This is a genomic window from Streptococcus sp. oral taxon 061 (assembly GCF_964211575.1).
Lineage (GTDB): Bacteria > Bacillota > Bacilli > Lactobacillales > Streptococcaceae > Streptococcus.
The window spans coordinates 1-115343 of sequence record NZ_CAXOQQ010000002.1 but is presented as its reverse complement, the minus strand read 5'-3'; the positions used below and the strand labels follow the sequence as shown (position 1 = coordinate 115343).

The 115343-nt window shown below is 38.5% G+C and carries 115 protein-coding genes and 1 other annotated feature (1 of these 116 running past the window's edge); of the genes, 15 read left to right on the top strand and 100 right to left on the bottom strand.

The window, feature by feature from the left end:
* The 3 genes from vicK to mutY all read right to left on the bottom strand — a co-directional run.
* Positions 1-1324, bottom strand: partial view of a cell wall metabolism sensor histidine kinase VicK gene (vicK, locus tag AB8E63_RS02170; RefSeq protein ID WP_368909728.1) — the 5' portion only. The gene continues 26 nt to the left of window position 1, outside the view; 1324 of the gene's 1350 nt are visible here — the first part of the coding sequence; the start codon lies at positions 1322-1324; its stop codon lies off the left edge, out of view.
* Positions 1317-2021 carry a response regulator YycF gene (gene yycF / locus AB8E63_RS02165; RefSeq protein ID WP_006151970.1) on the bottom strand — a complete coding sequence of 235 codons (705 nt, stop codon included), beginning with the start codon at positions 2019-2021 and terminating at the stop codon, positions 1317-1319. Before yycF ends, vicK begins: the two co-directional genes overlap by 8 nt.
* A gap of 70 nt (positions 2022-2091) precedes the next feature.
* Positions 2092-3246, bottom strand: a complete 1155-nt coding sequence (mutY, locus tag AB8E63_RS02160) for an A/G-specific adenine glycosylase (RefSeq protein WP_368909727.1) — start codon at positions 3244-3246, stop codon at positions 2092-2094.
* A gap of 171 nt (positions 3247-3417) precedes the next feature.
* Here mutY and AB8E63_RS02155 point away from each other — a divergent pair, with 171 nt between their 5' ends.
* The gene (locus AB8E63_RS02155) at positions 3418-5697 is read left to right on the top strand and encodes a Xaa-Pro dipeptidyl-peptidase (RefSeq protein WP_368909726.1); all 2280 of its coding nucleotides are present in this window, start codon (positions 3418-3420) and stop codon (positions 5695-5697) included.
* Positions 5698-5745: 48 nt separating this feature from the next.
* Here AB8E63_RS02155 and AB8E63_RS02150 read toward each other — a convergent pair whose 3' ends face one another.
* The 33 genes from AB8E63_RS02150 to ybeY form a co-directional block, all read right to left on the bottom strand.
* Positions 5746-5907, bottom strand: a complete 162-nt coding sequence (locus AB8E63_RS02150; RefSeq protein ID WP_006148428.1) for a hypothetical protein — start codon at positions 5905-5907, stop codon at positions 5746-5748.
* A gap of 9 nt (positions 5908-5916) precedes the next feature.
* Positions 5917-7227, bottom strand: coding sequence for a GTPase ObgE (gene obgE / locus AB8E63_RS02145; RefSeq protein ID WP_368909725.1), 1311 nt, complete (start codon positions 7225-7227; stop codon positions 5917-5919).
* 76 nt (positions 7228-7303) lie between these two features.
* Complete coding sequence (locus tag AB8E63_RS02140; RefSeq protein WP_000863850.1) at positions 7304-7438, bottom strand: DUF4044 domain-containing protein; 135 nt, start codon at positions 7436-7438, stop codon at positions 7304-7306.
* A 29-nt stretch (positions 7439-7467) separates the two neighbouring features.
* Positions 7468-7659, bottom strand: a complete 192-nt coding sequence (locus AB8E63_RS02135) for a PspC domain-containing protein (protein WP_000726417.1) — start codon at positions 7657-7659, stop codon at positions 7468-7470.
* A gap of 26 nt (positions 7660-7685) precedes the next feature.
* Complete coding sequence (locus AB8E63_RS02130) at positions 7686-9002, bottom strand: glycosyltransferase family 4 protein (protein ID WP_368909724.1); 1317 nt, start codon at positions 9000-9002, stop codon at positions 7686-7688.
* 8 nt (positions 9003-9010) lie between these two features.
* On the bottom strand, positions 9011-10063 hold the full coding sequence (locus tag AB8E63_RS02125) for a glycosyltransferase family 4 protein (protein WP_368909723.1): 1053 nt from the start codon (positions 10061-10063) through the stop codon (positions 9011-9013).
* 100 nt (positions 10064-10163) lie between these two features.
* Positions 10164-10493: a metal-sulfur cluster assembly factor gene (locus AB8E63_RS02120; RefSeq protein ID WP_000331926.1), complete on the bottom strand. Its 330-nt coding sequence runs from the start codon at positions 10491-10493 to the stop codon at positions 10164-10166.
* Between the two features lie 17 nt (positions 10494-10510).
* The gene (gene rpoD / locus AB8E63_RS02115) at positions 10511-11620 is read right to left on the bottom strand and encodes an RNA polymerase sigma factor RpoD (RefSeq protein WP_004252673.1); all 1110 of its coding nucleotides are present in this window, start codon (positions 11618-11620) and stop codon (positions 10511-10513) included.
* A 2-nt stretch (positions 11621-11622) separates the two neighbouring features.
* Entirely contained in the window at positions 11623-13383 is a 1761-nt protein-coding gene (gene dnaG, locus AB8E63_RS02110; protein ID WP_368909722.1) for a DNA primase, read from the bottom strand.
* 387 nt (positions 13384-13770) lie between these two features.
* Positions 13771-14088 (bottom strand): Imm40 family immunity protein, encoded by a 318-nt coding sequence (gene imm40 / locus AB8E63_RS02105; RefSeq protein ID WP_368909721.1) that lies wholly within the window; start codon positions 14086-14088, stop codon positions 13771-13773.
* A 27-nt stretch (positions 14089-14115) separates the two neighbouring features.
* Positions 14116-14373 (bottom strand): hypothetical protein, encoded by a 258-nt coding sequence (locus AB8E63_RS02100; RefSeq protein WP_368909720.1) that lies wholly within the window; start codon positions 14371-14373, stop codon positions 14116-14118.
* A gap of 100 nt (positions 14374-14473) precedes the next feature.
* Positions 14474-15184, bottom strand: a complete 711-nt coding sequence (locus AB8E63_RS02095; protein ID WP_368909719.1) for a TipC family immunity protein — start codon at positions 15182-15184, stop codon at positions 14474-14476.
* Positions 15185-15270: 86 nt separating this feature from the next.
* Complete coding sequence (locus tag AB8E63_RS02090; protein WP_368909717.1) at positions 15271-15993, bottom strand: TipC family immunity protein; 723 nt, start codon at positions 15991-15993, stop codon at positions 15271-15273.
* Between the two features lie 267 nt (positions 15994-16260).
* Positions 16261-17019, bottom strand: coding sequence for an ABC transporter ATP-binding protein (locus AB8E63_RS02085; protein ID WP_368909716.1), 759 nt, complete (start codon positions 17017-17019; stop codon positions 16261-16263).
* Positions 17016-17882, bottom strand: coding sequence for an ABC transporter permease (locus tag AB8E63_RS02080; RefSeq protein ID WP_036752806.1), 867 nt, complete (start codon positions 17880-17882; stop codon positions 17016-17018). The genes AB8E63_RS02085 and AB8E63_RS02080 overlap by 4 nt, the downstream gene beginning before the upstream one ends.
* 60 nt (positions 17883-17942) lie before the next feature.
* Positions 17943-18941 (bottom strand): tryptophan ABC transporter substrate-binding protein, encoded by a 999-nt coding sequence (gene trpX, locus AB8E63_RS02075; RefSeq protein ID WP_368909715.1) that lies wholly within the window; start codon positions 18939-18941, stop codon positions 17943-17945.
* A 443-nt stretch (positions 18942-19384) separates the two neighbouring features.
* Complete coding sequence (gene ppc / locus AB8E63_RS02070) at positions 19385-22210, bottom strand: phosphoenolpyruvate carboxylase (protein ID WP_368909714.1); 2826 nt, start codon at positions 22208-22210, stop codon at positions 19385-19387.
* A gap of 23 nt (positions 22211-22233) precedes the next feature.
* Positions 22234-23445: an FtsW/RodA/SpoVE family cell cycle protein gene (locus AB8E63_RS02065; protein WP_016465935.1), complete on the bottom strand. Its 1212-nt coding sequence runs from the start codon at positions 23443-23445 to the stop codon at positions 22234-22236.
* Positions 23446-23657: 212 nt separating this feature from the next.
* On the bottom strand, positions 23658-24647 hold the full coding sequence (gene prsA / locus AB8E63_RS02060; RefSeq protein WP_368909713.1) for a peptidylprolyl isomerase PrsA: 990 nt from the start codon (positions 24645-24647) through the stop codon (positions 23658-23660).
* A 78-nt stretch (positions 24648-24725) separates the two neighbouring features.
* Complete coding sequence (locus tag AB8E63_RS02055) at positions 24726-25439, bottom strand: O-methyltransferase (RefSeq protein WP_004252662.1); 714 nt, start codon at positions 25437-25439, stop codon at positions 24726-24728.
* 1 nt (position 25440) lies between these two features.
* A complete protein-coding gene (pepF, locus tag AB8E63_RS02050) occupies positions 25441-27243 on the bottom strand; it encodes an oligoendopeptidase F (protein ID WP_368909712.1) in 1803 nt (600 codons plus the stop codon).
* A gap of 18 nt (positions 27244-27261) precedes the next feature.
* Positions 27262-28218: a competence protein CoiA gene (locus AB8E63_RS02045; RefSeq protein ID WP_368909711.1), complete on the bottom strand. Its 957-nt coding sequence runs from the start codon at positions 28216-28218 to the stop codon at positions 27262-27264.
* A gap of 82 nt (positions 28219-28300) precedes the next feature.
* Positions 28301-29449, bottom strand: coding sequence for a hypothetical protein (locus tag AB8E63_RS02040; protein ID WP_368909710.1), 1149 nt, complete (start codon positions 29447-29449; stop codon positions 28301-28303).
* Between the two features lie 189 nt (positions 29450-29638).
* A complete protein-coding gene (gene tehB / locus AB8E63_RS02035) occupies positions 29639-30499 on the bottom strand; it encodes an SAM-dependent methyltransferase TehB (RefSeq protein WP_368909709.1) in 861 nt (286 codons plus the stop codon).
* Positions 30500-30513: 14 nt separating this feature from the next.
* The gene (gene smpB / locus AB8E63_RS02030) at positions 30514-30981 is read right to left on the bottom strand and encodes an SsrA-binding protein SmpB (RefSeq protein ID WP_368909708.1); all 468 of its coding nucleotides are present in this window, start codon (positions 30979-30981) and stop codon (positions 30514-30516) included.
* Positions 30944-33286, bottom strand: a complete 2343-nt coding sequence (gene rnr, locus AB8E63_RS02025) for a ribonuclease R (RefSeq protein WP_368909707.1) — start codon at positions 33284-33286, stop codon at positions 30944-30946. Before rnr ends, smpB begins: the two co-directional genes overlap by 38 nt.
* Positions 33287-33385: 99 nt before the next feature.
* Positions 33386-33619, bottom strand: coding sequence for a preprotein translocase subunit SecG (gene secG, locus AB8E63_RS02020; protein WP_000282517.1), 234 nt, complete (start codon positions 33617-33619; stop codon positions 33386-33388).
* A 39-nt stretch (positions 33620-33658) separates the two neighbouring features.
* Positions 33659-33808, bottom strand: a complete 150-nt coding sequence (gene rpmG, locus AB8E63_RS02015; RefSeq protein WP_007519517.1) for a 50S ribosomal protein L33 — start codon at positions 33806-33808, stop codon at positions 33659-33661.
* An 83-nt stretch (positions 33809-33891) separates the two neighbouring features.
* On the bottom strand, positions 33892-34485 hold the full coding sequence (gene coaE, locus AB8E63_RS02010) for a dephospho-CoA kinase (RefSeq protein ID WP_368909705.1): 594 nt from the start codon (positions 34483-34485) through the stop codon (positions 33892-33894).
* Positions 34485-35309: a DNA-formamidopyrimidine glycosylase gene (gene mutM, locus AB8E63_RS02005; protein WP_368909704.1), complete on the bottom strand. Its 825-nt coding sequence runs from the start codon at positions 35307-35309 to the stop codon at positions 34485-34487. The genes coaE and mutM overlap by 1 nt, the downstream gene beginning before the upstream one ends.
* Before the next feature lie 48 nt (positions 35310-35357).
* Positions 35358-36257: a GTPase Era gene (gene era / locus AB8E63_RS02000; RefSeq protein WP_368909703.1), complete on the bottom strand. Its 900-nt coding sequence runs from the start codon at positions 36255-36257 to the stop codon at positions 35358-35360.
* Between the two features lie 17 nt (positions 36258-36274).
* On the bottom strand, positions 36275-36670 hold the full coding sequence (locus AB8E63_RS01995) for a diacylglycerol kinase family protein (RefSeq protein WP_195184177.1): 396 nt from the start codon (positions 36668-36670) through the stop codon (positions 36275-36277).
* Positions 36651-37148, bottom strand: coding sequence for an rRNA maturation RNase YbeY (ybeY, locus tag AB8E63_RS01990; protein WP_368909702.1), 498 nt, complete (start codon positions 37146-37148; stop codon positions 36651-36653). Before ybeY ends, AB8E63_RS01995 begins: the two co-directional genes overlap by 20 nt.
* 104 nt (positions 37149-37252) lie before the next feature.
* On the opposite strand from ybeY, the gene AB8E63_RS01985 reads away from it, so the two are divergent.
* Both AB8E63_RS01985 and AB8E63_RS01980 read left to right on the top strand, forming a co-directional pair.
* Positions 37253-38905, top strand: coding sequence for an NFACT family protein (locus AB8E63_RS01985; RefSeq protein WP_368909701.1), 1653 nt, complete (start codon positions 37253-37255; stop codon positions 38903-38905).
* Between the two features lie 62 nt (positions 38906-38967).
* Entirely contained in the window at positions 38968-39828 is an 861-nt protein-coding gene (locus AB8E63_RS01980; protein WP_074324730.1) for a YitT family protein, read from the top strand.
* 58 nt (positions 39829-39886) lie between these two features.
* Here AB8E63_RS01980 and nox read toward each other — a convergent pair whose 3' ends face one another.
* Complete coding sequence (gene nox, locus AB8E63_RS01975; protein WP_368909700.1) at positions 39887-41266, bottom strand: H2O-forming NADH oxidase; 1380 nt, start codon at positions 41264-41266, stop codon at positions 39887-39889.
* 318 nt (positions 41267-41584) lie between these two features.
* Between nox and AB8E63_RS01970 the strand changes: the two genes are divergently transcribed.
* The 3 genes from AB8E63_RS01970 to AB8E63_RS01960 are packed head-to-tail and all read left to right on the top strand — an operon-like array spanning position 41585 to position 44410.
* Positions 41585-42505: an FAD:protein FMN transferase gene (locus AB8E63_RS01970; RefSeq protein WP_368909698.1), complete on the top strand. Its 921-nt coding sequence runs from the start codon at positions 41585-41587 to the stop codon at positions 42503-42505.
* A gap of 34 nt (positions 42506-42539) precedes the next feature.
* Positions 42540-43145: an NADPH-dependent FMN reductase gene (locus tag AB8E63_RS01965; RefSeq protein ID WP_004252640.1), complete on the top strand. Its 606-nt coding sequence runs from the start codon at positions 42540-42542 to the stop codon at positions 43143-43145.
* A 17-nt stretch (positions 43146-43162) separates the two neighbouring features.
* On the top strand, positions 43163-44410 hold the full coding sequence (locus AB8E63_RS01960; RefSeq protein WP_004252639.1) for an NAD(P)H-dependent oxidoreductase: 1248 nt from the start codon (positions 43163-43165) through the stop codon (positions 44408-44410).
* A gap of 83 nt (positions 44411-44493) precedes the next feature.
* Here AB8E63_RS01960 and AB8E63_RS01955 read toward each other — a convergent pair whose 3' ends face one another.
* The 13 genes from AB8E63_RS01955 to rplJ all read right to left on the bottom strand — a co-directional run bounded on the left by AB8E63_RS01955 (position 44494) and on the right by rplJ (position 59494).
* Positions 44494-44751: a DUF896 family protein gene (locus tag AB8E63_RS01955; protein ID WP_070678121.1), complete on the bottom strand. Its 258-nt coding sequence runs from the start codon at positions 44749-44751 to the stop codon at positions 44494-44496.
* A 29-nt stretch (positions 44752-44780) separates the two neighbouring features.
* Positions 44781-46817: a glycine--tRNA ligase subunit beta gene (glyS, locus tag AB8E63_RS01950; protein WP_368909697.1), complete on the bottom strand. Its 2037-nt coding sequence runs from the start codon at positions 46815-46817 to the stop codon at positions 44781-44783.
* A gap of 212 nt (positions 46818-47029) precedes the next feature.
* The gene (gene glyQ / locus AB8E63_RS01945) at positions 47030-47947 is read right to left on the bottom strand and encodes a glycine--tRNA ligase subunit alpha (RefSeq protein WP_368909696.1); all 918 of its coding nucleotides are present in this window, start codon (positions 47945-47947) and stop codon (positions 47030-47032) included.
* Between the two features lie 33 nt (positions 47948-47980).
* Complete coding sequence (locus AB8E63_RS01940) at positions 47981-48352, bottom strand: GFA family protein (protein ID WP_000912014.1); 372 nt, start codon at positions 48350-48352, stop codon at positions 47981-47983.
* Positions 48353-48829: 477 nt separating this feature from the next.
* The gene (locus tag AB8E63_RS01935) at positions 48830-51871 is read right to left on the bottom strand and encodes a type I restriction endonuclease subunit R (RefSeq protein WP_368909695.1); all 3042 of its coding nucleotides are present in this window, start codon (positions 51869-51871) and stop codon (positions 48830-48832) included.
* 1 nt (position 51872) lies between these two features.
* Positions 51873-53015, bottom strand: a complete 1143-nt coding sequence (locus AB8E63_RS01930; protein WP_368909694.1) for a hypothetical protein — start codon at positions 53013-53015, stop codon at positions 51873-51875.
* Positions 53005-54282 carry a restriction endonuclease subunit S gene (locus tag AB8E63_RS01925; protein WP_368909693.1) on the bottom strand — a complete coding sequence of 426 codons (1278 nt, stop codon included), beginning with the start codon at positions 54280-54282 and terminating at the stop codon, positions 53005-53007. Before AB8E63_RS01925 ends, AB8E63_RS01930 begins: the two co-directional genes overlap by 11 nt.
* Positions 54275-54964, bottom strand: coding sequence for a hypothetical protein (locus tag AB8E63_RS01920; protein ID WP_368909692.1), 690 nt, complete (start codon positions 54962-54964; stop codon positions 54275-54277). The genes AB8E63_RS01925 and AB8E63_RS01920 overlap by 8 nt, the downstream gene beginning before the upstream one ends.
* Positions 54957-56756 carry an N-6 DNA methylase gene (locus AB8E63_RS01915; RefSeq protein WP_368909691.1) on the bottom strand — a complete coding sequence of 600 codons (1800 nt, stop codon included), beginning with the start codon at positions 56754-56756 and terminating at the stop codon, positions 54957-54959. Before AB8E63_RS01915 ends, AB8E63_RS01920 begins: the two co-directional genes overlap by 8 nt.
* A 139-nt stretch (positions 56757-56895) precedes the next feature.
* A complete protein-coding gene (locus AB8E63_RS01910) occupies positions 56896-57297 on the bottom strand; it encodes a hypothetical protein (protein ID WP_368909690.1) in 402 nt (133 codons plus the stop codon).
* Positions 57298-57369: 72 nt separating this feature from the next.
* Complete coding sequence (locus AB8E63_RS01905; RefSeq protein ID WP_368909689.1) at positions 57370-58368, bottom strand: hypothetical protein; 999 nt, start codon at positions 58366-58368, stop codon at positions 57370-57372.
* A gap of 181 nt (positions 58369-58549) precedes the next feature.
* Positions 58550-58918: a 50S ribosomal protein L7/L12 gene (gene rplL, locus AB8E63_RS01900; RefSeq protein ID WP_001196963.1), complete on the bottom strand. Its 369-nt coding sequence runs from the start codon at positions 58916-58918 to the stop codon at positions 58550-58552.
* A gap of 75 nt (positions 58919-58993) precedes the next feature.
* Positions 58994-59494, bottom strand: a complete 501-nt coding sequence (gene rplJ / locus AB8E63_RS01895; RefSeq protein WP_006152070.1) for a 50S ribosomal protein L10 — start codon at positions 59492-59494, stop codon at positions 58994-58996.
* 38 nt (positions 59495-59532) lie between these two features.
* Positions 59533-59668: a sequence feature (ribosomal protein L10 leader region), on the bottom strand.
* A 170-nt stretch (positions 59669-59838) separates the two neighbouring features.
* Here rplJ and AB8E63_RS01890 point away from each other — a divergent pair.
* Together AB8E63_RS01890 and AB8E63_RS01885 are read left to right on the top strand one after the other, a co-directional pair.
* On the top strand, positions 59839-60366 hold the full coding sequence (locus AB8E63_RS01890) for a hypothetical protein (RefSeq protein WP_368909687.1): 528 nt from the start codon (positions 59839-59841) through the stop codon (positions 60364-60366).
* An 18-nt stretch (positions 60367-60384) separates the two neighbouring features.
* Complete coding sequence (locus AB8E63_RS01885) at positions 60385-60900, top strand: transcription repressor NadR (protein ID WP_368909685.1); 516 nt, start codon at positions 60385-60387, stop codon at positions 60898-60900.
* Here AB8E63_RS01885 and AB8E63_RS01880 read toward each other — a convergent pair.
* Genes AB8E63_RS01880 through uvrB form a run of 6 tightly spaced genes read right to left on the bottom strand, consistent with a single transcriptional unit; the run spans position 60897 to position 65494 of the window.
* Positions 60897-61364 carry an 8-oxo-dGTP diphosphatase gene (locus AB8E63_RS01880; RefSeq protein WP_368909684.1) on the bottom strand — a complete coding sequence of 156 codons (468 nt, stop codon included), beginning with the start codon at positions 61362-61364 and terminating at the stop codon, positions 60897-60899. The two genes, AB8E63_RS01885 and AB8E63_RS01880, sit on opposite strands and share 4 nt — an antisense overlap.
* Positions 61365-61383: 19 nt before the next feature.
* The gene (locus AB8E63_RS01875; protein ID WP_368909683.1) at positions 61384-61818 is read right to left on the bottom strand and encodes a hypothetical protein; all 435 of its coding nucleotides are present in this window, start codon (positions 61816-61818) and stop codon (positions 61384-61386) included.
* 2 nt (positions 61819-61820) lie between these two features.
* Positions 61821-62321, bottom strand: a complete 501-nt coding sequence (locus AB8E63_RS01870; protein WP_223334250.1) for a hypothetical protein — start codon at positions 62319-62321, stop codon at positions 61821-61823.
* Positions 62308-62868, bottom strand: a complete 561-nt coding sequence (locus AB8E63_RS01865) for a hypothetical protein (protein WP_368909682.1) — start codon at positions 62866-62868, stop codon at positions 62308-62310. The genes AB8E63_RS01870 and AB8E63_RS01865 overlap by 14 nt, the downstream gene beginning before the upstream one ends.
* Complete coding sequence (locus tag AB8E63_RS01860) at positions 62865-63491, bottom strand: NAD(P)H-dependent oxidoreductase (RefSeq protein ID WP_368909681.1); 627 nt, start codon at positions 63489-63491, stop codon at positions 62865-62867. Before AB8E63_RS01860 ends, AB8E63_RS01865 begins: the two co-directional genes overlap by 4 nt.
* Before the next feature lie 14 nt (positions 63492-63505).
* A complete protein-coding gene (uvrB, locus tag AB8E63_RS01855; RefSeq protein ID WP_368909679.1) occupies positions 63506-65494 on the bottom strand; it encodes an excinuclease ABC subunit UvrB in 1989 nt (662 codons plus the stop codon).
* Positions 65495-65673: 179 nt separating this feature from the next.
* On the opposite strand from uvrB, the gene AB8E63_RS01850 reads away from it, so the two are divergent.
* The 3 genes from AB8E63_RS01850 to zwf all read left to right on the top strand — a co-directional run bounded on the left by AB8E63_RS01850 (position 65674) and on the right by zwf (position 69495).
* Positions 65674-67119 carry an amino acid ABC transporter substrate-binding protein/permease gene (locus tag AB8E63_RS01850; RefSeq protein WP_368909678.1) on the top strand — a complete coding sequence of 482 codons (1446 nt, stop codon included), beginning with the start codon at positions 65674-65676 and terminating at the stop codon, positions 67117-67119.
* The gene (locus tag AB8E63_RS01845; protein WP_049494477.1) at positions 67119-67859 is read left to right on the top strand and encodes an amino acid ABC transporter ATP-binding protein; all 741 of its coding nucleotides are present in this window, start codon (positions 67119-67121) and stop codon (positions 67857-67859) included. Before AB8E63_RS01850 ends, AB8E63_RS01845 begins: the two co-directional genes overlap by 1 nt.
* Before the next feature lie 148 nt (positions 67860-68007).
* Positions 68008-69495, top strand: a complete 1488-nt coding sequence (gene zwf / locus AB8E63_RS01840; protein WP_368909676.1) for a glucose-6-phosphate dehydrogenase — start codon at positions 68008-68010, stop codon at positions 69493-69495.
* Positions 69496-69535: 40 nt separating this feature from the next.
* Here the strand turns inward: zwf and ftsY are convergent, their stop codons facing one another.
* The 6 genes from ftsY to rnc form a co-directional block, all read right to left on the bottom strand.
* Positions 69536-70894, bottom strand: coding sequence for a signal recognition particle-docking protein FtsY (gene ftsY / locus AB8E63_RS01835; RefSeq protein WP_368909675.1), 1359 nt, complete (start codon positions 70892-70894; stop codon positions 69536-69538).
* Positions 70895-70897: 3 nt separating this feature from the next.
* Positions 70898-71716, bottom strand: coding sequence for a Cof-type HAD-IIB family hydrolase (locus AB8E63_RS01830; protein ID WP_368909674.1), 819 nt, complete (start codon positions 71714-71716; stop codon positions 70898-70900).
* On the bottom strand, positions 71716-72507 hold the full coding sequence (locus AB8E63_RS01825; RefSeq protein WP_368909673.1) for a Cof-type HAD-IIB family hydrolase: 792 nt from the start codon (positions 72505-72507) through the stop codon (positions 71716-71718). Before AB8E63_RS01825 ends, AB8E63_RS01830 begins: the two co-directional genes overlap by 1 nt.
* Before the next feature lie 150 nt (positions 72508-72657).
* A complete protein-coding gene (locus AB8E63_RS01820; RefSeq protein ID WP_368909672.1) occupies positions 72658-73317 on the bottom strand; it encodes a trimeric intracellular cation channel family protein in 660 nt (219 codons plus the stop codon).
* Between the two features lie 89 nt (positions 73318-73406).
* Positions 73407-76946, bottom strand: a complete 3540-nt coding sequence (gene smc, locus AB8E63_RS01815) for a chromosome segregation protein SMC (RefSeq protein ID WP_368909670.1) — start codon at positions 76944-76946, stop codon at positions 73407-73409.
* Positions 76937-77635: a ribonuclease III gene (rnc, locus tag AB8E63_RS01810; protein ID WP_368909669.1), complete on the bottom strand. Its 699-nt coding sequence runs from the start codon at positions 77633-77635 to the stop codon at positions 76937-76939. The genes smc and rnc overlap by 10 nt, the downstream gene beginning before the upstream one ends.
* A gap of 153 nt (positions 77636-77788) precedes the next feature.
* On the opposite strand from rnc, the gene AB8E63_RS01805 reads away from it, so the two are divergent.
* Together AB8E63_RS01805 and ffh are read left to right on the top strand one after the other, a co-directional pair.
* The gene (locus AB8E63_RS01805; protein WP_070678085.1) at positions 77789-78121 is read left to right on the top strand and encodes a putative DNA-binding protein; all 333 of its coding nucleotides are present in this window, start codon (positions 77789-77791) and stop codon (positions 78119-78121) included.
* 11 nt (positions 78122-78132) lie between these two features.
* Positions 78133-79698, top strand: coding sequence for a signal recognition particle protein (gene ffh / locus AB8E63_RS01800; protein WP_075231685.1), 1566 nt, complete (start codon positions 78133-78135; stop codon positions 79696-79698).
* A 22-nt stretch (positions 79699-79720) separates the two neighbouring features.
* On the opposite strand, the gene AB8E63_RS01795 is transcribed toward ffh, so the two are convergent.
* The 6 genes from AB8E63_RS01795 to AB8E63_RS01770 form a co-directional block, all read right to left on the bottom strand.
* Positions 79721-80614, bottom strand: coding sequence for an RluA family pseudouridine synthase (locus AB8E63_RS01795; protein WP_368909668.1), 894 nt, complete (start codon positions 80612-80614; stop codon positions 79721-79723).
* Positions 80604-81065, bottom strand: coding sequence for a signal peptidase II (gene lspA / locus AB8E63_RS01790; protein ID WP_368909667.1), 462 nt, complete (start codon positions 81063-81065; stop codon positions 80604-80606). The genes AB8E63_RS01795 and lspA overlap by 11 nt, the downstream gene beginning before the upstream one ends.
* Positions 81062-81970, bottom strand: coding sequence for a LysR family transcriptional regulator (locus AB8E63_RS01785; protein WP_368909666.1), 909 nt, complete (start codon positions 81968-81970; stop codon positions 81062-81064). Before AB8E63_RS01785 ends, lspA begins: the two co-directional genes overlap by 4 nt.
* A gap of 156 nt (positions 81971-82126) precedes the next feature.
* Positions 82127-82732: a superoxide dismutase SodA gene (gene sodA, locus AB8E63_RS01780; RefSeq protein ID WP_000974725.1), complete on the bottom strand. Its 606-nt coding sequence runs from the start codon at positions 82730-82732 to the stop codon at positions 82127-82129.
* Between the two features lie 69 nt (positions 82733-82801).
* On the bottom strand, positions 82802-83839 hold the full coding sequence (gene holA / locus AB8E63_RS01775; protein WP_368909665.1) for a DNA polymerase III subunit delta: 1038 nt from the start codon (positions 83837-83839) through the stop codon (positions 82802-82804).
* 32 nt (positions 83840-83871) lie between these two features.
* Complete coding sequence (locus AB8E63_RS01770) at positions 83872-84807, bottom strand: dihydroorotate oxidase (RefSeq protein WP_368909664.1); 936 nt, start codon at positions 84805-84807, stop codon at positions 83872-83874.
* Positions 84808-85036: 229 nt separating this feature from the next.
* On the opposite strand from AB8E63_RS01770, the gene gdhA reads away from it, so the two are divergent.
* On the top strand, positions 85037-86383 hold the full coding sequence (gene gdhA / locus AB8E63_RS01765) for an NADP-specific glutamate dehydrogenase (protein WP_368909662.1): 1347 nt from the start codon (positions 85037-85039) through the stop codon (positions 86381-86383).
* 83 nt (positions 86384-86466) lie between these two features.
* On the opposite strand, the gene alaS is transcribed toward gdhA, so the two are convergent.
* The 10 genes from alaS to budA all read right to left on the bottom strand — a co-directional run bounded on the left by alaS (position 86467) and on the right by budA (position 96692).
* Complete coding sequence (alaS, locus tag AB8E63_RS01760; RefSeq protein WP_368909661.1) at positions 86467-89085, bottom strand: alanine--tRNA ligase; 2619 nt, start codon at positions 89083-89085, stop codon at positions 86467-86469.
* Between the two features lie 16 nt (positions 89086-89101).
* Complete coding sequence (locus AB8E63_RS01755) at positions 89102-89587, bottom strand: LURP-one-related/scramblase family protein (RefSeq protein ID WP_045763344.1); 486 nt, start codon at positions 89585-89587, stop codon at positions 89102-89104.
* 272 nt (positions 89588-89859) lie between these two features.
* Complete coding sequence (locus tag AB8E63_RS01750; protein WP_368909660.1) at positions 89860-90111, bottom strand: hypothetical protein; 252 nt, start codon at positions 90109-90111, stop codon at positions 89860-89862.
* Between the two features lie 150 nt (positions 90112-90261).
* Positions 90262-91332 carry an ABC transporter substrate-binding protein gene (locus AB8E63_RS01745; protein ID WP_368909659.1) on the bottom strand — a complete coding sequence of 357 codons (1071 nt, stop codon included), beginning with the start codon at positions 91330-91332 and terminating at the stop codon, positions 90262-90264.
* Positions 91329-92102, bottom strand: a complete 774-nt coding sequence (locus AB8E63_RS01740) for an ABC transporter permease (protein WP_368909658.1) — start codon at positions 92100-92102, stop codon at positions 91329-91331. Before AB8E63_RS01740 ends, AB8E63_RS01745 begins: the two co-directional genes overlap by 4 nt.
* Positions 92099-92905: an ABC transporter permease gene (locus tag AB8E63_RS01735; RefSeq protein ID WP_368909657.1), complete on the bottom strand. Its 807-nt coding sequence runs from the start codon at positions 92903-92905 to the stop codon at positions 92099-92101. The genes AB8E63_RS01740 and AB8E63_RS01735 overlap by 4 nt, the downstream gene beginning before the upstream one ends.
* Positions 92886-94043 carry an ABC transporter ATP-binding protein gene (locus AB8E63_RS01730; protein WP_368909656.1) on the bottom strand — a complete coding sequence of 386 codons (1158 nt, stop codon included), beginning with the start codon at positions 94041-94043 and terminating at the stop codon, positions 92886-92888. Before AB8E63_RS01730 ends, AB8E63_RS01735 begins: the two co-directional genes overlap by 20 nt.
* Positions 94044-94177: 134 nt before the next feature.
* A complete protein-coding gene (gene murB / locus AB8E63_RS01725) occupies positions 94178-95083 on the bottom strand; it encodes a UDP-N-acetylmuramate dehydrogenase (RefSeq protein ID WP_320693557.1) in 906 nt (301 codons plus the stop codon).
* Between the two features lie 118 nt (positions 95084-95201).
* On the bottom strand, positions 95202-95951 hold the full coding sequence (locus AB8E63_RS01720) for a YhfC family intramembrane metalloprotease (protein ID WP_368909654.1): 750 nt from the start codon (positions 95949-95951) through the stop codon (positions 95202-95204).
* 12 nt (positions 95952-95963) lie between these two features.
* Positions 95964-96692 (bottom strand): acetolactate decarboxylase, encoded by a 729-nt coding sequence (budA, locus tag AB8E63_RS01715; protein WP_006155660.1) that lies wholly within the window; start codon positions 96690-96692, stop codon positions 95964-95966.
* 328 nt (positions 96693-97020) lie between these two features.
* Between budA and AB8E63_RS01710 the strand changes: the two genes are divergently transcribed.
* Positions 97021-98349 (top strand): PLP-dependent aminotransferase family protein, encoded by a 1329-nt coding sequence (locus AB8E63_RS01710; RefSeq protein WP_368909652.1) that lies wholly within the window; start codon positions 97021-97023, stop codon positions 98347-98349.
* A gap of 118 nt (positions 98350-98467) precedes the next feature.
* Here AB8E63_RS01710 and AB8E63_RS01705 read toward each other — a convergent pair whose 3' ends face one another.
* The 22 genes from AB8E63_RS01705 to rpsU form a co-directional block, all read right to left on the bottom strand.
* The gene (locus AB8E63_RS01705; RefSeq protein ID WP_368909651.1) at positions 98468-99283 is read right to left on the bottom strand and encodes an ABC transporter substrate-binding protein; all 816 of its coding nucleotides are present in this window, start codon (positions 99281-99283) and stop codon (positions 98468-98470) included.
* 118 nt (positions 99284-99401) lie between these two features.
* A complete protein-coding gene (locus AB8E63_RS01700; protein WP_368909650.1) occupies positions 99402-99869 on the bottom strand; it encodes an NUDIX hydrolase in 468 nt (155 codons plus the stop codon).
* Between the two features lie 92 nt (positions 99870-99961).
* Complete coding sequence (gene phoU / locus AB8E63_RS01695; RefSeq protein ID WP_178895157.1) at positions 99962-100615, bottom strand: phosphate signaling complex protein PhoU; 654 nt, start codon at positions 100613-100615, stop codon at positions 99962-99964.
* A gap of 10 nt (positions 100616-100625) precedes the next feature.
* Positions 100626-101384, bottom strand: a complete 759-nt coding sequence (gene pstB, locus AB8E63_RS01690; RefSeq protein WP_016466007.1) for a phosphate ABC transporter ATP-binding protein PstB — start codon at positions 101382-101384, stop codon at positions 100626-100628.
* A gap of 12 nt (positions 101385-101396) precedes the next feature.
* Complete coding sequence (gene pstB, locus AB8E63_RS01685; RefSeq protein ID WP_075228284.1) at positions 101397-102200, bottom strand: phosphate ABC transporter ATP-binding protein PstB; 804 nt, start codon at positions 102198-102200, stop codon at positions 101397-101399.
* A 10-nt stretch (positions 102201-102210) separates the two neighbouring features.
* A complete protein-coding gene (gene pstA, locus AB8E63_RS01680; protein WP_006150807.1) occupies positions 102211-103095 on the bottom strand; it encodes a phosphate ABC transporter permease PstA in 885 nt (294 codons plus the stop codon).
* The gene (gene pstC, locus AB8E63_RS01675; RefSeq protein ID WP_006148223.1) at positions 103085-104002 is read right to left on the bottom strand and encodes a phosphate ABC transporter permease subunit PstC; all 918 of its coding nucleotides are present in this window, start codon (positions 104000-104002) and stop codon (positions 103085-103087) included. The genes pstA and pstC overlap by 11 nt, the downstream gene beginning before the upstream one ends.
* Positions 104002-104880 carry a phosphate ABC transporter substrate-binding protein PstS gene (locus AB8E63_RS01670; protein WP_368909649.1) on the bottom strand — a complete coding sequence of 293 codons (879 nt, stop codon included), beginning with the start codon at positions 104878-104880 and terminating at the stop codon, positions 104002-104004. Before AB8E63_RS01670 ends, pstC begins: the two co-directional genes overlap by 1 nt.
* Before the next feature lie 110 nt (positions 104881-104990).
* Positions 104991-106304: an RsmF rRNA methyltransferase first C-terminal domain-containing protein gene (locus AB8E63_RS01665; RefSeq protein WP_368909648.1), complete on the bottom strand. Its 1314-nt coding sequence runs from the start codon at positions 106302-106304 to the stop codon at positions 104991-104993.
* Positions 106305-106310: 6 nt separating this feature from the next.
* Positions 106311-107078 carry an inositol monophosphatase family protein gene (locus AB8E63_RS01660; protein WP_368909647.1) on the bottom strand — a complete coding sequence of 256 codons (768 nt, stop codon included), beginning with the start codon at positions 107076-107078 and terminating at the stop codon, positions 106311-106313.
* A complete protein-coding gene (locus AB8E63_RS01655) occupies positions 107068-107346 on the bottom strand; it encodes a UPF0223 family protein (RefSeq protein WP_368909646.1) in 279 nt (92 codons plus the stop codon). The genes AB8E63_RS01660 and AB8E63_RS01655 overlap by 11 nt, the downstream gene beginning before the upstream one ends.
* Complete coding sequence (locus tag AB8E63_RS01650) at positions 107347-107748, bottom strand: Spx/MgsR family RNA polymerase-binding regulatory protein (protein WP_006148218.1); 402 nt, start codon at positions 107746-107748, stop codon at positions 107347-107349.
* 138 nt (positions 107749-107886) lie between these two features.
* A complete protein-coding gene (locus AB8E63_RS01645) occupies positions 107887-108519 on the bottom strand; it encodes a TIGR01906 family membrane protein (RefSeq protein WP_368909645.1) in 633 nt (210 codons plus the stop codon).
* Complete coding sequence (locus AB8E63_RS01640; protein WP_368909644.1) at positions 108509-109282, bottom strand: TIGR01457 family HAD-type hydrolase; 774 nt, start codon at positions 109280-109282, stop codon at positions 108509-108511. The genes AB8E63_RS01645 and AB8E63_RS01640 overlap by 11 nt, the downstream gene beginning before the upstream one ends.
* Positions 109283-109292: 10 nt before the next feature.
* Positions 109293-110030 (bottom strand): acyl-ACP thioesterase domain-containing protein, encoded by a 738-nt coding sequence (locus AB8E63_RS01635; RefSeq protein ID WP_368909643.1) that lies wholly within the window; start codon positions 110028-110030, stop codon positions 109293-109295.
* Between the two features lie 4 nt (positions 110031-110034).
* Positions 110035-111165 (bottom strand): radical SAM family heme chaperone HemW, encoded by a 1131-nt coding sequence (gene hemW / locus AB8E63_RS01630; protein ID WP_368909642.1) that lies wholly within the window; start codon positions 111163-111165, stop codon positions 110035-110037.
* An 85-nt stretch (positions 111166-111250) separates the two neighbouring features.
* On the bottom strand, positions 111251-111646 hold the full coding sequence (locus tag AB8E63_RS01625) for a YtxH domain-containing protein (RefSeq protein WP_368909641.1): 396 nt from the start codon (positions 111644-111646) through the stop codon (positions 111251-111253).
* Positions 111647-111660: 14 nt separating this feature from the next.
* Entirely contained in the window at positions 111661-112044 is a 384-nt protein-coding gene (locus AB8E63_RS01620; RefSeq protein WP_024053556.1) for a DUF948 domain-containing protein, read from the bottom strand.
* Between the two features lies 1 nt (position 112045).
* Positions 112046-112834 (bottom strand): prolipoprotein diacylglyceryl transferase, encoded by a 789-nt coding sequence (gene lgt, locus AB8E63_RS01615; RefSeq protein WP_368909640.1) that lies wholly within the window; start codon positions 112832-112834, stop codon positions 112046-112048.
* Positions 112827-113762 carry an HPr(Ser) kinase/phosphatase gene (gene hprK, locus AB8E63_RS01610; RefSeq protein ID WP_368909638.1) on the bottom strand — a complete coding sequence of 312 codons (936 nt, stop codon included), beginning with the start codon at positions 113760-113762 and terminating at the stop codon, positions 112827-112829. The genes lgt and hprK overlap by 8 nt, the downstream gene beginning before the upstream one ends.
* Positions 113763-113931: 169 nt before the next feature.
* Complete coding sequence (locus AB8E63_RS01605; protein WP_368909637.1) at positions 113932-114861, bottom strand: hypothetical protein; 930 nt, start codon at positions 114859-114861, stop codon at positions 113932-113934.
* Positions 114862-114925: 64 nt separating this feature from the next.
* Positions 114926-115102: a 30S ribosomal protein S21 gene (rpsU, locus tag AB8E63_RS01600; RefSeq protein ID WP_000048054.1), complete on the bottom strand. Its 177-nt coding sequence runs from the start codon at positions 115100-115102 to the stop codon at positions 114926-114928.
* Positions 115103-115343 lie beyond the last annotated feature (241 nt).

The window sequence follows — 115343 nt, the reverse complement described above, 5'->3', positions numbered from 1 at the left end:
CTTCTTCTTTTACAGCATCCTTATCATAAGGAAGAACAATGGTAAAGGTAGAACCCTTGCCGTATTCACTCTTAGCCCAGATAAATCCATTGTGTTGTTTGATGATTTCTTTTGCTATCGCAAGACCCAAACCAGTACCACCTTGGGCACGACTTCTAGCCTTATCAACCCTGTAAAAACGGTCAAAAATCTTCGGTAAATCTTCTTTAGGAATCCCAAGTCCTTGATCCGAAATAGATAAAATCATCTGATCATCAGTTGTCTTCATGCTAACCGTAATTTTCCCACCATCAGGAGAATACTTGATAGCATTGTTAAGAATATTATCGATTACCTGAGTCATCTTGTCTGTATCAATTTCAATCCAGACCGATGTAATCGGATAATCTCGAACTAACTCGTATTTCTTTTCCTCATCCTGGGCTCGAATCTTGTCAAAACGATTTAGGATAAAAGTAATGAAAGCTGTAAAGTTAATCAATTCAACATCTAAATGGCTAGTTGCATTATCAATACGCGAAAGATGCAAGAGGTCCGTCACCATTCGCATCATACGGTTGGTCTCAACTAAAGATACTTTGATAAAATCAGGAGCAACAGGTTCATATAATGCACCCTCATCCAAGGCCTCTAGGTAAGATTTTACACTGGTCAATGGAGTTCGCAATTCATGACTAACGTTGGAAACGAAAAGCCTTCTCTCACGTTCTTCCTTCTCTTGTTCAGTCGTATCATGTAGAACTGCTACCAAACCAGAGATAAAGCCGGATTCTCTACGAATCAAGGCAAAACGCACACGCAAACTAATATACTCCCCATTTACATTTTGGGAATAAATCATCATTTCAGGACTTTGCGTAATTAAATCTCTAAGCTCGTACTCATCTTCAATCTTGAGCAACTCTAAAATGTTTTGATTGAGCGCGTCATCACTTTCAACTCCAAGTTGTCTTTTAGCCATATCGTTAATCATAGTGATTTGACCGCGACGATTTGTTGCAAGAACCCCATCAGTCATGTATGATAGGATACTATGCAATCTTTTACTTTCCTGCTCTAAGTTTTCCTGCGTCAGACGAATAACTTCTGACAAATCATTTAAGTTATTCGTGATATTAGTAATTTCACTATTCCCCTGCATATCCAGTACTTGAGAATAATCACCAGCAATTAAATCTTTAATCTTTTGATTTAACTGTTTGAGTCGAATATTATCTCTACGGCCTTCGAGCAAGAGAAAGCTAACAAGCATGATAAAACCAAGTAATATGAGTACAAAGACGAAATCTCTGGTTAAAATTGTTTGTTTAATTATATCAATCATTATTTCTCATATAATAACCCACACCACGACGAGTTAAGATATATTCAGGTCTACTTGGTGTGTCTTCAATCTTCTCACGTAGACGTCTAATGGTAACATCGACAGTACGAACATCACCAAAATAATCATAGCCCCAAACCGTCTCAAGGAGATGTTCGCGGGTAATAACTTGACCAAGATGAGAAGCTAAGTGATGCAACAACTCAAACTCTCTGTGAGTTAAGTCCAATTCTTCCCCATATTTTTTGGCTACATAAGCATCTGGAAGAATCTCTAAATCCCCAATTTGAAGACTTTGCAATTTAGTATCTTCCTCTTGGTTATCCACTGCTACTAACTCCGTACGACGAAGAAGAGCCTTAACACGCGCTTGAAGCTCACGGTTTGAAAATGGCTTGGTCACATAATCATCCGCACCAAGTTCAAGACCAATAACCTTGTCAAACTCACTATCTTTTGCTGAAAGCATGATAATTGGAACACTACTTGTCTTGCGAATTGTTTTAGCCACTTCTAGACCATCAATTTCTGGAAGCATCAAATCCAAAATAATAATATCTGGTTTCTCAGCTTCAAACAATTCGATGGCTTCGCGTCCATTAAAGGCTGTAACAACCTCATAACCTTCCTTGGTCATATTAAACTTAATAATATCTGAGATTGGTTTTTCATCATCTACAATCAATATTTTTTTCATATAGTCACCTTTTTCCTTATATCAATTATACCAAAAAAATGCAAAGAAGACACGAAAGACTGGTATTATCCTATCTTTTTAAATATGCTTGCCAAATTTTTTGTTGAGGTTTTGCTAGTGGATATAGTTCAAACTCTTCAGGAGTTAACCAAACTACCTCTTTATCACAATATTCTTTGCTATCAACTACTTGCCCGGATAGGATTCGTACATGCCACTTTCGATGGCTAAAGATATGTTTCACTTCTTCGAAATGACTATCCTGCCACTCAACTTCTAAATCATAATCCTGCTCAAAACTTTCTTGCGGTGATGGCCCAAGTTGCATGAAAGGTTCAGCAACCTGATTAAAGAGATTTAGTTCTCCGTCGTTTGAAAATTCATCTACCTCAATCAAGGGGAAATGCCAAAATCCAGCAAGTAACTTTTCACTTTCATTCTTTTCTAGCAAAAACTGGCCTCGGTCATTTTGCACAACTAAAGCATTAAGATAGACGGGAACTGGCTTTTTCTTTGGCGCTTTAATTGGATAGCGATCCATTGTTCCGTTTTGATAAGCTGCACTAAAATCTTTAACTGGACTATCTTCTGGCCTCGGATTAACGGGTGCCTCAATATCTGAACCCAAATCCATCAAAGCTTGGTTAAAATCACCTGGACGTTCTGGATCAATCAAAATTTCCATCATAGCTTGAAATATCTTGCGGTTGCTTGAATTTCCAATGTCATGATTGACTTCAAATAGACGAGCCAAAACACGCATGACATTCCCATCAACTGCTGGTTGTGGTAGATTAAAGGCAATACTTGAAATAGCCCCTGCTGTATAGGGACCAATCCCCTTCAGACTTGAAATACCTTCGTAAGTTGAAGGAAATTCTCCATTAAACTCATTCATAATCTGCTGGGCTGCAGTTTGCATATTGCGAACACGAGAATAATAACCAAGACCTTCCCAAGCTTTTAATAAACGTTCTTCAGGTGCATTTGCTAAACTCTCTACAGTCGGAAACCATTCTAAAAAACGTTCATAATAAGGAATGACTGTATCAACTCTGGTCTGCTGCAACATAATTTCAGATACCCAGATATGATAAGGATTCTTGCTTCGCCTCCAGGGTAAATCCCGCTTGTTTTCGTCATACCAGGCTAAAAGTTTTTGACGGAAAGAGAGAATTTTCTCCTCTTCCCACATGGTCACGCCGTATTTCTCCAAATCTAACATATATCTAGTATAGCATATCCTTATAGGATACTCAAAAAATGAAAATTGTCCTTGTTTTGGTATCGGCTCTCTTATCATACCTGACTATAAGTCATATCTCTACTCTTTCTGTTATTTTCTATGATTTTTTGATATAATGACTCTTGAATGATTCTTTAAAAGGAGATGTCCATGCGTTTTAATCAATTTAGTTATTATCCCGTTACAAACCAACAAGCTTTACAGGAATTATCTGAGCTTGGATTCAAGCTTGATCTTTCAGCTTCACATAAAGAACAGTTTGAAGCTTTTGTTAGAACTTGTTTTTTCAATTTTAAAAATACGGATTATCCCCTCACTACTTTAGCAGTTGATAAAGAAACAGATTTACTCACTTTCTTCAATTTAGACCGTGAATTGACAGCAGAAATTTTCTACACTGTTGCCTTTCAATTGCTTGGATTCAGTTACTTAGTAGACTTTGAAGATGCTCTTGCTTTTCACAAAGAAACAGCGTTTCCGATCGTTTACGGAGATCTAATCGACAATCTCTACCAGCTTTTAAACACACGCACTAAAAAAGGGAACACCCTTATCGATCAGTTAGTTAGTGATGGTCTTATTCCTGAGGACAATAACTATCACTACTTCAATGGCAAGAGTTTGGCAACCTTCAATACTAACAATGTCATTCGTGAAGTAGTCTATGTAGAGACTTGTGTTGATTCTGATAGAGATGGACTGCCTGATCTCATTAAGGTGAGCATAATCCGACCAACATACAATGGGAAGATTCCAGCTGTTATGACTGCAAGTCCATACCATCAAGGAACCAATGATAAGGCAAGCGATAAAGCTCTTTACAAAATGGAAGCCAAACTAGAAGTCAAGGAACCAAATGAAATTACGATAGATAAGCCAATCCTAGACTTGGTTGAACCAATTGGTGATGCAGCACTCGTTTCTGATACTGAAGAAAAACTCACTCATATCAATAGCAGCTACACACTTAACGACTACTTCCTCCCAAGAGGATTTGCTAATATTTATGTGTCTGGTCTTGGAACCAAGGATTCTCAAGGTCAAATGACCAACGGAGATTACCGACAAGTTGAAGCCTATAAAAATGTCATTGATTGGCTCAATGGTCGTTGTCGTGCCTTCACAGACCACAGTCGTAAACGTCAGGTCAAGGCTGACTGGTCAAATGGCAAAGTAGCAACTACTGGTCTATCCTACCTAGGAACAATGTCTAACGGCCTTGCCACTACAGGAGTTGATGGCTTAGAAGTCATTATTGCCGAAGCAGGTATCTCATCATGGTACAACTATTACCGTGAAAATGGTCTTGTGACAAGCCCAGGCGGCTATCCTGGAGAGGACTTCGATTCATTAGATGAATTAACTTATTCTCGTAATCTCTTAGCTGGTGACTTTATTCGTGGAAACGAGGCTCATAAAACTTCCATTGAAAAACTCAAGAAAAATCTTGACCGTAAAACTGGAGATTATAACCAATTTTGGCATGACAGAAATTACCTACTCAATGCCCAAAAGGTTAAGGCTGAAGTTGTCTTTACCCACGGTTCACAAGACTGGAATGTAAAACCACTTCACGTCTATCAAATGTTCAATGCTCTTCCAGGTCATATTAATAAACACCTCTTTTATCATAACGGAGCCCATGTTTATATGAACAACTGGCAGTCAATTGATTTTCGTGAATCTATGAATGCCCTTTTGACGCAGAAATTATTGGGTCAAAACACTGACTTCCAACTTCCAAGAGTCGTTTGGCAAGACAACACCAGTCCACAAACCTGGTTGTCACTTGAAGATTTTGGAAATCAAACTGACCATAAAACTTTCTCTTTAGGTACTGAAGAAGCTGTCATTCAAAATCACTACCAAAGTTCTGACTTCGAACGTTTTGGAAAAACCTACCAAACCTTTAATAATGAACTCTATCAAGGTAAGGTCAATCAGGTTACCATAGACCTGCCAGTGACAGAAGACCTTCATCTTAATGGGCGTGTTAAACTGAACCTTCGTCTCAAGTCAAGTACAAACAAAGGCTTACTTTCTGCTCAACTTCTCGAACTTGGTCAAAAGAAATACTTACAACCATATCCAGGTGTTTTGGCTGCTCGTACAATCGATAACGGTCGTTACCACATGCTGGAAAACCTTTGCGAACTACCATTTAGCCCAACTGCACAGCGAGTTATTACCAAAGGCTACCTCAATCTCCAAAACCGTCATGATTTATTGAAAATTGAAGTAGTTAAGCCAGATGAATGGATGGAATTCCAATTTGAACTCCAACCAACAATTTACAAACTAAAAAAAGACGATACAATCCGACTCGTTCTTTATACTACTGACTTTGAGATTACTATCCGTGACAATACAGACTATCAATTAACTGTGGACCTTTCGCAATCAAGTCTAGAAATTCCTTATCAAAAGTAGTAAGTTAATCAGAAAACCCGTGATATTATTATCACGGGTTTTTTATTCTTATTTTTTTTCTTCGGCTTGTTTTTTCATTCTCGCAAGTCTCAATGAACGATTGGGATTGAGGCGATTAAAAAGTTCTTCTAATTTCTTTTCATTCCAGACATCTGCTGCAGAAACAAAATTTCCGTCAGCATCTCGGAAAGATATTGGTTTATCACCCATAGCTATCTCCTAGTCTACAAATTCAAACTCAAATTTACCAATACGAACAAGGTCGCCGTCCTTAGCACCACGAGCACGAAGAGCTTCATCAACTCCCATACCACGCAACTGACGCGCAAACTTCATGACAGACTCATCACGGTCAAAATTCGTCATATTAAAGAGTTTCATGAGTTTTTCACCTGACAGTACCCAAGTTGCATCGTCGTCACGACCAATCTCAAATGGTTTTTCTTCTTCATCAAAGCCATAATATGCTTCTTCTTCCATTTCTGATTCGTCATAAAGAAGGAATTCTGGCGTTTTATCAAGTAGCTCAGCCGTTGCGTCTAATAGAGGTGCAAGACCTTGCTTAGTCAAACCTGAAATCGGGAAGATTGGCGGTAATTCTTCAAATTCATCATAATTAGCAGCCAATTTTTTCTTGAACTCTTCAAGATTTTCTTGACTTTCAGGCATATCCATCTTATTGGCAACAATAATCTGTGGACGCTCCATCAGACGAAGATTGTAAGATTCAAGTTCCTTGTTGATTGCTAGATAGTCCTCGTAAGGATCACGTCCTTCACTAGCTGACATGTCAATAATATGTAGGATAACACGAGTACGCTCGATATGGCGCAAGAACTGAGTCCCTAGTCCAACACCTTGGCTAGCACCTTCAATCAATCCAGGAAGGTCTGCTACTGCAAATGAATCCCCTGACTGGGTACGAACCATCCCAAGATTAGGAACAATTGTTGTAAAATGGTAAGCTCCAATTTTTGGTTTCGCAGAAGTGATGACACTAAGTAGAGTTGATTTACCAACAGACGGGAAGCCAACTAAGCCAACATCCGCAAGGATTTTAAGTTCTAACTGTAATTCACGTTCTTGACCAGGTTCTCCGTTTTCTGAGATTTCTGGCGCAGGATTTTTAGGTGTTGCAAAACGGATATTTCCGCGACCACCACGACCACCGTGGGCTACGATGAACTCTTGTCCGTTCTCTATCAAATCAGTGAGAACTTTTCCAGTCTCCGCATCACGCACGGTTGTCCCTTGAGGTACACGGACAATCAAGTCTTCTGCCCCTCGGCCATGCATTCCTTTTGTCATCCCTTTTTCACCTGATTGGGCCTTGAAATGACGATTGTAACGGAAGTCCATAAGGGTACGTAAACCTTCGTCTACAACGAAAACAACGTTACCACCACGTCCTCCATCACCGCCCCATGGTCCACCATTAGGAACGTATTTTTCACGACGAAAGGCAACCATGCCATCGCCACCATTACCAGCCTTTACTTTAATCTTGGCTGTGTCTAAAAACATACTCATATTCTCTTCTCACTTTAAAAAGGGCTGGGAAAATCCCAGTCACCAACTATTACAATTTGTACCTACAACAAGTATTTTAAAATCTGCTGAATACACCAATTGCAGTCGCAAAAATACCTGCTAAAGTAACAAACAACATGATTAATACGACAAACATTGTAAGTTTTTCAAAGAATGTTTTTTTACGTTTACCATTATCACCGAATGCCATGTTTTCTCCTTTACTCTAATACTCTATTTTTAAAATTCATCTGATACAGGAGCAATTGCCCACAAGATCAAGTAAGCAATAAGTCCTGCACCATAACAGAAAGCCAAAACTCCCCAAATAACACGAACAATTGTAGGGTCAATATCAAAATAATTAGCTAAACCAGCACATACACCACCGATTTTTTGATCTCTACCACTTCTCATAAATTTCTTTTTCATATTTTTATTTCCTTTCTTTGATTTGATTAATCATTTAAATATTTTCTTAAATTTCTTAATTGTTTTCTAGATGCCTTAAGAATACGCTTCGAACTTTTAACTGGCATCGTAACAGCCTGTTGCGGAATATAGAAGACTGTCTTTAAAATACGTTTTGTAACAGGTTCGTCAGCCCCTGTTTCCTTGGCAAAATTATTTGAAATAATGACGTCTAGATAAAATTCATGGACTCTTCTACCAAAATTCTCAGCAGAAATTTCATATAATTTTTCAGCCAAGTGTTTTTCATCCATTGACGGTGTTACAAGTAAGGCTTCAAGAATCGCTCCTGCCAAGTCCCTTTCCTCATAATAAAGGGTTCCAAACATTTTATCATTGATGAGATTATCCAGATAAGGATTCCCATGGGCAATAACAGGAGTCTTACTTGCCAAACTTTCAAGATAAGTCAATCCTTGAGTCTCACTTGTTGAAGCTGATATGAAGAAATCAGCTGCCTTATAATAAAGTGCCGTTTCATTTGGCGGTATCATCCCTGTAAAAATAACAGAATCTTGAATCTGCAAGTCTTCTGCCTGCTCCTTAAGATTTTTCAAATAAGGTCCATCTCCAGCTACAACCAGTTTAACATTTGGTTCTTCTTTTAGGACATCTGGTAAAGCCCTAAGAACTGCTTGAATATTCTTCTCGTAAGAAACTCGAGAAAGACTTAGAAGCATCTTTTCGTCTTGTTGGATCCCTAGTTTATCCCGTAAGTCACTAATGTGTTCAGGACCAATCTCAGGGCGTTCAAATTTTGCAAGTTCAATTCCAGTAGGAATGACACGCTTTTCAACTTTTACCTTATAGTCAGATAAAAGGTCGCGCACAATTTCACTCGGGCAAATAACCCCATCAACGTCATGAAGAAATCCTCTCACAAGATACTTGACCATACCTGGACGAATCAACATCCCCTTAGCAATATAGTGGACATAATCCTCATACTGGGTATGATAGGTATGAATGACTGGGATTTTCAGTTCACGAGCAATCCATATTCCCAATAAACCAAGAGAAAACTCTGTCTGGGTATGAATAATGTCTAACTGATATTGTTTCGCAATCTCAAGAGCTTTTGTAAATCCACGGTAAGCAAAACGACGATCTTTAAAGGCAAAGAAAGGAACACTAGGAATACGAATAATCTGCCAGTCTTCATAACGATTGACATCCTTATCGGTTGTCGTGAAGATAAAGACTGCATGCCCTTGCTTTTCAAGCTCTGTTTTTAAGGTTCGAATACTGGTTGCAACACCCGAAACCTGTGGGAAATAAGTATCTGTAAATAATCCAATTCGCATATACTACCTCATTTTTTTCCTAAAGCCGCTTGCTCCCGATAGAATTTTAGCCAGATTTCTAAGAGATGCTCTTCTGAATATTCTCTTGAAATAGCCTTGGCCTTTTCTTTTAACTCTTTCAAAGCTTCTGGATGCTCTCGATATTCCAAAATGGCTTCTTTCATTTCTTCTACATCGGTGGTTGGTCTGTAATTTCCTTCTAGAATCACCTTATAAAGATCTAAGTCCCGAAGCATAATGGGAGCTTCACAACTCGCAGCTTCTAAAATAGTCATCGGAAAGAGCTCGTTATAGCTAGGAAGTAAGAACAAATCTGCCAAAGCATACAGTTCTCTCATCCGTTCTGGCTCAACAATTCCAGGGAAAATCAGATTCTCTGGAGGATTATCCATGATTTTTTTATAGCGTTCATAACCATCTGTAATCCCACCAAATGAGAAGCCTCCAGCCCAAATAAAGGTGATATCCGGTAGTTCCTCAGCAAGTGTAATGAAATCATCAATCCCTTTACGCTTTTGAACCTGCCCAGCCCCTACTACTACAAATTGATTTTCGTTCAATCCCATGTCACTTCGAAGTTTGCTTACTTCTTCTTCAGGAAGTGAATGCCATTTTTCTTTGTTAACAAAGTTAGGGATGTAGGTCACCTTTTCACGAGGAATACCAGCTGCAACCAAATCTTCGATAAAAGTAGGATTAACCACAACTAAATGTTCCATACGGTCATAAAAAGAAAACACATAGCGTTTAACAATTCCTTTTAAGAAGAACGGAATTTTCAAACTGCCCTCTAAGGTATCAGGTAAGAAGTGGACATAACCAATTCTACGACCTGAACGCTTCTTTTGAAAAGTTGACAGATAATAAGGAAGGTCGATTGTATGAAAATGAGTAACATCAGCTTCTACAGGAAGATTCTCCGTTACAATTAGTTGGTCTTTCGCATCACGTTTCAAAAGTTGCACAAGTTCACGGTAAGCTCCGGAAACACCTTGGCCTGCTACCTTTTCACTCGAACTTAGCATGTTGATGCGTAATTTCTCTTTTTCCATACTATCCATTATATCATTTTATTGAAAGAAAATCAGCAAATTAAAAAAGAGATAGCATAAAAGCTAGGGAATTTCCTAACACTTATACTATTTCTTTTTTTATATCATTCTATTTAATACCTAATGCGATACGAGCATAGCGACTCATTTTTTCAACAGTCCAAGCTGGATACCAAACTAATTTCACTTCAACGTTAGTAACCTCTGGTACGTCTGTCATAGCATCATAAATCTGATCAGTTAAAAGATCTGCCAAAGGACAACCCATTGTAGTCAAGGTCATATCGATTTCAGTTTCACCGGTATCACCATCAAATCGAATCTCATAAATTAGACCTAGGTTAACGATATCAATTCCTAATTCTGGGTCGATAACTTCTTCTAAAGCCGTCAAAATCCGTGTTTTGATGTTTTCAATTTGCTCTTCTGTGTAAGCCATATTCAGTCTCCTATAACCTAATCTTCGATAAAGTCACGAAGAGGTTTGCTTCTACTTGGTTGGCGAAGTTTTCTCAACGCTTTTGCCTCAATCTGACGGATACGCTCACGAGTGACGTTAAAGACTTTACCCACATCTTCTAACGTACGCATTTTACCATCATCGAGTCCAAAACGAAGACGAAGAACATTTTCTTCTCTATCAGTCAAGGTATCTAGAACTTCATCCAACTGCTCACGCAAAACGATGCGAGTTGTGTAGTCAACTGGATTTTCAATCACTTCATCTTCGATAAAGTCTCCAAGGTGGCTATCATCTTCTTCACCAATAGGCGTTTCTAGAGAAACTGGTTCTTGCGCAATCTTAAGGATTTCACGAACTTTATCAGGTGTCATATCCATACGTTCAGCGATTTGCTCAGGAGTAGGATCTTGTCCCAACTCTTGAAGAAGATTACGTTGTTCACGAACAAGCTTATTGATAGTTTCCACCATGTGAACTGGAATACGGATGGTACGAGCTTGGTCAGCAATGGCACGGGTAATAGCCTGACGGATCCACCAAGTTGCATAAGTTGAGAATTTGAACCCTTTAGAGTAGTCAAATTTATCAACGGCTTTCATAAGCCCCATGTTACCTTCTTGGATTAAGTCAAGGAATTGCATTCCACGTCCAACATAGCGTTTCGCGATAGACACTACCAAACGAAGGTTAGCTTCTGCTAGACGTTGCTTAGCTTCAACATCGCCAGCCTCAACAGCAAGGGCCAACTCTTTTTCTTCTTCGTTTGTAAGAAGAGGTACAACCCCAATTTCTTTCAAATACATGCGAACAGGATCGTTAACCTTTGCAGATGTAGAACCAATTAAATCCTCATCACTAAGTTCTGGTTCTTCTTCTGTACTTAGAACACGCTCACTTGGATTTCCTTCGTTATCAGTGATTGCAATCCCAGCATCTTGAATACGTTGCAACAGATTTTCAATCCCTTCAACATCAAGAGCAAAAGGAATTACAAGGACATTGTTGATTTCGTCATCTGTCGCAGTACCAGTTTTCTTATGGTTACGAATAAACTCAGCGACTTGGACATCAAAAGTTGTTACTTCTTTTTGTTTTTTTGCCATTCTTACTCCATTCTTCTTTTTTGGGCAATTAAGCGTTCAAGCTCTTCTAAAGCAGCATCTGTGTCGCCTACATGACTAGCTTCCTGAACTTTCTTTTTAATTTGCAAGTTTTGTTGATTCAAAAGAGCACGATTACGAGACTCTTCCACTTCCTTTAGTTCTTCTGGAGACATTTCAGAAGGTAGATCCAAGGCTAACACTTGGTACCAAGCATTTTCCACCTCTCTAGTCTGATTTGCCAAGTCTTCAGAAGAAATCGAACCATTATCAATCAAGAGTCCATACAAGGTCTGAAACTCTGGAGTTTCAAATACAAAATCATCTCTCAAACGATAATCATTCAACACAAGGGGGTGCTCCATCATACGATAAAGAATATGTGCTTCAGCTCTCATGACTGCCGTCAATTGTTTAGTAACCGACATAGTAATTGGTGTCGGATTAACAACCTGCTTCACTTTTTCTTGTCTTTGTCTGACACGACTTTCGTTGATGATGTGCTCAACTTGTTGATAATCAAAAGATGGTAAATGATCCGTCAACAAATGAATATAGGTGTTCTGGGCTGTGATAGAAGGTTCTTTGACGATAAGAGGTGCAATTTTCTCAATGAACTCAATCTGTGCTTGGAGATTTTCACTATTACTAGGTTTGTAATGATGGATATAAAACTCAATTGGACTGATTCGAGTATTGGATAAAAGATAAGCCAAATCCTCTGGAGAATTCTTTTGTAAATACTCATCAGGATCCATTGCATCAGGAATCTGGACTACTTGTACAGGTAGATCTTTAAGCTCGTCCAAAGCTTTAGCAGTTGCAGCTTTTCCTGCCTTATCACCGTCATAAGTGATAATCACTTTTTTTGTAAAGCGTTTGAGATGTTCGACATGTTCAGCAGTCAAGGCCGTTCCCATTGAAGCTACTGCATTTTCAATACCAGCACGGTAGGCTGCAATAACATCCATAAAGCCTTCCATCAGATACATTTCAGGAGCCTTACCAGACCCTTTTTTTACCCTATCCAAATGATATAATTCGTAACTCTTGTTAAAAATCGCCGTCGCTCGACTATTTTTATACTTGGCAGTTTGAGAATCCGTCTCTTGCCAAATCCGTCCAGAGAAAGCAATTACCTTTCCTTGGTCGTTTGAGAGTGGAAATATAATCCGGTTATGAAAAGTATCAAAAAATTGGTTACTTTCAGATAGATAAAATAGACCTGAATCCAGCAAGTCCTTCTCACTATAATCGTCTGCTAAACGCTGATAAAGATAAGAGCGTTCTGCTGGAGCTAGACCAATCATAAAGTGTTTAATGACATCATCAGTCAAGCCACGTTTATAGAGATAGTTTCTCGCCTCCTCACCCATTTTAGTCGTCATGAGGATAGCATGATAAAAGCGTGCAGCCTTGTCATGCATATCGTAGAGATTTTGATGGGGTGACGTGTGTGGGACAGGGTTATGTGCAGGAGCTTCAAGGTGCATTCCGAGACGTTCGCCCAACATCCTTACTGCATCCACAAAGGTTACTTGTTGATACTCCTCTATAAACTTAAAGACGTCTCCAGAACGACCACAACCAAAACAGTGGTAAAATTGCTTATCTTCGACCACGTTAAAGGAAGGGGTCTTTTCACCATGAAAAGGACAGAGCCCCAAAAAGTTCCGTCCAGATTTTTGTAAAGAAATCACTTCTCCTATGATTTCGACAATATTGGTATTGTTTTTGATTTCTTCGATGACTCTCTTGTCAACCATAGACAATACCTCCATTTTATCACAGTTTACTCTAACTAGTATAGCTTATTTCTGAAAAAAAGTAAACCATTTCATACCTTTTACATGCTTCTATTTCATAAAACTAGCTAGTGACTTTCTCAACTTTTACATCGTTTTCGGATACAAGGTCCACTAAAAAATGCGTTGACATTAATTTGTAGTGATGGAGTTTTTATTAACTATATTTGCAGAAGCGACCAAGTCCCCAAATTCTGCATTCTCGACTTCATAGATATAGTTGGTCAGATAAAGTGGTCTGTTCTTTTCTAATCCTTGCTCCCAGTAACTATCTTTTAATTCTAAACTTTCGTAGACTGAACGGAAAGCCCAAATTTTTGTAAAGGTAACACATTGGTTACTACCTTATTATTCTGAAACGACTATTGCAAAATAAAAATTTTCTCCATTACTATTTGTATACTGTTTGATATAATTTTTGGCCACAGAAATCGACTCCTGTGAATCATTATCTTTATTTTTAGGAGTATAGTACCAGCTATCATAAGTTATATCAAACATATCGCCTTGTCTTGAATACACATCTCCACCAAGAATAACAAACTTTTTTGATTTTATCCAGTCTATATATGCCAACATATCTTGATATGTATATGCATAACTTGCGACACCCAATTCTGCTAAAGAGTTACCTTTATTTTCGAAATTAAATTTACCTAGTTTCATATGATTGGACTCCTACTTTTTTCGTTTTTAATACGTTAGTTTTTCGAGCTGGTTATTGACATTATAGGTATAGATCTCCTTATCTCCGAGACTGGTCATGCGCTCCATTAGATTGAAAAGCTGGTCATAGCTATAGCTTGTGACCTTGCCATTTACATTCGTGACCAAAGTGACATTGCCCACACTGTCGTAGGTATAGCTAGAGGTGGAAGCCTTCTCTCCACTTCCTTGTGTCGCTGTAAGCAACTGTTCCTTTAGGTCATAGGTGTGACATAAAACTCTCAAAGAAATCCTTCCTAAAGAGTTTTTGCATGTTTCTATCACAACAGAAGATAGCTGTTCAATATAGAGCAACTAAATCCTAAAAGCCTAAAATTTGATTAGTCTATTTAGAAAAACTTAGTGGCACAATCTCTACATCCCCAAGATTGTCAACTGAGTAACGTTGACTACCATTTTTAAACCAGCGTTCTAGAACGACATCATAGAGCATGAAGTGGGATTTTTCTTTAATCCAAGCTTCATCAATCCCATGAGGTTTTAAATACTCTAGTACTTCGTTTGGATTAGTTAAGTAAAAATTTGGTTTTTCCACAGTGCCCGCTCTCTTAAAATACGACTCCAAATTTATCTCTCCGCTATCCTTATTTCTTATATTATACCCAGCTAAGTAGTATGCCAGTGAACTTTTAGAATCTGAAATTTCGATAGTTTGATTAAGATTTTTATTCTTATAATTGTATCTAATAAATAGATATCTCCCATCAGATAATAGTTGCTGGTATTCAATAATAAAAGTTTCTTCAAAACCTACAATCACTTCTAACCTTTCATTTTCAGACAAGCCTGCATCAAGTCCTATGGGAATTATCCAGTCTGGATCTCTAAACGACTGACTTCCATCAACGGCTTTGCTAAAATCAGCGAGACAAGGCAAAATACCACTATGGGTTTCTGCATAGTTCATTTCTAAAAAGACATTGCTTAAAGACTCATATACTCCCTTATAATAATTCTTTTGATAGGCACGATACAGACCGAACAAAGTTAGAAAAACTAATATCGTTATGACTAGAATTTTTAAAATTTTTTTCATTGACATTTTTCCTTACTTAAATCTTGGATAAACTGATAAGCAACATTGTTCTTCTCTTTTAACAGCTCCATTGCTTGGGCATCATCCTATTCAGAAAAACTTAGTGTCACAATCTCTACATCCCCAAGATTGTCAACTGAGTAACGTTGACTACCATTTTTAAACCAGCGTTCTAGAACGACATCATAAAGCATGAAGTGGGATTTTTCTTTAATCCAAGCTTCATCAATCCCATAAGGCTTTAAATACTCTAGTACTTCGTTTGGATTTGTTATCTGAAAATTTGGTAAGCCTTTAGTCGAACTAAAACTATAGGAACTTTTTAAATGTAGCTCTAAATCAGATTCTTTTCCACTCTTCACTTCTATATTATAACCAATTAACCCGTAAGCTAATGATTGATCAGATTCTGAAACCTCAATAGTTTGTTTGAGTATTTTATCGCTATAATCATAGTCAATAAAAAGATATCTACCGTCAGGTAACGTCCGCCTATACTCAATTAGAAATGTTTCTTCAATACCTACATACACTAATATAATTTCACTTTCAGATAAGCCTGATTCAAGCCTCATACCAACTGTAATATCCTTATCGCGATATGATTGGCCTCCGTCAACGGCTTTACTAAAATCAGCAAGTCCAGGTAAAACACCACTATGGGTTTCTGCATAATTCATTTCTAAAAAGACATTGCTTAAAGACTCATATACTCCCTTATAATAATTCTTTTGATAGGCACGATACAGACCGAACAAAGTTAGAAAAACTAATACAGTTATGACTAGAATTTTTAAAATTTTTTTCATTGACATTTTTCCTTACCTAGAACTTATATGCTCTTTGCTGTCAAAATATATTTTTAACGTCTTATTTTAAAGACGAGATAACATTCAGACGATACAATCTTTTTAGAAATTTTATTTCTCTAGGTACCATTTCCTTAGAATCATTATACTATAAAATGTTAGATGGTGACAATAAGACTAGTTTTTGACAAACTCCCTTTAACACAAAAAAACTAGAAGTAGAAATCCTACTTCTAAGTTTTTAATGATATATGTTTTAAAAATTATCTATTCAAATAACTGATAGTAATCTGAAATCTTCATCTTGGCTTTTTCATCCTTATTCAAATCTTGGATGATTCGGCCTTCTTTCATAACAATCAAACGATTTCCGTACTTGAGAGCATCTTCCATATGGTGGGTAATCATCAGAGCAGTAAGATGGTCCTTACTGACAAAGTCATCTGTCAATTCCATCAAGGCCACACTTGTTTTAGGGTCAAGAGCAGCTGTATGTTCATCCAACAAAAGGAGTTCTGGACGCTTCAAGGTTGCCATCAAGAGGCTCAAGGCTTGCCTTTGTCCACCTGATAAGAATTCAATCGGGGTGTCCAAGTGTTTCTCTAGTCCATTTCCGACTTTCTCAATGGTTCCTTGAAATTCTTCCTTATAAGCTGATAGTCTTCTTGGAAATAGACCACGTTTTTCTCCACGAAACTTAGCAATCAAGAGATTTTCTGCAACCGTCATACGAGGGGCAGTTCCCATCTTAGGATCCTGAAAGACACGAGAAAGGTACTTGGCACGTTTTTCAGGGCTAAAATGAGTCACATCCTCACCCATGATGCGGATACTACCACTAGTCAATGGTAGCGTTCCAGCTATACTATTAAAGAGAGTCGACTTTCCTGCTCCATTTCCACCTAAGATTGTGATGAAGTCGTGTTCATAAATATCAATAGAAACATCGTTTAGGATAATTTTTTCCTCGTCAAATCCATTTTTCACAATTTTTGTGGCATTTTTTAATTCTACAATCGCTGTCATTTGCTTAACTTGACTCCTTTCAAATATTTATCCTTAAGGGTTGGAATGACTAGACAAGTTGCTAGGATAAGAGCACTGTATAGTCGGAGGTAGCTAGTATTAAAGCCAAGAGCAATGACTCCCCATACCAAGAATTGGTAGCTAATAGAACCAACAACAATAGTAACCAGACGTTCTGCTAATGTAAGACTCTTAAAGAGTACTTCTCCGATAATTAAGCTTGCAAGACCAACTACGATAACCCCGATACCACGAGAAACATCTGCATATCCTTCTTGTTGAGCGATAAGAGCACCAGCAAGTGCGATCACACCATTTGACAAGACCAAGCCCATCAACTCCATACGTCCAGTATTGATACCAAAACTACGAGCCATATCTGGATTATCTCCTGTTGCGATATAAGCTTGTCCCAATTTAGTATCTAGGAAGAAAAGCATAAGAAGGATAACCAAAGTCACAAAAATCAAACCTGTAAATAATTGATTAACCTCAGATGAGAAAGGAAGAACGTCCTGGATTTGTTTGGTTCCTAAGAGCCCAAGGTTTGCCCGTCCCATAATCATGAGCATGATAGAATGGCAAGAAGTCATCACTAAAATACCAGACAAGAGTGTTGGAATCTTACCTTTCGTGTAAAGAAGACCAGTCGCTAAACCTGCAAGACAGCCTGCTCCAACAGCTACTAAGGTAGCAAGAAAAGGATTGACACCTTGTGTAATTAGAGTTACTGCTACCGCTCCTCCAAGCGGGAAGGAACCCTCGGTTGTCATATCTGGAAAGTTGAGGATTCGAAAGGTCATAAAGATTCCCAAACCTAGAATAGCCCAGACAAATCCTTGTGAAATAATCGATACTATCATGTTACATTCATTTCCTTCTTTTAAAAATTGGAGGAGATGTCTCCAACTCCTCCTTCATTCTTATTCGATTACTTGACCAGCTTCTTTAAGAACTGATTCAGGTATAGTGATTCCAAATTCTTGAGCCACTTTTTTATTGATAACTGATTTACCAGTTGAGAAGACATTAACTGGAGTATCAGCTGGTTTTTCACCCTTCAAGACTTTGGCAATCATCTTACCGGTAGCAACACCAAGATCGTGTTGGTCCACAACGACTGATGCCAAACCACCTGCTTCTACCATGGCAGTCGCACTTGGGTAGATTGGTTTTTTAGCTGTTTGGTTGCTTGATACTACAGTTGAGAACGCAGATGCGATTGTGTTGTCAATTGGAACCCAGATTGCATCTACTTTACCAGTCATAACGTTTACTGTAGAAGCAATTTCGTTAGTTGAAGGAACTGCAAAAGTCTCTACTTTCAAACCAGCTTTTTCAGCGTAAGCTTTGAATTCTTCGACTTGTGATTTTGAGTTATCTTCGCTACTTGAGTAAAGAGCTCCAACTGTCTTGACATCAGGAGTCAATGTTTTAATCAATTCAACCTGTTGTTCAGCAGGGTTATGGTCAGATACCCCTGTGATGTTTCCACCTGGTTTTTCCAAGTTTTGTACCAGGTTAGCTCCAACTGGGTCTGTAATAGCTGCCATGATAACAGGAAGGTCTTTTGTTGCACTTGCTAGACCCTGAGCTGCAGGTGTCGCAATTCCGACAACAACATCATTTCCATTTGACACCAATTGTTTACTCATTGTGGCAACCTTACTTTGGTCACCTTCTGAATTCATAAAGTCGATTTTAACTTGGTCGCCTTTATAGCCTTCTTCAGCAAGTCCATCTTGGATACCTTGGTAAATCAAGTCGAGTGATGGGTGACTGACGAACTGTAGAACACCAACCTTAGCTGTTTTGTTAGTTGTCTCGGTTTTAGTATCTTGTTTCATTAAGTTAGAGTAGACCAAGCTTCCTCCAACTACAAGTGCTAGTACTGCAATAATACCAATTAAACGTTTATTCATATCTATTTCTCCTTATTTCACTTAAACTTAGTAATGTTCATGTCACTTTCAATATAACTTTACCAAGCGTCGCCATCGTTTGATTTCCATCATTTTTTCCTCCCCATAGAAAAAGTCCTCACACAAAAAACTTGTGTGAGGACGTCGATGCGCGGTGCCACCTCAATTATAGGAATTATTCCTATCGCTCTTACTCGCTTCACGAGTTGCACTATAAGGTGTGCTCACCGAATTCTTATGATTTCAAATTCTTAATAACATCCAGCCCAATTTCTTCATCTTCATCTATCTGTTTCCACCAACCACAGACTCGCTAAAAAAATTCAATGATTACTTTCTGAATGCTTAAATTATATCATTTTACTAAAACTTGTCAAGGATTTTCATGAATTATTTTAAAAAATTATGAAAATTCCTACGGTTTTTGGAAAATATTTCTAGTATTAACCTGAATTACGTAATCCTGTAGCAATTCCGTTAATAGTTGTATGAATCAATCTTTCTTCATCTGAAGAAAGCTCGCCACGACGTTGACGCTTAATCAATTCCAACTGAATATAGTTAAGAACATTGAAATAAGGCATGCGGTAGTTCAAACTGTCTTTCAAGTATGTATTTTCTGCCAAAAGTTCATCATAGCCTTCGATAGCTAATATAATGTTCTTGGTCAATTGCCATTCATCCAAAATAGTATAGTAGATTGCTTGTACTTCTTCGCTTTCACAAAGTTTAGCATATTCAAAAGCAATATTCATATTTGATTTTGATAAAACCATGTCAACGTTTGATAGGAGTGACTGGAAGAATGGCCAATTTTGATACATGTCACGAAGGTATTCAATATTTTTTGGATCTTGATCAATAAATTCCTTGAAGCTTGAACCAACACCATACCAACCTGGGAACATGACACGACTTTGTGACCATGAGAATACCCAAGGAATGGCACGTAGACCACCAATTTCAGTGATTGTTTTACGTGCTGCTGGACGAGAACCAATATTAAAGCTTGAGATATTCTTGATTGGACTAGATTCAAAGAAATAATCGTAGAAATGATCATTTCCAAATACTAGTTCACGGTAGATATCATAGCTACGACTGACTACTTGGTCCATGATTGCCTCATAGCGATTTGACGTATTAGTATCACTCTTCTTCTGTGTAATCATACGGTTGATAGCCGCTGATACCAACATTTCCAAGTTATAGTAAGCTGCATCCTTGTTTCCGTATTTATTTCCGATAACTTCTCCTTGTTCAGTTAATCGAATACGGTCCTTGATTGATTTGAGTGGTTGAGAAGCAATGGCGTCATAAGTAGGGCCACCACCACGACCAACAGTACCACCACGACCGTGGAAGAAGGTTACTTTGACTCCAAATTCATCACCGATAGCGGTTAATTGTTGTTGAGCTTTGTATAATGTCCAACAAGATGATAGATAACCACCATCCTTATTACTATCAGAGTACCCTAGCATGATTTCTTGATAATTATCTTTTGAAGCAATCCACTTCTTAGCAAGCGGTAAAGAGAAATACTTTCTCATAGTCTCTTCGGAATGATCCAAATCCTCAATTGTTTCAAAGAGAGGCACGATTTGAACACGTGCTTTTTCAGCATCTACAAGACCGACTTCTTTCAGCATAATCGCCAATTCTAACATATCAGACACGCTGGTTGCATGAGAAATAATCGTTTGACGAATGACGTCTTCTCCCAAACGATCTTTTAATTCACGTGCAGTTTGGAAAATGGCTAATTCTTTTTCAAGAAGTTCAGACTTTTCAGCATGAGTAGCTGACAAGATTCGAGGGTCTTCTAATAGTTCATGTAAAAGCAACTCGCACTTCTCATCTTCTGAAAGATCGCTATAATGGTCATTAATTCCAGCAGATGCTAACAATTCAGCAACACATGCTTCATGAACACTTGAGTCTTGGCGCATATCGATAGATGCCAAGAAGAAACCAAAGACTTCTACAGCTTCTAAAAGCTCAGCGAACTCACCAGTAAGCAAGGCCTCTGCCTTATTTTCAAGCAATGAATCTTTAATGATAGCTAAGTCTTGTTTAAATTCTTCAATTGTTTCGTAGTATGGAGGACGATCTTCAGCCAATTCTTGAATTGCTCCTGAAAGACGATTTCTAATATAGTCAGTAACCACTCCTTGTTGATGTCCTTGAGTTCCAAAGAGTCGTTCAATGTGATGGCGTTCATCTGCTGATGAGCCGACAAGAGCCCACTCTTTCAAATTTAAAAGAGTTTGAATTAATTTTGATTGAATAAAGTGAAAAGCTCGACGATAAGGTTCTTTCTCGCGGAAAACAGAAGTATCTTGAGATTGAGCTGCCATTTCTTCAACAGCCTTACTTGTCTTAGATAAATTAGTAGAAAGAGAGAAAGTACGGTAGAGACTAGAAATCTTACTGATGTAGTAGTTTAAGATCACTTCACTTTGAATGGTAGCAGAACGCATGAGTGTCTCAGCAGTTACAAATGGATTGCCATCACGGTCTCCACCAATCCACATTCCCATGGTGATAGGTTTTGCTTGTTTTAGGTCAATTCCCTGCTCTTTTGCAAGACGCTTATACTCTAACATTAGATTTGGTACAGCTTGTAGGAAAGAACTATTGTAATATTCCATCACGTTTGTGATTTCATTCGTTACTTTTAGTTTCTTCTCACGAATCATATCCGTTTGCATGATAATCTCAATGTAGCGACGAAGATCATTGTGCCATTTTTCTTTGTTAATAAGTCCCATTCTCACGTCACGGTATTTACGCAAGAGAGTATGGATATGATTGGTCAAGTCCAACATACTCTTACGTTGAACCTGAGTTGGATGGGCTGTTAATACTGGCACCACGTTCAGATGTTCAAGAATTTCAGCCGCATTTTCTTTTTCAGCAACCATTTCAATGGTTGTTGACAATTTACCAAGGTAATCCTGATCAATATTGTTTAGATGGTTAATCTCATAAGCTAAGTCTACGTCTTCGGAGATGTTAATCAAAAGTGGTAAAATAGAGAAATATCTGGAGATGTAGACCATTTCATCATTTGAAAGGCTTCTCACTACCTTATCTAGTCCTTGATAGTCTAGATTTGATGATAGCTTCTTCAACTGCATAATCTTGTCAAAGGTCTCAGCGGGAAGCATATTTTTCGTGATATCTTCAAGTAAATCTGTCAAGATTTGAACTTCTTCTTGGACTACAGTTTTGTTTCTGTTATTTTCTAGTTTTTGAAGAGACATATTTTTCTCCTTGTCACATTCTCTTAGAGTTGTGCTTCATATTCGCTGTAGAGTTTTGCACGTTTTTCACTAGCATCGATATTTAACACAAAGGCGATAGCTACTGATAGAACCAGGAGACTATTCCCCCCTTGTGAAAGAAATGGGAAGGTTACACCGGTTGAAGGAATCAATCCTGAAATCCCTCCGATATTAACGAATACCTGAATTAAAATCATTCCACCAATACCGATTGCTACCATCGAGTTGAACGGATCTTTTGCTCGTACCCCCACTAAAATAATACGAAGAATTAGGAAAAATAATAGAGCTAAAATAAGACTGGCACCAACAAATCCAAACTCTTCAATCACAATAGAGAAAACAAAGTCCGTGTGTGCCTCAGGTAGATAGCCTCGTTTTTCGATAGAGTTTCCTAATCCTAGCCCAAACCATCCTCCATTTACCATAGCATAGTATGAATTTGCCAACTGGTGTCCTGCACCAGCGACATCATCAAATGGATTAAAGAAAGCACTGAATCGTTTAGCTACGTATCCAAATACTGGAATCTTAGAAAACTTATCAACCCCAACAAGCTTAATGGTTGTTAGAGAAACAAAGGATAAACTGGTCAATACTCCAAGAATAGTTGCAAACCATCGGTGAGCTATCCCACTAATTGAGTACATCAACAATGCTACCAAAAAGAGAATTGTAGCATTTCCAAGGTCAGGGAAAATAGCCAAACTACCAATCATGACTAGAAGGACAAATCGCCAATCGTTAAACGCTCTAGGAAACCATTGGTTTTGAGTTAATACTTGGAAATCATAAACGGCAATTTCTTCTTGTTGTTTTGAAAAGCGTTGAGCCAAGTACCAAATGATGATAATTTTCAAGTATTCCGCAGGCTGAACAGTAATAGGTCCTACTTTGATCCAACCGTAAGCACCATTGATGGGAATCCCAATCAAACGTGCTAAAGCTAGTAACACTAACTCAGCAAACATAACGATAAATAACAAACGTTCGTTTCGAAGAAAACCAAGTTTCAGCTTATAGATTACTGCAATAAGCAACAAACTAACGATCCAAAATAAGCCCTGATTTCGAACCAATTGAAAGGCGCTCTTACCCTCCTGAATCAAGGATGCACTTGTTGTCGAATATACCACTATCAATCCCAGAACGGATAAGAGAATATAGGGCACTAAAATAGAGTAATTCAACAGGTGCCTTTTACTAATTTTCATATTTCACCATCTACTAAATTTTTAATTTTCTATTAATTCTAGTTTTACATGCTATTATACCACTTTTTAGACTAGAAAAAAACTCTTATCCGTTAAAGCCTAGAATTTAAGCTTTTAGAATTCACAAACATTTATTTATATTTTTAACTTTTAGCTAAGAAAACTTCAAAAAAACTCTACCTTTCAAGAGTAGAAAGATAGAGTTGTCATCATTAGTTTGAAGATGTTGTTGTCGTTTCAGCTGCAGTTGTTGTCGTTTCAGTTGCTGCTGATGTAGTTGTTGTTTGAGTTGTTGTATCACTTTGAATGTACTGAGTAAAGATATTTTGGAAGGCTTGATCTTTAACCTTGATATTTGCCGCCTGCAACTCTTTACTAATTACACCTTGAACAAAAGTAGCATCATTTTGTTTTTGAGTCAAGATAACTGTCTTCAATTTTTCTTTATAATCTTCCCAGTTAGAAGATTTTTCTGTTTTCTTGGTCAATTTCACAATATAGAAACTGTTTGAATAAGCTTGTGTACCTGGAGCTGTGATCACATCAGAGATTCCATCAACATTAAGGGCAAAGGCTGCTTTTTTAACAACGTCTGGCAATTCTGTTGATGCAGAGTCGAAGGTGATTTCTCCACCATTTGCTTTTGTCTTTTCGTCAGTTGAATTATCCTTAGCCAATTGTGCGAAGTCAGCTCCAGATTCTTTAGCTTTAGCAAGAACTTCTTTAGCCTTATCTTCACTATCAAGTTTAATAATTTGCGCAGTTACTTCTGGTGTGTACTCATCGTAAGCTTTTTTGTAGTTCTCATCCGTCAATTCAGCTTCTGCAGCTTTTTTAACAGCATACTCAACCAATTTACTTGTACGAATTTGAGCCTTACGACTTTCAGCTGTCATACCAGCACGAGAAAGAACGATTTGATAGCTATCACCATATTTCTTCTGTTCTTCTGCTACAGCTTCTTCAACTTCTTTATCACTTACTTCAGAACCATATTGTTTTTCAAAAACTTTTTGAATAGTCATGTTAAGTAAGACTTGTTGAGCAGTTGGATTATTCTTAACTTCTTCATAAAATTGGTGCTCAGTGATGACATCACCCTTCATACTGATTAAGTCAGCTCCTTGAGAGCTATTTGAACAAGCAGCCAATGTAGCTACTGATAACAAAGTGATGGCACCAGCCAATAATTTTTTCTTCATGTTTACTCCTTTTTATTTATACACTAGATAAATGCTTACCTTATCTATTTTACTAAATTGTCTTAAAAATATCTGAAATTAATCAACATCAGGCAGTTCTATTTCTGCTTGATTCTTTCTTAGCATCAAGATTCCATCTCCAAGAGGAACTAGACTAGCTGTTAATCCCGGATTGTTTAGAGTTGCGTCAAATAGTCTTTGCAAACCACGATAAATGGTTCGTTGCCCGCGTCGGACTTCCATAATATCCTTAGCAATGTCTCCACCTTGGAAGATATCATCCAAGACAACTACGCCACCAACCTCAAGGTGTTTTAGGATTTCTGGCAAAAATACGATGTATTTGGATTTTGCAGAATCCATAAAAACAAAATCATAGGTCTCTGTCAATGTTGACAAAACGTCTACCGCATCGCCTTCCAAAAGAGTGATTTGATGGCGATTATCAAACTTGGCGAAATTTTCCTTGGCAAAACCAATCATTTCAGGATTCCTATCAATGGTTGTTATTTTTGCGTTTGGGGCATGATTTGCCATTAAAAGAGCTGAAAATCCAATTGCCGTTCCAATTTCTAAAATATTTTTTGGTTGAATTGTTTCCATTAGGAAACGGAAATAAGCGACTGTTTCATGAGGAATGATAGGAATATTCTCCTTGCGAGCAAAGTTTTCTAGTTCTTTTAAAGAACCAGTCACCTGCTCTTGTCTGTGGCGCATAAATTCCACAATCTCATCCTTAACAACAGGCCGTCGCATGTTATGGTTAGCATTTTTACTGTATGACTCAACCATTTTATGCTAATCCTAATTTCTCAACAAGGGCTTCGAACTCATCCAAACGGCGTTCAAAGACTGCGAAGGCATCATTAAGATAGTCTTCTTTTTCCATATCAACACCAGCTTTTCGCATGATATTTAGAGGATAGTCTGACTTCCCAGCCTTGAGGTAATCAATATAACGGTCACGATCATCTTGACTACCGTGAACAATCTTTTCAGCCAAGGCCGAAGCTGCTGCAAAGCCTGTTGAATATTGATATACATAGTAATTATAGTAGAAATGAGGGATACGAGCCCACTCGTACTGAATTTGAGGATTGTCTTCCTTACTCAAGCCATAATATTCCTGGTTTAAATCAGCATAGAGATTATTTAAGAACTCACTTGTCAAGACTTCACCATTTTGATCAGCTTGGTGAATCGCATGTTCAAATTCAGCAAATTGAGTTTGGCGGAAGACTGTTCCACGGAAACCATCCAAGAAGTTGTTGAGAATCGCAAAGCGTGTTGCATCATCTTGAACTTCTTGCAATAACTTTTCTGTCAGAATGTTTTCGTTGGTTGTTGAAGCAATCTCGGCCAAGAAGATTGAGTAATCTCCATAGACATAAGGCTGAGTTTCACGTGTATAGCTAGAATGCATACTGTGACCTGTCTCATGTACAAGAGTGAATAGATTATCGAGGTTATCCTGCCAGTTAAGAAGCATGAAGGCGTTTGTATCGTATGATCCACCTGAATAAGCACCTGAACGCTTGCCTTTGTTTTCATAGACATCAATCCAACGCTCACTGAAGGCACGTTTAACACGGCTCAAGTAGTCGTCACCTAAAACTGCCAAAGCTTCTTCTGCTTTCTTCAAAGCTTCCTCATAAGTAAAGCTGTATTCTACTGAAGATAAGGGAGTATAAACATCGTACATCTTAAGATCCGGAATACCTAAAATCTTCGAACGTAGATTTAGATAACGATGCAATAACGGCAAATGCTTACGAACAGCAGACACTAAGTTGTCATAAACACTTTCAGGTACAAAATTGGCTGCAAGAGCTGCTTCACGCGCACTCTTATAGTTACGAACCTTAGCGCGATAGTTTTGCACTTTGACATTGGTCTGTAGTGTTTTAGCGTAAGTGTGCTGGTATTGCTCATAGGTAGAGTATAGGGCTTCATAAGCTCCACGACGAACCTCACGATTTTTAGATTCTACCAAGCGCATATAAACGCCGTGTGACAACTGTACCTCGTTTCCATCTTCATCTTTAACAAATGGAAAGACGATATCTGCATTATCTAAAATAGCAAAGGTTTCACTAGCAGCACCGAAGATTTCACCAGCACCCGCCAACAACTCTTCTTCACGTTGTGAAAGGACATGATCCTTATTTTGCAATAGTTTATCAAAGAAGTGTTTATAAGGCTGGAGTTTTGGTTCTTCTGCTAAAAAGTTTTGATACTGCTCTTCTGTTATAACCATAAATTCTGGCTCATAGAAAGAGAATACCTGGTCGAGTTGACTATAAAGGGTCATTGCTTTTGCATAGTATTCTTGATATTTAGCAACTCGTGTATCCTGGTCGTTTTTCATATGAGCATAGACATAGAGTTTTTCAAGACGACGACTCAAATCCAGATAACGCTCTGTAATATTAAGAAGGCTTTCTGCGCTATCCAAAAGATGTCCCTCAAGGCTAGCTGTTTCTTTTGTATCCTCGGTTAATAGGGCTAATTCTTCTTCCCATTTTTGGTCTGTTTCAAAGATCGTTGATAGATCCCATGTATCTTTTTCATTGATTTCATTTCGTTGTAATACCATAAATTTCCTCCATCCTTTCTATTTTACCATATTTTTCGAGAAATAATGCTGATAAAAGGCAGGTGGATAGAGCTTTTGTTGCTGATTTTGTGGATTCAGTTCATAATAAGCCTGAAAGTTGCTGTAATAATCATATAGATTTTGACTTATCTGACAAAAATAACCATGTTCTATCGGCCTTACTTGGGGATACCAGTCCTGAGTCTTCAAATTTAATAGGTTTTCTCCTCTCAAGTAAGCTTGAGCTTGTTGTTTCATCCAATAGGGATTTTGATAGTAGAGTTGTTTTTGAATGAAACGACAAATGTTTTTGTCCTGTTCAACTGAAAAAGTAATAAGAGCTTGTTGCTTATATGGACTACGTAAAATTTCTAGGAGATTTCCTTTGCCATAAGAAAATTCCTTGAGCTGATAATGGAGTTTCCCTTTCAAATCTTGGTGAAGGAGGTACTTGAGCCTCAAAACTTGTTTTTTATGATCTAACTCCCAAAGATAAAATCCCATATTATTACTAAAGTAAAGAAAATCTCTCTGAAGTTGAGTTAGTCGCTCTTTTAGCCAGAGCTTTTCTCCTAGTAGCCAAAGAACTTGAATTCCCAAACTTCTATAACCATTGCTTCTCTCCCCTAAAAGTTCGCAAGAAATGGGACTACACTGAATTTCTAGAGCTATTTTCTTGTTGATAAAGATATCTGCGATTTGCTTCAGTTCAGGTATGGGATATTCCATCTCTACTTCAGCATCTTTCTTAACCCAATTAAAAAGTGCCACCTTATTTTCCAAATGTTCTGGCCCTTCATTCTCATGATAAAAACCACAACTTTTTAAACTTTCATGCGCAAAATGGGTTCTTACATTTTTCCCTTTTTTCAAGCGAACACTTGTTCCGCAAGCTGGACAATAATAAGCTTGTTTCTTTACTTCATTCTCTAACGCGTTGATTAAATGACCTTTTTTATCTCTAGCTAAAAACATAAACTCTCCTTTTCTAATCCATTCGAAAAGAAAGAGAAGAAAAAGGCTGACCAACTCAACCTTTTTCACATTTAATTTTCAACTATTTCATATGTTTTCGAATATATTTCCGTAACATGGGAATGAGATTCTGTATTTGATCCTGCTTTATCACCATTACACCATATTCTTGACAACGATGGCTGTAAACGGGGTTAATCTTGCCTGAGCAAACTATCATCTTCAAACAATTTTCACCAGCAAAATGGTTGGCATAAACTTCAAGTTCGTTAATAGCTTCAACTGATAAATCAGTCATTTTACAAGAAATGAAAACTACAGAGTGACCTTTACGAAGAATGACATCAATCTCATTTTGAACATTGTCAGCCTCAGGGAAAATCCCATTCCAGTCAATTTCAGTACCAATCATACATTCATCAAAATACTCCGACTCGAGGGCTAGTAAATAGATATACAATTCTAAAATATGCCCTTTTGTTCGACATAACAGATGTGCTTCTGGTGTTGGGAATGTATAAGTGACAGTATCTGTTGTTTCCTCTTCTACTTTCAATAAATTAGCTTTTGTGAACAAAGGAATCAAGCTACTGGGATAAGAATAATTTTTTCCATTACTCTCCAAAATTTTTGCTGTTTCAGCATGAAAATCAGTTGTTTTTGCCAGTGCAAAGAATTGGGTAACCTGATACCATTTTTCAGGATTTTCGATAGCATATTTGGCCAATTTTTTAATAGCTAGCACTTGCTTATTAGAATGCTGAGGTCTTCTTGATTTAAGGACTTTGCCACCACGTAAAGCTATCAATTGTTCAATGGATAAACTAGGAATCTCTAACTGTTTATCATAAATCTTATTCCTTTCCCAGGCATACTGCTTTCCTTGTTCAACATCCATAGCAATAATGGGAATACCTTTCTCCAAACCATACTGATATAGAACTATTGCTAATAGATTATCTCCACCAAAAACATCGATGGTCACTGTCTCAAAATCATTGATAAATACGTCTAATTCCTGGCAGATTTTTTCTAGGTGAAATTGTCGAAAATGTACTTGTTTTAAGTGTGGAACTTGTTCCATTAGAAAATGCTTCAAGGATAGCTTATCTTCCTCAGCAATTTTTCTAGTAGAAAGGTATAAAATCTCATCACAATCACTGACAAAAGCTTGGTAGACATTTTTTTCAATGGTATGACGGTCGTACAGTTCAATTAAAAGACTAGTCATCTTAAGACCTCCTAGACAAAAGAGTCTGAAAGAATAGTGGTCGATCAGAATCGTTTTAAAACTATCATAATTCTGTTTAATTTCATCGACTTCTCCTACTTCTAGTATAGCATAAATTTAGATTTCCCTTTCTTATTAGGGTAACAAATAAGGAATAGAAAACGACTGCTCTCTATCCCTTTTATTCATTTATTTTACTTTTTTAGCCAACATTGTTGCAAAGCGTAGTTGGATACGATTTCCGTTTTCATCACGACGGTGGAGATGGCCAGGATTTTCATTGTACTTCACTAATTCCCAGTCCTTGTAGTAATTTGCCAACTCCCCTTCTTTAAAAGTGAATGGGAAGTTGACTGAGCAAGGATAATCCTCTGTATCCATAGCACAAACGATAAGATTGTAGCCACCGATAGAGGTTTGTTCCTGCATGTTTTGGATAATAGCCGGAATACGTTCTGCTTGTAAAAACATGAGCACAACCGTTGATACGATAAAATCGTAAGTTTGGCCTATGCTAGTTGAATTGATGTCGTAGAGACCGACAAGCATCTCTAAATCTTCTTGCTCCACGATACTTTGCAAGATTTCAAGGGATAGCTCATTTTGGTCAACTGCTGTAACATCAAATCCATGTTGAGCTAGAAAGAGTGCATTTCTACCCTGACCACATCCTAGATCAAGTGCCTTACATGGTTTGACCGTCTGCATAGCTTCTAAGACTTCCGAATGAACTGGATTGCTATTGTATTTCTTTGGGAAATAATCCTCTGGTTTACAATAAAATTCCAAGTACCACTCCACATCATCTGTGGCAGCTTCCACTCTGTGCCAAGCTTGAGGTTGTGCCATAGGATTATCAGCACCTGCTTCAAAGAGGTGCTCAGCTATAACTTCTCCCTCTTCAGTCAATTCAATAAACTTAAGAGCTCCTTTTAATACGGTAATCTTCCCCCAGGTTCCGACCTTAGTATTGTGTTTTCTTTGAACAGCCTCTGGCATGGTGTCTTTATTCCAGACAGGCATGCGTTTGTAGGCAACTAGTTTTTCCATATTCTTCACTCTTTCTATCGGTGGTTAACAGCTTTCATAACACGCGCAATATCACGATCTTGCTCACGACGTTTGATAGACTCACGTTTATCGTAATCGTGTTTCCCTTTTGCAAGTCCTAAAAGGAGCTTGGCATAGCCATCTTTGATATAAACTTTAAGAGGAACCAAGGTCATACCTGTTCCTTTGGTTTCTTGCTCCAATTTCTGGATTTGTTTTTTATGAAGGAGAAGTTTACGACGGCGTTCTGGCTCCTGGTTCCAGATGTTGCCCTCTTCATAAGGAGCGATATGAACATTGCTCAACCAGACTTCACCATTTTTTACTTGGGCAAACCCATCTTTCAGATTGATGCGGGCTGCTCGAACACTCTTGATTTCAGTTCCTGTTAGGACCATTCCTGCTTCTAGCGTATCTACGATTGTATAGTCGTGGTGCGCCTTTTTATTTTGCGCGACGACCTTTCCCTCGCCATTTGCCATGCTTGGCTCCTTTCTTTGCTACTTCCTTGTAAAAAGGTTTCTTGCTCTTTTTCTTCTTGTCTTTTGGAGAATGCTTGCGCTTATCACCTAAGCGACCAGCTTTTCTCTTGTCTTCTTTCTTATCTGAACGACGCCCTCTATCCTTACGACCAGATCCTTTCAAACCTTTTTCAATGACATCAAATTCACTTGGAATAAAGGAGAAATCGATCTCACCAGTCATCTTATCGGCTCTTTCGACACGAATACGGATCTGTTGTCCCACTCGGAAGGTAATTCCTGATTTCTCCCCACGGAGGGTTAAATCGCGTTCATTAAAGTGGTAAAATTCAGGTAGATTGGTAATGTGAATCAAGCCTTCGACTGTATTTGGCAATTCAACAAAAAGACCAAATTTAACAATACTTGAAACAACTGCATCATACTCTTCACCAACGTATTCTTCCATGTACTCAGCTTTTTTCATAGCTTCAACTTCACGCTCTGCCTCGATAGCACGGCGCTCACGGTTTGAAGATTGAGTCGCAATCTCTGGAATGACCTGTTCAAAATGATCTGCTACATCCTTAGAACGTCCATAGTCACGAATCATCCGGTGAACAAGAAGGTCAGGATAACGACGAATTGGGCTGGTAAAGTGCGTGTAATAGTCCGCGGCTAGACCATAGTGACCGTGATTATGCTCAGAATAACGAGCCTGCTGCATCGAACGCAGAAGCATCATGGACAATACATCCGCATATGGCTCTCCTTCAACAGCACTCATGATGTCTTGGAGGGCTTCCTGACTTATCTCACTGGCAGTCCCATAGATTCGTAATCCAAAACTTGAAGCGTAATCAATAAATTTCTGAACTTTCTCAGCTTTAGGTTCCTCGTGTATTCGATAAATAAAAGGAAGTTCCAGCTTGCTGAAGTGCTCGGCAACTGTTTCGTTGGCAATCAACATAAAGGACTCAATCATACGTTCAGCAACACCACGATGACGAAGTACGATATCGACAGGTTTCCCTTTTTTATCTACCAAAATCTTAGCTTCATTGGTATCAAAATTTAAAGCACCACGCTTGATTCGCATACTTTCCAAAGTCTCATGGAGCTTGGCCATAAGTTCGATACTAGGAACAATTTTCTTATAGTCTTGTCTCTTCTCCTCGTCACCAGCTAGAATGTCATTGACATCACTATAGGTCATACGGAAACTTGTCTTGATAACAGTCTGAGTAATCGTATAATTACGAACACGACCATTTTTATCAATCTCCATAATAGCAGATTGAGTCAAACGGTCCACTTGAGGGTTAAGAGAACAGATACCGTTTGAAAGACGCTCTGGCAGCATTGGAACTACACGGTCTGTCACATAAACAGAAGTCGCACGATTTAAGGCTTCCTTATCTAGAGCAGATCCCTCTATCACATAGTAAGAAACATCCGCAATATGAACTCCTAGTTCAAAATTACCATTCTTCAATGGCTTTATGTGAACAGCATCATCTAAGTCCTTAGCATCCGCACCATCTATAGTAAATGTAATTTCATCCCTCAGATCTAAGCGACCTTCCATATCTTTCTCTGATGGAGCATCCGGAACACTCTCAGCTTCTTTGAGAACAGCCTCTGGAAACTCAGATACAATATCCATAGACTCAAGAACTTCAAGGACATCAATCCCTGCATCCGTTGAATGTCCGACAACATCTAAGACACTAGCGACAAAGAAATCGTGTTTCTTACTTGGATACTTATCAATAAAGACCTTAAGGACTTCTGTACCGTCTAACTGAATAGCTGGCTTCTTAACGTAGATTGGTTGACTAATCTTTTGATTTTTTGAACGAATGTAGCCCGCGTACTTGGGTTTTTCCTCATCAAGAATGATTTGACCAACAACCGTCGTCAAACTGTGGTCTAAAATATCAATTATCTTAGCTTCAGCTGCTGTTCCTTTTTGACGATCCGCAACCTTCTTGATTACAATTTCAACAGTATCGCCATCAATGGCATAGTTAACATCATTTTTTCCTACAAAAAGATCATCTTCTTCCCCTTCTAGGCTTACAAAACCAAAGCCATTTTTGTGGGCATGAAAAGTTCCTTTAAGAGTAATCTCGTGTTTCTTTTTTTGGTCCAAGGTGAGACTACCATCTTCTTCAAAGCGAATTTGGTGCTTCCTTTCCATCAGGGACAAGGTTTTAATGAGCTCTCGAAAGTCCTTGGAACCATCCTTTCCAAGAGCTTGAGCCAAGTCATTTACAGTGACTCGTCCCTTTTCTTTTAAATATTCTTTTATTCTATCTTTCATGTTTTCTTTCTAGATTGTTAAAATTTTTCTTTTTGGCGTAAAACCTTATTTCTTTCAAAAATAAAAATAGGCAAAGACCTAGTCTCGCCCATTATTTTCTTATCTACTTGATAATACCGTCAATGCTAAGGCAATGGCTAGCCAGAAAAAGACTAAGATTCCTGTCAAACGTTGCATTACGGCTTCAAAACCACGCGCTTTGCTACGTTCAAACAAATCACCTGAGCTGGCATCAAATACATTGCTAGATTGATTTTTAGTTGGTTGCATAAAAATTGCAATCACAATCACAACAGATAATACTAATAAAATGGTTAATAATAGGTTATACATATCAAACTCCTTAAAATCCCTATTATTTTACCATAATTTCTACTTAGATTCAAGATGTAGAGTCACTTTTCTTTCTTTGGGACAATACTTTAAGACTTCAATCTTATCTGGATGTGTTTTGGAGTTCTTACTGGTTAGATAATTCATGCTGCCACAAGAGGAGCATTTTAGATTAATTTTTACACGCACTAGATTTTTTGTATTTGATACTATTTCAATCTAAGATGATTTGGATAAACAATACCAAAATTCTCCTTCCTAACAATGTTAATTTATAGACACATTCCTTCAAGCAAATGAACTACTTGAGCTATCAACTGTTCTTGATTTCCATTATTATCTAGACTGTGGCTAGCCAGACTAATTTTTCTTTCTAAAGGCCATTGAGAGTTTAAACGGGATTCAGCTGCTTCTTTTGAAATTTGGTCCCGTTTCATTAATCGCTCCAATTGACAATCACGATTTACATAGACTAGCCAAGTTTCGTCAAACCATGAAGCATAGTTCTGCTCAAAAAGCAGTGGAATATCCATGAAAAAGAGAGCTTCTGTCTGAGTCAACTGATTTCGTAATGCAGCTAACTCCTCACGAATAATTTCTCCTTGGGTCCTCTTAGACCATTCCTGCTCTTCAGGATTTGAAAAAATAAGACTAGCCAGTAAGTGACGATTCAGCTCCCCATTTTCTAAAAGGATTTTCTCCCCAAAATGCTTCACTAAAACCTGATAGAGTCGTCCACCTGGTTTTTGTAGTTGATGCACAAGGGCATCCGCGTCAACGACTTCAAACCCTTTGTGTCTAAGAAAATTTGTAACAGTTGACTTTCCAGATGCAATGCCTCCAGTAATTCCAATGATTTTAGCCATTACTTCCTCCTTTGACACTTAGGACAAAAGTGAGTTCCACGACCACCAAGTTGAATCTTTTCGATGATAGCTCCGCAACGCGAACAAGCTTGCCCCGTTTTGTCATAGACTTGATGAAATTCCTGCATGGTACCATCTTCTCCAAAAGCATTGGTATAGGTTCGGATAGTGGACCCGCCCTTTTCAACGGCCTGTCCTAGAACCTTAATGGTTTCATCATGGACTTTTCTAGCCTCTTGGGAGCTTAAACTTTGAGAAATCCTAGCTGGATGAACTTTTGCCCTCCAAAGTACTTCGTCCACATAGATATTACCTAATCCTGCAACAAGAGTCTGGTCCAGCAAATGAGATTTAATTGGCTTTTTTGACTTTTTCAAGGCTAGTTTAAATCTTCCTAAATCAAAATCCTGTTCAGTAGGTTCTGGTCCAAGTTTTTTAGATACAAAGTAAGCCTCTAAAAGCTCAGGAGCAAGTAACTCCATAGTCCCAAACTTACGAACATCCTCATACACCAAAGTACCACCATCTTCAAAATGAATCAAAACATGGGCGTGTTTACGTTCTGGAACTTGGTCTGGGTAATAAAAATACTTGCCTTCCATTCTCAAATGTGAGATAAGGACTTTATCAGATAAATAGAAAAGTAGATACTTGCCACGACGTCCCATTGATTGAATGACTTGACCAGGCATTTCCTTCTGAAATTCCTGCAAATCAGTTTTAATCATCTTGGGGTAACGAATGTCAATGTTTGAAATTTTTTTCCCTAGGATCAATTTTTCCAGACCACGTCGGACAGTCTCAACTTCTGGTAATTCAGGCATAGCTCCTCCTTCTCTAAAAACAAGAAGCAGGCTCCTGCCCACCTCTTCTTAATACTCTTTTTCGTTGTAACCAAAATCGGCAAGATCTAATTTCTTATCGCGCCAATTTTTCTTGACCTTGACCCATGTTTCTAGGAAGACCTTGTCTCCTAGCATGAGTTCGATATCTTTGCGAGCCATGGTACCAATTTTCTTGAGCATGGCACCGCCTTTACCGATGATAATCCCTTTTTGGCTGTCACGCTCGACCATAATGGTTGCTCGGATATGAACCTTGTCAGTCTCTTCGTCTCGTTTCATAGAATCAACCACTACTGCAACTGAGTGTGGAATTTCCTCACGCGTTAAGTGTAACACTTTTTCACGAATCATCTCTGATACTAGGAAACGTTCTGGGTGATCGGTGATTTGATCTGACGGGAAATATTGGAAACCTTCTTCTAAGTTTTCGTTCAAAATATCAATCAAACGCGAAACATTATTTCCTTGTAGAGCTGAAATCGGTACAATTTCCTTAAAGTCCATCTGATTACGGAAATCATCGATTTGAGCCAAAAGTTGGTCTGGGTGCACCTTGTCAATCTTGTTGACCACTAGAATCACAGGAACCTTAGCCGCTTTAAGACGTTCGATGATCATATCGTCACCCTTCCCACGTGGTTCATCTGCTGGCACCATAAAGAGAACTGTATCGACTTCTCGAAGGGTGCTATAGGCTGACTCCACCATGAAGTCTCCAAGGGCTGTCTTTGGTTTGTGAATCCCTGGAGTATCGATAAAGACGATTTGTTCCTTATCCGTGGTGTAGATTCCCATAATCTTGTTGCGCGTCGTCTGCGCCTTATCACTCATGATGGCAATCTTTTGCCCCATGACATGATTCAAAAAAGTTGACTTCCCGACGTTAGGACGTCCTAAAATGGCTACAAAGCCTGATTTAAATGTCATAGTTACCTCTATAATGTTTAAAATAGCAAATCCCAAATCCTAGGGATGAAAATGATAAGTCCAGTCACTGCAGCAAATAAAGACACTACAAGAACTGCACCTGCAGCCATGTCTTTAGCCTTCTTTGCAAGCATATCGAAGTGATAATGGCTAGCCAAATCCACTACATTTTCAATAGCAGAATTCAAAATCTCAAAAGCAATTACTAAAAAAATGCTTAATAGGAGAAAGAGCCATTCAATTCTAGAAACTTGAAAAACAATGCCTGCAAGTAGAACTAAGACAGAAGTCACTGCATGCTTTCTCATATTACGCTCTTCTTTTATGGCAGTAAAAATACCTGTCAGGGCAAAATCTAAACTTGAGAGCAAGTCACGATTCTTCCATTTTCGTTTATTGTCTTGTGAGTCCATAGGCTGTTAAAATTTCTTCTTGTAAACCGAACATCTCCGCTTCTTCTTCCGGAGTGTAGTGATCATAACCGTTTATGTGTAAAAAACCGTGCACAGCTAAAAAGCCCATTTCACGTTCGAAACTATGACCGTACTCTTCAGCTTGCTCATGCGCTTTATCAATTGAAATGAATAACTCGCCGATATAAGAATCAAATTCTGACATCATTTCTGCTAAGTCAGGATCTTCTGCCAAATCCTCTTCGTCAAAGGTAATCTCTAACTCGGGCTTGTATTCAAGACTGATGACATCAGTTGGACGATCTGTATCTCGATACTCTAAATTGAGTTCATGACTGCGTTCATTGGTCACAAAAGTGACTGCCATCTCCTTGTCTTCTTTTCCAATCTTTTTAGCAGCAAATTCTAAAATTTCTTGAGTTTGCTTTAAAATTTCTTTAGAAACCTGACCAGTTTCATCTACCATTTCAATATACATGCGTTTCTCGATTCTCTTTACTTGGCTTTATTATACCATATTTCTATGATTTTATTCTACCTTTTTGATATAATACTATGGAATACATTCATAAGGAGAGAACCATGTCATTTGATGGATTTTTTTTACACCACATGGTTGAGGAATTGCGAGCTGAACTACTAAACGGTCGCATTCAAAAAATTAATCAACCTTTTGATCAAGAATTGGTCTTACAAATCCGTAGCAATCGCCAAAGTCATCGTCTGCTCCTTTCTGCTCATCCTGTTTTTGGACGCATTCAGTTGACAGAAACGACCTTTGAAAACCCTGCTCAACCTTCTACCTTTATCATGGTTTTAAGGAAATATTTACAGGGTGCTGTTATCGAGTCTATCGAGCAGATTGAAAACGATCGAATCGTTGAAATCACTGTTTCTAACAAGAATGAGATTGGGGACGATATTCAAGCCACCCTCATCATTGAGATTATGGGTAAACATAGTAATATCCTCCTCGTAGATAAGGCTAGCAACAAAGTTCTTGAAGTTATCAAGCACATTGGTTTCTCTCAAAATAGTTACCGTACACTCCTACCTGGTGCAACTTACATAGCCCCACCAAGTACAGACGCCCTCAATCCTTTTACCATTAAGGATGAAAAACTTTTTGAAATCCTACAAACACAGGAATTGACTGCTAAAAACCTTCAAAGCCTCTTTCAAGGTTTAGGCCGTGATACGGCAATTGAATTAGAGAATTTATTAACTGATGATAGACTTTCCAATTTTCGTGAATTTTTTAAGCAAGAAACCAACCCATGCTTAACGGATAAGTCTTTTTCTTGTGTCCCTTTTTCAACTAAAATTGAAGGACATTTTTCAAGCTTATCTCAACTTCTTGATGTTTTTTACAAAGATAAGGCAGAACGTGATCGTGTCAAACAACAGGCTAGTGAACTCATTCGTCGTGTTGAAAATGAATTGCAAAAAAATCGTCAAAAACTGAAGAAACAAGAAAAAGAACTTCAGGCTACTGAAAACGCTGAGGAATTTCGACAAAAAGGTGAATTACTAACGACTTTTCTTCATCAAGTTCCAAATGACCAAGACCAAGTCGTCTTAGATAACTACTACACCAATCAGCCTATCACGATTTCTCTCGATAAAGCTTTAACACCAAATCAAAATGCTCAAAAATACTTCAAACGTTATCAGAAGTTAAAAGAGGCTGTCAAATACCTGACTGATCTAATTGAAGAAACCAAGGCTACCATTCTTTATCTGGAAAGTGTAGAGACCGTTCTTAGCCAAGCTGGTTTAGATGAAATTGCTGAAATTCGTGAAGAATTAATTCAAACAGGCTTTATTAGAAGACGCCAACGCGAAAAAATTCAAAAGCGTAAAAAGCCAGAGAAATATCTGGCTAGCGATGGGAAAACCATTATTCTCGTTGGACGAAACAATCTTCAAAACGAGGAATTAACCTTTAAGATTGCACGCAAAGAGGAACTTTGGTTCCATGCAAAAGATATACCCGGAAGCCACGTGGTCATCTCAGGAAATCTGAATCCTTCTGACGAAGTCAAGACGGATGCTGCAGAACTAGCTGCCTACTATTCGAAAGGACGTCTTTCTAATCTCGTTCAAGTGGATATGATTGAGATTAAAAAACTCAATAAACCGACTGGTGGAAAACCTGGTTTTGTTACCTATACCGGTCAAAAAACTCTTCGTGTTACACCTGATTCCGAGAAAATTGAATCCATGAAGTTGTAATATCAGTCTTATTTTAAAAATATTATTACTTCACTTTTACACAAAAATAGGAGGGGAGCTCAATGCTACGGCATATTAAACCAACTATAACTATTATATTCGGAGCTGCTATCTTCGCCTTCGGACTTACTTATTTTGTTGTTCCACATCACTTGTTCGAAGGTGGAGCAACAGGGATAACCTTGATTACCTACTATCTCTTTAATATCCCTATTTCGCTGATGAATATCTTGATTAATATCCCTCTCTTCCTACTAGCTTGGAAAATATTTGGGTTAAGATCACTATACTCCAGTCTACTTGGAACCATTGCCGTCTCCGTCTGGTTAGCTATCTTTGAAAAAATTCCTCTTCAGTTTAACCTTGAAGGAGATCTCGTTGTGGTTGCTTTAGTAGCTGGTGTCCTCCTAGGTGTTGGACTCGGTGTTATTTTCAATGCGGGTGGAACAACTGGCGGCACTGATATCGTCGCTCGCATCCTTAATAAATACACCAATATCTCTGTTGGAAAATTGCTTTTTGGACTTGATTTTCTGATTCTAATGTTGATTTTAATCATCTTCCAAGACCTACGTCTTGTAACCTATACTCTCTTATTTGACTTCATCGTTTCAAGAGTTATTGACTTAATCGGTGAGGGTGGATATGCTGGAAAAGGATTTATGATTATCACTCAAAAACCGATGGAATTAGCTGATAAAATTAATGAGGAACTCGGTCGTGGTGTTACCTTTATCTCAGGACAAGGCTACTATAGCCAAAAGGACTTAAAGATTATTTACTGTATTGTCGCAAGAAATGAAATCGTCAAGATGAAAGAAATGATTCATACAGTTGATCCGATGGCCTTTATCACTATCACGGAAGCTCACGAAATCCTTGGAGAAGGGTTTACTTTCCCAGCAAGAGACGAGGTTTCTTAACCTTAAAATAAAAAAGTAACTTCAATAGTTGAAGTTACTTTTTTTGTCATATCATCAATTATTTTTCTGCTGTAAGTGCAGCCATTGTGATGTAGTTGTATGGTTTATTGAAGTGTGGCAAGAAGAATAGGTCTGTCAATGCTAATTTGTCAATTGTAACGTGTTCTTGAATAGCAAGTGAGAACATGTGAATTCCCATGCTAATTGCTGAATCACGAGATACCATTTGAGCACCAAGGATTTCACGGCTGTCTTTATCAAAGACAATCTTGATAGCTACTTCATAGTTGTCATGCTTCATAAATTCTGGTTTTTGAAGGTCGTTAAATCCAGTTTCAGTTGCATTGTAACCTGCAGCTTTTGCTTTTTCAAGTGTTAAACCAGTTGAAACCATGTGAAGACCATAGATTGAGATACCATTTGATCCTTGAACACCGATTCCTTCAAGTTCATGTCCACAAGCGTTGTACGCACCTACGATACCAGTACGAACAGCGTTTGAAGCAAGCGCGATGTAGCTAGTGTCTTTACGAGCGTTGTCATAAACAGTCGCACAGTCACCTACTGCATAAACACCTGGAATTGATGTTTCTTGTTTCTTGTCAACAAGGAAGGCACCGTTACGGAAAAGTTCAATCTTACCGTCAGCAAGAGCTGTGTTTGGACGGAATCCAACCGCAAGAACAACCATATCCACATCAAATGTTTCTTTGTCAGTGATCAAGCGTTCAACTTTACCTTCACCTTCGATAGCTTTAACAGTTTGTCCAAGAGCCAAACGGATGTTGTGGTCTTCCAAGTTTTTAGCCATCATTTGTGTGAAGTCTTTGTCATAGTATCCGTTCAATACTGTGTCAACGATATCAACAAGGACAACTTCTTTTCCAAGACGTTCAAAAGCTTCAGCAAGCTCAACACCAATGTAACCACCACCAACTACAGCGATACGTTCAAGGTGCTTGCTCTTATCAGCAAGTTTGTTGATAACTTCTTCAGCATTTTGATACAATTTAACGAATTGTACGTTTTCAAGAGTTGCTTTGAACTCACGGTTACCTTTAACAATTTCAACGCCTTCGATCGGTGGCAAGATTGGAGTTGAACCAGTCGCAAAGATCAATTTGTCGTAAGACTCTTTGTGTTCTTGACCTTCAACTTCTGCAGTCACAACTTTATTGTCATAGTCGATTGAAAGGACTGGTGCGTTCATGTAAACTTTAGCACCTTTTGCTTCCAATTTTTCTTTATCAGAGTAGAACAATCCTTCAGGACCGTCGATTTGCTCACCAATCCAAAGAGCCATTCCACATCCAAGGAATGAAATGTTTGAGTTTTGGTCAAATACAACGATTTCGTTTTCGTTTCCAAAGTTGTCCAACATAGTGTTGATACATGCAGTTCCAGCGTGGTTTGCACCCACGACTACGATTTTACTCATAAGATAAATCCTACCTTTATTTTTTTATTTACCTCTCAAGTATACCATTATCTGTGAACGTTTTCAAGACTTTTGACCAGTTTGATGTTATTTAAGAAAGTTTTTGAAAGATATATCAACTTGTTTTCAAAGAGTTCTTATTGATTTGGAGCTGTTTTTATTTTTTTAAGCATATTTCTTGACTTTTTGTAAAAAATAATTTGTGAAAACGCTGACTTTATGATATTCTATTTACATGGGAATAAAATATAAATCTTTACATCACTTTCATGATAGGATTTACAACTATTTCCAATTGACTTGAAAGGAGTTGGTTTTTTGCCTCTTAGTTCATCTTCTGAACGACTAATGGGAACTACGATTACCATTTCCTTAGTACATGATCAGGCTGATAGTCTGCTCAGGCAAGCTTTTGATTTGCTTAGGGAGCTTGAATTTCGCTTCAATGCCAACAGTTCTGAATCGGAATTGATGGAAATTAACTATCAGGCAGGTATTGCCCCAGTTAAGGTCCACCCTGATTTGTTTGAGCTGATTTCATTAGGTCTAGAACACAGTCTAGCGCCTAAAAGTCATCTCAATATTAGTATAGGGCCTTTGGTTCAAACCTGGCGTATAGGTTTTTCCGATGCAAAGGTTGCAAGCCCTGAAGAAATTGCTTCAGCCCTACCACTAATAGACCCTCATTTTATTAAACTCGATTCAGTCAATTCTACGGTTTTCCTAGAAAAAAAGGGAATGAAAATTGACTTAGGGTGTTTAGCGAAGGGGTACAGTGCAGATAAGGTTGCAGCTTTCTTAAAAGAAAACGGCGTCACTTCTGCTCTTATCAATCTTGGAGGAAACATCCTCACAATTGGGAACAACCAATCAAAAGATGGACGTCCGTGGCAAATCGGCATTCAAGATCCAAGTAATCCACGCGGTAATCACCTGATGACCTTATCCATTACTGGAAAATCAGTGGTTACATCTGGGATTTATGAACGGCATCTTGAAATCAATGGCAAGGATTATCACCACATTTTCGATAGTGAAACAGGCTATCCTATTGAAACGGATTTAGCTAGTTTAACCATTATATCTGACCACTCTGTTGACGGCGAGATATGGACCACACGATTATTTGGCGAACGTAGCGCCTCTATTATGTGGCAAGTCGAAAATATTGATGGTATCGAAGCCATCCTCATTGACAAAGATGGACGCCTAGCTTGTTCATCTGGTATCCAACGATAAATAATTAATAATGCAAAAAGAGAAAGGAAAGCCCATGCTTAAACTTATTGCTATTGTAGGAACTAACTCAAAACGTTCCACAAACCGCCAACTGCTTCAATATATGCAGAAACACTTTGCTGATAAAGCAGAAATCGAATTAGTAGAAATTAAAGATCTACCTGTATTTAACAAACCAGCTGACAAACAAATCCCAGCTGAAGCTACGGAAATCGCTGCTAAAATCGAAGCTGCTGATGGAGTTATTATCGGTACTCCAGAATACGACCACTCAATCCCAGCTGTTCTTATGAGCGCTCTTGCTTGGATTTCATATGGTGTATTCCCGCTTTTGAACAAACCTGTCATGATTACAGGTGCTTCATATGGTACACTCGGTTCATCACGTGCTCAATTGCAACTTCGTCAAATTCTTAATGCTCCTGAAATCAAAGCAAATGTTCTCCCAGATGAATTCTTGCTTTCACATTCTCTTCAAGCATTTGATCAAAATGGTGACTTGGTAGATCTTGATGTCATCAAGAAATTGGATGCCATCTTTGATGACTTCCGTATCTTTGTTAAAGTTACTGAGAAATTGCGTAACGCACAAGAGCTTCTTCGCAAAGATGCTGAAGATTTTGATTGGGAAAATTTGTAAGATAGGAGATCGAAAGAATGAAATTTGTTGGACTTGTTGGATCAAACTACGATCAATCATATAACCGCAAACTCTTGGAGTTCATCCGCCGTCAGTTTAAATTTAAATTTGAACTAGAAGTTTTGGAAATCGATGAAGTTCCAATGTTTAACCAAGACGAAAAATGGGACGAGAGCTTCCAGTTGCGCCTTCTTTATAACAAAATCACTCGAGCTGATGGTGTGATTATTGCTACTCCAGAGCACAACCACACTATTTCTGCTTCACTTAAGTCAGTCCTTGAATGGCTTTCATACGAAGTTCATCCATTTGAAAACAAACCAGTTATGATTGTGGGTGCTTCATACTACGATCAAGGAACTTCACGTGCTCAAGTTCACCTTCGTAAAATTCTTGATGCGCCAGGAGTAAATGCCTACACATTACCAGGTAATGAGTTCCTTCTTGGAAAAGCCAAAGAAGCTTTTGATGCAAAAGGAAATATTATTAACGAAGGAACTGTTAAATTCCTTGAAACTTGCTTAGATAACTTTGTCAAATACGTAGGAGTCGTTTCTAATTTGAAAAAACCAAAACCAATTGAACCAGAAGACTTGGATTGTGGAAAACCAATTGCCACAACTATTACAGAAGTTGACCCTGATGATCCAGAATGGGTAGAAAAAGTTGCAGAAATCACAGGTGCTGTTTCAGGTGATACATACGTTAAACTTGACCATGGTATCCTTACAGTTAACCAAATCGATATGTTCTTGAAAGCTATGCCTTTTGAATTGACATATGCTGATGACAACAACCAATTCCTATACTACAACAACGCTCATCAAGATCCAGAAACAATGTTTGCGAAACGTGTGCCACCTCAATCTGGTAGCCGTATGTCAACAGTTCACGGATCACTTCCACCTGCACGTATGAAAAACGTTGAGTGGGTTATTGGTACGCTTCGCAATGGCAACCAAGAATACGTACGTACAATTGTTCCTGGTTCACCTGCAGGTGTTATCAATACTCACAACTACCAAGCTATGTACTATCCTGATGGATCATATGCTGGTATCAATGAAATTGTCTTTAACTTCCAACCATGGCTTGACTGGTACTTGAAAGAAACTGGTCAACGTTTGGTAGGCGGTAGCGGACCTTTTGCTCCTGCTGCTGGAGGTCACGGAGATGCCGATGCTACTTCTGGTGCATCTGACGCTGGAGGACATGGTGATGGTGGCCACGGAGCTGCTGATGCTACTTCTGGTGCAAGTAACTAATAACTAACAAAAAGGAACCCAAAATGGTTCCTTTTTTATAATAGAAATCTCGGTTCGCACATACAAACCGAGAATTTTTTTATTTATGAATTCGGATCATCAAGACTACGGCCGTGTAAACCTTTTTCGCGTTGTACTTGACGAAGTTTTTCAGGAGTCACATCATTACCATCTTCATCGACGATTTTGATTCCTTCAACGTGATGACGAACTGAACGACGATAGCCTTCGATGTATTCTTCACGAAGTTTGGCTTGTTCTACTTTTTCTTCCGCAGTCAAGCCTTCTGTTTTTTTCTTTTTAGCAAGTTCATTAATACGAGCGATTTTTTCTGGTGTCATATTTGGACCTCCAATCTATTTTTTAATTTCTATTTTGTATTAAGAAGGTTAAAAGCAGCCACTGTTTTTGCTTTATTGACAAGTTCAGCTAGAATAGCCAAACGATTATTCTTAACATCAATATTCTCTGCCATAACCATAGTATTGTCGAAGAATGCATCAATAACTGGACTAAGAGCAAATAATTGCTCTAATTTATCACTAGCTGAACCTTTCAATTCTAAGCTTTCTACAGCTTGAGCTAGTTCTTTTTCCTGCTCATTTTCAAAGAGACTTGCATCAACTTTGACTGAACCTTCTGCCTTTTCTGCTAGGTTAAAGGCGCGAGATAATGACTCAACTGATGATTTGTAATCTTCAGTTTTCGCAGCTTCTGAAAGAGCTTCTGCTGCTTCAATCATATCAGAGACAACAAAGTTTGAACTTGCTAGAACAGCCTCTTTAATATCTTTTGCAGTAGAACCCATCATCTTATCAACACGAGCTTTGATGAAGTTAAGCACTTCTTCTTGGTTATCGTAGGTTAAACTATCAAACGATAAAGCATAAAGACTAGCAATCAACTCGTCCATTGGAATATTCCATCCAAAGTCTTCTAAGATTCGAACAATCCCTTGTGTTGCACGACGGAGGGCATAAGGGTCGTTTGAACCAGATGGAATCAAACCAACAGAGAAGAAAGATAAGAGAGTATCTAATTTATCGGCTAGTGCAAGTATTGCTCCAACTTTAGATTCAGGAAGAGCACCGTCTGCTGAGTCTGGAAGGTAGTGCTCTCGAATAGCTTGCGCCACTGCAGCATTTTCACCTGCAAGAAGCGCATACTTCTCACCCATGATACCTTGAAGCTCATCAAATTCACCAACCATACCGGTTAAGAGGTCAAATTTATAAATGGCTGCAGCACGAGCGAGATCAATAGATTCATCAACTGATAGACCAGCTTTTTCGGCTAGCAGGATAGCAATTTGCCCTGTACGAATCATGTGTTCACGAAGTGAACCAATCTTTTCATGGAAGGTAACGTGTGAAAGTTTAGCAACTAAATCTTCAATCTTCAACTTTTGGTCTTCACGCCAGAAGAATTCTCCATCTTCCAAACGAGCGACCAAGACTTTCTCATTTCCTCGAACAACATTTTCCAAGTGTTCGGCATTCCCATTGCGTACAGAAATGAAGTTTGGTTTTAGTTTTCCTTCAAGGTCACGTACGACAAAGTAGCGTTGGTGAGTTTCCATTGAAGTCACCAAAACTTCTTCTGGAACTTCTAGGTATTTAGGATCAAAGTTACCAATAAAGGCCGTTGGGTATTCAACTAGATTCAAGACTTCATTCAAAAGTCCTTCATCAATCTGTACTTGAACGCCTTGTTCTGCTTCAATAGTCTTGATCTGTTCACGAATCATATTTTCACGTTCAATGCTATCAGCAATAACATAGACTTTGCGTAAGTCTTCTTCGTAACTATCAGCATGACGGATTTCGATTTCATGTCCAAGGAAGCGATGTCCACGGCTAACTCGTCCAGAGTGAATATCTAGGAAATCCATATCAAGCGCTTTGTCATCCAAAAGCACCGTCAACGTGTGAACAGGGCGGATGTATTCAAAGCTATTGTTTGCCCAGTGCATGCTGACAGGAAAACTTAAACTAGCTAAAACTTCTGGAATTCCAGCTAAAACTTCCTCGGCTGGTTTTCCAGCTTCATGTTTGGTTACGTAGACATATTCTTCACCTTTAATTTCACGGAATTCAATGTCATCTACCGTCAAGCCTTTTCCACGGACAAATCCTTGGGCAGCTTTAGAGAAATTTCCATCTGCATCCAAGGCAATTTTCTTAGATGGTCCTTTAAAATCTTCAGTCAAATCTGTTTGTTGGTCTGCTAAACCAAGGACGCGAACAGCTAAACGACGTGGAGTTGAGAAGGTTTGAATTCCTTCGTATGAAAGGCGATTCTCATTCAAGAAGGCTGCCATTTTTTCACTCAGTTGTTTTTCACTTGGTGTGACAACATAGGCTGGTAACTCTTCAAGACCTAATTCTACTAATAAGTTTTTTGTCATGTTTTTTCCTTTACAAAATTAATTTTCTTCAACAAGACCTTTAGTAGTGGGGGACGCAAGCAAACCTTCGGTTTCATTGCTAACTGCCAAGCCTTTAGTCTCGTCAGTTCCCCAGTCGGATAAGAAACTTCTTATCCGACTTTCACTACAGCGGTCTTGTTTTATTTAGCGACCTACGGTCGACTTTCAGTCATTTATTCCTGTAATTCTGTCTATTTTTCCTCTTCTGCTAGGAGTTTTGCGCGGGTGGCTTCGTCGAGAAGTGGGTAACCGAGTTTTTTGCGTTCTGCGACGAATGTTTTAGCTACGACACGGGCCAAGTTACGAATGCGGGCAATGTAACCGGCACGTTCTGTAACTGATACCGCTCCACGAGCATCAAGCAAGTTAAAGGTATGTGAGCATTTCAAAACGTAGTCATAGGCTGGGTGTACAAGGCCCAATTCCAAAGCACGTCCAGCTTCTTTTTCAAACTTTTCAAAGTTTTCAAGAAGCATATCTTGATCAGAAACTTCAAAGCTGTATTTTGAGTGCTCGTATTCTGGCTGAAGGAAGATTTCTCCATATTTAACTCCTGGAGCCCATTCGATATCGTAAACTGAGTCTACTTCTTGGATATAAGAAGCTAAGCGTTCCAATCCGTAGGTAACCTCAGCAGTAACAGGACCAGTTGCCAAACCACCGACTTGTTGGAAGTATGTGAACTGCGTGATCTCCATACCGTCAAGCCACACTTCCCATCCAAGACCAGCTGAACCAGTTGATGGGTTTTCCCAGTTATCTTCAACGAAACGAATATCGTGTTCCAAAGGATTAATACCCAATTTTTCCAAAGACTCAAGGTAAAGCTCTTGGATATTTGATGGAGATGGCTTCATAACCACTTGGAATTGGTGGTGTTGGTAGAGACGATTTGGGTTTTCTCCGTAACGACCATCAGCTGGACGACGAGATGGCTCTACATAAGCCGCATTCCATGGCTCAGGACCAATGGCACGAAGGAAAGTATAAGGACTCATGGTTCCCGCACCTTTTTCGTTATCATAAGCCTGCATCAGCATACAACCCTGATCATTCCAGTATTGTTGCAAAGTAAGGATGATTTCCTGGAAGGTTAGTTTTTTAGACATTATTTACTCCTTTATTTTATTATCTTTTTAGATTTATTTATCAAGTAACCAAGAAAAAGCTGGATCCTGAAAAATATGACGTTTAGGAACAGTTTGTAAATTCTGATTGCATTCATCTATTGTACCTAATTTCAAAGCACAGACTTCTGGTATATTTTCTTGAACAGTGAAAATTTGACTATGACAGTTCTGACAGTAATAACGCTGTTTTCCTGGAGAAGAACTATATGTAACAAGCTTTTCTTTTCCATGCAATACTAGATTTTTACTGCTAACTTTGGCATTAACTGTATAGGCAGACGCAGTTGCTTTCCGACAGAATGAACAGTGGCAAAAAACTAATTCAGATAATTCCTCATCCAGAGTGTAAGTCACTGCTTTACATAAACAAGATCCTTTAAGCATTGTACTCCTTTCTACTTAGGCATTAGACGAATTCAAAAAGAACCGAATTTCAACACCCAAGCCTTGCGACTAGGGGCGTTAAAAACGCGGTTCCACCCTAATTTATTACTTCATTATCTTTATTAAAAAACCAAAAGCGCCACACCTATCTCTCAATCACCTGACTCTCACTATCTCAGGCTCGCTTAGGATTTACCGATAAGATATTCTTTCTTGCGTCTATTATAACAAAATGCAATTAAAAAGTAAATTTTTTTTCATATGGAATCTCCAATAATTCACTTAAAATAGAAATACTAGTCTAAAGTCATCCCCTTTTTTGCCCCTTTTTGAACAAAATGAAAAACCGCTACTCCTAAGAATAGCGGTTTAATCATGTTTTTAAGCTACAAATGTAGTCGCTCTATTATTTAAGAGTATTTATAAACAATTCATTTAACCTTTCAAAATCTAATTATTACGGGCTTTAATATATATTTAATTCCCTTCACTTCTCCAATGTTTGTATGCTTCTCCTGCTACAATTGATTGAAGTAGTTTAAATAAATTTTCATCTTGAAATAATTTGACAAAAACTTCATTACTTGAGTTTGAGAGATCCACAACCCGATCTTCAAATTCTTTTGGAAATAGGGAATTTTTAAACATAGGAAAATCATTTCCTTTTGCCAAAGAACGTTGTTTCTCTGTCGGATTATTAACAACCTGATTTACAAGCATTTCAAGTATAACACGGTCATCTTCAGTAAATGTATCTGGGAATTGACTATTAATTTTTTCAATTATTGCAGTTAAGCTATCATTCTCTTCAGGAGCCTTTACAGTTGGATTAATTTTTTCTTGTTGCTTATATTGAGACTGATCACTAGATGACAAGTCTATAGAGCCAAAGCCATCTTGTGTCAACTTGTAATATTCCATACGAATCTTATCTTCGATGTCAACATAATCTACCCCAGGAATTGGTAAAAGATTTATCAAATAAGTAACAAAAATACTCTCTTCCAATAAATCTTTGTCAAAAAGTCTTATAAGTTGGGAAATATAATTGTATTTTTCTTTAAAACCTCTAAGGAGAGTTCTAAATTCATACTGAACTGTTTCATCCAATTCTTTATATCTTTCAATTATCGGTCTAAAGGCCGCCGAAAGACGTCCAAGCAATTTTGCATCTTGCTCTATGCTAGCTTTACTATAAAGACCAGAAACTTTAAGAACGTCTTCATCAGTATAAATTTTGTACTTACGAATTTTTTCTTTAGCATCATAAAGCATATTGGGATCAATAGCCTTATCAAGACTGGAAACTTCATAAAATGGCTGAAATGCTTTTTGAATCTCTTCTGCAGTATTTTTAAAATCCAAAATAAATGTATCTGATTTATTAGTTGTCGTTCGATTAAGGCGAGATAATGTCTGAACAGCTTTAACCCCACGAAGTTTTTTATCTACAAACATCGTATGTAACAATGGTTCATCAAAACCTGTTTGATATTTTTCAGCCACAATTAAAATATTAAAGTCTGTCCCATGAAAGACTTCTTTTAATTGATTTTCCTTTACATGAGAACCGTCTCTAAGAATGTTTAAACCAACTTCATTGTAGTGATCGTCTCCATCGATAACATCACCCGAAAAAGCCACCAGAACCCCTATATCACGATATCCCTTTTCATCAATATATCGCTTAAATTCATTTAAATAGCGTACTGCAGCCAAACGAGAACTCGTTACAACCATTGCTTTCCCTCTACCACCTATACTATGACGTGTCTTTTCTCTAAACGTCTCAATCATAATCTCAGTTTTCTGAGCAATATTATAAGGGTGGAGGTCAGCATAACGAGTGATAATTCGCTTGGCAGTTGAAGGTGGAAGTTTTGGATCATCCTCAACCAACTTAGCTATCTTGTATGCCGTATGGTATGTCATGTAATTTTTTAAGACATCTAAAATAAAGCCTTCCTCAATAGCTTGTCTCATTGAATACACATGAAAAGGAACAAAACTACCGTCAGCTTGCTGAGTTCCAAACATTTCCATTGTTTTCACTTTAGGAGTTGCTGTAAAAGCATAGAATGAAATGTTTTCATGACGTCCCTGACCAAGTAAAATAGTATTTAACTCATCTTCTTCATCACGTGCTTTTGAAGCTTCTTCCTCATCAAACTCTTCCCACTCTTTTAAAGCATCCTCTGTGTCTGATAATGCTCTTCTCAATTTTTGAGCTGCTGTTCCTGTCTGTGAAGAATGTGCTTCATCCACAATGACAGCAAAACGTTTACCTTGTGTTGAATCGACTTCTTGATAAATAACTGGGAATTTTTGCAGGGTGGTTATTATGATTTGGCGACCATCATTTATTGCTTTCAATAAGTCCTTAGAAGATTTGTTTTCTCCAATAGTCTCAACTAGACCTGTTGTAGCATCAAATGAAGTAATAGTATCTTGCAACTGTCTATCTAGTACTGTTCTATCTGTAACAATTATAACTGAGTTAAACAAGGGTTGATTCTGATCATTGTGAATTCTCTGTAAGTGATAAGCTAACCAGGCAATTGAATTAGATTTTCCAGAGCCTGCTGAGTGTTGAATCAAATAATGATTTCCAGAACCGTTCTGTTGAGTGTCTTCTACTAACTTTTTAACAACATCTAACTGATGATATCGTGGGAAAATCAACGTTTTCTTCTCAACCTGTTTTCCAGATGAATTCTTTTCAATCTTAACTTCTAGATTCATAAATCTCTGAATGATATCTAAGAGGGCATCTTTTTGTAAAACATTCTGCCAAAGATAGGCTGTTATATAATCATCATCACGTTCAGGATTCCCAGCACCACCAACATTACCAGCACCGTTCGAACCTTGATTGAAAGGTAGAAAATAAGTCTTGTCTCCAGCCAATTTCGTAGTCATCCAGACCTCATGAGTATCAACTGCGAAATACACAAGAAAACGACGATTAAATTGGAAAACCAGTTCTTTCGGATCTCTATCAAACATAAACTGTTTTTTTGCATGTTCTACAGACTGATTCTTAAACTGATTTTTCAGTTCAAGAGCTACTAGAGGTATACCATTTACAGACAAAACGATATCGATCGTATTTTTGTTATGAGGGCTATAAGCAAACTGACGTGTAATCGTAGTTTTATTTGCTTGATAGGCAAGACAAAGTTCATCATTTAAACTAGAAGACGGTTTAAATTGTATTACTTTAAATTTACAGCCTCTATCCTGTATACCATTACGCAGTACATGTAAAATCCCATGGTTATTAACTTCTTGTTCAAATCTCTTGAAAAAAGAACTTTCAGGATTTACTCCAACTACCTTTTTGTAACGTTCCCACATTTTATTCTGTGTTTCCTGAACATAGGATAAAAGAGCATCTAAGTCGAGACCTTTTGTCGCATCATAGTTAGAATCTTGAAACTTGTTTTTTATCCAACCACCCTCTGGCGAACTTAACCAAGTTTCAATATCTTCTTCAAATCGTTTTTCATTATCTTCCATATTATTCCTTATCTTCTTCATCGTTTTCCGATGAACTTTCTTGCTCATCATTTCCTAACACGCCTATCTGAGGGATAGTTGTTTTTTGCATTATTTTTGATATACGTTCAGCATGAGAATTTGCAATCTCGGCCATAGCAGGTGCAATGGTTTTGGAAATATCTATTCTAGGAATAGTTATACTCTTCATTGTCTTTGTTATTGTTTCTCCTAATAGAATTGCATTGTGGGCCAGTATTGTCTTTCTGTAGGCTTCAACCGCTTTTTGAAATTGTTTCGACATTTCAAGAAGTCCTTGTAGTGCAACAGTTGAAACCTTTGTATTTTGGTAAAATTTCCTTTCAAGTAGCTCATCTTGAATTTTGTGAAATTTATTAGCATAGTTCCGAACTTCATTTTTACAGAACTTCCAATCATTAAAGCTCATTTCTTTATGGTGAGCGACCTTATTTCGGACATTTCTAATCTTCGTTATGACTTCTTCATCAATATTATGCTTAGGTAGTAAGGGCTTTATATTCACTTCCCACAGACTTCGAAATTCTATCTTTTCGGTTAGTTTTTGAAGTTTTTCATATAGATTACTATCTTTGATAATATCGCAAAATTCATAGGAGTCACCAACTGCTAGCCAAGCTTTCGCAAACAAGAGATTTTCTAGTTGACTCAAATCCAAATCTTCAACATAGGCATTTAATGTTTGTTTTTTACGTCCAGCGGTCGCATCCGTCACATCATAAAAATGGTAAATGAAGTAAAAAATCTTTCTTAAGTTTGTTTCATAGTCAAGAAGAGTCGAGTAGCATTTTTTCGCATAGTAAGCTGATAAGTCGGCAGAGTAGTGAGTTACTTCAAAATGTTGACTCAAGACTCCACTTATCCTTGCCCTAAACTTATCATAGAAATACGCCTTCCTCCAGTGGACATCAACTGTCGCCTTTAGTCGACAATGGAGGATACTATCTGATTTTCTGATGATTGTTTTAAATTGTAGCGGATTATCCTCTGGGAAATTGTAAGTAAGCGTATTGGTTTTCTCTAACCGATTTATGTCCTGAATCCTTTCAAAGGATTCCCAAAACAGCTGGCGTAAGTCTCCATCTTGGATTTTTGGTTTTAACAATAGTTCAAAATCAACTTTCATAGCCTTCCACTCGTTTTTTCCCTGTCACATATTCATAAATCATTGATTTTTTATAGTTTTCGTATTCAGAAATCACATTCTCTTTTTCAGTTATTAAAGTATCAATTTGTGCAGTTTTTCTGTCGAGAAAATCAGCAATTTGATTTTGTAATTCAAAACTTGGTAACATCAATGGAAGCTTCTTAACATCATTCCAATTTACACTTTGTCGAACTCCTGAACCCATACCATAATATCCCTTATTCACATCAAACCCAAAAAGTTGATAATAAACGAAACGAGAACATACTTTTTTGGTTGATCTGATAGTTATATAAGCCGAAGTTATAATACCTCGTTCCTCAGAAATTCCTTGTCTTAGACTTTTTTTATCATTCTGTAAATCTGTCATCCTCAATACAATATCATCCTTCTCTATAATATTGTACCCTTCGAAACTTTCCGGAAGCAATCCTTCACCAGAGTTAATATCTCGCTTTTTAATCCGTCCATAAGATAAACTCAGTAGATTTGTTTCAATCATTCCCGTATTCTTTTGTCTAATTTGTTCGAATAATTGACCAATTGTAAATTTATTCCATTCTTTGGGAGAGTCCCCTATCCATTCCACTCCAGACGGCACTAGTGTCTCACTTGAATTAAGTCCTTTAGTTACAATTTCCGTAATTATAGACTGTTTATATGATTTTAACACTTCAATCGTTTTTTTTGTATCTATAATAATATCATCAATTAGAGCTGTCTTTTCGTCAAGAAATTTTGCAATTCTTTGTTGTTCGGAAATCGGTGGAAAAATCATTGGTATTTTAACCAATTGACTTCCATTTAATGTAGAACGAATTCCTGTACCATAAGAATTAAAAATTCTTCTTGCTTCTAAATCCAAAAAATAATATAAGGCAAATCTATTAAATACTACATTGGGAGTATGATCTAATCTTACATAACCAGATGATAACAAACCATCTTTTGGAGGGATACCAACTCTTCGATAATCTGAATCTTGTTCTAGACCCATTAAGTTAAAAACAAACTCACCTTCAGGTACAATCTGATATGTCGAATAATTTGCTGGCGATTGTCCATTTCCATCGTACTTTGGACGTTCTAGCACTCCTGCTTTTGCAAGAGTTAGTCTAGGGTATTTCTCATGTGAATCACCCGCAACTAACTTTTGGTATAAAAAACCTGATTTTATTGGAAGAACTTTCCAATTTTTTGGAATTTTTCCAATCCATTTGATGCCACTATCTTTCGTTTTATCCATTAACATCTCCCCTCGTAATCTCATTTAACCGAATTAAAATTACAATTCCTAAATGAATCAGAAATTTTTTTCTAGATTCATCAAATTCGGATTCTCTTTCTTCTAGCGCTTGACTGTGGCTATGTCTAAAAACTTGCAATTGTTTGCGAAAATTCTTCAATTGTTCTTCTGTAAACAAACCATAAAAATTAGATTCATCTACAGAAAGAAACTTACCATTAGATAATTTCATAAGATTCTCAATCACTTCGGCAATTGTTCTTAATTTTTCATCATCAGTTTGTTGTTCCCATGTCGCATCTCTAAGAGATATTTTCTTGATAATAGTTTGTAAATCATCTGGTACTGGCTGAAGGATTATGCCGTCTTTAAGAATATCTAACCCGAAAATTAATATGCGTCTCTCATCCCACGAGACTGTTCCTAAACACCCACGTTCGATTTGAATATGAGATCTTATTTTATTATAAGCAAAATCATAAAGAGTACTTGGGGTTTTTAATGCGTTAGGAAATTGTTTTATTTTATACCCCTGATTATCTAAATACCGACGAATAAGCTGAAACTCTTTATTCAAAGTCTTATTGTGGTAATATTTTTCATTATCAGGACTGATTAATTCTTTGAATCTTTCAATCAGTTCATTATCATCAAAGTAAATAAACTCATCAAGTTCAATCATCTCTTTCTTCCCCTTTTTGATCAATAAGAGTTTCAAAATTCTTAATGATTCTCTCTTCTAGAGTTTTAAGGCGTTGAGCAATATCTTTTGAACTTTCTGGTGCTTGATATTTATAAAATAATCGTGTAAATGGAACCTCAAAACCAATCTTTGTTTTACTTTTATCAACCCAAACATCTGGATTAAAAGGTAGTACTTCTCGATTGATGTAAGTATCAATATCTTCTGTCAGCGGAATATCCTCAGTATCACGCTTGCTAGTATCAGGTTCTGGTTTCCCATTTTTCTTTCTGATAATATTGCCATTTTCATCATATAGAGGTGTTTCAACAACAACTTTTTGATAACCAAAAAAATCATTATTAAATATTTTAGACTCTACAATCGAATCATTTTCACTATAAACTTTATTAGCAAATTCTCCATAAGCCTCTACAATTAGTTCTCTGCGTTTCTTATCAATATCCACCTTCTTTTCGCCGATATTTTTACGACGCTTAACAAAAGCTTTACTTGCATCTAATAACTGCACTTTACCCTGGCGTTCTTTAGTTTTATTTTTAGTGATAATCCAAATATAAGTAGAAATTCCAGTATTATAAAACAAATCTGTCGGTAGTTGTATAATAGCTTCCAGCCAGTCATTCATAATAACATGTCTACGAATTTCTGATTCTCCACCCCCTGCTTTTCCAGAAAATAATGCTGAGCCATTATGGATAATCGCCATACGCCCTGTATCTTTTAATTTAGCAATACCATTTAGTTGGAAAAGAAGTTGACCATCTGAAATCTTAGGTAAACCAACCCCAAAACGGCCTTGTTCACCTAAATCTGCCTCTGCCTTGACAGCACTCTGATCTTTCTTCCAGTCAATACCAAATGGAGGATTAGATATCAAATAATCAAAAGTATAACCTGAAAAAGCATCTTTTGAGAGAGTTGATCCTAAAGCCATATTATCCGGATTTCCTCCACGAATCATCGTGTCAGCTTTTGCAATAGCATAAGTTTCTGGGTTTAGCTCTTGACCAAACGTTGTTACATCTGCATTAGCATCTAACGCTTTAATTCGCTCCATCATAGCTGAAAGCATTTGAGAGGTTCCCATTGTCTGATCGTAAATAGTTCTTACAATAGCTTTATCTGATGGCTTTTCATCAATCAAGAGGATATCTGTCATCAGATAAATAATATCTCGACTAGTGAAATGTGCACCAGCATCTTCTCCATAACTTTCTGAAAAACGACGAACGAGTTCTTCAAAAATGTAGCCCATGTCTGTTGAAGTCACTGTATCTGCACCCAGATAGGCCTTTTGACTATTAAATTCTTGAATCACTGAATAAAGAGCATCATTATTCTGCATTTTAGTGATTTCCTTATCGAATTCAAAATTCTCTAAAATATCTTGAACGTTTTCTGAGAAACCATTAATAAATGACCTAAAGTTTTCTTCAATGTTCTCTGCATCAGACAGGAGTGTATCAAAAGTAAAGTTGCTAGTATTATAGAAACTATAGCCTGAAGCATCTGATAATCTACGATTTTTAATCTGTTCAACTTTTATAGTTTTTACTTTCTCTACAGTCTCCAGAACAGATTCTCGAGTAGGAAGCAAAGTATCATGAAGTCTTTTAATGACTGTCATAGGTAATATTACCTTACCATACTCATGTGGCTTATATAGACCACGTAGAATATCAGCTGTGCCCCAAATGAGAGCAGCCTTTTTTTGAATATTATTTGTAGTTTGCTTTTGATGTTCATTTTCCGTTTTAATGTTCGACATTATTCTACTCCCATTTAAATAAATTTTAAAAGCCTGTAATCGCTTTTATTATATCATATTTTATGTAACATTAAAAAATAAAAAAAGCCACTAAGGATAGTGACTTATATGGGATACAGTCTTTTTATTTCTTACTAGATTAATCTAATAATTCTAGTATTCTTTCAAAAGGGATATATTCTCTAATTATTTTACAACGAGTTGATGCGTTATTGTGATTAGAAATTTCTCCTATCACTTCTTCTATAATTTTTGAATCTACACCTAATGCTTCAGCTAACCATAGTAATGTTTCAGGTCTTCCAAAATGATTATACATTTTCTTTGAGCTATTACTAGGTTCATGCGTAAAGTTATCTTTTTCTTTTGTCGGATAATGAAGAGCCCACACCGTTAAGTGCTCTCGTTGACACGACCACCATCTATCACTTCTTTGACCGTATTCTTCATCATACTTATTCGCTAAAGGAGTATCAATTGATAACCTGCTAATTTTTCTAGCAAATTCTAAAACATCCATATCTTGATAACAATTATTCATTTGATTAACCTCATTATTTTTATTTTCGTTATTATTTATAATTCAAAAATTATTCTCTCTTTATTTACCAGATCATCTGAAAACAATTGAATTATAGTTCTGTATAGTTAAAGGTATCATATAAATATTTGATTCACCTTCAGAAAAAGCTCCTTGGAAATAAATTTCTACTTCTGATTTGTTTTTTAGCCCGTCATTTACAATTTTCTTATTGTAATTATTTAAATGATCTTTATTAAATATAAAGTTTAACTTTTTTCCATTGTTTAACATATTTGAATCAAGAGAGTCAAAGTAAACATATACTAAACCTGGATGATTTTCTGTTTCCCAGAATTTTGCTTTACCGTAAAAAATATGAAATTCATTAAACGGCAAATCTTTAGAAATCATATAAAAAAGATTATTCAAGGTGCTTCTACAATGAGTATTCTTTATTATTTTAACATTCTGCTCTCTTTTTTTCTGTTTTATTACATATTTTTGGTACTCTTTTTCAGTCTTGAAAGATTTAAGTGAACGGTTTTGATATAATTGAAAATTAAAATCAAGTTTAATTTCAGAATCATTATTAAAACTTTTATCGTTATAAATTGAAATCATAGAATCTAGTAACGAAATTCTATTTTGCTTGTTTTTTGTTAAATTCGAATGATTGTCAGCAGACTTTACAAACGTAGCCTTAGGCATCTTTTCAAATACATACTCAGTGTTAGATGCTGTTTTTTTCCCATGACTTTGAACTGTATTTCCTAAAGTAATAAGTTTCTTGTCTTGTATACATTTGTAAGCATAAGTCCTATCACTGTCTACTCTACTCTGCTTTTCAGATTGATTTACTTCTTTACAGCCCGCAACGTGTGGAAAATTATGATTACTAATATAAAAATATGGTTCCATTTTTGAATTTTTGTCATTCCAAACGGCGCAACTTAATGGAACCCCACAATTAGGATCACAACACCTAAATTGATTATGCAAGTGATCAGGGTACTTATTTTGAAATAATCTAACATTAGTTTTTACTAATATGTATCCCTTTATTAAAGTACTTTCAGCTCTTTCAACCATAATTTATACCTTTGTCTTTCTATAAATTGATTATACCACTTTAATTATTAAAAAACCCCACCAAGAAAATTCCTAGTGGGGTTTTAGTGGGGAACAATTTAGTTCTCCATTTTTTAAAATCGCTTTATGATATCAGAAAGACCATTAAATTGGGCTTCCGCAATCAAATTGCGGTACTCTATTATTTAAGAGTAACTGAAGCTCCAGCTTCTTCCAATTTAGCTTTGATTTCTTCAGCTTCTGCAGTTGCAACGCCTTCTTTAACAAGTGCTGGTGCACCGTCAACAAGTTCTTTAGCTTCTTTAAGTCCAAGACCAGTGATTTCACGTACAACTTTGATAACGCCAACTTTTTTGTCACCAGCAGCTGTCAATTCAACGTCAAATGAGTCTTTAGCAGCACCAGCGTCAGCAGCACCAGCTGCAGCAACAGCTACAGGAGCAGCTGCAGTTACACCAAATTCTTCTTCGATAGCTTTTACAAGGTCGTTCAATTCAAGGATTGAAGCTTCTTTAATTTCAGCAATAATGTTTTCAATGTTCAATGCCATTGTTATTTCCTCCAAATAAGTTTAAATTTAATTTTGTTATTTTTTTGTAGCTAGGCTACGCTGCGTAGTTTATGATTAAGCTGCGTCTTCTTTGTTGTCTGCAACCGCTTTGACTGCAAGAGCAACGTTGCGCACTGGCGCTTGAAGTACAGAAAGGAGCATAGAAAGAAGTCCTTCGCGACTTGGAAGAGTTGCAAGAGCAACGATTTCTTCTTTTGATGCGACAGCGCCTTCGATTGCACCACCTTTGATTTCAAGTGCTTCAGCGTTTTTAGAAAAGTCGTTCAAGATTTTCGCCGGTGCGATAACATCTTCGTTAGAAAATGCTACTGCAGATGGTCCAACAAAAACAGATGCAAGATCTTCAAGACCAGCTTTTTCAGCTGCACGACGTAAGATTGAGTTTTTGATAACTTTATACTCAACTTCGCTTCCACGAAGCTCACGACGAAGAACTGTATCTTGTTCAACTGTCAAACCACGAGCGTCTACAACGACGATTGATGCAGCAGCTTTCATTTTCTCAGCTACTACGTCAACTAGTTCCGCTTTCTTAGCAATAATTGCTTCACTCATTAGTGTGTTCACCTCCGTAATTATTTTGCTTGGGGAATTTTTCCAAAAGAAAAACGCGCCCAAACCTAGACACGAAAGTACAATACGCTTCTTTTTACATGATACGTTTTGTCCTCGGTAGGATATTTATGAGTCTTGCTCCCCTACTGTCTTAGGCAGTTTTTTCAAACCGTTTATTAGTTTAACATACTTGAGAATAAAAAGCAAGAGTTTTCTCCTGTTTTTTAAAAAAAATTTCTTTTTTGTTTTAGATTGAAATGTACATGTGGCAAGATTTTTTATACTTGACATGTCTGTTTATTTATTGTACTATACAACTGTATATACACTAAAAAGGAGTTATTATGAATACACAAAAGAAAACCCAATTCATGACCGTAACCGCATTACTGACAGCTATCGCTATCCTCATCCCCTTAATTATGCCCTTTAAACTAGTTATTCCTCCAGCTTCTTACACTCTAGGAAGTCACGTAGCCATTTTTATTGCTATGTTTCTTTCGCCATGGATGGCTATCTTTGTAATCGTGGCTTCAAGTATCGGCTTCCTTTTGGCCGGTTACCCAATTGTCATCGTCCTTCGAGCTCTCTCTCATATCTTCTTTGGAACTCTTGGAGCTTTCTATCTTCAAAAACATCCTCAAACCTTGGATAATCCTAAATCTTCTTTGATTTTTAACTTTGTACTCGGTTTGGTTCACGCTGTTGCTGAAGTGTTGGCTTGTATCATCTTTTACGCTAGTACAGGAACAGACCTAAAAAATATGTTCTATGTCTTGTTTGTATTAGTTGGCTTTGGTACAATTATTCATAGTATGATAGACTATTACCTAGCATTAGCTGTTTATAAAGCACTAAAAAAACGCCATTAAGCGTTAAGAAAGAAGAATATGACAAAAAATCGAAAAGAAGCACTTCTACAACTCTTAAAAGAAGCTCAAAAGCCTCTAAACGGACAAAGTTTGGCTAATCGTTTTCATGTAACACGCCAGATTATCGTTCAGGACATTGCAGTACTGCGTGCTGATGGGGCACCAATCCTATCGACCAATCGTGGCTATATTTATAAAGAGAATAAAACGAATCCTTATGTTCACAAACTGTTTAAAGTCAAGCACGAAATGGAAGAAATCGGTCAAGAACTTCTAGCTATCGTCGATAATGGCGGACGTGTTCAGAATACCTTAATTGATCATCCTGTTTATGGAGAAATTGAAACTCTGCTCAAACTTTCTTGTCGTCGAGATGTTCAGCATTTTTTAGAGCAAGTCGAGAAGTCTGACTTTAGACCACTTTCTGAATTAACAGATGGCATCCATTATCACTTAATTGAAGCAGAGAACGAACAAGACCTTCTCTATATCGAGCAGGCCTTAGACAAGTTAGGATATTTGGTAAAAGATTAAAAAGTTTTCTTTTCCCATCCGTCTTCTGTACGACGACGGTAGAAAAATTCTGATTTATCAGGAGCTTCCATCATCTCCATCAAAGGTAACATATCATAAGCCAGATCCAAATTTGGAATCTGGTCTTTTTGTACCCAGGACACTTCTCCTTCTTCAGATGATTGTAGAGTACCAGTAAACTCAGTCACCTTGTAACAAAAGACAATATAACGCTCACCTGTATCCAGTGGCCAATTTTTAATGCCGACAAGTTGAGGATTTTGGATTGTCAGACCTGTTTCCTCGTATATTTCGCGAATAACTGACTCTGCAAAAGCCTCTCCGTCTTCGACATGTCCTCCTGGAAAGGCATAGCCAGACCAATGGTTGCTTTCTGGTGATCGATACTGCATAACCACGCGCTTCTTTTCTAGATCTTCAATCATACAAATATTGGTAAGAATGGTTAATTGTGCTCGAGACATAGGACTCACTTTCTAATCTTTAATTTTCTATCTTATACTTAACTTTAGATTTCATAATCAAAGGATTAACTAAGTCATGATATTCATGAATTTCATGGAGCAAGGAACCTCTGATGATTCTGATTTCATTGTTTTCTTTATTAACGTAGTAGTCTAAATTGATAGGCATAGATGAATCTGGAACCATGGAGAAAAAGAAAAATATCACAAACCAGATTATGAGAGCAAAGAATCCGCTGAGAGCTTGAAAAATCAAATGATGCCATTGAAAGATTCTAGTTTTATAGAAGATAGTCCATGGATGAATAAATAGGGTTAAACAGAGACCAAAGAACCAGATATTCCACAAGACTGGCGTAAAAGCTAAACCAAATAAGCCTAGGACAAAATGAATTAGGGCAAATACCAAGAACAGTAGGTAAAGAATCCTAAATATTGTTAGATGTTTTCTCATGATTAACTCCTTTTCTTTTCAATATATCTCATAAATAGAATCATTAAAGCAGCTACAGTAAAAAAGACCAGATAGGTTGCTATAGGGAACCAAATATAGCGGTGATCTAGGGATAAGAGAGAAGGTAAAATTCCTTTACTATTTTTCCCACCAATCCCAATAAAGAGATGGACTATTAAACCGATACTATTAAGATAGATAAATAAATCTGCAAATCTTTTTATTGTCATCCTTGCCCCAGACAAGTCTAAGAACCAATAGTCAAATAATCGATATACCAGACAAAAAAGATTTATATATATCGGAAAACTATAGTTGATATCTCTGTATGGCGAAGGAATAGGGAGACATTCAAAAATTAGATTCAAACTTAGTCCTATTGCTAGGATAAGACCGAGGATCAAGAAGAATCCTAAAAATTTATGAGAATCTAGCCAAAGATGAAAACTTTCTTTCATTGAGAGATTCTTTTTTGTATTTGAATTTCTTTTATTCTTTCTCATTTGAGTGGATTTCCTTATTTTCTTCTTTTCCCTTTTTCTTTTCAATATACTTGGAAATTAAAATGATCAAAGCAGCCACTAAGAAGAAAGTTATATAAGTAAGAATTGGAAACCAGATGTAGCGGTGATCTAAGGTTAGCAAGGGAGGAATAGACTTTCTATTTCTACCCATTATTCCGAAAAATGAGTGAAACAACAAACCTACTCCATTTAGGTACAAGAATGGATCTGCAAAATCTTGTATTGTCAGCATTCCACCGAAATTATCTCTAAAAACACCTTGATAAAGGATGTTCACTAAGAATATAAGATTCAGAAAGAGCGGAAAGACATAATTGAAGTTTTGATAGGGTTTTGGAATAAGAGTTGTTCCAAAAAACAAATAGAATACCCCAAAAGCTGATAAAAAAAATATACTACTATCTAATAGAAAAGCTATTTTTGAATGTTGTAACAACCACAATTTTACTTTATCTAGCCAGCTCATTTTTTGATGTGGCTTATGGGACTTTTTTGATTTTTTCTGACTCTTATTTTCTTGTTTCATGATATTTTCTTCACTTCTGCTGCGACCTTTTTGAGATGCTGTTCCCGCATACTAGCGGTATTCACATCCCGGCCGACTTCTCCTAAGATACACACGCGCTTGGTTTTGATTCCACAATGGTTCAAGACGGCATTCTTCAAAACAGAGATACCATAACTATCAGGAATGTTGAGAGGGCCCGAAAAGATCTTGTACCACCAAGTAGGCGCCATGGAGGTTGCGTAAATACTGGCTGTTTTCCCTTTTAATAACTTTTTAAACTGCTTGCCTCTAAGGTAATTCCAGATAAAACTCCCCTGATCATTGGCAGAGTATGCAATTCCAGATGTAAAGACCCGATCAATCCAGCCTTTCATAAGGCTAGGCATACTACTCCACCAGATGGGATAAACAAAGATGAAATGATCTGCCCACTTTATTAATTCCTGAGAACGAAGGATAAAAGAATCTTCTTCCATACGTTTTCGATAGCCATAACGTAAAACAGGATCAAAGTCCTCTTCATTAAGGTTGATGACTTCAAGTTCATGGCGATCTGAGTCAATATTTTCTACAATGGTTTGAAAAATAGCCTGACAGTAACTTTCCTTATCAGGGTGTCCATTGATGACTAGAATTTTCATTCGTCTTCTCCTATCTAATCCAACGCTTTGACTTCCAACATCATATCACGAATCTGAGCTGCGAGTTCAAAGTCAAGCACTTCGACGGCTTCTTGCATTTGTTTTTCCAGTTTCTTGACCAATTCTTTACGTTCTTGTTTGTTAAGGCTATTGATATCGACTTCCTTGTCCTCTTCCTTGGCAACTACCTTGGTTACAGAAATCAGGTCACGAATTTCCTTCTTAATTGTTTGTGGACTAATACCGTGTTCTTCATTATAAGCCATCTGAATTTTACGACGGCGAGCCGTTTCATCGATGGCTTTTTGCATAGACTGGGTCATAGTATCTGCATACATGATAACATGCCCTTCACTATTACGAGCTGCACGACCGATGGTCTGAATGAGTCCACGCTCATTACGAAGGAAACCTTCCTTATCAGCATCAAGAATAGCAACTAAACTAACTTCTGGAACGTCAATTCCTTCACGAAGGAGGTTAATCCCAACTAAGACATCAAAAACACCCAAACGCAGGTCACGGATAATCTCTGTTCGTTCTAAAGTTTTGATATCCGAGTGCATGTACTTGACCTTAATCCCCATTTCTTTGAAATAATCGGTCAAGTCTTCAGCCATTTTCTTGGTCAAGGTTGTAATAAAGGTCCGTTCGTTCTTTTCAACACGGGCATTGATTTCACCTAAGAGGTCATCAATTTGTCCCATAGTCGGACGTACTTCCACTTCTGGATCCAAAAGACCAGTCGGACGAATGATTTGTTCAATAACAGTATCAGTCTGCTCGTGTTCATAATCACCAGGTGTCGCTGAAACATAGACGATCTGGTGAACATGGCTTTCAAACTCTTCACGACGTAGTGGCCGGTTGTCCAAGGCAGATGGCAAACGGAAGCCATAGTTGACCAACATCTCCTTACGCGAACGGTCTCCATTGTACATGCCTTTGATTTGCCCCATGGTCATGTGGCTCTCATCAATCATAATCAAAAAATCATCAGGGAAGAAATCAAGAAGGGTGTACGGTGGCTCTCCTTCACTTCGTCCATCCATGTGACGCGAGTAGTTTTCAACCCCGTTTGTATAACCCATCTCACGTAGCATCTCGATATCATACTCCGTACGCTGTTTCAAACGTTGAGCTTCAAGGAGTTTACCTTCCTTCTCAAAAATAGCTAACTGCTCCTCCAACTCAGCCTCAATCTTAGCAATAGCTACTTCCATGTGGTCATCATTGGTCACAAAGTGAGTGGCTGGGAAAATCGCCAAATGATCCACTTCGCCCAGAACTTGACCAGTTAGAGCTTCGACTTCACGGATACGGTCAATCTCATCCCCGAAAAACTCTACACGAAAGGCATGCTCATCACGAGAGGCTGGGAAAATTTCCACCACATCCCCACGGACTCGGAATCTTCCCCGTTGAAAGTCGATGTCATTGCGCTCAAACTGGATATCCACCAAATCATTGAGCAGTTTATCTCGAGAGATTTCAAGACCTGGACGCAAACTAACCACGCTATCAGCGTATTCTTTAGGAGATCCCAAACCATAGATACAAGACACAGATGCAACAATGATCACATCATTACGCTCCAAGAGTGCTGAAGTCGCAGAGTGACGAAGCTTATCAATTTCATCATTGACTGAACTGTCTTTTTCTATATAAGTATCGCTTGAAGGTACATAGGCTTCTGGCTGGTAATAATCATAGTAAGATACGAAATACTCAACAGCATTTTCAGGGAAAAATTCCTTGAACTCCCCATAGAGCTGTCCCGCTAGGGTTTTATTGTGGGCAATGACAAGAGTTGGTTTATTGACCTGGGCAATGACTTGACTCATAGTGTAGGTCTTTCCTGTACCAGTCGCCCCCATCAAGATTTGAGCCTTTTCTCCACCCTCAATATTATCCACTAACTGCTCGATGGCCTGCGGTTGATCCCCAGACGGTTGGTATTTGGATACAAGTTTAAATTTGTTGTCTGTTATTCGATTTATCATAATAGCCTCATACACATTTTCTATCCTTCTATTTTACCATAAAAAGGAAAGAGTTTCTGTTTCTCAACAGACTACCTTACCTTGTTACATGTTATATCTTCTGCCATCAAAATATAAAATGTTTGCCGTTCTTCAACTTTTTTGATATAATTTAAAAATATCTTGAAAGGAGACATCACATGAATAAGAAAATTCTAGCTTGTTTGCTAATTTTATTTCCTATTCTTTCACTAGGAATAGCAAAAGCTGACACAGAAAAAACGAAGTATGCTATCGCCAGTGACTCATCTTTTGCACCATTTGTTTTCCAGGACTCAAGCAATCAATACACTGGTATCGATATGGATCTAATCAAGGCAATCGCTGAAGACCAAGGTTTTGAAATCGAGATTACTAATCCAGGTTTTGATGCTGCTATTAACGCAGTCCAATCTGGACAAGCAGACGGTATCATTGCAGGTATGTCAGTTACTGATGCTCGTAAAGAAACCTTTGATTTCTCTGATTCTTACTATACAGCAAATACTATTCTTGGTGTTAAAGAATCAAGTACCATTTCTTCTTATGAAGATTTGAACGGTAAGACTGTAGGTGTGAAAAATGGTACTGCTTCACAAACCTTCCTAACAGAAAATCAAAGTAAGTACGGTTACAAGATCAAAACTTTTTCAGATGCTGCATCTATGTATGATAGCTTAAACACTGGTTCAATTGATGCCGTTATGGACGACGAACCTGTTATTAAATATTCTATTAGTCAAGGACAAAAGTTAAAAACACCAATCGCAGGTACTCCAATTGGTGAAACTGCCTTTGCTGTTAAAAAAGGAAGCAATCCAGAATTGCTAGAGAAATTCAACAAAGGGCTTGCAAACCTTAAGGCAAATGGAGAATTCCAAAAAATCCTTGATAAGTATCTAGCTAGCTATTCTACTACTACAAGTTCAACCGCAGATGAAACAACTGTCTGGGGCTTGTTGAAAAACAACTACAAACAACTTCTCAGCGGACTCGGAATTACTCTCTCATTAGCACTGATTTCATTTGTAATTGCGATTTTCATCGGTATTATCTTCGGTATTTTTAGTGTCAGCCCTTATAAATCACTCCGTTTGATTTCAGAGATTTTCGTTGACGTTATCCGTGGTATTCCACTCATGATTCTTGCAGCATTTATTTTCTGGGGTATTCCTAACTTTATCGAATCCCTCACAGGTCAACAAAGTCCAATCAACGACTTTGTCGCTGGTACAATCGCTCTCTCTCTAAACTCAGCAGCCTACATCGCTGAAATTGTTCGTGGTGGTATCAAGGCCGTTCCTGTTGGGCAAATGGAAGCTAGTCGAAGTCTGGGTATTTCATATGGAAAAACCATGCGTAAGATTGTCTTGCCTCAAGCAACCAAACTCATGCTTCCAAACTTTGTCAACCAATTTGTTATCGCTCTTAAAGATACAACAATCGTATCTGCAATCGGTTTGGTAGAACTCTTCCAGACTGGTAAGATTATCATTGCTCGTAACTACCAAAGTTTCAAAATGTATGCAATTCTCGCAGTCTTCTACCTTGTGATTATCACTCTTCTAACTAGATTAGCGAAACGCTTAGAAAAGAGGATTCAATAATGGCAAAATTAAAAATTGACGTTCATAACTTACATAAACAATATGGTAAAAACAAAGTCCTTAAAGGAATTTCAGCAAAATTCTATGAAGGAGATGTTGTTTGTATCATTGGACCTTCTGGTTCAGGTAAGTCAACTTTCTTGCGTAGCTTAAATCTCCTCGAAGAAGGAACAAAAGGAAGCATCACAGTTAATGGCTATGATTTGACGGATAAATCTACCAATGTAGACCATGTTCGTGAAAATATCGGAATGGTATTCCAGCACTTCAATCTCTTTCCACATATGACCGTATTGGAAAATATCACTTTCGCTCCTGTAGAACATAAGTTAATGACTAAGGCTGAAGCTGAAAAATTAGGTATGGAACTCCTTGAAAAAGTTGGGCTTGCTGACAAGGCCAATGCCAATCCTGAAAGTCTATCCGGTGGTCAAAAACAACGTGTGGCTATCGCTCGCGGTTTGGCTATGAATCCAGATATCATGCTCTTTGACGAACCAACTTCTGCCCTTGACCCTGAGATGGTCGGCGACGTTCTGAATGTTATGAAAGAGTTGGCTGAACAAGGCATGACTATGATCATCGTAACCCATGAAATGGGATTTGCCCGCAAGGTTGCCAATCGAGTTATCTTTACTGCCGACGGTGAATTCCTAGAAGATGGTACACCTGATCAAATCTTTGACAACCCACAACACCCTCGTCTAAAAGAATTTTTGGACAAGGTTCTCAATGCTTAAAAAACTGCAAGGTAAACCTTGCAGTTTTTTTCTCACTTGTATTGGAATTTTGGATTTTTTAGAAAATTATGATAAAATAAAGGGTATGAAAATGGGGATTCCTCATGCCTAGGATATCTAGGAAAGTAAATAGAAATTAGGTAGCTGGATGTCATCTAAAGTTATTGTTACAATTTTTGGTGCTAGTGGAGATTTGGCTAAACGCAAGCTTTACCCTTCACTCTTTAGACTTTATAAATCAGGTAATCTGTCTGATCATTTTGCTGTTATTGGAACTGCTCGTAGACCTTGGAGTAAGGAATATTTCGAATCTGTTGTTGTCGAATCTATTTTAGACTTGGCAGATAGCGCAGAAGAGGCTCAAGCTTTTGCTAGTCATTTTTACTATCAAAGTCACGATGTTAATGACACTGAGCACTATATCGAATTACGTAAGCTTCAGGCTGAGTTAAATGAAAAATATCAAACTGAACACAACAAGCTCTTCTTCCTCTCAATGGCACCACAATTCTTTGGTACCATCGCCAAACACCTCAAGTCTGAGCAAATCGTTGACGGTAAAGGCTTTGAACGTTTGATCGTTGAGAAACCTTTCGGAACGGATTATGAAACTGCAAGCAAACTAAATGAAGAGCTTCTAGCTACTTTTAACGAAGAGCAAATCTATCGTATCGACCACTATCTTGGTAAAGAGATGATTCAGAGTATCTTTGCCATTCGTTTTGCCAATATGATCTTTGAAAATGTTTGGAATCGGGAACATATTGATAATGTGCAAATTACCTTTGCAGAACGTCTAGGTGTTGAAGAGCGTGGTGGCTACTATGATGAGTCTGGTGCCCTTCGAGACATGGTTCAAAACCACACACTTCAGCTGCTGTCACTCCTTGCTATGGATAAGCCTGCAAGCTTTACAAAGGATGACATTCGCGCAGAGAAAATCAAGGTCTTCAAGAACCTTTACCACCCTACAGATGAGGAACTTAAAGAGCACTTCATCCGTGGTCAGTATCGTTCTGGTAAAGTTGATGGCATGAAGTACATTTCTTACCGCAGCGAACCAAATGTCAACCCAGAATCAATGACAGAAACCTTTGCTTCAGGTGCCTTCTTTGTCGATACTGATCGCTTCCGTGATGTACCTTTCTTCTTCCGTACAGGTAAACGCCTAACTGAAAAAGGAACACACGTAAACATCGTCTTCAAACAAATGGATTCAATCTTTGACCAACCTCTAGCACCAAATATTTTGACCATCTATATCCAACCGACGGAAGGATTCTCTCTTAGCCTTAACGGTAAAGAAGTTGGAGAAGAGTTCAAACTTGCACATAACTCGCTTGACTATCGAACAGATGCAACTGCAACAGGTGCTTCACCAGACCCATATGAAAAACTGATCTATGATGTTTTGAACAATAACTCAACAAACTTTAGCCACTGGGAGGAAGTGAGTGCATCATGGAAATTGATTGACCGTATCGAGAAGCTTTGGGCTGAAAACGGTGCTCCACTTCATGACTACAAGGCTGGTAGCATGGGACCACAAGCTAGCTTTGATCTCCTTGAAAAATACGGTGCCAAATGGACTTGGCAACCAGATATCGCCTATTGTAAAGATGGTCGTTTAGAATAATCAAAAACATCCTGCAAGAATTCTTGCAGGATTTTCTTATTTATAGTAGACCTTCTAAAAGACCCTTCATAAAGTTTTCAGAGTTAAACTCACCGATATCATCGATTTTTTCACCAAAACCAATTAGCTTAACAGGGATATTGAGTTCCTCACGGATAGCAAGAACAACCCCACCTCGGGCAGTTCCATCAATTTTTGTTAAGACTATTCCTGTGACAGGAGTAATTTTTGAGAATTCTTTAGCTTGTACAAGAGCGTTTTGCCCAGTTGACGCATCAAGAGCTAGGAAGGTTTCATGAGGCGCTTCTGGAACTACGCGTTTGATGATACGACCAATCTTTTCCAATTCTGCCATTAAGTTTTCTTTGTTTTGCAGACGGCCAGCTGTATCAATCATGAGAATATCAATGCTTTCTGCTACTGCTCGTTCCATCCCATCAAAGACAACGCTAGCTGGATCTGCTTTTTCAGGGCCAGTAACGACAGGAACATCCACACGACGCCCCCATTCTGCTAACTGAGCAACCGCACCCGCACGGAAGGTATCCGCAGCAACAAGCATAACCTTTTTACCAGCTTGTTTGTATCGATTAGCTAATTTACCAATTGAAGTTGTTTTCCCGACCCCATTAACTCCAACAAAAAGCATAACCGTTAATCCATCTTGGAAATTAATATTTTCATTATAAATGCCGTCCTTTTCATATAGCTCTACCAATTTTTCGATGATAACACGGCGAAGGGCATCAGGTTTCTTAGCATTCTCAAGCTTGGCTTCATAACGCAATTCTTCCGTAAGATTTGAAGCCACCTGCACACCAACGTCACTCATGATGAGCAGTTCTTCAAGTTCTTCAAAAAAGTCTTCATCGACTGAGCGGAAATTTGCAAAGAAAGCATTCAAACGGGCACCGAATCCAGTACGCGTTTTCTTAAGACTACGGTCATATTTTTCTTGTTCAGTCTCTTGGACTTGAGGAGTTTCTTCGATTGCTTGGTTTGCTTCCTCTTCTTCAAAAAACTCTGTTACTGCTTCGTCTGATTGAGGCTGAACTATTTCTTCCTCGTCACTATCATTTGAAGGAATATCTTCAACATGAGTCGCTTCCTCTTGAGGACTATCTGCCTCTTGGACTTGATTTAACTCTTCTCGAGAAACCTCAACTTCATCAACTGATTCGACAATAGTTTCTTCGTCAACCTCTGCTTTAAATAAGTCTTCATCATTTTCTTCGGCTACGACAGTCCCATCTTGCTCTTTGACTTCGATATTTTCAGATTCTAGCGTCTCAGTTTGCTCGCTATCATCCGATAAATCAATGTTTTCTAGAGCTTCTTTGACAACATCTTCAATTTTAGGTTCTTCGATTTTTCCAAATAAACGGTCAAATAATCCCATTCTTTAGTTCTCCTTCAATACATATTTTTCAATTGCCCAGGCGACAGCTTCTCCGTCATTGGTCATTGGTGTTACCACATTTGCCACAGCCTTAACTGCCGGCACAGCATTTTGCATAGCAACACCGAGACCGGCCCACTCAATCATCGAAAGGTCATTAGCTTCATCTCCGCAGGCCATGACTTGACTTTGGTCAATTCCCAGGTGTTCAATCAGTTTAGATAATCCTGTCGCCTTATGAACATTCTTTGGTGACCATTCTAGCAAGAGTTCACGTGATTTAAAAATTTCATATTGGTCGTATAATTCTGGTGAAATCTTCTGAATAGCCGCGTCCAAAGGCTCCTGAGGAAAGGCAGTCACACATTTATTGTATGTTACCTGACTAGACAAATCTCCAAAAGCAGTTGGAACAAAAGTTAGAGCCGGGTTAAACTGAGCATATAAACTTTCTTGGTCAGACTGAATCTGGTATACTGTTCCTTCTGAAATTGCATCTAAGGGGATTCCTAGTTTTTCAGTTTCTTCATAAATACGTGTCACATCATCAATTGAAAAGACTGTCTTATCAAGAATCTCACCTGTATTTTTCTGAACCAATCCACCGTTGAATGTGATAGTATATTCATCATCATGGCCATCTGTTCCAAGCTCTTTAAGGAAGAAATCCATGGCCTTGAGAGGACGTCCAGTTGTTAGGACTACCTTGACCCCTTGTTCACGCGCAGCCTTTAAAGTTGCCTTGGTACGATCAGTTAATTTCTTGTCTGTCGTCAGCAAGGTTCCATCCAAGTCTAGGGCAATTAATTTAATATCTGCCATTATAACCCCTCCATATAAGCGATAACTGATTGGTCCTTATGGTGACCGATAACTGTTTCGGCAAGTTCCAAAATCTCTGGGCGAGCATTTTCAGGTGCGACTGGGTGCCCTACAACTTGCATCATGTGAAGGTCATTGAGATTGTCACCGAAGGCCATCACTTGATCCATATTCAGATTTAACTTCTTAGCTAATTCGACAATCGCAACTCCCTTGTCCACATAATCAAGAACAATATCAATGGATTCAAAACCTGTCGTCATTGCCTTAACACCAGGAACATGTTCATTGACCCAAGCTTCGCCAGCTTCTACTGTCTCTTCTGTAAAGTTCGTTGTGAATTTGAAAATCTCATCGGTAATATCTTCTAGACTAGCTACTTTTTGAATATTCTCATTGTAATGATGACTAAACATGAGATAGGTTTCATCTACAGTATCTAAAACATAGCAAGCTTTCTTACCAGTCAAGAGCATCTTCTTTTCATCAAAATAAGGTGAAGTCTTTAGCTTTTCAAATGTTGATAAGTAAAAATCTCTAGGCATGGTCGCTTCATAGAGGTCTTGTCCATGAAAGCGAACCAGACTCCCATTTTCGGCGATAAAAATAATCTCATCTTTGACATCCGCAAAATGCTTTTCAAGCGACAAAAGACCACGACCAGAAGCTACAGCAAAGTAAATTCCTTTTTCTTTATAAGAATGGAGGAGCTTTTTTAAGCGCTCCCTATCAAATTGGCCAGCTTCATCCAAAAAAGTCCCGTCCATATCAGTTGCGACTAGTTTAATCATAAATACTTCTATTCTCCAGTTGTAAATCTATCTTCTATTATACCATAGAAAAAGTAAATAGCGCCTAATCCATATGAGATTAGACGCTTGATTAAACTTTTAATTTATAAAATATTTATCAATCGAGTGATTGAACTTTCCTACCATCAATCAATTCCAAGTCTTTTTATCCATATTTGGCAAAGAGAGCTTAAACTTAATAATACAGAGTCGAATCACAAAACCGACAATTGAGAGAATGATAAAAGCAGTGATTCTTGGAAAGTGAAGGACAAAGGCCAACCAGTAATAAATAACGCCAATTACAAAAGATAGAAGGGCATAGATGTCCTCTTTTAGAACACTTGGAACTTCATTAATCAAAAGATCTCGGATGATACCTCCGCCGGCACCTGTTAAACAGGCCAAAATCCCTGCAGACATCAAGTTCAATTTACTATCAGCTAAAGCTGTAGCCCCGATTAGAGAGAAGATAATCAATCCAATCGAATCAAAGATGAGATAGGTTTCTCTCAGCCACTTATAGAATTTTTTTTCTTGACTAGCATTGGCTTGTTTTGATGTCACAAAGGCATACATAATAACAGCTACAAGGATAGAGACATAAATCGATCCAGGATCTGCGAGAGCGGAGGGAAAACGACTGATAATAGAATCTCTTAAAATACCTCCGCCTACTGCCGTTACAATTGCCAATAAACTAATGCCAAAAATATCTAAACGTTTACCAAATCCTTTGATGGCTCCTGACGCCGCAAAGGCTATAGTCCCAATATAATTACAAATCATTAGGAATAGGTCAAAATCCATGTAAGCTCCTCAATTTGTTTTTGTAACCTTTCTGACTTCTTGAAGGTTATTCTAAATACTTTAGCTTGAAATGTTATATTGAAAACAAACTAAGCATCCATATTCTCTAAATCTTTTAGTTTAACAGAGACAATCTTAGAAACACCAGATTCTTGCATAGTTACTCCATAAATAGAGTCTGCGGCTGCCATGGTTCCCTTACGGTGGGTAACAACGATAAATTGACTATCCTTGTCAAACCGATTGAGGTAATCCCCAAAGCGTTTAACGTTAGCCTCGTCTAGCGCGGCCTCAACCTCATCTAAAATTACAAATGGAATAGTCTTAACACGAATGATTGAGAAGAGCAAAGCTAGAGCTGACAAAGCCTTCTCCCCACCACTCATGAGATTGAGAGATTGGATTTTCTTACCTGGTGGTTGCACAGAGATTTCGACACCTGCAGTCAATAAATCTCCTTCTGTCAGAATTAGGTCTGCTTGACCACCACCAAACATCTGCTTGAAAGTCACTTTAAAGGACTCACGAATAGCTTCGAATGTTGATTTAAATCGTTCTTTCACTTCATCGTTCATCTCTGTAATGGTTTCAAGAAGCAAATTCTTAGCAGAAAGAATATCATCTCGTTGAATATTTAAGAACTCCAAACGTTCGTGTACTTCGTCAAACTGTTCAATAGCATCCAAATTGACCGGACCAAGTGAACGAATGGATTTTTCCAAATCCTTAACCTTTTGTTCAGCGATTGCCAAATCTTCCAACGGATTGGCTTGCACCAAAGCTTCTGTATAACTAATCTGGTATTCTTCAGTCAGTTGACCTTGAAGATAGTGAAGACGATCTATAATCTTCTCTTTAGTCGCTTCCGCACGTGTTTGCTTACGAATCCATTCTTCATTTTGCTGACGAGCTTGTTCTAAATGACTTGCAATATCATCCAGTTGTCCCTCAATGTCGTCGAGTTCAAACTGCTTACGAATGAGTCCCTGTTGAATTTCTTCTTTTTGACTCTTGGCTTCTGCTTCCTGCTTGGCCAAAAGTTCTGTATCAACTTTTTCAAGATTGTCTACTTTTTCTTGCAAAAGACGTTCAATCTCTTCTTGTTCGATATTGAGGTTCTCAAGTTCTTTGTTAATCCGTTCAATATCGGCAACTTCGTAACGTTTTCGCCCTATCATTTCTGTTTTGAGCAGACGTTCTTGAGAAAGTTTATCCTGCAAGTTTTGGTAGCGTTCCTGAATAGCATTTTTATTGGACTTGATTTCTTCGATTTCAGATTCCAGCTTTTGTTTTTCAGTTGCAATAATTGCGAGACGTTCTTGGCATTTTTCCTTTTCAGCTTGCCAATCTCCAACTCTGAGATTAGTTAATTCTTGCTCCTGAAGTTTCAAGAGTGTCTCAAGTTCTTCGACCTGCTGGCTAGTTTGTTGATAAGCTAAGTACAAGCCTTGTTCCTGGATACGAACTTGCTCTCCCTGGTACTTAATGGTCTCCAAAGTTTGACTCAGGTTATTTAATTGTTCTTGAGCAATTTTTAGTTTTTCTTCTTCCTGACGAAGAAGTTTTTCTTCTTGAGCAATCTCTTTTTGCAACTGTTCTAATTCAGGCTTGATGAAAATACTGTTATTTTGACGATTGGCACCACCAGCATAAGAACCACCTGTTCGCAATTCTGTACCATCTAGCGTTACCATCCGAACCTGATAGCGCACTTTACGAGCTGCATCACGCGCATGCTCTACCGTATCAAAGATTGCTGTTGTAGCTAGCAAGTTTTTAAAAATAGCTTCATGCTTGGCATCAAAAGTAACCAATTCATCTGCCATTCCAAGAAAACCTGGACTTGCTGCAATCATCTCTTGGTTCTGACTAGAAATGCTACGAGCCTTGATGGTTGTTAAAGGTAGGAAAGTCGCACGACCAGATCGGTTTCGCTTAAGGAAATCAATAGCCTTAGTCGCAGCCTGTTCATCTTCAACGATGATATGTTGGCTACTTGCCCCGAGGGCGATTTCAAGAGCTGTTTGATAACGAACATCAAAAGTTAAATGTTCACTGACCGCTCCGATAATACCGCCCAGGCGATTTTTTTCTTGTAGAACACTCTTAACACCCGCATAGAAATTACTATGGTTTTTAAGAATGTTTTCCAGACTTTGCGCCTTAGCCTGCTTGTTTTTCAGACTATCCAAACGGTCAAAAAGTTGATTTTGCTGACTTTGATAAGCCTGCTTTTGCTCTTCTTCTTGTTTAGCATGCGTCTGATAGTCAGCAAGCAAGGCCTGTACTTTTTCTTTTGCTGATTTTAGATCAGCCTCTTGTTCACTTGCCTTAGACTTGGCAGAAGCTAATTGTTCCTTCAAGGACTCCAATTGTTCTTCTTGCTTTTGAGTCTGTTGGCGACTATTCTCAAGATCATTTTCAATCCGTGTCAACTGGTTAGAGACATCCGCTTCTTCCTGCAAGAAAGCAACAAAGCGCTCACGCAGTTGCTCAATCATCTGATCTGGATCATCAGAAAATGCTACTAACTCAGCTTCTAAACGATTGAGTTCTTTCGTATTGAGAGCTAGATTTTCTTCTAACTGACTGAGACTTGCTTCTTTTTCTTCCTTCTCTTGAATGAGAACATTTCTCTTTTCATCCAAACTAGCCAAACGAGCTTGAGCCTCTTGTTGATTGAGAGCAACCTGCTCTGTCTCCAGTTTAGACAAGGCCAATTTACGTTCTAAATCACTGATTAGAGCAGTCAAATCCATCAAACTAGTTTGATCTTTAGCCATCTCTGCTTGTAAATCTTGTCTCTGCTTCTTGAGAGATTGATTTTCAAGTTCTAGTGACTCGCGTTTTTGATAATAACTAGTCAACAGTTCTTGGACTTGGTTTAATTCTTCTTCTGTTAGATCCAATTCAGCCTTATTGGCTTGAATTTGTGCAACCAAAACGTCCAAGTAGATTGCCTTACGCTGACCATCTAATTCTATAAATTTTCTAGCTGTTGCTGCTTGCTTTTCTAAGGGCTTGATTTGATTGTCTAACTCATAGATGATATCTTCCAAGCGGTCTAAATTGTCTTGAGTTTGTTGGAGTTTACTTTCTGTCTCTTTGCGACGAGTTTTATATTTTAAAACTCCCGCCGCTTCTTCAAAGATAGCGCGACGTTCCTCAGGTTTGGAGTTGAAGATTTCTTCGACCTTCCCTTGGGAAATAATGGAGAAGGAATCACGTCCAAGTCCGGTATCTAAGAAAAGATCATGAATATCACGAAGACGAACTTTTTTACCGTCAATCTTGTATTCACTGTCTCCAGTACGATAGATGTGACGCTCCACCTTGATTTCCTGTCCTGCATCCTTGATGAAACCATCCTGGTTATCTAGAGTAACAACTACAGAAGCATAGTTTAATGGTTTTCTACTTTCTGTTCCTGCAAAGATAACATCAGGCATCTTCCCTCCACGAAGACTTTTGACACTGGATTCCCCAAGAGCCCAGCGTAAACTTTCTGTGATGTTAGATTTTCCAGAACCATTGGGTCCTACAACTGCTGTTACTCCTTGGTCAAAAACAACCTTGGTTTTATCAGCAAAGGACTTAAACCCCTGAATCTCAATTTCTTTTAAATACATGAATCCAGTCCTTCCTCAACTGCATTTTTAGCGGCTTCTTGTTCGGCCAATTTTTTAGATCGTCCTTGACCCCTACCTAAACTTTGACCCTCGACAAGAACTTCAACCTCAAACATCTTATCATGGGCAGGACCATTTTCCGAAATCACCTGATAACGAATATCGACATCACCATTGACTTGGAGTAATTCTTGAAGGTGGGTCTTGTAGTCTTTAATCATTTCAAAGTCACCGGCCTCAACCTTTGGAATCATGACTTGGTAGATAAACTCTTTTACCGTAAGTAGATCCTTATCTAAAAGCAGGGCACCCAAAAAGGCTTCGAAAGCATCTCCCAAGATGGTATCTCGATTACGGCCTCCAGATTTTTCCTCTCCCTTACCTAGCTTGATAAACTGGTCAAACTGGCAGTCACGGGCAAAACCAGCCAAACTCTCTTCACGTACAATCATGGCACGGAGTTTAGACAGGTCACCTTCTGGTTTTTTAGGATATTTTTTGTACAGATATTCTGAAATCAATAATTGCAGAACAGCGTCTCCTAAAAATTCCAAGCGTTCATTGTGTGAAATTTTTAAGAGGCGGTGCTCATTGGCGTAACTTGTGTGAGTAAAAGCAGTTTCAAGTAATTGTTTATCTGAAAAAACAAGCCCAAAACGTTGCTCTAACACGGTTTCTAATTCTCTCATAAGAACCTCTTTCTAAAACATTATAATCCTATCCATTATATCAAAAAAAGACCTTATCGTCAGAAAATAAGAGTAAAAAAATTTAATTACAACTTCTATCTAAAAACTATCCCTAGCTAGCGAATCAGGCTATTTTTTGGTATAATAAATCTTATGGAAATTGAAAAAACCAATCGAATGAATGCTCTGTTTGAATTTTATGCAGCCCTTTTGACTGATAAGCAGATGAACTATATCGAGCTCTACTATGCAGACGACTATAGTTTAGCTGAAATTGCAGAAGAGTTCGGCGTTAGTCGTCAGGCTGTTTATGATAATATCAAACGAACGGAAAAAATTCTGGAAGATTATGAGATGAAACTCCATATGTACTCTGATTACATTGTCCGCAGTCAGATTTTTGACCAGATCATTGAGCGCTATCCAGAGGATACTTTTCTACAAGAGCAAGTTGAGATTTTAACAAGTATTGATAATAGAGAATAAGAGGAATAAATATGGCATTTGAAAATTTAACAGAACGTTTGCAGAACGTCTTTAAAAATCTACGTAAAAAAGGAAAAATTACCGAGAGCGATATCCAAGAAGCAACCAAGGAAATTCGTCTGGCTCTTTTAGAAGCCGACGTTGCTTTGCCAGTGGTTAAGGACTTTATCAAGAAAGTTCGTGAACGTGCCATTGGGCACGAAGTCATTGATACCCTCAACCCAGCTCAACAAATCATCAAGATTGTTAATGAAGAGTTGACGGAAGTTCTTGGTTCTGATACAGCTGAGATTATCAAGTCTCCAAAAATCCCAACCATTATCATGATGGTCGGTTTGCAAGGGGCTGGTAAAACAACCTTCGCTGGAAAACTTGCTAACAAACTCAAAAAGGAAGAGGATGCTCGTCCTCTGATGATTGCGGCCGACATCTATCGTCCTGCTGCTATTGACCAGCTTAAAACACTAGGACAACAAATTGATGTTCCTGTCTTTGCTCTTGGAACTGAAGTTCCTGCAGTGGAGATTGTTCGCCAAGGTTTGGAGCAAGCTAAAGCCAACCATAACGACTATGTCTTGATTGATACGGCTGGTCGTTTACAAATCGACGAGCTTCTCATGAATGAGCTTCGTGATGTTAAAGCTCTTGCTCAACCAAATGAAATCCTTCTCGTCATCGATGCCATGATCGGTCAAGAAGCTGCTAACGTTGCGCGAGAATTTAACGCTCAATTAGAAGTTACCGGTGTCATCCTTACCAAGATTGACGGGGACACTCGTGGTGGTGCTGCCCTTTCTGTTCGTCATATCACAGGAAAACCAATCAAGTTCACTGGTACTGGTGAAAAGATTACCGATATTGAAACTTTCCACCCTGACCGCATGGCCAGCCGTATTCTCGGTATGGGAGATATGCTGACTCTGATTGAGAAAGCTTCCCAAGAATACGATGAGCAAAAAGCCCTTGAAATGGCTGAGAAGATGCGAGAAAACACCTTTGATTTCAACGATTTCATCGATCAGTTGGATCAGGTGCAAAATATGGGGCCAATGGAAGATTTGCTCAAGATGATTCCTGGTATGGCCAACAATCCTGCCCTTCAAAATATGAAGGTGGATGAAAAACAAATCGCTCGCAAACGTGCTATCGTCTCATCCATGACTCCTGAAGAACGTGAAAATCCAGATTTGCTCACTCCAAGCCGTCGTCGTCGTATTGCAGCTGGTTCTGGTAATACCTTTATCGATGTCAACAAGTTCATCAAAGACTTTAACCAAGCCAAACAACTCATGCAAGGTGTCATGTCTGGTGACATGAACAAGATGATGAAGCAAATGGGCATCAACCCTAACAACCTTCCTAAAAATATGCCTGGTGGCATGGATATGTCAGCCCTTGAAGGTATGATGGGACAAGGTGGTATGCCGGATATGTCTGCTCTTGGAGGAGCCGGAATGCCTGATATGAGCCAGATGCTCGGTGGAGGTCTCAAGGGTAAAATCGGTGAATTTGCTATGAAGCAATCCATGAAACGCATGGCCAATAAAATGAAAAAAGCTAAGAAAAAACGCAAATAAAAGGGACTCAACTGAGTCCTTTTTATTGTTCATTTCTAAGTTTCTCTAAAGTCTCTTTAAAGATAGCGGGAATATCAGCAGTAAATTCCATAGTTTCACCAGTTCTTGGATGGGTAAATCCTAGCGTCTTGGCATGGAGAAATTGCCCATGTCCCTTTAGGGTTTTACGAGGTCCATAAACCTCATCACCAGCGACAGGATGACCGATATAAGCCATGTGCACACGGATCTGATGAGTTCGTCCTGTTTCCAGTTGCAACTCTAATAAAGAATAGTCACCAAAGCGTTCTAAGACTTGGAAACGTGTCACTGCTGGTTTTCCTTTGGCAGTCACAGCTTGTTTCTTGCGGTCTTTTTCGCTACGACCAATCGGCGCCTCAATGACACCTCGGTCATTTGGAAGATTACCATGAACAATAGCCCAATATTTTCGAAGAGATTTCTTGTCTTTCAATTCTTGAGCCAGGGCCATGTGAGCTTCATCATTTTTAGCAATCATAAGAAGCCCAGATGTGTCCTTATCGATACGATGGACAATTCCTGGGCGCAGCACACTATTGATTCCTGATAAGTCTTTGATATGATACATAAGGGCATTCACCAAGGTACCACTGGTATGACCAGCGCTTGGATGAACGACCATCCCTTGAGGTTTATTGACTACTGCTACATCCTCATCTTGATAAATGATTTCTAAAGGAATATCTTCAGCTACATACTCCAAAACCTCTGGTTCGGGAACTTGATAGGTGATGATATCCCCCTCTTGGACCGTATACTTGGCTTTCTTGACCTGACCGTTGACCAAGACTTGACCAGACTTGATTTGTTCATTGGCGAGACTACGAGACAATTCTGTCAAATCTGACAAAGCCTTATCTAAACGTAGTCCACCTGTTTCAATTCTAATTTCCATTCATTTCCTCTTTTAGCATTGCAAGCAATAACACAACGACCCCTACTGTCAGATAACTATCAGCCACATTGAAAATCGCAAAACTGATAAAGTCTAAGTGAAACATATCCACGACAAATCCTTGGCTAATGCGATCAATGAAGTTTCCCAGACCGCCTGCAATAATCAGAACCAATCCAAAGACTGTCCAGAGGGAATCCTCTATATGCTTGTGCAAATACCAGATAGCCCCTGCCATAACTACTAGAGTAATCACCGCAAAAAACCACTGTTGATCTTGAAGCATAGAAAAAGCTGCCCCCCTATTTTGCAGATAGGTTAAACTAACTAGATTTGGGATCCATGATTTGATTTCACCAAGAGCAATATTCTGAACGACATAAGCTTTTACCAATTGATCTAACACGATTAAGGCTGCTATGATCCCTGCTACTATTCCTCTTTTTTTCATGCTTTCCTCTTCTGATCAAAATACTCTTGCATAACTTCTACAAATAAGGTTCCCGCTGGACTCAAGTCTACTTCTTCACGTTTCACATAAACCATGCGATTATTGAGATTATCATTTAGTGGAATAACGGTGATCCCGTTCACGCTATCGCTATCCAAGAATCCAGAACCAGTCGCATAAGCATTTGTTCTTTCAAGAATTCCATTTAAAGTAGCGCGGTCTGTTACGTTAAACATCTGAGAGCTGGCACTTGTGTCCACAAAGTTCTCTGAGTAATAAAGATACTCATCTTTTTCCTGTGTGAATCGAACTGTTGGCAAATCTGCCAAATCCTCCATAACCAACTCTTTTTTCTTGGCTAAAGGATGTCCTTCACGAAGATAGATATGCGTCTGGAAAGGAATCAACTCAATCACTTCAAGGCCTAACTTTTCAACCCGTTGCATGATACCCTTTTGGTTTTGATTGTTGAGGTAAATAATCCCAATCTCACTATGACCTTGGGCTACTTCATCCAAAATCTGAACAGTTGTAGATTCAAAAATACGGAAATTTTTATAGTCTGGGTACCTTTGAGAAAAAGTTGTGATAGTCGGTGGCAAGAAATCATAGTGCTGGCTGGATATTGAAAACTCATCCTTTTCCTCTTCAGGATTGGCATACTGGTTCTGGAAAATATCAAATCCTTTAACCAACTCTTGGGCCTTTTCATAAAATTCCATTCCACGACGAGTAAGAAAGGTACCCGAACTAGTTCTGCGGAAAATCTTGAATCCTAGCTCTTTCTCCAGATCTCTTACAGAAATAGATAGACTGGGTTGGCTAACGTACATTTTCTCAGCAGCTTCACGAAAAGTACCACTATTTGCAATAGCAACAACGTAGCGTAATTGTTGAATATTCATGATTTCTCCTTCGTTTTTTATCTTATCATTATACCATAAATAAAGCCTATCCAACAAAGGAAAATCATGAGACAGTTACTTCTAAAAAAGGAAACAAAAAAACACCTTTAAAGCTAGACCCAAAATCCAACTAAAAAGGGGTGTTATCAAATGCGATTATTTAGCTGCTGCGTAAAGCTCGTCTACTTTGTTCCAGTTGATAACTGAGAAGAAAGCTTTGATGTAGTCAGGACGAACGTTGCGATATTTCACGTAGTAGGCATGTTCCCAAACGTCCAAGCCCAAGATTGGTTTTTTACCTTCTGAGATTGGTGTATCTTGGTTTGCTGTTGAAGTCACTTCAAGTTTACCTTCTTTGTTAACAACCAACCATGCCCATCCAGAACCGAAACGAGTAGTTGCTGCTGCAGTAAATGCTGCTTGGAATTCTTCGAATGAACCAAATGTTGCATCAATTGCTGCTGCAAGTTCTGCTGAAGGAGCTGTTTTTTCAGGAGTCATCAATTCCCAGAAAAGAGCATGGTTCAAGTGGCCACCACCATTATTGATAAGAGCTTGACGAATATCTGCAGGGATAGATTCAACATCTGCAAGCAAAGCTTCAAGGTCTTCACCAATTTCAGGGTGTTTTTCAAGAGCTGCATTAGCGTTATTTACATATGCTTGGTGGTGTTTGTCATGGTGCAAATGCATCGTTTCAGCATCAATATATGGTTCCAAGGCGTCGTAAGCGTATGGAAGATCTGGTAAGATAATAGCCATCTGTAATACCTCTTTTTCTTTCTATATAAAAATGATAACGCAAACAACCTTTTTTTTCAAGTTATTTGCTCAATTTAACTGGCTGGCAATCTGTAATAGAGCCCTTTCAAATAGGTAGTTTTTCTCATAGACGCCAGTCTTGATTTGATAATCAGCCTGGATTAAATAACGAATTGCATTTTGTATGAAACCAAGTGAAATTCCTCTGGAATCACGAAGAGCAAATTTTATTTGATAGGGATTCGGATTGCGACCAAGATAGTGACCCAAACTGCTGACCATCTGTGATTCTGTCTGACCAGACTCTTGCAAAATTTTCACTTGTGTATAGAGTCTGAACTGCCCCAGCATTATGGCAATCAGTTTAATCTCATCTTCTCCCTGCAAGGTCAAATCCTTGACTAAATCACGTGCCTGATCGATCTTCTTCCCTACAATCAATTGGGTTAAATCAAAAATATTATCCTGCAAAGTCTTTGGAATGGCTTCAACAATATCTTCTTCTGTTATCAGACTACTATCCTTATAAGACAGTAAGAAGAGCAGATTTTTCTGAATTTCACTGAATTGAAAACTAGATTTGATAAGCAACTGTTCAAAGGAATTTCCATCAAAAGTAAGTCCTTGTTCCTGAGCCCACTTTTGAAAATAAGCTCGTATTTCTTGCTCTTTAGGCTCGATGGCTTCGAAAACCTTCGCATCCCTCTTGAGCAATTTGACCAAACGTCTCTTACTATCCAACTTCCCTTCAGCAAAAATGACTAGTTTACTTGAAGGTAAAGGATTTTCCAGATAGTCTTCAAAAGACTTAAGCTCATCATCAGTTAGATAGCGTTTTTTAGCAGTCGTTATGTCGAGAAAATGATCTAAAATAACAATCTTTTCATCTGCAAAGAAAGGAAGACTGACCAACTCTAGCTCCAAGCTTTTGTAGTCTACTTCTTTCATGTCAAAATAAGCAAAATTCAAATCTGCAGGATCGTAGCCGATTTGCTTGAGAACCTGTGTTTTCATGACGTCATACTGGCCTTGGTCGACCCCTGTAAACAGGGTCAAACTCGGAAGGTTCGCTAAGGACAATTTTCGACTTTCTTCTATGGCTAGCATCTATTCTCCTTTCTTTTTAGTTTCACTTTTATTTAATCAATATAATGTAATTTACCACGGAAATCATCTAGGCTTTGATAACCTTTTTCCACCATAATTTCTTTGAGTTCCTTGGTAATACGCTCAAAAGCACCTACTCCTTCTTTATGAAGAGTAGTTCCTACTTGTACCATGCTAGCACCACATAGGATATGTTCAAAAGCATCACGCCCTGTTAATACTCCACCAGTTCCAATGATTTGAATTTCTGGATTTAAGCGTTGATAAAAGGCATGGACATTAGCAAGGGCAGTAGGTTTGATGTATTCACCACCAATTCCACCAAAGCCATTCTTAGGACGAATCACGACCGACTCATCTTGAATATAAAGACCATTTCCAATAGAATTGACACAATTCACAAACTTAAGTGGATATTTGTTGAAAATTTCTGCAGCTTGGTCAAAATGTACAATATCAAAATAAGGTGGAAGCTTAATTCCTAGAGGTTTTGTAAAATACTCAAAGACTTCTGATAAGATACGATCTGTAGTTTCAAAGTCATAGGCAATCTGTGGCTTACCTGGAACATTGGGACATGAGAGATTGAGTTCAGTTAGCCCGCGGAAATCACTATCTTGAACCTTTTTTAAGATTGTATGAGTCTCCTCTGGAGACATTCCAACTAAAGACAGAAAGAAAGTACGGTTTGGTTCTTTTTCTTGTAACTCCAAAAGGTAGTTCAAGTAATAGTCTAAACCATTATTTGGCAGACCCATAGAGTTAATAGAACCAAGTGGAACATCTTGATAACGTGGTTCAGGATTTCCCTGACGAAATTCCAAGGTTGCTGTTTTAGTGACAAAGGTTCCTGCTGCTGAGTTTTTAACACCTTCCAATTCCTCAATTGTCATACAAGCAACACCTGCTGCATTCATCAAGCAATTATCAAACTCAAAACCAGCAATCTGTGTTTTTGTTGATACCATGATTCTATTCCTCCAAAATCCATTATTTCTTTATTATTATACCATACTTTGGCAGGAGCCTTTTAATAAAACTAACCCTATAAAAAGGTTTCTAATTCAACTAATAAAACTAGCTTATTCAAATTGAAAGAATTTTTAGAAAATTTATGTTTTTTTCTTTACACTAAAAATTTTTTCTGCTATAATGTCTCATGTAATAAAATATGACAACAAACAAAAGGAGAACGATATGACATCTGCTAAAGAATATATCCAAAGCGTGTTTGAAACTGTAAAAGCTCGTAACGGGCATGAGGCTGAATTTCTCCAGGCGGTTGAAGAATTCTTCAGTACTTTGGAACCTGTCTTTGAAAAACACCCTGAGTATATTGAAGAAAACATCTTGGCACGTATCACTGAACCTGAGCGCGTAATTTCTTTCCGTGTTCCTTGGGTTGACCGTGATGGAAAAGTTCAAGTTAACCGTGGTTACCGTGTTCAATTTAACTCTGCTGTTGGACCATATAAAGGCGGACTTCGTTTCCACCCAACTGTAAACCAAGGGATTTTGAAATTCCTCGGCTTCGAACAAATCTTTAAGAACGTTTTGACTGGACTTCCAATCGGTGGAGGTAAAGGTGGATCGGACTTCGATCCTAAAGGCAAAACTGATGCTGAAGTGATGCGCTTCTGCCAAAGCTTCATGGCTGAATTGCAAAAATACATCGGACCATCTCTTGATGTACCTGCTGGTGATATCGGTGTCGGTGGACGTGAAATTGGTTACCTTTACGGACAATACAAACGCCTCAACCAATTTGATGCTGGTGTCTTGACTGGTAAACCTCTTGGATTTGGTGGTAGCCTGATTCGTCCAGAAGCGACTGGTTACGGTTTGGTTTACTACACTGAAGAAATGCTCAAAGCTAACGGAAACAGCTTTGCTGGTAAGAAAGTGGTTGTTTCTGGTTCTGGTAACGTTGCTCAGTTTGCCCTTCAAAAAGCAACTGAACTTGGTGCTACAGTTATTTCTGTATCTGACTCAAATGGTTATGTCATTGATGAAAATGGTATCGACTTCGACCTTTTGTCAGATGTTAAAAACAACCGTCGTGCTCGTTTAACTGAGTACGCTGCAGAAAAACCTACTGCTACTTACTATGAAGGTTCTGTATGGACTTACACTGGTAACTACGATATCGCTCTTCCATGTGCGACTCAAAACGAGATCAACGGTGAAGCTGCGAAACGCTTGGTTGCTCAAGGAGTTATCTGTGTCTCTGAAGGAGCCAACATGCCTAGCGACCTTGAAGCTATCAAAGTCTACAAGGAAAACGGTATCCTATACGGACCTGCCAAAGCTGCCAATGCTGGTGGGGTAGCTGTATCTGCTCTTGAAATGAGCCAAAACAGCCTTCGCCTTTCATGGACACGTGAAGAAGTTGACGGTCGCTTGAAAGATATTATGACTAACATCTTCAACACAGCTAAAACAACTGCAGAAACATACGGTCTTGGTACTGACTACCTTGCAGGTGCAAATATTGCAGCCTTTGAAAACGTAGCAAATGCTATGATTGCCCAAGGTATTGTTTAATTCTAAAAATGCGCTCCTCACTATTCGTGGGGAGTTTTTCTGATGCAAAAAATACCTATCCAAATGGATAGGTATTTGCTTGATTACAATTTACCTGCTACTGCATCCAATAATTCTTGGATTTTCGCTTGGTTGCTTCCTCCTGCCATGGCCATGTCTGGTTTACCACCACCACGTCCATCGACGATTGGAGCCAATTCTTTGATGACATTACCTGCGTGCACATCTTTTGTCTTGCTGGCTACAAGAAGGTTGACCTTGTTACCGATGGCTGCGACAAGAACAAGCACATCCGAATAGTCTTTTTGTTTCCAGTTATCCGCAAAGGTACGAAGGGCACCTGCATCTGAAACAGAAACTTGGCTAGCAATGTAACGGTGTCCGTTTGCTTCTTGAACATTCTTGAAGACATCGCCAGCTGCCGCTGCTGCCGCTTTTTCCTTCAATTCAGCATTTTCTTTTTGCAATTGACGGAGTTGCTCTTGAAGTCCTTCCACCTTGTGAGGTACTTCTTTGAGTTGAGGAGCTTTCAAAGTTGTTGCGACTGCTTTCAGTGCATCTTCTTGGTCACGGTAAGCTTCAAAGGCTTCCTTACCAGTTACTGCCAAGATACGACGAGTTCCTGATCCAATACCTTCTTCTTTAACAATCTTGAAGAGGCCAATCTCAGAAGTATTACCTACGTGGGTACCACCACAAAGTTCAACTGAGTAGTCCCCGATAGTGACAACGCGAACTTCCTTACCGTATTTCTCACCAAAGAGGGCCATAGCTCCCATTTCTTTAGCGGTGTCAATGTCTGTCTCAACAGTTTCCACTGCGATGGCTTCCCAAATCTTCTCATTGACTTGTTGCTCAATAGCACGCAACTCTTCTGGAGTCACAGCTTGGAAGTGAGTGAAGTCAAAGCGTAGGAATTCTACTTCATTAAGTGAACCTGCTTGAGTAGCATGGTGGCCAAGGATATTATGAAGAGCTGCATGGAGCAAGTGAGTGGCTGTGTGGTTCTTCATGACACGGTGACGACGATTGCTATCGATGGCCAAAGTGTATTCTTGTTTCAAAGCAAGTGGCGCAAGAACTTCAACGGTATGAAGTGGTTGGCCATTTGGTGCCTTTTGTACATCTGTTACAGTCGCTACGACATTTCCTGCAGCATCCAAGATTTGACCGTGGTCCGCAACCTGTCCACCCATTTCAGCGTAGAATGGTGTTTCTGCAAAGATTAGTGATGCAGTTCCTTCTGAAACAGCTTCTACTTCAGCATTGTCTGCTACGATAGCCACTAACTTAGAAGACAATTGGCTAGCATTGTAGTTAAAGATGCTCTCAACTGTAATGTTTTGAAGGGTCTCATTTTGCATCCCCATAGATCCGCCTTTGACAGCAGATGCACGCGCACGCTCTTGTTGTTCCTTCATGGCTACTTCAAAACCTTCACGGTCTACAGTCATACCAGCTTCTTCAGCGATTTCTTCTGTCAACTCTACTGGGAATCCGTATGTATCATAGAGTTTAAAGACATCTTGACCAGCAATGACAGATTGTCCTTTTTCTTTCAAGTCTGCTACGATGCCTTGGGCAAAGTGTTGACCTGAGTGAAGGGTACGAGCAAATGACTCTTCTTCACTCTTGACAATTTTCTCAATAAAGTCACGTTTTTCAAGTACCTCTGGGTAGTAGCTTTCCATGATTTTTCCAACAGTTGGAACAAGTTTGTAAAGGAAAGGCTCATTGATACCCAATTTTTGACCATGCATAGAGGCACGACGAAGGAGACGACGGAGGACATAACCACGACCTTCATTTCCAGGAAGGGCACCATCCCCAATCGCAAATGAAAGTGAACGGATGTGGTCAGCGATGACCTTAAAGCTCATGTTGTCACCATCTTGGTCGTAAACCTTACCAGATAATTTCTCAACTTCACGGATGATTGGCATGAAGAGGTCAGTTTCAAAGTTTGTCTTAGCCCCTTGGATAACCGCCACCAAACGCTCCAAACCTGCGCCCGTATCAATGTTCTTGTGTGGCAATTCCTTGTATTCGCTACGAGGTACAGCTGGATCAGCGTTAAATTGTGACAAAACGATGTTCCAGATCTCGATATAACGGTCGTTCTCAATATCTTCCGCAAGCAAGCGAAGACCAATGTTTTCTGGGTCAAAGGCTTCCCCACGGTCAAAGAAGATTTCTGTATCTGGTCCAGAAGGTCCAGCACCAATTTCCCAGAAGTTGTCTTCGATTGGGATCAAATGACTTGGATCTACTCCCACTTCAATCCAGCGGTTGTAAGAATCTGTATCATCTGGATAGTAGGTCATGTAGAGTTTGTCTTTAGGGAAGTCAAACCACTCAGGACTTGTCAAGAGTTCATAAGCCCAGGTAATGGCTTCGTCACGGAAGTAATCTCCAATGGAGAAGTTCCCTAACATTTCAAACATGGTGTGGTGACGAGCAGTCTTCCCTACGTTTTCAATATCGTTGGTACGGATGGCTTTTTGAGCATTGGTAATACGTGGATTTTCAGGAATGATGGTTCCATCAAAGTATTTCTTAAGGGTTGCTACCCCAGAGTTGATCCACAAAAGTGTTGGGTCGTTTACTGGAACCAAGCTAACGGATGGTTCTACTGAGTGGCCTTTTGTAGCCCAGAAATCAAGCCACATTTGGCGGACTTGTGCACTAGATAATTGTTTCATATGTATCTCCTTTTTACTAATTTGATTGACTTTCTAGCATTTCCACATAGTCGATAGCGACACAGAGAGAGATGACTAGGTCAGCATAAGATTCGTCATAGACTGTTACAGTATAGGTAGAGGTTAAATGAAAAAGTTCCTTGGTAATCTCAGCAATCACTTGGTCACGATCGTCCAGCAATTTAAAATTCAAATCCCAGACATTTCCTTCGATGCGAAGGCCGAGATTGTCAAACTCATACTTATCCTTCCAGAAAGTCAACTTCTTTCGGATATAAAAATGATCTCCATTACTGAGTTGAATCTCAAAACGAGGTAGGAAAGTTAAGACTTCCTTACTAATCTCACTGACCTGTTCACCAGCAACATCATAGATGGTAAAGGTTTTAGGAATCTTAAAAAATGAACCTTCAACCTGATAGGCGACATTGCCCATTTCATCCTTGATATCAAAGCGTTCACCACCTAGGCGAAATTTTTGTTTGACAAGAAATGTTCTCATAAACACCTCCAAAAATAAAAGACAAATCCATATCACGAAGGGCGAAAAACCGCGGTACCACCTTCATTCAATGAACTTGTCATTCTTGATTCTTATGCAATTGTTACAATCGAGTAGCATGATTTTCTATCTTAGATGGCTCGCAGCACCGCCAATTCTCTGAACTAAGATGGGGAGAAAATCAATTCTCAACATTCCTATTATACTGTTTTTTTGAGTTTGAGTCAACTGGGAATAATTACATTTAAATAACCAAATCCCTATATCTCTGATTACTTTTTCAGGATATATTTTTTCTTACTACTATCACTCTTTTTATCCCAACTTTTATCCCACATTTTCGAATTGCTAAAGATAGCTACGAAAATATTTGCAAATATAAAGAACCCTATCACCAAATGTATGGAATCAGTTGTTAGATATTGCCGATCCAAGCCATCCTTTAAATGGAATAGTATAATTGTTTGGTCAACAATCAAAAAGGTTGGCCAGTAACTTTTTTTGAAAAAAGTAGACATTTTCATGATTTGTTACCGCTTTCTATTATGATAAGATTAGTATACTACTAGGAAATAAAATAAGCAAATAGGATAGTAAAAATAAACAGTTATACAAATTACGATCTATTCAAAAAACGAACCAGATTTACTGATTCGTTTTTATTTTATATACTTCTACTTCCGATACATCTTAAACTGTAGGAAGAGGTCACTGTAGATTCCTGTCCATTTATGGTCAAATTTTTCATAAACTTCTAGGTGTTTCATGGTATCTGCATCTGGATAAAAGGACTTGTCCTCTTTTGTCTCCTCTGGGAGCATTTCCTTAGCAGCGTTATTTGGTGTTGAGTAGCCGACATACTCAGCATTTTTGAGAGCATTTTCGGGTTTCAACATAAAGTTGATAAAGGCATAGGCAGCATCTTGGTTTTTAACTGTTTTGGGAATGACCATATTGTCAAACCAAAGGTTGCTGGCCTCTGTCGGTACAACATATTTGAGGTTAGGATTCTTTTCCAACATCTGGCTAGCTTCCCCTGAGAAAGTCACACCAATAGCAGCATTGTTCTGAATCATGTAGCCCTTCATCTCATCGGCAACGATGGCCTTGATATTGGGAGTCAATTTGTAGAGTTTGTCTACTGTCTCTTCTAATTGTTCAGGATCTTTGGAGTTAAGGCTATATCCAAGGGAATTGAGTCCCAGTCCCAACACCTCACGCGCCCCATCAAAAAGCATGATAGAGTTTTTGTACTCTGGTTTCCAGAGGTCGTCCCAATGTTCAGGCGCTTCTTCCACCATGGTTTCGTTGTAGACAATTCCCAAAGTTCCCCAGAAGTATGGGATTGAGTACTGGTTGTTTGGGTCAAAAGACTGGTTGAGAAACTCTGGACCAATATTCTCAATTCCCTCAATCTTGCTATAATCCAGTGGAACTAGAAGGTCTTCATCCTTCATCTTGTTAATCATGTACTCACTTGGGATGGCAATATCATAGGTTGTCCCACCCTGCTTGATTTTCGTGTACATGGCTTCGTTGGAGTCAAAGGTTTCGTACTGGACTTGAATTCCAGTTTCTTCTGTAAATTTCTCCAGAAGTTCAGGGTCGATATAATCTCCCCAGTTGTAGATGACCAATTTTTGACTATCACGACTATTGATTTTACTATCAAGATGATGGGAAATTCCCCACAAGACAAGGATAATGGCTAAAATTCCTGCTAAAAATGAATAGAGTCGTTTCATGCTTTCTCCTCCTTCTCACGTGAAATGAAGTAATATCCAACTACTAGGATAATACTAAAGAGAAAGACCAAGGCTGAAAGAGCATTGATTTCTAGCGAAATTCCCTTACGAGCCCGAGAGTAAATCTCGACTGAGAGGGTTGAAAATCCATTCCCTGTTACAAAGAAGGTCACGGCAAAGTCATCCAATGAATAGGTGAAAGCCATAAAGTAACCTGCAATGATAGACGGCGTTAAGTAAGGAAGCATAATTTCCTTAAACATCTGGAACTGGCTAGCTCCAAGGTCATAGGCCGCATGAATCATATCCCCATTCATCTCTTTCAATCGAGGCAAGACCATGAGCACTACGATAGGAATGGAGAAGGCCACGTGACTAGACAGAACTGTCAAAAATCCAAGTGAAAACTTGAGTTGGGTAAAAAGAATCAAGAAGCTGGCACCAATCATAACGTCAGGCGCAACCATGAGGATATTATTGAGTGATAAAAAGGCTTCTTGGTATTTTTTACGAGACTGATAGATATAGATAGCACCGAAAGTCCCGATAATGGTCGCAATCAAGGCTGATAAAAAGGCCAAGAAAAAGGTTTGGGTGAGGATCAACATGAGACGACCATCACCAAACATGGTTTTAAAATGGCTCAAGCTAAAGCCTGTAAAACTGTTCATATCATCGCCAGCATTAAAGGCATAGCCAATCAAGTAAAAGATTGGCAAATATAGGATGATAAAGACAAAGGCAAGGTAGAGATTGGCAAATTTTTTCATGGTTCTCTCCTTTCCTTAGTCACCCACATGGTGATGAACATGGTCAGGATGAGGATCACACCGATGGTTGAACCCATACCGTAGTTGTCATTTGTCAGGAAGTTCTGCTCAATAGCCGTTCCCAGTGTGATAACGCGGTTCCCACCAATCAAACGTGTCAGCATGAAGAGACTCAAGCTGGGGATAAAGACCGACTGAACCCCACTTCTCACACCATTCATAGAGAGAGGGAAGATGACATGACGGAAGGTTTCCCACTTGGTCGCACCGAGGTCATAGCTGGCGTTGATGAGATTATTGTCCATATCATCCAAGATATTGAAAATCGGCAAAATCATAAAGGGAAGCTCGATATAGCTTGCGACGAAGATAAAGGAGAAATCGGTAAAGAGCAACTGCTGCGAACCGATTCCGATGAATTCCAAGAATTGGTTAATGGAGCCATTTTGACCAAAAATCCCGATAAAGGCATAGGCTTTAAGGAGCAAATTGATCCAGGTTGGCAAGATAATCAGCATGAGCCAGAGGTGACGGTGCTTAAGACGAGTCAAAAAGAGGGCTGTTGGATAACTGATGAGTAGCGTCACTAGGGTCACAATCCCTGCATAGAGCACAGAGTTGAAGCTCATTTTAAGATAGGTCAAGTTTTGTGATGCAAAGTAGGATTTATAGTTTTCTAAACTAAACTGGCCTTCAATGTTGAAAAAGGATTGATCGAAAATCAAGACCAAGGGGGCGAGAACAAAGAGGGCAATCCAAAGCATGTAGGGCACTACAAAGAGTTTAGAGGTTGTTTTCTTCATCTCTTTCCTCCTCGATTGCGTTAATCAGACCTGCTTCTTGCTCTTCGATTTCTACGTATTCTTCAATACGAGCATCGAACTCTTCTTCGGTTTCGTTGAGACGCATGATGTGGATGTCTTCTGGTTCAAAATCCAGACCGATTTCCTCGCCAACGATGGCCTTACGGGTCGAGTGAATCATCCATTCATTTCCGAGCTCGTCATAGGCGATAATCTCGTAATGAACCCCACGGAAAAGCTGAGTATCCACCTTAACTTGGAGCTTGCCTTCTTCAGGAAGGGTAATGCGCAAATCCTCTGGACGAATGACAACCTCAACAGGCTCATTTGGCTTCATCCCACCGTCGACCGCTTCAAATCGTTTGCCATTGAACTCAACCAAGTAGTCCTCGATCATGGTTCCTGGCAAGATATTTGATTCACCAATAAAGGTGGCTACAAAGTGGTTGATTGGCTCATCGTAGATGTCTACGGGTGTCCCAGACTGAACAATCTCACCGTCATTCATAACGAAAATCCAGTCACTCATGGCCAGAGCTTCTTCCTGATCGTGAGTAACAAAAACAAAGGTGATACCTAAGCGTTGTTGCAGTTCACGTAGTTCGTACTGCATGTCTGTCCGCAACTTCAAGTCAAGTGCTGACAAAGGCTCATCCAAGAGTACTACACGAGGCTGATTGATAATCGCACGCGCAATAGCTACACGCTGACGTTGTCCTCCAGATAACCTACGGATAGAACGCTTTTCATATCCTTCAAGCTGTACCATCTTGAGAACTTCTAAGACACGTTTTTCGATTTCTTTTTTATCGACCTTTCGCAATCGCAATGGAAAGGCAACATTTTCAAAGACATTCATGTGCGGGAACAAGGCGTAAGATTGGAAGACCGTGTGAACATCGCGCTTATTGGTCGGGATGTCATTGATACGAACACCGTCTAGCAAAATATCACCCGTCGTTGCATCTAGCAAGCCTGCGATAATATTTAGGATGGTTGATTTTCCTGAACCAGAAGCTCCTAGCAGGGTATAAAATTTTCCTTCTTCCAACTCAAAGTTAATATCCTTGAGAACCTTAGTGTCACTATCTTCAAAAACTTTAGAAACGTTTCTGAATTCGATAATTGGTTTTTTCAATTCCTCTAAATTCCTTTTTCTTCGTAAATTAACAGATTGGGACCTTGTTAAATGCTAGCAATAACTGTAAGGAATTGACCCAAACCATATCTAGCGATAAAATCCCAATCTTTGTATAATGTTTAATAATAATGTTATTCGTGTTCACCCAAGATACGAACTTCTCGCTCTAGGGTAACACCTGAATGTTCTTTAACTTTTTCGATAACAGACTCAATTAAGTCTTCATAATCTCGAGCAGTCCCATCGGCTACATTAATCATAAAGCCTGCATGTTTTTCTGAGACTTCTACACCACCGATACGGTAACCTTTTAAACCAGCTTCTGAGATTAATTGCCCTGCAAAATGTCCAACCGGACGTTTAAAGACAGAACCACATGATGGATATTCCAAAGGTTGTTTGAGTTCTCGAAGGTGGGTCAAACGTTCCATTTCTTGATTAATAGTCTCATAATTCCCTGGAGATAGTGCAAATTTAGCTGATAAGACTACTGCTCCAGAATCTTGAATAGCTGAATGACGATAACCAAAGGCTAAGTCCTTGGCTGATAAAGTCTCGATTTCTCCATCCTTGGTCAATACTTTGCAAGACTGCAAAATATGAGCAATCTCACCTCCATAAGCACCAGCGTTCATAAAGACAGCTCCACCGACGCTTCCTGGAATTCCACAGGCAAACTCAAATCCTGTCAAACTATGGCGTAGAGCAATGCGAGTGGTCTCAATCAAGTTAGCTCCCGCTTCTGCTTCAATCGTATAACCATCGACTGAAACATTGTTGAGCTTGTCACACATAATGACAAAGCCACGAATTCCGCCTTCTCGGACGATAATATTACTGGCATTTCCAAGAACCATCCATGGGATATTTTCTTGATTAGCGAACTTAACCACACGGGCCATCTCATAATGATTGCGAGGAAAAGCTAAGTAATCCGCCTTCCCTCCGACTTTGGTATAGGTATAAGTTTTCAATGGCTCATCGAATCGAATATCAATTCCTTCTAAGGTTTCTTTTAATTTTTCTAATACAGTCATCTTTCTTATCCTTTTATAAAATTCATTCCATTATACCATTTTTAGCGATTTTTTTCGACGATTTGAAAAGCTTTTTTATTCACACAAGTAAAAAAGAGGTCAGACCTCTTTTGCATTATTATTTTTTATACAAGATAGTTTTTGTAAAGTATACAAATAGAACAACTTCCACTGCTAACAATCCTTCAACAAGAAGCGGATTTGAAATCCATCCAACCTGAGATAGACTCGGAGCCAGATCAAAGAAGGCATGTAAACCATAGGCAGCTACTAGATAAATCCAATTCTTTTGACGGACTGCTTGATAAACCCAGAAAGAGAGACCAATTTGCATAACAAGAGCAAGCACACGCTCAACACCGAGTAAATAAACCTGCCATCCAGATAGAGATTGGACTGTTTCAAGTGTATTTTTGGGAAGGAGATTTGCCAAATCTGGATTTGAAGACTCTAATAACGAAAAGAGGATCAAAAGACTAATCAAGCTTCCCATTCCGAGGTAGAGCAATTCCAAGCCACCATGACCAAGTCCATAGGCGAGAGCATCCGAATCTTCCAAAGCTCTCTTCTTCTCTAACCATTTAAAGAAGACAAGTCGAGCTGTTTCTTCAAATAAAGCAGCCATACAGACCCCGTAAATCACATAGAGAAGTGGATTTTCCGTCATGAGTGGAACTGTCCCATCCTTTTGTGGATGAAGAACCAAGAGATGAACGATTTTCTCTAAGACCTGAGATGAGACAAAAAATGCAACTGCCCCAAGTCCTAAAACTGAAAGGTTAATCTTGTACTTCTTTTTTGAGAACCAAATGGCAGCTATGAGAAATACAAATAAAGCTATCATTGTGATTATTACATGAAATTTCATACTTTTCTCCTTTTATTCAGCCTGATCGATATCTTTTTTCATCTCATCAACATTGAACTTAGCAAAGAGGTACTGACGATCCTGGACAGGGAAACGTTGATCCAACTGATCAACAGCTCCAACCTCTACGATTCCTTCCTTGATGACAAAATCCATGACATGACCTCCAAAGGTTAGGTCATCTGAAATAAAGTGCAAATGATAGCCTGCGACACTGACACCATGGAAAATTTCAGGTGTCCAGAATCCAACGATAGTCCCAGAGACATTTTCGCAACTATATTCAGGCTGATGAGTCGCAACCTCAGCAAATTTCGTTTCGCTTGTCGATTTTGGAATCATGCGAACATGCATGTGTTTAAAATCACCATGAATCTTAATCGAACGGAAAAGATTTTCTCCATCATAGTAGGACTCAATACGTTTTTCAAGTTCCTGATCAGTCATTTCAAAACGCTGGCGGAAAATAACTTCTGCCTGGTGGGGTACAACTGCTGCATAGGGAATCAGCGCGTCTGGTGAAACTTCAACGATTTCAGGCTTCTCACCTGAACCCTTAGCTTGATAGGCTTTACCATCTAAGACAATTAACTCCCCATCAATAGAGTCCAAGGTTCCTAGCCCTAAATCTCCATGTTCAAGTAACTCACCAACTGTCATAGTCCCGCCGTAAAGTCCTGCCATCAAGGCTCCCAAAGTATTATATTGGAATAATTTAACTGGTTCTTGCACCTTTATCATCTCACTCTTCTTTGAAAATTTACTTACTAAGTATATCACATTTCTGATTAGAATTGAATGCTAGACTGCCTTTTAATACTCAATGAAAATCAAAGAGCAAACTAGGAAACTAGCCGCAGGTTGCTCAAAACACTGTTTTGAGATTGTGGATAGAACTGACGTAGTCAGCTCAAAACACTGTTTTGAGGTTGTGGATAGAACTGACGAAGTCAGTAACATATATACGGCAAGGCGACGTTGACGCGGTTTGAAGAGATTTTCGAAGAGTATAACATTGCCAAACAACTAAAAAAAGGGTACAATGTAACAAAATCAAGAGAGGTCTGGAATGAAGCAAGAAAGTAAGTATGAACAAGTTGTTCACTATCTAAAAAAAGAGATTGAATCAGGAAAACTTCAAACAGGAAGTCGTCTACCTTCTATCCGAAAACTCAGTCAAGACTTCCACTGTAGTAAAGATACTGTGCAGCGTGCACTTTTGGAACTCCGATACGAGAAATACATTTACTCCAAACCTCAAAGTGGCTATTATGTTTTAGAACAACAAGCTAGCCACGAAGACCTCGTTATCTCGGTCAATGACGAACATGCTGCTGCCTATGATGATTTTCGTCTTTGTGTCAATGAAAGCTTGATCGGTCGAGAAAATTATCTCTACAACTACTATGAACACCAAGAGGGTTTAGAAGAATTACGAAAGTCTGTTCATAAACTACTGTTTGACCAAGCTATCTATAGTAAACCCGATCAATTAGTCATGACAACTGGAACCCAGCAAGCACTGTTTATTCTTTCTCAAATTGACTTTCCAGGTAAGGGCCAAGAAATACTGGTCGAACAACCAACCTATCACCGAATGAACCAACTTCTGCTGGCTCAAAATATCCCCTATCGAACCATTGAACGTCGCGTGGATGGCATTGACCTGAAAGAACTTGAGAAACATTTTCAAAGTGGTAACATTAAATTTTTCTACACCATTCCTCGATTCCACTATCCTCTGGGGCATTCATATTCTGAAGAGGAGAAACGTGCTATCCTTGATTTAGCAGCCAAATATCAAATTTATATCGTTGAAGATGATTATCTGGGAGATCTAGATCCTAAAATGGGACAAACCTTTCATTATTTAGACCAAAATGATTTGGTCATCTACATCAAGTCTTTTTCTACAAGTATTTTCCCTGCACTTCGAATCACTGCTCTCATACTTCCAAATGTTATGAAAGATGCTTTTGTCTCTTATAAAAACATTCTGGACTATGATAACAACCTCATTATGCAAAAGGCTTTATCACTCTACATCGACAGTCAGCTTTTTGAAAAAAATAGAGTAGCAAGATTGGCACTGCAAGAGAAAAGTCAAGACTTCATTCATAAGCTATTAAAATCTTATCCCCTTTCCCTACCAAACTATCCTCTCCATGATGGACTTTTGCTTGATCTCAGGAACTATCCTAAGATTGCAAGCCTCAAACATAGCTCTTTAAATCTAGACTTTTTCGAATCGTCCTACATTGAGACTTGCCCTTATCAATTTGCTAAGGTTCCTTTAGAAAATCTTGAAACAACATTAAATTACTTAAAAACAGAGAGTGGGACAGAAATCGGTAATTCGTTAGAATTCGATTTCGTCGTCCCACCTCCGCACAGTTGAGTAAGGCTGTAAAAGCTGATAAAATCAGCGTAGTAGAGCCCACTCAACCACTGCGTCTTGCTTGATAATCCAATGACAATTGAGAGGCTAGGACTTTTGTCCCAGCCTCTGTTATTTTTTATTGCTCTACTTCTGTTAGCTTGGCAGCTTTTTCAAGATAAGTTTGATAAGTACCGTCATCTTTCAGTTTTTGAATAACCTTATCAACTACTTCTTTCAAATCAGAATTGCCTTTTTTGATAGCAACAGCATTTGCTTCGCCTTCTTTCATAGTCAAGCTTACTGTAGCGACTGCCAAATCAGTGTTTTTACCAGCATAGCTTAGAGCTACTGGCTCATCCATATGAACAGCATCAACCTTACCTGATTGAAGTTCATTGACTGCCTCACCCATGTTAGTCAAAGATGTCAACTGCGCTTTAGGAAGTTGCTCTTTAACCATAGATTCAGGGACAGTTCCTTTTTGAGCTGCAATATTTGCACTTGCTAGAGAATCCAAATCCTTGTATTTTTCAAGATCAGTTTTTCTGATTAGGAAGCTAATTTTGTTTTCATAGTAAGGAATTGAGAAATCAAAGACTTCTTTTCTTTCTTCAGTTGCACTGATTCCCGCAATGGCCAAATCTGCTTTTCCTGTTTGAAGACTAGTCAAGACATTATCAAAACTCATGCTTGAAACTTCCAATTTCACTCCAAGTTCATCAGCGATTGCTTGGGCCATATCAATATCAGCACCTACGACTTGGTTCTTACCATCTACAAGAGCTTGAAACTCAAATGGTGCATAGTCTGGGCTAGTTGCAACCACCAATTTCCCTTTTTGTTTGATTGCCTCTACTGCAGACTGTGAACTTGAGCTAGATGATTGGCAAGCTACTAAAAAGAAACTTGCAAGAAAACTACATAAGACAAATATCCATTTTTTAAATTTCATAAATAAACAACCTTTCTGTCAATTTTGTATAATTATAACTTATTTGAAAATAATTGTCAACATTTTCTTGCGTTTTCCATAAAATATATTTATAAAAAATACAAATTTAATGATTGGTTTATCTATCTATTGGGAAACAATTTTCAAAAAAATCATTAATCATATCTTGATGTTGCTGGTTTACAATTGTGATATTTTGCATATCCCTGTGATCAAACAACCCTAATTCTAAGGTTTCGTCACTCGTAAAAACATTTGTAGAGATTGAAGTTTCAGATGTAACTAAATACAACATTGTAATAACTTGTGCCTCATCACCATTTGGATAACTATCTGAATATTTTGTATAAACATTTAATAGTCTTTTCACTGCCACTTTAAGTCCAGTTTCTTCATAAAACTCTCGAACTAACGCTTCTACAGCCGATTCACCTAATTCAATAGCCCCACCTGGTAAGCCCCAAGTTCCTTTATCAGCTCGTTTTTGTAATAATATTTTTCCTGATTGACTTAAAATTCCACAAGTAAAATTTAAAATAATTTTTTCTTTTCCAACTTTTTTTCTTATACTCTGTATATAGTTCATTATTCATCCCTGACAAAGAAAACTATCGATACAATGAAAGCTTACTATATTAAAAAGTAAGCTTTCACAATAATTATTATCTTCTAAATATTTTACAATTCAACAATCTTACCTGTTTCAAAGTAAACAACCCATTCACAGATATTCTTTGCATAGTCACCGATGCGCTCCAAGTATGAAATCACTTGGAAGTAATCACGACCTGTGACAATAGCATCTGGATTCTTTCTAATTTCTTCAGTTGCCAAATCACGAATATTTTCGAAATAATGGTTGATTTTTTCATCCATGGTTGCAACTTCATAGGCCTTATCAACTGATCCGTTAAGGTAAAGTTCGAGGGTTGTTTCCACAAAATCTTTAACATCGCGTCCCATGTTTTTGATTTCTTCTTCGACAGCTGGGATACGTTGTTCCCCCTTCATACGAATGGTAGCTTCAGCAATGGATACTGCGTGGTCCCCCATACGTTCTAAGTCTGATACAGCTTTTAGGACTGTCAGAACTGTACGCAAGTCTTGTGAAACAGGCTGTTGAAGGGCAATGATTTCAAATGATTTCTTTTCAAGTTTCACTTCGTATTCATTGACTTCTGCGTCTTCTTCGATGACTTCTTTTGCCAAGTCACGGTCATGTGTCACAAAAGCACGTACAGTACGATTGATTTGGGAAAGAACTTCTTGTCCCATGGCGTAGAATTGGTTATGCAATTTCTCTAAATCTTCTTCAAATTGAGATCGTAACATCTTTTTCTCCTTATCCAAATTTACCTGAAATGTAATCTTCTGTTTCCTTATGTTGTGGGTAGAGGAACATTTCCTTGGTATCGTTAAATTCAATCAAATCTCCATTAAGGAAAAAGCCTGTTTTGTCAGAGATTCGAGATGCTTGCTGCATGGAACGAGTAACCAAAAGCATGGTGTACTTGTCCTTGAGACTATAAAGGGTTTCTTCGATTTTTCCAGCCGAGATAGGGTCTAAGGCTGAGGTCGGCTCATCCAAGAGGATAATCTTTGGACTAGTCGCCAATACACGAGCTACACAGACACGTTGCTGTTGACCACCTGAAAGACCTATAGCAGAGTCATGCAAGCGATCCTTGACCTCATCCCAGATTGAAGCACGCTGTAAAGCTTTCTCCACAGCTTCGTCCAAGACTTGCTTGTCTTTCTCTCCATTAATTCTTAGTCCATAAACAACATTTTCGTAGATAGACATTGGGAATGGATTGGGTTGTTGGAAAACCATTCCGATTTCCTTACGTAACTCAACGGTATCAGTACGAGGGCTATAAATATTGTGACCATTATAAACCACTGAACCAGTAGTGGTCACTTCAGGATTTAAATCTCCCATACGATTGATAGCCTTTAGAAGTGTTGATTTCCCAGATCCAGAGGGACCGATAAGGGCGGTAATTTCCTTAGGTTGGAATGATAAGGAAACACTATTCAAAGCCTTCTTTTTATTGTAATAAACAGACAGGTCTGAAACCTGCAAAATCGGTTCTGTCATACTGTTTCCTTTCTAACCAAAGTGTCCAGTTACATAGTCGTTAGTTGACTGTAGCTTAGCATTTTGGAAAATATTAGCAGTTTTATCATACTCAATCAAATCACCCAAGTAGAAAAATCCAGTGTAGTCGCTTGCACGCGCAGCTTGTTGCATACTGTGGGTCACGATAATGATGGTAAAGTCCTTCTTCAACTCCAGCATAGTTTCCTCGAGCTGAGCTGTCGCAATCGGATCCAAGGCTGACGCCGGCTCATCCATCAAGAGAATGTCTGGTTTTACAGAAATAGCACGCGCGATACAGAGGCGTTGTTGCTGACCACCTGAAAGCGTCAAGGCTGACTTATGAAGGTCGTCTTTAACCTGATCCCAAAGGGCAGCCTGGCGAAGAGAGGTTTCTACAATTTCATCAAGAACTTTCTTGTCCTTAACTCCTGCACGTTCATGTGCAAAGGTGATGTTGCGATAGATTGATTTAGCAAATGGATTTGGACGTTGGAACACCATTCCGATATGTTTACGCATTTCATAAACATTAATTTCAGGACGGTTAACGTCAATACCTCGATAGAGAATCTGTCCTGTAACCTTGGCAATATCAATAGTATCATTCATACGGTTGAGACTACGTAGGTAGGTTGATTTCCCTGATCCTGATGGACCAATCAAGGCCGTGATTTTATTTTTTTCGAATTGCATATCCACGCCCTTTATGGATTCATTTTTACCGTAGTAAACATGTAAATCCTTCGTAGAGAGGGCCACTTTTTCTTCTGGAAAAGTAATGATATGCCTTTCATCCCAATTATATTTCGACATGGCTTCTCCTTTAGGCTGCAGTTAATTTCTTGTGTAGATAGCTTCCGAGTTTGCGAGCTCCAAAGTTAAAGATCAAGATAAAGATTAGAAGCACCGCAGCAGAACCTGCTGAAACAAGAGTTCCATCAGGAATAGTTCCTTCACTGTTGACTTTCCAGATATGAACAGCCAAGGTTTCTGCTTGACGGAAGATAGAGATTGGACTAGATACACTTAGAACGTTCCAGTTAGACCAGTCAAGTGCTGGTGCTGATTGTCCTGCTGTGTAGATAAGAGCTGCAGCCTCACCAAAGATACGACCTGATGCAAGTACTACACCTGTAACGATTCCAGGTAGAGCTTCAGGAATGACGACATGAAGGACTGTTTCCCAACGAGAAAGTCCAAGTGCTAAACCAGCTTCACGTTGTGTATGGTGAACGTGTTTCAAACTGTCTTCAACATTACGTGTCATCTGTGGAAGGTTAAAGACGGTCAAAGCCAAGGCCCCAGAAATAATTGAAAATCCATACTCAAACTGAACTACAAAGATGAGGTAACCAAAGAGACCGACTACAACTGATGGTAGAGATGACAAGATTTCAATACAGGTACGTACGAAGTTGGTAACACGACCTTTTTTGGCATACTCAGCCAAGTAAATTCCAGCCCCCATAGATAATGGTACAGAAATAAATAAGGTGATGACCAAAAGGAAGAAGGAATTATAAAGCTGAATTCCAATACCACCACCTGCTTGATAAGAAGATGATTTCCCTGTCAAGAAAGACCAAGAAACATGAGGTAAGCCTCGAACCAAGATATAAAGAATCAAAGAAGCTAGAATGGTCACGATGATTCCTGCGATGGTATAGAGGACAGCAGTTGCAAGTTTATCTAATTTCTTAGCGTGCATAGTTTTTCTTTCCTCTTTCTTTCGTAATCAATTTAATCACACTGTTAAAGGCCAAACTCATCAAGAGCAATACTAAGGCTAGTGACCAAAGAACATTATTATCAACAGTTCCCATAACGGTATTACCAATTCCCATGGTCAATACAGATGTTAAAGTCGCTGCTGGTGTCGTCAATGAAGTTGGAACAACGGCTGAGTTACCGACAACCATCTGAATCGCAAGGGCTTCACCAAAAGCACGCGCCATCCCGAAAACCACTGCCGTAAAAATACCTGAACGAGCAGCCTTCAAGGTCACACGCCAAATGGTTTGCCAACGAGTTGCTCCCATCGCTAAACTAGCTTCACGGTAGTGTCGAGGAACAGCACGCAGACTATCCGTTGTCATAAAGGTAACAGTTGGTAAAATCATGACAAAGAGAACGAAAATCCCTGATAAAATCCCAAAACCAGTACCACCAAAGACAGTACGTACAAAAGGTACCACGACCTGCAAACCGATAAATCCATAAACTACTGAAGGAATCCCAACTAGGAGCTCGATAGCTGGTTGTAAAATCTTAGCTCCTTTTGGTGATACTTCTGTCATAAAGACTGCTGCCCCAATGGCAAATGGTGTAGCAATCAAAGCTGATAGGATGGTAACAATAAAGGAACCTAAAATCATTGGAAGAGCACCAAATTGCTTACCTGATGGATTCCATGTTGCACCAAAAAGAAAATCAAAGATATTCACACCATTGACAAAGAAGGTCGACAAACCTTTTTGGGCTACAAAGATTAAAATCATAGCCACAATGATAACAATCAAAGATAGGCAGGCAAAGGTTAGCCCTTTTCCTAATTTCTCAAGACGAGAGTTTTTTGAAGGAGAGAGCAATTTTTTAGATAATTCTTCTTGATTCATTATTGACTCCCTTCTATCGCTGTCACAGTACCTGCAGCATCTTTTTCAACCTTCATTTCCTTGACAGAAATATAGCCCATTCCCTTAACGATTCCGTTCTGAACTTCGTCTGAAAGAACAAAGTTCAAGAATTCGGCAACCAATTCATTTGGTTCACCAAGTGTATACATGTGTTCATAAGACCACAAAGGCCAATTATTTGTGGTTACATTCTCTGAAGTTGGTTCATAGCCATTAAGTTTGAGAGTCCCAACTGAATCATCAACATATGCAAATGCTAGGTATGAGATAGCACCAGGTGTTTGGGAAACGATTGATTTAACCATACCATTCGAATCTTGTTCCTGACTTTGCACCGCTGACTGACCATTCATAATCACGCTGTCAAAGGTAGCACGAGAACCTGAGCTCGCAGCACGGTTGATAATAGAAATAGCTAGATCTTTCCCACCAACTTCTTTCCAGTTGGTAATTTCTCCTGTAAAGATTTGTCGAAGCTGGTCTGTCGTTAGATTATCGACATCCACCTCTTTATTAATAATAACAGCGATTCCAGCAACGGCTACCTTATGGTCTACCAAGGCAGAGGCATCAATCCCGTCTTTTTCCTCAGCAAATACATCAGAGTTCCCAACATCTACTGCACCTGACTGAACTTGAGATAGACCTGTACCAGATCCACCACCTTGAACATTGACTGTTTTACCGATGTGAGCTGACGCAAACTCATCAGCAGCTGCCTCGACTAAAGGTTGAAGGGCAGTTGAACCGACAGCCGTCATAGACTCTCCACGGTCAATCCAACTTGCACACCCTGCTAGCGAACCAGCAAGTAAAAGAGTTGCAAGAGAGATGGTGAGTTTTTTAAATTTTTTCACTATTTGTCTCCTTGAAAATAATGATGAATAACCCGGATTTTCGCCCTTATTTTCTAATGTTTTTCACGAAAAATCCATACTTCCACTATAACATAGAATACTGATTTTGACTAGTTTTTTACCTTAAACCTCAAGCCCTTGGGGAAATAATTCTTTAGAGTATTTCCTGTCACTTTAGCAAAGCCCAGACCATTCCCACCAACCAAAACTTGGTACCAACCATTTGGTAGAGTTTCAGACAATTGAACTGTCTCACCGGCCACGTATTTAACGAAGTCTTCTTGATGAATTTCAATTGATTGTTTGACTTGGCTTGGTTTTAAAGCTAATCCAAGTGCAAAGCTTGGTTCAAAACGCTTTTTCTTAAAGGTTCCAAGATGGAGTCCGTTTCGAGCTATCTTGAGTTTTCCTATATCGGGTAGGACTTCTGGCAAGAGATAAAGCTGGTCTCCAAAAACTTGTAGGACACCGGTCAGTTTTTCTTTAAGGTGTTTTTTCTCAAAATCCTGCCATAAGGAAATCTGTTCACGAGATAGGTTGGATTTAGAAGGTTTGAACTTCCCAGCCTTGTTTTGACCTTTAAACTGAAGATGGGCCACGAACTGACCTTCTCCCTTAAAGTGATGAGGGTACATCCGAGCTGTTTCAGGTAAATCAATCCCATGTACCATTCCATTGATGTGTTGGATTGGAATCAATTCAAAATGATAGCTATCCAGTAACCATTGGACGATTTCTTCGTTTTCTTCTGGCGCCCAGGTACAGGTTGAATAGACTAGTCGACCACCATCAGCCAGCATGGTAACAGCATCTGCTAAAATCTCACGTTGTAAACTAGCGCACTGACTAGGATAATCGACACTCCAATAATCAATAGCGTCTGGTTGTTTACGAAACATCCCTTCTCCTGAGCAAGGTGCATCTAAAACGATCAGGTCAAAATAGCCTTTAAAAACCTTGGCTAAACGGTCTGCTGATTCATTGGTCACAACGACATTAGTCGCACCAAAGCGTTCCATATTTTCAACTAAAATCTTTGACCGTTTGCTTGAAATCTCATTTGAAACAAGAAGACCGTCTCCTGCAAGGTAGGAGGCCAGTTGAGTGGATTTCCCACCGGGAGCCGCTGCCAAGTCTAAGACCTTCATACCTGGCTTTGGCTGGGCTACTTGAGCGACCATTTGTGCGGCAGGTTCTTGTGAATAGACCAAGCCAGTTACATGTTCTGGTGATTTCCCTGAAACCTTCCCATAGTAGCCCCAGGGTGTATTGGGAATAGCATCTGGAAAAGAAACTTGGCTTTCTTTTAGGGGATTGATACGAAAGGCGGAAACTGCATCATCATCAAAAGAGGCAAGAAAAGCTCTTGCCTCATCTCCAAGTATTTCTTCATATTTTTTTATAAATCCTTCTGGAAATTGCATGTAGGTTTATTTCCTTTCATAGATATAGGATTGAATCTCATCTTTCATCTCGACTGGCACCATCATAACGGCCTGTCGTGTTTGAAAATCGACTTCTTCACCAGCAATCGTAAAAACCTTATAACCCAAACTCTCACCTAGGATACTTGCAGCCGCATAATCCCAAGGTTGTAAATAAGTGATATAAGTTAAAAGTCGACCTGAAAGCACCTTGGCAAAACTAATAGCGGCACTGCCATAAACTCGTGTACCAAGTGCAGCGTTTCCCAAATCTGCTAAGCCCCATTCATTAGTCGCTAGCATGCCAGAATTACCAGACACCAAAAATTCTCTCAAGGGTCTCTTTTTAAAGAGTGGCAAAGGTTCGTCATTGCGACAGGGGGGGAAGTCTCCTCCACCATGGTAACAATCACCTTTCATGACATCATAAATAATACCAAACTTACCAACACCTTCCTCAAAATAGGCCAGCATAACAGCAAAGTCTTCACCTTGTGCCACGAAGTTGTTGGTTCCATCAATAGGATCAATAATCCATACAGAACCTTGTCCTACTGCTGCACGCATGCAGCCTTCTTCTGCACAAAATAGATCATCTGGATAGCGAGAACGGATTTTTTTAATAAGTAAGTCTTGAACTTCTTTATCTAACTTAGTTACCAAATCTGTAGGGGAAGACTTTCTCTCAACATGGAGATCTTCTTTCATATGCTGGAGAATGTATTCCCCAGCTTCCCTGACAATTTCTTTGGCAAATGTAAATTTATTTTCCAAGTGAAATCTTCCCTTCTCCTTTTTCTTTGGCCAACTGGACTGCACGGTAGAAAGAGTATCCACTAACTGATTCAAACTCACGTCCCAAACGTTTTTCTTCGCTCTTGCTAGGCACAACTGACTTGAATACCTTGTAGGATTCTAATAGTTTCTTAGCATCTACCTGTGTCTCATAGGCAGCTTCAATATCATTAAAAAAAGAAAGCACTGAAGCAAGTTCTTCAGTGCTCCACGACAAATCTAGTGGGTAACTATACTGTTTATTCATCTAATTAATACCAGCTCTTAATGTAGCTTCTTTCAATTCTTGCTTACGGTAACTACGAGGAAGAAATGCACGAATCTCATCTTCATTAAAGCCAATCTGCATACGTTTATCATCAATGATGATTGGACGACGCAAAAGACTAGGATATTGCTCAATTAAATTAAGCAACTCTGTCACCGAGATACTTTCCACATCGATATTTAACTTTTGGAAAATTTTTGAACGAGTTGAAATGATGTCATCGGTACCGTTTTCGGTCAAGGAAAGAATGTGTTGTAATTCTTTTCTTGATAAAGGACTGGTCATAATGTTGTGCTCTTGGAAAGGCACTTTATGATTATCAAGCCAGGCCTTTGCCTTACGACATGATGTACAACTCGGTGATAAAAATAGTGTAATCATGCTATTCTCTTCTTTGCATACTTTTCTAACTCTATTATACAAAAAAATAAAGCGCTTGACTAGTTGTTTCCGTAAAAAAAACCTACTTTTTAAAGAAAAATAGGTTTTTCGTACAATTTTTAAAACATTTTTATGCATTTATGATATTTTTGGTAATTTTTTCCAACTTAGTAGATAAATAAAGCCAAAAAGCAGTTCATACAAGCAGAAAAATAGGAGAAAGGCATGCAGGAAAAAATCCTCTGGTAGAATAAGAATGACCGGATCTTTAGCGGGATCAAAAAGCCAGGTATCATCACCTACAAATAGAATCTGATGAAACAAGGTAAAGAATTGTTCAAACCCAATGAAGACGCCAACTAAACCAAGAACCAAAGGTAAAGACAGCATAATCAAGAGACCTCTGCGATATAGAGACAGAAAACCTTTCTGAATGACTTGCTTCCAAAAAAGGTAGAAAATCGGTAGAGTTACAATTGCTACTCCTTGCGCTAGGTGAAAGAGTCCCTTTACAACCACAAAGTGGTGAATTCCAGAGGCAGACGAAGGAAAATCTGGCATTGCTAATACTTGACTCAATGGATTGATCAAATAATTCATCAAAACATTAAAGTTATGTTGGATGGTCTGAGGTTGGACATGAACACGACTTGTCAGATTTAACCAAGAAATCTCCAGAGGGTAAATCAACCAAGCCAGGTAGATGGTCAATAAAATAGCAAGCGAGAGGAGAAAGAATAGACTTCCTATAAAAGTAAATTTAGTTTTCATCGAAATTCCACTCCGCTAGACTTGTGAGGACATGGGTTGGGGCGATTGGTAAATCCGCTACTTCTTCAGGTTTTGTAAATCCTGTCGTCACCAAAAGACTTGGAATGCCATTGTCAATACCAGCTCGAATATCAGTAAGATAATTATCCCCTACCATGACAATTTCTTGGCGTTCAAGTCCTAGGTGTTCAACAGCCTTATCCATAATAATCGCGTTTGGTTTTCCAATATAAACTGGTTTTACACGAGTTGCTGCTTCAAGAAGAGTAATCAGTGAACCAGCACCAGGTAAAAGTCCACGTTCTGTTGGAATATTTAAATCTGGATTGGTGCCGATAAAATGAGCACCTTTATGGATAGCTAGGGTTGCAGTAGCAAATTTTTCATAGTCAACTTGCCAGTCCAAACCTACAACCACATAGGCTGGATTTTCTTTATCTTCAACATAACCAGCTGCTTGAATAGCTTCCTTGAGCCCTGCTTCTCCAATTACATAAACAGTCTTTTCAAGACCTAAATCATTCATGTAATCAATAGTCGCTAAGGTTGCAGTATAGATTGTCGATACAGGCGTGTCAATATTAAACTGATTGGCCAACATCTCTTGAACACTTTCAGGTGTACGAGTAGTGTTGTTTGTTACAAAAAGATAAGGAAGTTCCCTTTTCTGCAACTCATGTACAAAAGCTTCTCCCGCTGGAATTCTATCTTTTCCTTTATAAATTGTACCGTCTAAATCAATTAAATAGCCTTTATAAGTCATATATTACTTTCTAATCTGTGTTAATTTCTTGCCAAACTATCTTTGCCTGAGCATTGATATCGCCATCACTTGTGACTTGGTGATTGCTTTCTAGTTGATTCAATTCGTAACTAGAAGTAATCATACCACCTGGTCGAACTTCCTTGACATACTTGAGGTTGATTTTTTTAGGGATATGATTGGTTAGGAAATCTGCCCCCATAACTTCAAAAACCCAGTCCAGATATTTGCTGTTATTGACGTGGCCATTCATATCTAAGTCGTAAAAACGAACATGATAGTCCTTGCTAATCGCTTCTTCCAGCTCTGCGTATTTTGGCCCGCGAAGGAGTTTCTTAGAAAACTCAGATTGATAAGGTGCGACTATTTCAGATTCAACAGGATGAACCTTCCGACTATCACGATCCATAAGAACAAAGGTAGCTACCATGCGAATGATTTCTTGACCATCTTCATCATAAATAGTAAAGCGGCGGTAGCAAAATAGACGATTGTAAGTCAAGGCTTCCGTTTCGATGGTAATTTCCTCAGCAAAACGAGGAAGTCTAATCACATCGATATCATAATCAGTGATAATCCAGACTAGATTATACTGTTCTAAAACATCCTTGTCACTCACTCCTAGATTAATGGATTGCATTCCTGATACTTGCAGGGACAACAAGATAACGTCTGGTAGTTTGATATGGCCATTCATATCAGCCATATCAAAAGGAATTTTCATCTTCATTTGATAAGTTAAGCCCATAATTCTACTCCAATATAAATCGTTCTGCTACTGTATCTCCTAAAAAGAGACCTTTTTTTGTCATTCGTATTTGTTGACCTTCTACTTGTAAAAGACCTTGATGACACAAATCTCTTACAACTTGACCATATAAATTTTCAAAAGATGTGCCAAATTTTTCTTCGAATCTTGCTTTTGAAACTCCTGTCTTCTTGCGAAGTCCAAGGAACATCTCTTCTTCCATCTGTTCCCTTTGACTCAGATATTCCTCATTGATGCGAGCATTGCCTTCTTCTACTGCCTTTAGATAATGGCGGATAGGCCCATGGTTTTTATAGCGAACACCATTTACATAGCCAGACGCACCTGCACCTATACCATAATACTCAGCATTATCCCAGTACATAAGATTGTGACGACTTTCAAATCCTGGTTTAGAAAAATTAGAAATCTCGTAATGCTCAAAACCAGCTCTCTCTAATTCAGCAATGATATATTCGAACATTTCAGCTTCTACTTCTTCTTTAGGAAGTGGTAACTTCCCACGACGCATACGATTCATAAAGACCGTATGGTTTTCTAGAATCAAACTATAAAGGCTCATATGAGGAATATCAAGAGCGATGGCCTTGGCAACATTATCCTTGACCTGGTCCATAGTCTGACCAGGAAGAGCGTAGATCAAGTCAATGGAAATATTATCAAACCCTGCTAACTTGAGACGATCAATATTTTCATAGATATCTTTCTCCAAATGACTACGACCAATTTTTTTCAGCATTTTGTCATCAAAGGTTTGGACACCCAAAGAAACACGGTTGACCGCTGAATTTTTCAAAACTGCAATCTTATCTTCATCCAAATCACCAGGATTAGCCTCAATGGTTAATTCTTCTAAGACTGATAAATCTAAGTTTTTAGTCAATCCATCCAGAAGCACCTCTAACTGTGGCGCAGACAAGGCTGTCGGTGTACCTCCCCCAATATAGAGAGTACGTAACTTCTGAATGTCATAAGAACGAAATTCTTGCAGTAGATGTTCTAGATAGCTGTCTACTGGTTGATTTTTAATAAAGACCTTAGAAAAGTCACAATAATAACAGATTTGTGTGCAAAATGGAATGTGCACGTAAGCTGATGTTGGTTTCTTCTGCATAGTATTTATTATACCACAAAGACTTCACTCAAGAAAAAAATCACCGTCTCCGACTCTAAGGGAATCAAAAATGGTGATTTCTATTTTAATCTTCTTCGATTTCGATGATGATTTCTTGACCGTCTTCTGGATCTTCAACAACTACTTTTTCTTCCAATTGTTCCTTAAGATTGTTCAGGGTCTCTTTTGAAGCTTCAGTCGCTTGTTGAGCTAAAGATTTAGATTTTTCAAGAACTGAATCCAAGGTAATTTCGCCTGATTCTACTTGTTCTTTTGTCTTTAGAACAAAATCTCTGGTTTGTTCTTTGACTTCTGTCAATTTTTCGATTGCTTGTTCCTTAGCATATTCTGGATTTTCTCTCAGATCTTCAATAAAGTCTTGTGCCTGACTAGTAACGCGTTTTCCTTTTTCACTTGTTAGAAACAAGGCAACAGCCACACCTGAAACAGTTCCTAAAAGGATTGATGATAATTTACCCATGAGTTATCTCCTTTTTATTTTTTAAAAAATTTACTTGCAATACGAACGGCAGATAAGCCTGCACTAGTCTTTAATGTTTTTGAACCTGCAGATGATGCTTTTTTACTCAAGACACGAGCCTGCTCATTTAAATCAGAAACAGAAACAGAAAGGTCTGCAACTGCTGTAAAGAGTGGATCAATGGTTGCAACTTTGATATTGATATCATCAGCAAGAACATTGACCTTGGCAAGAAGTTCGTTTGTGTGATGTAGAGTAACATTTACATCTGAAGTTAGCGTTTTAACGGTATTTTCTGTTTCATCAATTACACGTCCAACTTTTTGAAGGGTAATAATCAAATAAACAATAAATACAATCAAGGCAATAGCCACAATAATATAAGCAACTTCTAACATTTTAATTCTCCTTTTTTACATTATAAAATGGTGCTTTTTTCCGATTTTGATAAACGATAATATAAATACCAAGTCCAATTAATAGAACAGACAACCACTGAGATACTCGAAGTCCAAAGAACATGAGACTATCTGTACGCATGCCCTCAATAATCATACGTCCAAAACCATACCAAATTAAGTAAAAGGCTGTGATATGACCACGACGAATGCCATTTAATCGGCGTCTAAAAATAACAATTAAAGCAAACCCAATCAGATTCCAGATAGATTCGTATAAGAAGGTTGGTTGACGATAAGAACCATCAATATACATCTGATTCTTAATAAAACCAGGTAAATAATCAAGGTTTTCTACAACTGCTCCGTAAGCTTCTTGGTTAAAGAAGTTCCCCCAACGTCCTAGACTCTGAGCAATCATTACACTCGGAGCTGCAATATCCAAGAAATCCCAGGTATTGATTAATTTACGGTCTGCGAAAATATAAAGTACAATCGCTCCAGTAATTAGACCGCCGTAAATCGCAAGACCACCATTCCATATAGCAAAGATTTCTCCAATATGTTGACTATAATAGTCAAACTTAAAGATGACATAGTAGAGTCTTGCACCAATAATGGACAGAGGAAAGGCTACTAGGATAAAGTCAATAATATCATCAGATAAAATTTTCTTTTTGGGTGCTTCTCTCATTGCAAGAAGAACTGCTAGCATTAATCCAGATACAATGCAGATAGCATACCAGCGAACAGCAAAGGGACCTATTTGAAAAGCAACTGGATCAATCATTTCGCACCTCGTTCTTTTCAATTAATTTCGTCAATCTTTCTTCAAAGAGACGTGTCGCGTCAAAGCCCATTTCCTTAGAACGATAATTCATGGCAGCAGCTTCGATTACGACAGAAATATTGCGCCCTGTTTTTACCGGAATCCGAATACGCGGAATAGAAACGCCTGAAATTTCCAATTCTTCAGCATTGTTCCCCAAACGGTCAAAGACCTTATCTGTATCGTAATTTTCTAGATAGACAGCCAACTGAACCTGTGAAGAATCCTTAACAGCACTAGCTCCATAAAGGCTCATGACGTCAATGATACCTACTCCACGAATTTCTAACAAATGTTTCAAAATTTCAGCAGGTTCTCCCCAAAGTGTCATTTCATCCTTAGAATAGATATCTACACGGTCATCTGCTACTAGACGATGTCCACGTTTGACGAGTTCAAGTCCAGTCTCACTTTTACCGATACCACTATCACCTTGAATGAGAACACCCATACCATAGATATCCATCAGTACACCATGCACACTGGCACGCTCAGCTAAGCGAGAATCAAGATAACTAGACAGTTCCCCTGAAAGACGACTTGTAGCTGTGCGACTTGTTAAAATTGCAATCTTACATTCTCTAGCTGCCTTTAACATTTCCTCAGGAACAACTAGACCACGCGCAACAATAACTGCCGGTGTTTCCGGTTGGAACATTTTTTTCAAAACAGTATAACGGTTGTGAGAAGACATGCTGATCAGATAGGACCATTCCTTCATCCCCAACAATTGAATACGCTCTGGAGTATAGTAATCAAAATAGCCTGTCATTTCGAGACCAGGTCGCGTTATATCTGCAGTATTAATTTCCTTTTCAAGTAATTCTGGCTCACCATAGACAATATCTAGTCTGAGCTTATCAATCACTTCTTTGACTAAAACCGACATATATTTCTCCTTCAATAGAGTTCTCCTACTATTATATCAGATTGTCGCTGGAAGTTTCCTTTTTTTGCAAGATTTACAGTATTTATTTAAAGTTGCCTTAAAAATGATTTAGCATGTGAGTCTTCTCGTGCTTTCTCAAATCAGTTGAGACAATTCAACTGCAAATCGTTCAACATCTATTACCAAATCCCTTCCTGATTTTTTCTATGTGAATTCTTGGAAGTTCTTTTGTTAGTATTCTGTTTGCATCAGCCATATCTTGTGGATAGACATAGAACTGTTGTCCTTGTGGAAACTGATTTTGAACTTGCCATTTTTCAAATTCCTGCAGAAAAGTCTTATGAGACGGCATACGAACCTCTTCAAACATGGAATCATCAAAATATTTCACCAAGCGATAAAGACCATGAACTTCATCAGCGAAGCATTTATCTATCTTCTCCAAGGGATAACCCCGTCTCTGATAAGCTAGACATAAGTTTTGTAAGTTTTGGCTTATCCCAGCTACGTCTTTTCTTGCCAAGTTTATAAAGTAACGAACAGAAAATTCTTCCATACCTGTTAGTTTTTTCTTCTCTAGAAACTGTTGTGCCAATATAAGAGACTCTGATAATCTGTCTTCATCCTGATAATAAAGAGCGTACAAAAGATTGATGACATTTTGTGGATAATAGGTTCCTTTCAGTAAAGGCAAATCTTTTGGTATATAAGATGAAATGACTGAAAAATCGTTACATGCAAAAGAGGTAAATAAGCCCCTCAAAATACCATCTGTATAGATTGTTCCACTTGCAAGCAAACCTCCTCTAATCAATTCTTCTCTTCCTGTTTGCCACAGAGCATTATTTAATTGTTTGTAATCTCCGTCTAGAAAAGCTGTATAGTATGCAAAATACTTGATATCATCTAGCAATAAGCTACTATACAACTTTGTCCTTAAAACATTATCAGACAATACTGTCGAATCCTTCAAATACTTTTGAAAAACCCTCTGATTAGACTCTTCAAATTCCTGCCAGTTTATAGGAGTTGAATAATAACCCCAATCCTTAAAACGTTTTTCGCGCATCTTTTGATATTCTTTTATATACTCTTTCATAAGTTCCTCATATCTCTAAACAGTGTGCAAAAAAAGACTAGACAAGTCTAGCCTTTCATTTCAATTAGAATTTTTTACGTTTACGAGCTGCTTCTGATTTACGTTTACGTTTTACAGAAGGTTTTTCATAGAATTCACGTTTGCGTGTTTCTTGAAGAGTACCAGCTTTAGTAACCGCACGTTTGAAACGACGAAGTGCATCGTCAAGAGATTCATTCTTACGTACTACTGTTTTAGACATTTTTTTCACTCCCTTCAAGTTCAAGATCTATTCTATTTTACATGGATAAGAGCTATTTGTCAAGACTAAAATACTTTATTCCATGAATTTTCACTATTAATTTCAAACTTGCTATTATCACTTTTTTATAAAAAATAATTTATTAAGTAGGAAGATTTATATACACTCATTAAATTGAAAAGAGAGCCTTTCGGCTCTCTTTAAGATAGTGTAGATTTTCTAAAAATTATTATTTAGTAAA

Coding starts and splice junctions, on each gene's coding strand:
- AB8E63_RS02140 (WP_000863850.1), bottom strand. CDS start 7,438: ATGGCATTCGGTGATAATGGTAAACGTAAAAAAACATTCTTTGAAAAA.
- zwf (WP_368909676.1), top strand. CDS start 68,008: ATGTCATCTAAAGTTATTGTTACAATTTTTGGTGCTAGTGGAGATTTG.
- imm40 (WP_368909721.1), bottom strand. CDS start 14,088: ATGAAACTAGGTAAATTTAATTTCGAAAATAAAGGTAACTCTTTAGCA.
- AB8E63_RS01935 (WP_368909695.1), bottom strand. CDS start 51,871: ATGGAAGATAATGAAAAACGATTTGAAGAAGATATTGAAACTTGGTTA.
- secG (WP_000282517.1), bottom strand. CDS start 33,619: ATGTATAACCTATTATTAACCATTTTATTAGTATTATCTGTTGTGATT.
- AB8E63_RS01925 (WP_368909693.1), bottom strand. CDS start 54,282: ATGGATAAAACGAAAGATAGTGGCATCAAATGGATTGGAAAAATTCCA.
- rpoD (WP_004252673.1), bottom strand. CDS start 11,620: ATGGCAAAAAAACAAAAAGAAGTAACAACTTTTGATGTCCAAGTCGCT.
- AB8E63_RS01785 (WP_368909666.1), bottom strand. CDS start 81,970: ATGAATATTCAACAATTACGCTACGTTGTTGCTATTGCAAATAGTGGT.
- mutY (WP_368909727.1), bottom strand. CDS start 3,246: ATGTTAGATTTGGAGAAATACGGCGTGACCATGTGGGAAGAGGAGAAA.
- tehB (WP_368909709.1), bottom strand. CDS start 30,499: ATGGAAAAACTAGTTGCCTACAAACGCATGCCTGTCTGGAATAAAGAC.
- AB8E63_RS01635 (WP_368909643.1), bottom strand. CDS start 110,030: ATGGGCTTAACTTATCAAATGAAGATGAAAATTCCTTTTGATATGGCT.
- lspA (WP_368909667.1), bottom strand. CDS start 81,065: ATGAAAAAAAGAGGAATAGTAGCAGGGATCATAGCAGCCTTAATCGTG.
- pstB (WP_075228284.1), bottom strand. CDS start 102,200: ATGTCGAAATATAATTGGGATGAAAGGCATATCATTACTTTTCCAGAA.
- AB8E63_RS01645 (WP_368909645.1), bottom strand. CDS start 108,519: ATGAAAACTAAATTTACTTTTATAGGAAGTCTATTCTTTCTCCTCTCG.
- pstC (WP_006148223.1), bottom strand. CDS start 104,002: ATGAATCAAGAAGAATTATCTAAAAAATTGCTCTCTCCTTCAAAAAAC.
- gdhA (WP_368909662.1), top strand. CDS start 85,037: ATGACATCTGCTAAAGAATATATCCAAAGCGTGTTTGAAACTGTAAAA.
- AB8E63_RS02090 (WP_368909717.1), bottom strand. CDS start 15,993: ATGAAAAAAATTTTAAAAATTCTAGTCATAACTGTATTAGTTTTTCTA.
- pepF (WP_368909712.1), bottom strand. CDS start 27,243: ATGGTATTACAACGAAATGAAATCAATGAAAAAGATACATGGGATCTA.
- AB8E63_RS01740 (WP_368909658.1), bottom strand. CDS start 92,102: ATGAAAAAATTTGCCAATCTCTACCTTGCCTTTGTCTTTATCATCCTA.
- AB8E63_RS01980 (WP_074324730.1), top strand. CDS start 38,968: ATGCTACGGCATATTAAACCAACTATAACTATTATATTCGGAGCTGCT.
- AB8E63_RS01620 (WP_024053556.1), bottom strand. CDS start 112,044: ATGTTAGAAGTTGCTTATATTATTGTGGCTATTGCCTTGATTGTATTT.
- coaE (WP_368909705.1), bottom strand. CDS start 34,485: ATGGCTAAAATCATTGGAATTACTGGAGGCATTGCATCTGGAAAGTCA.
- AB8E63_RS01875 (WP_368909683.1), bottom strand. CDS start 61,818: ATGAGAAAACATCTAACAATATTTAGGATTCTTTACCTACTGTTCTTG.
- glyQ (WP_368909696.1), bottom strand. CDS start 47,947: ATGTCTAAAAAACTAACCTTCCAGGAAATCATCCTTACTTTGCAACAA.
- yycF (WP_006151970.1), bottom strand. CDS start 2,021: ATGAAAAAAATATTGATTGTAGATGATGAAAAACCAATCTCAGATATT.
- sodA (WP_000974725.1), bottom strand. CDS start 82,732: ATGGCTATTATCTTACCAGATCTTCCATACGCTTACGACGCCTTGGAA.
- AB8E63_RS01640 (WP_368909644.1), bottom strand. CDS start 109,282: ATGACTTATAAAGGCTATTTAATTGATTTAGACGGTACAATTTATAAA.
- AB8E63_RS01965 (WP_004252640.1), top strand. CDS start 42,540: ATGCTTAAACTTATTGCTATTGTAGGAACTAACTCAAAACGTTCCACA.
- holA (WP_368909665.1), bottom strand. CDS start 83,839: ATGCTAGCCATAGAAGAAAGTCGAAAATTGTCCTTAGCGAACCTTCCG.
- murB (WP_320693557.1), bottom strand. CDS start 95,083: ATGACTGTATTAGAAAAATTAAAAGAAACCTTAGAAGGAATTGATATT.
- ybeY (WP_368909702.1), bottom strand. CDS start 37,148: ATGTATATTGAAATGGTAGATGAAACTGGTCAGGTTTCTAAAGAAATT.
- hprK (WP_368909638.1), bottom strand. CDS start 113,762: ATGTCGGTTTTAGTCAAAGAAGTGATTGATAAGCTCAGACTAGATATT.
- AB8E63_RS01710 (WP_368909652.1), top strand. CDS start 97,021: ATGAAGCAAGAAAGTAAGTATGAACAAGTTGTTCACTATCTAAAAAAA.
- AB8E63_RS01625 (WP_368909641.1), bottom strand. CDS start 111,646: ATGGGTAAATTATCATCAATCCTTTTAGGAACTGTTTCAGGTGTGGCT.
- trpX (WP_368909715.1), bottom strand. CDS start 18,941: ATGAATAAACGTTTAATTGGTATTATTGCAGTACTAGCACTTGTAGTT.
- AB8E63_RS01860 (WP_368909681.1), bottom strand. CDS start 63,491: ATGAAAATTCTAGTCATCAATGGACACCCTGATAAGGAAAGTTACTGT.
- AB8E63_RS01655 (WP_368909646.1), bottom strand. CDS start 107,346: ATGAATAAACAGTATAGTTACCCACTAGATTTGTCGTGGAGCACTGAA.
- AB8E63_RS01890 (WP_368909687.1), top strand. CDS start 59,839: ATGAATACACAAAAGAAAACCCAATTCATGACCGTAACCGCATTACTG.
- AB8E63_RS02150 (WP_006148428.1), bottom strand. CDS start 5,907: ATGGGTGATAAACCAATATCTTTCCGAGATGCTGACGGAAATTTTGTT.
- AB8E63_RS01755 (WP_045763344.1), bottom strand. CDS start 89,587: ATGAGAACATTTCTTGTCAAACAAAAATTTCGCCTAGGTGGTGAACGC.
- rnr (WP_368909707.1), bottom strand. CDS start 33,286: ATGAAAGATAGAATAAAAGAATATTTAAAAGAAAAGGGACGAGTCACT.
- AB8E63_RS02125 (WP_368909723.1), bottom strand. CDS start 10,063: ATGGATAGTATGGAAAAAGAGAAATTACGCATCAACATGCTAAGTTCG.
- AB8E63_RS01720 (WP_368909654.1), bottom strand. CDS start 95,951: ATGAAATTTCATGTAATAATCACAATGATAGCTTTATTTGTATTTCTC.
- hemW (WP_368909642.1), bottom strand. CDS start 111,165: ATGCAGAAGAAACCAACATCAGCTTACGTGCACATTCCATTTTGCACA.
- AB8E63_RS01845 (WP_049494477.1), top strand. CDS start 67,119: ATGGCAAAATTAAAAATTGACGTTCATAACTTACATAAACAATATGGT.
- smpB (WP_368909708.1), bottom strand. CDS start 30,981: ATGGCAAATGGCGAGGGAAAGGTCGTCGCGCAAAATAAAAAGGCGCAC.
- AB8E63_RS01770 (WP_368909664.1), bottom strand. CDS start 84,807: ATGGTATCAACAAAAACACAGATTGCTGGTTTTGAGTTTGATAATTGC.
- rplJ (WP_006152070.1), bottom strand. CDS start 59,494: ATGAGTGAAGCAATTATTGCTAAGAAAGCGGAACTAGTTGACGTAGTA.
- obgE (WP_368909725.1), bottom strand. CDS start 7,227: ATGAGTATGTTTTTAGACACAGCCAAGATTAAAGTAAAGGCTGGTAAT.
- AB8E63_RS01880 (WP_368909684.1), bottom strand. CDS start 61,364: ATGTCTCGAGCACAATTAACCATTCTTACCAATATTTGTATGATTGAA.
- AB8E63_RS01795 (WP_368909668.1), bottom strand. CDS start 80,614: ATGGAAATTAGAATTGAAACAGGTGGACTACGTTTAGATAAGGCTTTG.
- AB8E63_RS01955 (WP_070678121.1), bottom strand. CDS start 44,751: ATGACACCAGAAAAAATCGCTCGTATTAATGAACTTGCTAAAAAGAAA.
- AB8E63_RS01850 (WP_368909678.1), top strand. CDS start 65,674: ATGAATAAGAAAATTCTAGCTTGTTTGCTAATTTTATTTCCTATTCTT.
- ffh (WP_075231685.1), top strand. CDS start 78,133: ATGGCATTTGAAAATTTAACAGAACGTTTGCAGAACGTCTTTAAAAAT.
- rpsU (WP_000048054.1), bottom strand. CDS start 115,102: ATGTCTAAAACAGTAGTACGTAAGAATGAATCTCTTGACGATGCACTT.
- lgt (WP_368909640.1), bottom strand. CDS start 112,834: ATGATTGATCCAGTTGCTTTTCAAATAGGTCCCTTTGCTGTTCGCTGG.
- AB8E63_RS01605 (WP_368909637.1), bottom strand. CDS start 114,861: ATGAAAGAGTATATAAAAGAATATCAAAAGATGCGCGAAAAACGTTTT.
- AB8E63_RS01865 (WP_368909682.1), bottom strand. CDS start 62,868: ATGAAACAAGAAAATAAGAGTCAGAAAAAATCAAAAAAGTCCCATAAG.
- ppc (WP_368909714.1), bottom strand. CDS start 22,210: ATGTCTCTTCAAAAACTAGAAAATAACAGAAACAAAACTGTAGTCCAA.
- AB8E63_RS02055 (WP_004252662.1), bottom strand. CDS start 25,439: ATGGTTGAGTCATACAGTAAAAATGCTAACCATAACATGCGACGGCCT.
- AB8E63_RS02045 (WP_368909711.1), bottom strand. CDS start 28,218: ATGTTTTTAGCTAGAGATAAAAAAGGTCATTTAATCAACGCGTTAGAG.
- AB8E63_RS02095 (WP_368909719.1), bottom strand. CDS start 15,184: ATGAAAAAAATTTTAAAAATTCTAGTCATAACGATATTAGTTTTTCTA.
- AB8E63_RS02130 (WP_368909724.1), bottom strand. CDS start 9,002: ATGCGAATTGGATTATTTACAGATACTTATTTCCCACAGGTTTCGGGT.
- AB8E63_RS02135 (WP_000726417.1), bottom strand. CDS start 7,659: ATGAAAAAGAAATTTATGAGAAGTGGTAGAGATCAAAAAATCGGTGGT.
- budA (WP_006155660.1), bottom strand. CDS start 96,692: ATGATAAAGGTGCAAGAACCAGTTAAATTATTCCAATATAATACTTTG.
- AB8E63_RS02120 (WP_000331926.1), bottom strand. CDS start 10,493: ATGGCTTACACAGAAGAGCAAATTGAAAACATCAAAACACGGATTTTG.
- mutM (WP_368909704.1), bottom strand. CDS start 35,309: ATGCCTGAATTACCAGAAGTTGAGACTGTCCGACGTGGTCTGGAAAAA.
- AB8E63_RS01745 (WP_368909659.1), bottom strand. CDS start 91,332: ATGAAACGACTCTATTCATTTTTAGCAGGAATTTTAGCCATTATCCTT.
- AB8E63_RS01915 (WP_368909691.1), bottom strand. CDS start 56,756: ATGTCGAACATTAAAACGGAAAATGAACATCAAAAGCAAACTACAAAT.
- era (WP_368909703.1), bottom strand. CDS start 36,257: ATGACATTTAAATCAGGCTTTGTAGCCATTTTAGGACGTCCTAACGTC.
- pstB (WP_016466007.1), bottom strand. CDS start 101,384: ATGACAGAACCGATTTTGCAGGTTTCAGACCTGTCTGTTTATTACAAT.
- AB8E63_RS01700 (WP_368909650.1), bottom strand. CDS start 99,869: ATGAACTATATACAGAGTATAAGAAAAAAAGTTGGAAAAGAAAAAATT.
- AB8E63_RS02065 (WP_016465935.1), bottom strand. CDS start 23,445: ATGAAAATTAGTAAAAGGCACCTGTTGAATTACTCTATTTTAGTGCCC.
- phoU (WP_178895157.1), bottom strand. CDS start 100,615: ATGTTACGATCTCAATTTGAAGAAGATTTAGAGAAATTGCATAACCAA.
- rnc (WP_368909669.1), bottom strand. CDS start 77,635: ATGAGAGAATTAGAAACCGTGTTAGAGCAACGTTTTGGGCTTGTTTTT.
- AB8E63_RS01825 (WP_368909673.1), bottom strand. CDS start 72,507: ATGATTAAACTAGTCGCAACTGATATGGACGGGACTTTTTTGGATGAA.
- nox (WP_368909700.1), bottom strand. CDS start 41,266: ATGAGTAAAATCGTAGTCGTGGGTGCAAACCACGCTGGAACTGCATGT.
- ftsY (WP_368909675.1), bottom strand. CDS start 70,894: ATGGGATTATTTGACCGTTTATTTGGAAAAATCGAAGAACCTAAAATT.
- AB8E63_RS01830 (WP_368909674.1), bottom strand. CDS start 71,716: ATGGCAGATATTAAATTAATTGCCCTAGACTTGGATGGAACCTTGCTG.
- AB8E63_RS01650 (WP_006148218.1), bottom strand. CDS start 107,748: ATGATTACACTATTTTTATCACCGAGTTGTACATCATGTCGTAAGGCA.
- dnaG (WP_368909722.1), bottom strand. CDS start 13,383: ATGGTTGACAAGAGAGTCATCGAAGAAATCAAAAACAATACCAATATT.
- pstA (WP_006150807.1), bottom strand. CDS start 103,095: ATGCACGCTAAGAAATTAGATAAACTTGCAACTGCTGTCCTCTATACC.
- AB8E63_RS01820 (WP_368909672.1), bottom strand. CDS start 73,317: ATGGATTTTGACCTATTCCTAATGATTTGTAATTATATTGGGACTATA.
- AB8E63_RS01705 (WP_368909651.1), bottom strand. CDS start 99,283: ATGAAATTTAAAAAATGGATATTTGTCTTATGTAGTTTTCTTGCAAGT.
- alaS (WP_368909661.1), bottom strand. CDS start 89,085: ATGAAACAATTATCTAGTGCACAAGTCCGCCAAATGTGGCTTGATTTC.
- rplL (WP_001196963.1), bottom strand. CDS start 58,918: ATGGCATTGAACATTGAAAACATTATTGCTGAAATTAAAGAAGCTTCA.
- AB8E63_RS01805 (WP_070678085.1), top strand. CDS start 77,789: ATGGAAATTGAAAAAACCAATCGAATGAATGCTCTGTTTGAATTTTAT.
- AB8E63_RS02080 (WP_036752806.1), bottom strand. CDS start 17,882: ATGATAGTATCGATTATTTCACAAGGATTTGTCTGGGCTATTCTAGGT.
- AB8E63_RS01665 (WP_368909648.1), bottom strand. CDS start 106,304: ATGCAATTTCCAGAAGGATTTATAAAAAAATATGAAGAAATACTTGGA.
- AB8E63_RS02155 (WP_368909726.1), top strand. CDS start 3,418: ATGCGTTTTAATCAATTTAGTTATTATCCCGTTACAAACCAACAAGCT.
- AB8E63_RS02040 (WP_368909710.1), bottom strand. CDS start 29,449: ATGACTAGTCTTTTAATTGAACTGTACGACCGTCATACCATTGAAAAA.
- AB8E63_RS02085 (WP_368909716.1), bottom strand. CDS start 17,019: ATGACAGCGATTGTAGAATTAAAAAATGCCACAAAAATTGTGAAAAAT.
- AB8E63_RS01885 (WP_368909685.1), top strand. CDS start 60,385: ATGACAAAAAATCGAAAAGAAGCACTTCTACAACTCTTAAAAGAAGCT.
- AB8E63_RS01870 (WP_223334250.1), bottom strand. CDS start 62,321: ATGAGAAAGAATAAAAGAAATTCAAATACAAAAAAGAATCTCTCAATG.
- AB8E63_RS01995 (WP_195184177.1), bottom strand. CDS start 36,670: ATGGACTCACAAGACAATAAACGAAAATGGAAGAATCGTGACTTGCTC.
- AB8E63_RS01735 (WP_368909657.1), bottom strand. CDS start 92,905: ATGAAGAAAACAACCTCTAAACTCTTTGTAGTGCCCTACATGCTTTGG.
- prsA (WP_368909713.1), bottom strand. CDS start 24,647: ATGAAGAAAAAATTATTGGCTGGTGCCATCACTTTGTTATCAGTAGCT.
- AB8E63_RS01960 (WP_004252639.1), top strand. CDS start 43,163: ATGAAATTTGTTGGACTTGTTGGATCAAACTACGATCAATCATATAAC.
- AB8E63_RS01905 (WP_368909689.1), bottom strand. CDS start 58,368: ATGGTTGAAAGAGCTGAAAGTACTTTAATAAAGGGATACATATTAGTA.
- AB8E63_RS01910 (WP_368909690.1), bottom strand. CDS start 57,297: ATGAATAATTGTTATCAAGATATGGATGTTTTAGAATTTGCTAGAAAA.
- glyS (WP_368909697.1), bottom strand. CDS start 46,817: ATGACAAAAAACTTATTAGTAGAATTAGGTCTTGAAGAGTTACCAGCC.
- AB8E63_RS01930 (WP_368909694.1), bottom strand. CDS start 53,015: ATGAAAGTTGATTTTGAACTATTGTTAAAACCAAAAATCCAAGATGGA.
- AB8E63_RS01750 (WP_368909660.1), bottom strand. CDS start 90,111: ATGAAAATGTCTACTTTTTTCAAAAAAAGTTACTGGCCAACCTTTTTG.
- AB8E63_RS01940 (WP_000912014.1), bottom strand. CDS start 48,352: ATGCTTAAAGGATCTTGTTTATGTAAAGCAGTGACTTACACTCTGGAT.
- uvrB (WP_368909679.1), bottom strand. CDS start 65,494: ATGATAAATCGAATAACAGACAACAAATTTAAACTTGTATCCAAATAC.
- AB8E63_RS01985 (WP_368909701.1), top strand. CDS start 37,253: ATGTCATTTGATGGATTTTTTTTACACCACATGGTTGAGGAATTGCGA.
- smc (WP_368909670.1), bottom strand. CDS start 76,946: ATGTATTTAAAAGAAATTGAGATTCAGGGGTTTAAGTCCTTTGCTGAT.
- AB8E63_RS01920 (WP_368909692.1), bottom strand. CDS start 54,964: ATGATTGAACTTGATGAGTTTATTTACTTTGATGATAATGAACTGATT.